98 protein-coding genes, 1 pseudogene and 1 other annotated feature (1 of these 100 running past the window's edge) are annotated in these 102,152 nt (G+C 56.5%); of the genes and pseudogenes, 62 read left to right on the top strand and 37 right to left on the bottom strand.

Features of this window, described 5'->3' with window-relative positions:
- The first annotated feature begins 384 nt into the window (after window positions 1-384).
- Both RTN40_RS09725 and mdtD read left to right on the top strand, forming a co-directional pair.
- Entirely contained in the window at window positions 385-1,089 is a 705-nt protein-coding gene (locus RTN40_RS09725) for a FadR/GntR family transcriptional regulator (RefSeq protein WP_312228262.1), read from the top strand.
- A gap of 11 nt (window positions 1,090-1,100) precedes the next feature.
- Window positions 1,101-2,498, top strand: a complete 1,398-nt coding sequence (gene mdtD / locus RTN40_RS09720) for a multidrug transporter subunit MdtD (protein WP_312228261.1) — start codon at window positions 1,101-1,103, stop codon at window positions 2,496-2,498.
- Here mdtD and rbsR read toward each other — a convergent pair.
- The 7 genes from rbsR to kup form a co-directional block, all read right to left on the bottom strand.
- The gene (gene rbsR, locus RTN40_RS09715; protein ID WP_312228260.1) at window positions 2,495-3,487 is read right to left on the bottom strand and encodes a ribose operon transcriptional repressor RbsR; all 993 of its coding nucleotides are present in this window, start codon (window positions 3,485-3,487) and stop codon (window positions 2,495-2,497) included. The two genes, mdtD and rbsR, sit on opposite strands and share 4 nt — an antisense overlap.
- A 3-nt stretch (window positions 3,488-3,490) precedes the next feature.
- Window positions 3,491-4,420, bottom strand: a complete 930-nt coding sequence (gene rbsK / locus RTN40_RS09710; protein WP_312228259.1) for a ribokinase — start codon at window positions 4,418-4,420, stop codon at window positions 3,491-3,493.
- Window positions 4,421-4,477: 57 nt separating this feature from the next.
- Complete coding sequence (gene rbsB / locus RTN40_RS09705) at window positions 4,478-5,368, bottom strand: ribose ABC transporter substrate-binding protein RbsB (RefSeq protein WP_312211623.1); 891 nt, start codon at window positions 5,366-5,368, stop codon at window positions 4,478-4,480.
- Window positions 5,369-5,394: 26 nt separating this feature from the next.
- Window positions 5,395-6,360: a ribose ABC transporter permease gene (gene rbsC / locus RTN40_RS09700; protein ID WP_103820602.1), complete on the bottom strand. Its 966-nt coding sequence runs from the start codon at window positions 6,358-6,360 to the stop codon at window positions 5,395-5,397.
- Window positions 6,357-7,871, bottom strand: a complete 1,515-nt coding sequence (rbsA, locus tag RTN40_RS09695) for a ribose ABC transporter ATP-binding protein RbsA (protein ID WP_312228258.1) — start codon at window positions 7,869-7,871, stop codon at window positions 6,357-6,359. The genes rbsC and rbsA overlap by 4 nt, the downstream gene beginning before the upstream one ends.
- 7 nt (window positions 7,872-7,878) lie before the next feature.
- On the bottom strand, window positions 7,879-8,298 hold the full coding sequence (gene rbsD / locus RTN40_RS09690) for a D-ribose pyranase (RefSeq protein WP_312228257.1): 420 nt from the start codon (window positions 8,296-8,298) through the stop codon (window positions 7,879-7,881).
- Window positions 8,299-8,473: 175 nt separating this feature from the next.
- Window positions 8,474-10,342 (bottom strand): low affinity potassium transporter Kup, encoded by a 1,869-nt coding sequence (gene kup, locus RTN40_RS09685; protein ID WP_312228256.1) that lies wholly within the window; start codon window positions 10,340-10,342, stop codon window positions 8,474-8,476.
- A 217-nt stretch (window positions 10,343-10,559) separates the two neighbouring features.
- Between kup and ravA the strand changes: the two genes are divergently transcribed.
- The 23 genes from ravA (at window position 10,560) to RTN40_RS09570 (ending at window position 36,821) form a co-directional block, all read left to right on the top strand.
- The gene (gene ravA / locus RTN40_RS09680; protein ID WP_312228255.1) at window positions 10,560-12,053 is read left to right on the top strand and encodes an ATPase RavA; all 1,494 of its coding nucleotides are present in this window, start codon (window positions 10,560-10,562) and stop codon (window positions 12,051-12,053) included.
- Complete coding sequence (gene viaA / locus RTN40_RS09675; RefSeq protein WP_312228254.1) at window positions 12,050-13,501, top strand: ATPase RavA stimulator ViaA; 1,452 nt, start codon at window positions 12,050-12,052, stop codon at window positions 13,499-13,501. The genes ravA and viaA overlap by 4 nt, the downstream gene beginning before the upstream one ends.
- Before the next feature lie 36 nt (window positions 13,502-13,537).
- Window positions 13,538-13,996, top strand: coding sequence for a transcriptional regulator AsnC (gene asnC / locus RTN40_RS09670; RefSeq protein WP_042393528.1), 459 nt, complete (start codon window positions 13,538-13,540; stop codon window positions 13,994-13,996).
- Window positions 13,997-14,086: 90 nt separating this feature from the next.
- Window positions 14,087-14,536: an FMN-binding protein MioC gene (gene mioC, locus RTN40_RS09665; protein WP_144818256.1), complete on the top strand. Its 450-nt coding sequence runs from the start codon at window positions 14,087-14,089 to the stop codon at window positions 14,534-14,536.
- A gap of 373 nt (window positions 14,537-14,909) precedes the next feature.
- Window positions 14,910-16,799 (top strand): tRNA uridine-5-carboxymethylaminomethyl(34) synthesis enzyme MnmG, encoded by a 1,890-nt coding sequence (gene mnmG, locus RTN40_RS09660; protein WP_312228253.1) that lies wholly within the window; start codon window positions 14,910-14,912, stop codon window positions 16,797-16,799.
- Between the two features lie 67 nt (window positions 16,800-16,866).
- Window positions 16,867-17,490, top strand: a complete 624-nt coding sequence (gene rsmG, locus RTN40_RS09655) for a 16S rRNA (guanine(527)-N(7))-methyltransferase RsmG (protein WP_312228252.1) — start codon at window positions 16,867-16,869, stop codon at window positions 17,488-17,490.
- Between the two features lie 614 nt (window positions 17,491-18,104).
- Entirely contained in the window at window positions 18,105-18,485 is a 381-nt protein-coding gene (gene atpI / locus RTN40_RS09650; protein ID WP_042393520.1) for a F0F1 ATP synthase subunit I, read from the top strand.
- A gap of 8 nt (window positions 18,486-18,493) precedes the next feature.
- Window positions 18,494-19,312 carry a F0F1 ATP synthase subunit A gene (gene atpB, locus RTN40_RS09645; protein ID WP_268106301.1) on the top strand — a complete coding sequence of 273 codons (819 nt, stop codon included), beginning with the start codon at window positions 18,494-18,496 and terminating at the stop codon, window positions 19,310-19,312.
- Window positions 19,313-19,362: 50 nt separating this feature from the next.
- A complete protein-coding gene (gene atpE / locus RTN40_RS09640) occupies window positions 19,363-19,602 on the top strand; it encodes a F0F1 ATP synthase subunit C (protein WP_000429386.1) in 240 nt (79 codons plus the stop codon).
- A 62-nt stretch (window positions 19,603-19,664) separates the two neighbouring features.
- Entirely contained in the window at window positions 19,665-20,135 is a 471-nt protein-coding gene (gene atpF / locus RTN40_RS09635) for a F0F1 ATP synthase subunit B (RefSeq protein ID WP_042393514.1), read from the top strand.
- 14 nt (window positions 20,136-20,149) lie between these two features.
- Complete coding sequence (gene atpH, locus RTN40_RS09630) at window positions 20,150-20,683, top strand: F0F1 ATP synthase subunit delta (RefSeq protein ID WP_103820591.1); 534 nt, start codon at window positions 20,150-20,152, stop codon at window positions 20,681-20,683.
- Between the two features lie 12 nt (window positions 20,684-20,695).
- Window positions 20,696-22,237, top strand: a complete 1,542-nt coding sequence (gene atpA, locus RTN40_RS09625; RefSeq protein WP_103820590.1) for a F0F1 ATP synthase subunit alpha — start codon at window positions 20,696-20,698, stop codon at window positions 22,235-22,237.
- Window positions 22,238-22,287: 50 nt separating this feature from the next.
- Entirely contained in the window at window positions 22,288-23,151 is an 864-nt protein-coding gene (gene atpG / locus RTN40_RS09620; RefSeq protein ID WP_042393507.1) for a F0F1 ATP synthase subunit gamma, read from the top strand.
- A gap of 31 nt (window positions 23,152-23,182) precedes the next feature.
- Window positions 23,183-24,565 (top strand): F0F1 ATP synthase subunit beta, encoded by a 1,383-nt coding sequence (atpD, locus tag RTN40_RS09615; RefSeq protein ID WP_042393505.1) that lies wholly within the window; start codon window positions 23,183-23,185, stop codon window positions 24,563-24,565.
- Between the two features lie 20 nt (window positions 24,566-24,585).
- Window positions 24,586-25,005, top strand: coding sequence for a F0F1 ATP synthase subunit epsilon (locus RTN40_RS09610; RefSeq protein ID WP_103820588.1), 420 nt, complete (start codon window positions 24,586-24,588; stop codon window positions 25,003-25,005).
- Window positions 25,006-25,704: 699 nt separating this feature from the next.
- The gene (glmU, locus tag RTN40_RS09605; RefSeq protein WP_312228251.1) at window positions 25,705-27,075 is read left to right on the top strand and encodes a bifunctional UDP-N-acetylglucosamine diphosphorylase/glucosamine-1-phosphate N-acetyltransferase GlmU; all 1,371 of its coding nucleotides are present in this window, start codon (window positions 25,705-25,707) and stop codon (window positions 27,073-27,075) included.
- 191 nt (window positions 27,076-27,266) lie between these two features.
- Window positions 27,267-29,096 (top strand): glutamine--fructose-6-phosphate transaminase (isomerizing), encoded by a 1,830-nt coding sequence (glmS, locus tag RTN40_RS09600; protein ID WP_312228250.1) that lies wholly within the window; start codon window positions 27,267-27,269, stop codon window positions 29,094-29,096.
- A 198-nt stretch (window positions 29,097-29,294) separates the two neighbouring features.
- Window positions 29,295-30,335, top strand: a complete 1,041-nt coding sequence (pstS, locus tag RTN40_RS09595) for a phosphate ABC transporter substrate-binding protein PstS (RefSeq protein WP_312228249.1) — start codon at window positions 29,295-29,297, stop codon at window positions 30,333-30,335.
- 126 nt (window positions 30,336-30,461) lie between these two features.
- Entirely contained in the window at window positions 30,462-31,421 is a 960-nt protein-coding gene (pstC, locus tag RTN40_RS09590) for a phosphate ABC transporter permease PstC (RefSeq protein WP_103820584.1), read from the top strand.
- The gene (gene pstA, locus RTN40_RS09585) at window positions 31,421-32,308 is read left to right on the top strand and encodes a phosphate ABC transporter permease PstA (RefSeq protein WP_312228248.1); all 888 of its coding nucleotides are present in this window, start codon (window positions 31,421-31,423) and stop codon (window positions 32,306-32,308) included. The genes pstC and pstA overlap by 1 nt, the downstream gene beginning before the upstream one ends.
- A 48-nt stretch (window positions 32,309-32,356) precedes the next feature.
- On the top strand, window positions 32,357-33,130 hold the full coding sequence (gene pstB / locus RTN40_RS09580; RefSeq protein WP_312211638.1) for a phosphate ABC transporter ATP-binding protein PstB: 774 nt from the start codon (window positions 32,357-32,359) through the stop codon (window positions 33,128-33,130).
- A 14-nt stretch (window positions 33,131-33,144) separates the two neighbouring features.
- Window positions 33,145-33,870 (top strand): phosphate signaling complex protein PhoU, encoded by a 726-nt coding sequence (gene phoU / locus RTN40_RS09575; RefSeq protein ID WP_042393573.1) that lies wholly within the window; start codon window positions 33,145-33,147, stop codon window positions 33,868-33,870.
- Between the two features lie 227 nt (window positions 33,871-34,097).
- Complete coding sequence (locus RTN40_RS09570) at window positions 34,098-36,821, top strand: sigma 54-interacting transcriptional regulator (protein WP_312228247.1); 2,724 nt, start codon at window positions 34,098-34,100, stop codon at window positions 36,819-36,821.
- A 30-nt stretch (window positions 36,822-36,851) separates the two neighbouring features.
- On the opposite strand, the gene RTN40_RS09565 is transcribed toward RTN40_RS09570, so the two are convergent.
- The 6 genes from RTN40_RS09565 to RTN40_RS09540 all read right to left on the bottom strand — a co-directional run bounded on the left by RTN40_RS09565 (window position 36,852) and on the right by RTN40_RS09540 (window position 41,495).
- Entirely contained in the window at window positions 36,852-37,841 is a 990-nt protein-coding gene (locus RTN40_RS09565) for an SIS domain-containing protein (protein ID WP_312228246.1), read from the bottom strand.
- Between the two features lie 64 nt (window positions 37,842-37,905).
- Window positions 37,906-38,967, bottom strand: a complete 1,062-nt coding sequence (locus tag RTN40_RS09560; protein WP_312228272.1) for an SIS domain-containing protein — start codon at window positions 38,965-38,967, stop codon at window positions 37,906-37,908.
- Window positions 38,968-38,982: 15 nt separating this feature from the next.
- Window positions 38,983-39,843 carry a PTS system mannose/fructose/sorbose family transporter subunit IID gene (locus RTN40_RS09555; protein ID WP_312228245.1) on the bottom strand — a complete coding sequence of 287 codons (861 nt, stop codon included), beginning with the start codon at window positions 39,841-39,843 and terminating at the stop codon, window positions 38,983-38,985.
- A gap of 2 nt (window positions 39,844-39,845) precedes the next feature.
- Complete coding sequence (locus tag RTN40_RS09550) at window positions 39,846-40,589, bottom strand: PTS mannose/fructose/sorbose/N-acetylgalactosamine transporter subunit IIC (protein ID WP_312228244.1); 744 nt, start codon at window positions 40,587-40,589, stop codon at window positions 39,846-39,848.
- Window positions 40,590-40,599: 10 nt separating this feature from the next.
- Window positions 40,600-41,070: a PTS sugar transporter subunit IIB gene (locus RTN40_RS09545; RefSeq protein ID WP_312228243.1), complete on the bottom strand. Its 471-nt coding sequence runs from the start codon at window positions 41,068-41,070 to the stop codon at window positions 40,600-40,602.
- The gene (locus RTN40_RS09540; protein ID WP_312228242.1) at window positions 41,067-41,495 is read right to left on the bottom strand and encodes a PTS mannose transporter subunit IIAB; all 429 of its coding nucleotides are present in this window, start codon (window positions 41,493-41,495) and stop codon (window positions 41,067-41,069) included. The genes RTN40_RS09545 and RTN40_RS09540 overlap by 4 nt, the downstream gene beginning before the upstream one ends.
- 307 nt (window positions 41,496-41,802) lie before the next feature.
- On the opposite strand from RTN40_RS09540, the pseudogene RTN40_RS09535 reads away from it, so the two are divergent.
- Window positions 41,803-42,344, top strand: a pseudogene (locus RTN40_RS09535) (alpha/beta hydrolase); the annotation flags it as partial.
- 33 nt (window positions 42,345-42,377) lie between these two features.
- Here the strand turns inward: RTN40_RS09535 and yieH are convergent.
- On the bottom strand, window positions 42,378-43,043 hold the full coding sequence (yieH, locus tag RTN40_RS09530) for a 6-phosphogluconate phosphatase (protein WP_312228241.1): 666 nt from the start codon (window positions 43,041-43,043) through the stop codon (window positions 42,378-42,380).
- A 168-nt stretch (window positions 43,044-43,211) separates the two neighbouring features.
- Between yieH and adeP the strand changes: the two genes are divergently transcribed.
- On the top strand, window positions 43,212-44,549 hold the full coding sequence (gene adeP, locus RTN40_RS09525) for an adenine permease AdeP (protein ID WP_141092966.1): 1,338 nt from the start codon (window positions 43,212-43,214) through the stop codon (window positions 44,547-44,549).
- A gap of 43 nt (window positions 44,550-44,592) precedes the next feature.
- On the opposite strand, the gene RTN40_RS09520 is transcribed toward adeP, so the two are convergent.
- Both RTN40_RS09520 and RTN40_RS09515 read right to left on the bottom strand, forming a co-directional pair.
- Window positions 44,593-45,159 (bottom strand): NADPH-dependent FMN reductase, encoded by a 567-nt coding sequence (locus tag RTN40_RS09520; RefSeq protein ID WP_312228240.1) that lies wholly within the window; start codon window positions 45,157-45,159, stop codon window positions 44,593-44,595.
- Between the two features lie 34 nt (window positions 45,160-45,193).
- Window positions 45,194-45,919 (bottom strand): hypothetical protein, encoded by a 726-nt coding sequence (locus RTN40_RS09515; RefSeq protein ID WP_312228239.1) that lies wholly within the window; start codon window positions 45,917-45,919, stop codon window positions 45,194-45,196.
- 434 nt (window positions 45,920-46,353) lie between these two features.
- Here RTN40_RS09515 and RTN40_RS09510 point away from each other — a divergent pair, with 434 nt between their 5' ends.
- On the top strand, window positions 46,354-46,764 hold the full coding sequence (locus RTN40_RS09510; RefSeq protein ID WP_312228238.1) for a hypothetical protein: 411 nt from the start codon (window positions 46,354-46,356) through the stop codon (window positions 46,762-46,764).
- Between the two features lie 71 nt (window positions 46,765-46,835).
- Here the strand turns inward: RTN40_RS09510 and mnmE are convergent, their stop codons facing one another.
- The 5 genes from mnmE to rpmH form a co-directional block, all read right to left on the bottom strand.
- Window positions 46,836-48,200: a tRNA uridine-5-carboxymethylaminomethyl(34) synthesis GTPase MnmE gene (gene mnmE / locus RTN40_RS09505; protein WP_312228237.1), complete on the bottom strand. Its 1,365-nt coding sequence runs from the start codon at window positions 48,198-48,200 to the stop codon at window positions 46,836-46,838.
- A gap of 69 nt (window positions 48,201-48,269) precedes the next feature.
- On the bottom strand, window positions 48,270-49,916 hold the full coding sequence (gene yidC, locus RTN40_RS09500) for a membrane protein insertase YidC (protein ID WP_312228236.1): 1,647 nt from the start codon (window positions 49,914-49,916) through the stop codon (window positions 48,270-48,272).
- A 2-nt stretch (window positions 49,917-49,918) separates the two neighbouring features.
- Window positions 49,919-50,176 (bottom strand): membrane protein insertion efficiency factor YidD, encoded by a 258-nt coding sequence (yidD, locus tag RTN40_RS09495; RefSeq protein WP_015966614.1) that lies wholly within the window; start codon window positions 50,174-50,176, stop codon window positions 49,919-49,921.
- On the bottom strand, window positions 50,140-50,499 hold the full coding sequence (gene rnpA / locus RTN40_RS09490; RefSeq protein ID WP_042393473.1) for a ribonuclease P protein component: 360 nt from the start codon (window positions 50,497-50,499) through the stop codon (window positions 50,140-50,142). The genes yidD and rnpA overlap by 37 nt, the downstream gene beginning before the upstream one ends.
- A gap of 15 nt (window positions 50,500-50,514) precedes the next feature.
- Window positions 50,515-50,655, bottom strand: coding sequence for a 50S ribosomal protein L34 (rpmH, locus tag RTN40_RS09485; RefSeq protein WP_000831330.1), 141 nt, complete (start codon window positions 50,653-50,655; stop codon window positions 50,515-50,517).
- Between the two features lie 608 nt (window positions 50,656-51,263).
- On the opposite strand from rpmH, the gene dnaA reads away from it, so the two are divergent.
- From dnaA to RTN40_RS09430, 11 genes are all read left to right on the top strand, one after another.
- Window positions 51,264-52,661 carry a chromosomal replication initiator protein DnaA gene (dnaA, locus tag RTN40_RS09480; protein WP_312228235.1) on the top strand — a complete coding sequence of 466 codons (1,398 nt, stop codon included), beginning with the start codon at window positions 51,264-51,266 and terminating at the stop codon, window positions 52,659-52,661.
- Between the two features lie 4 nt (window positions 52,662-52,665).
- Window positions 52,666-53,766: a DNA polymerase III subunit beta gene (gene dnaN, locus RTN40_RS09475; protein ID WP_312211646.1), complete on the top strand. Its 1,101-nt coding sequence runs from the start codon at window positions 52,666-52,668 to the stop codon at window positions 53,764-53,766.
- Complete coding sequence (gene recF / locus RTN40_RS09470; RefSeq protein ID WP_312228234.1) at window positions 53,766-54,839, top strand: DNA replication/repair protein RecF; 1,074 nt, start codon at window positions 53,766-53,768, stop codon at window positions 54,837-54,839. Before dnaN ends, recF begins: the two co-directional genes overlap by 1 nt.
- A 28-nt stretch (window positions 54,840-54,867) precedes the next feature.
- Complete coding sequence (gene gyrB, locus RTN40_RS09465) at window positions 54,868-57,282, top strand: DNA topoisomerase (ATP-hydrolyzing) subunit B (protein WP_312228233.1); 2,415 nt, start codon at window positions 54,868-54,870, stop codon at window positions 57,280-57,282.
- Window positions 57,283-57,442: 160 nt separating this feature from the next.
- Window positions 57,443-58,255, top strand: a complete 813-nt coding sequence (gene yidA / locus RTN40_RS09460) for a sugar-phosphatase (protein WP_312228232.1) — start codon at window positions 57,443-57,445, stop codon at window positions 58,253-58,255.
- 243 nt (window positions 58,256-58,498) lie between these two features.
- Window positions 58,499-59,188 (top strand): D-galactonate utilization transcriptional regulator DgoR, encoded by a 690-nt coding sequence (gene dgoR / locus RTN40_RS09455; protein ID WP_312211650.1) that lies wholly within the window; start codon window positions 58,499-58,501, stop codon window positions 59,186-59,188.
- Window positions 59,185-60,063, top strand: a complete 879-nt coding sequence (locus RTN40_RS09450) for a 2-dehydro-3-deoxygalactonokinase (RefSeq protein ID WP_312228231.1) — start codon at window positions 59,185-59,187, stop codon at window positions 60,061-60,063. Before dgoR ends, RTN40_RS09450 begins: the two co-directional genes overlap by 4 nt.
- Window positions 60,047-60,664 (top strand): 2-dehydro-3-deoxy-6-phosphogalactonate aldolase, encoded by a 618-nt coding sequence (locus RTN40_RS09445; RefSeq protein WP_312228230.1) that lies wholly within the window; start codon window positions 60,047-60,049, stop codon window positions 60,662-60,664. Before RTN40_RS09450 ends, RTN40_RS09445 begins: the two co-directional genes overlap by 17 nt.
- Window positions 60,661-61,809: a galactonate dehydratase gene (dgoD, locus tag RTN40_RS09440; RefSeq protein ID WP_312228229.1), complete on the top strand. Its 1,149-nt coding sequence runs from the start codon at window positions 60,661-60,663 to the stop codon at window positions 61,807-61,809. Before RTN40_RS09445 ends, dgoD begins: the two co-directional genes overlap by 4 nt.
- Before the next feature lie 179 nt (window positions 61,810-61,988).
- On the top strand, window positions 61,989-63,326 hold the full coding sequence (locus tag RTN40_RS09435) for an MFS transporter (protein WP_312228228.1): 1,338 nt from the start codon (window positions 61,989-61,991) through the stop codon (window positions 63,324-63,326).
- A 51-nt stretch (window positions 63,327-63,377) separates the two neighbouring features.
- The gene (locus RTN40_RS09430; protein ID WP_312228227.1) at window positions 63,378-64,607 is read left to right on the top strand and encodes a DUF3748 domain-containing protein; all 1,230 of its coding nucleotides are present in this window, start codon (window positions 63,378-63,380) and stop codon (window positions 64,605-64,607) included.
- A 15-nt stretch (window positions 64,608-64,622) separates the two neighbouring features.
- Here the strand turns inward: RTN40_RS09430 and RTN40_RS09425 are convergent, their stop codons facing one another.
- Window positions 64,623-64,952, bottom strand: coding sequence for a YceK/YidQ family lipoprotein (locus tag RTN40_RS09425; protein WP_312228226.1), 330 nt, complete (start codon window positions 64,950-64,952; stop codon window positions 64,623-64,625).
- Window positions 64,953-65,183: 231 nt separating this feature from the next.
- Window positions 65,184-65,258: a sequence feature (ROSE (Repression Of Heat Shock gene Expression) occurs in the 5'-region of heat shock genes and acts as an RNA thermometer to modulate expression.), on the top strand.
- Between RTN40_RS09425 and ibpA the strand changes: the two genes are divergently transcribed.
- From ibpA to RTN40_RS09395, 6 genes are all read left to right on the top strand, one after another.
- On the top strand, window positions 65,252-65,665 hold the full coding sequence (gene ibpA / locus RTN40_RS09420; protein WP_042393452.1) for a small heat shock chaperone IbpA: 414 nt from the start codon (window positions 65,252-65,254) through the stop codon (window positions 65,663-65,665). Its footprint overlaps the feature before it by 7 nt.
- A 109-nt stretch (window positions 65,666-65,774) precedes the next feature.
- Window positions 65,775-66,203: a small heat shock chaperone IbpB gene (gene ibpB / locus RTN40_RS09415; protein WP_103820562.1), complete on the top strand. Its 429-nt coding sequence runs from the start codon at window positions 65,775-65,777 to the stop codon at window positions 66,201-66,203.
- A 102-nt stretch (window positions 66,204-66,305) separates the two neighbouring features.
- Window positions 66,306-67,370: an AAA family ATPase gene (locus RTN40_RS09410; RefSeq protein ID WP_312228225.1), complete on the top strand. Its 1,065-nt coding sequence runs from the start codon at window positions 66,306-66,308 to the stop codon at window positions 67,368-67,370.
- Between the two features lie 143 nt (window positions 67,371-67,513).
- Window positions 67,514-67,861 (top strand): DUF202 domain-containing protein, encoded by a 348-nt coding sequence (locus tag RTN40_RS09405; RefSeq protein WP_312228224.1) that lies wholly within the window; start codon window positions 67,514-67,516, stop codon window positions 67,859-67,861.
- Complete coding sequence (locus RTN40_RS09400) at window positions 67,851-68,222, top strand: DUF202 domain-containing protein (protein WP_312228223.1); 372 nt, start codon at window positions 67,851-67,853, stop codon at window positions 68,220-68,222. Before RTN40_RS09405 ends, RTN40_RS09400 begins: the two co-directional genes overlap by 11 nt.
- Window positions 68,223-68,273: 51 nt before the next feature.
- On the top strand, window positions 68,274-69,359 hold the full coding sequence (locus RTN40_RS09395) for a cellulase family glycosylhydrolase (protein WP_312228222.1): 1,086 nt from the start codon (window positions 68,274-68,276) through the stop codon (window positions 69,357-69,359).
- Here the strand turns inward: RTN40_RS09395 and emrD are convergent.
- Complete coding sequence (gene emrD, locus RTN40_RS09390; RefSeq protein ID WP_312228221.1) at window positions 69,262-70,446, bottom strand: multidrug efflux MFS transporter EmrD; 1,185 nt, start codon at window positions 70,444-70,446, stop codon at window positions 69,262-69,264. The two genes, RTN40_RS09395 and emrD, sit on opposite strands and share 98 nt — an antisense overlap.
- A 174-nt stretch (window positions 70,447-70,620) precedes the next feature.
- Entirely contained in the window at window positions 70,621-71,454 is an 834-nt protein-coding gene (locus RTN40_RS09385; protein ID WP_312228220.1) for an EamA family transporter, read from the bottom strand.
- Between the two features lie 186 nt (window positions 71,455-71,640).
- Between RTN40_RS09385 and ivbL the strand changes: the two genes are divergently transcribed.
- The 3 genes from ivbL (at window position 71,641) to ilvN (ending at window position 73,822) form a co-directional block, all read left to right on the top strand.
- The gene (gene ivbL / locus RTN40_RS09380) at window positions 71,641-71,739 is read left to right on the top strand and encodes an ilvB operon leader peptide IvbL (RefSeq protein WP_144818304.1); all 99 of its coding nucleotides are present in this window, start codon (window positions 71,641-71,643) and stop codon (window positions 71,737-71,739) included.
- A gap of 100 nt (window positions 71,740-71,839) precedes the next feature.
- Window positions 71,840-73,528 (top strand): acetolactate synthase large subunit, encoded by a 1,689-nt coding sequence (gene ilvB / locus RTN40_RS09375; RefSeq protein WP_312228219.1) that lies wholly within the window; start codon window positions 71,840-71,842, stop codon window positions 73,526-73,528.
- A gap of 3 nt (window positions 73,529-73,531) precedes the next feature.
- Window positions 73,532-73,822, top strand: coding sequence for an acetolactate synthase small subunit (gene ilvN / locus RTN40_RS09370; protein WP_312211663.1), 291 nt, complete (start codon window positions 73,532-73,534; stop codon window positions 73,820-73,822).
- Window position 73,823: 1 nt separating this feature from the next.
- On the opposite strand, the gene RTN40_RS09365 is transcribed toward ilvN, so the two are convergent.
- Entirely contained in the window at window positions 73,824-74,615 is a 792-nt protein-coding gene (locus RTN40_RS09365) for a DeoR family transcriptional regulator (protein WP_312228218.1), read from the bottom strand.
- A 188-nt stretch (window positions 74,616-74,803) separates the two neighbouring features.
- On the opposite strand from RTN40_RS09365, the gene rbsK (RTN40_RS09360) reads away from it, so the two are divergent.
- From rbsK (RTN40_RS09360) to nepI, 5 genes are all read left to right on the top strand, one after another.
- Window positions 74,804-75,724 carry a ribokinase gene (gene rbsK / locus RTN40_RS09360; protein ID WP_312211665.1) on the top strand — a complete coding sequence of 307 codons (921 nt, stop codon included), beginning with the start codon at window positions 74,804-74,806 and terminating at the stop codon, window positions 75,722-75,724.
- A 33-nt stretch (window positions 75,725-75,757) separates the two neighbouring features.
- Window positions 75,758-77,074 carry an L-fucose:H+ symporter permease gene (fucP, locus tag RTN40_RS09355; RefSeq protein ID WP_312228217.1) on the top strand — a complete coding sequence of 439 codons (1,317 nt, stop codon included), beginning with the start codon at window positions 75,758-75,760 and terminating at the stop codon, window positions 77,072-77,074.
- Window positions 77,075-77,085: 11 nt separating this feature from the next.
- A complete protein-coding gene (locus tag RTN40_RS09350; RefSeq protein ID WP_312228216.1) occupies window positions 77,086-78,102 on the top strand; it encodes an aldose 1-epimerase family protein in 1,017 nt (338 codons plus the stop codon).
- 65 nt (window positions 78,103-78,167) lie between these two features.
- The gene (locus RTN40_RS09345) at window positions 78,168-78,620 is read left to right on the top strand and encodes a DUF1198 domain-containing protein (RefSeq protein ID WP_409418521.1); all 453 of its coding nucleotides are present in this window, start codon (window positions 78,168-78,170) and stop codon (window positions 78,618-78,620) included.
- A gap of 90 nt (window positions 78,621-78,710) precedes the next feature.
- Complete coding sequence (gene nepI, locus RTN40_RS09340; protein WP_312228215.1) at window positions 78,711-79,895, top strand: purine ribonucleoside efflux pump NepI; 1,185 nt, start codon at window positions 78,711-78,713, stop codon at window positions 79,893-79,895.
- 43 nt (window positions 79,896-79,938) lie between these two features.
- Here nepI and RTN40_RS09335 read toward each other — a convergent pair whose 3' ends face one another.
- From RTN40_RS09335 to RTN40_RS09315, 5 genes are all read right to left on the bottom strand, one after another.
- Entirely contained in the window at window positions 79,939-81,318 is a 1,380-nt protein-coding gene (locus RTN40_RS09335; RefSeq protein WP_312228214.1) for a carbohydrate porin, read from the bottom strand.
- 146 nt (window positions 81,319-81,464) lie between these two features.
- Window positions 81,465-81,767, bottom strand: a complete 303-nt coding sequence (locus RTN40_RS09330; protein ID WP_042393431.1) for a PTS lactose/cellobiose transporter subunit IIA — start codon at window positions 81,765-81,767, stop codon at window positions 81,465-81,467.
- 1 nt (window position 81,768) lies between these two features.
- Window positions 81,769-83,160 carry a glycoside hydrolase family 1 protein gene (locus RTN40_RS09325; RefSeq protein ID WP_312228213.1) on the bottom strand — a complete coding sequence of 464 codons (1,392 nt, stop codon included), beginning with the start codon at window positions 83,158-83,160 and terminating at the stop codon, window positions 81,769-81,771.
- A gap of 19 nt (window positions 83,161-83,179) precedes the next feature.
- Entirely contained in the window at window positions 83,180-84,505 is a 1,326-nt protein-coding gene (locus RTN40_RS09320; RefSeq protein WP_312228212.1) for a PTS sugar transporter subunit IIC, read from the bottom strand.
- A 12-nt stretch (window positions 84,506-84,517) separates the two neighbouring features.
- On the bottom strand, window positions 84,518-84,832 hold the full coding sequence (locus tag RTN40_RS09315) for a PTS sugar transporter subunit IIB (RefSeq protein WP_312228271.1): 315 nt from the start codon (window positions 84,830-84,832) through the stop codon (window positions 84,518-84,520).
- Between the two features lie 292 nt (window positions 84,833-85,124).
- Between RTN40_RS09315 and RTN40_RS09310 the strand changes: the two genes are divergently transcribed.
- Complete coding sequence (locus RTN40_RS09310; RefSeq protein WP_312228211.1) at window positions 85,125-86,081, top strand: LacI family DNA-binding transcriptional regulator; 957 nt, start codon at window positions 85,125-85,127, stop codon at window positions 86,079-86,081.
- Window positions 86,082-86,121: 40 nt separating this feature from the next.
- Here RTN40_RS09310 and RTN40_RS09305 read toward each other — a convergent pair whose 3' ends face one another.
- Window positions 86,122-86,655: a carboxymuconolactone decarboxylase family protein gene (locus RTN40_RS09305; RefSeq protein WP_312228210.1), complete on the bottom strand. Its 534-nt coding sequence runs from the start codon at window positions 86,653-86,655 to the stop codon at window positions 86,122-86,124.
- 122 nt (window positions 86,656-86,777) lie between these two features.
- Between RTN40_RS09305 and RTN40_RS09300 the strand changes: the two genes are divergently transcribed.
- The 6 genes from RTN40_RS09300 (at window position 86,778) to RTN40_RS09275 (ending at window position 92,547) form a co-directional block, all read left to right on the top strand.
- Window positions 86,778-87,692, top strand: a complete 915-nt coding sequence (locus RTN40_RS09300; protein WP_312228209.1) for an AraC family transcriptional regulator — start codon at window positions 86,778-86,780, stop codon at window positions 87,690-87,692.
- Entirely contained in the window at window positions 87,689-88,606 is a 918-nt protein-coding gene (locus RTN40_RS09295) for a LysR family transcriptional regulator (RefSeq protein WP_312228208.1), read from the top strand. The genes RTN40_RS09300 and RTN40_RS09295 overlap by 4 nt, the downstream gene beginning before the upstream one ends.
- Before the next feature lie 100 nt (window positions 88,607-88,706).
- On the top strand, window positions 88,707-89,522 hold the full coding sequence (locus tag RTN40_RS09290) for an SDR family oxidoreductase (protein ID WP_312211676.1): 816 nt from the start codon (window positions 88,707-88,709) through the stop codon (window positions 89,520-89,522).
- A 44-nt stretch (window positions 89,523-89,566) separates the two neighbouring features.
- On the top strand, window positions 89,567-90,328 hold the full coding sequence (locus tag RTN40_RS09285) for an SDR family NAD(P)-dependent oxidoreductase (RefSeq protein WP_312228207.1): 762 nt from the start codon (window positions 89,567-89,569) through the stop codon (window positions 90,326-90,328).
- Between the two features lie 48 nt (window positions 90,329-90,376).
- Window positions 90,377-91,567, top strand: coding sequence for an MFS transporter (locus tag RTN40_RS09280; protein ID WP_312228206.1), 1,191 nt, complete (start codon window positions 90,377-90,379; stop codon window positions 91,565-91,567).
- A gap of 26 nt (window positions 91,568-91,593) precedes the next feature.
- On the top strand, window positions 91,594-92,547 hold the full coding sequence (locus tag RTN40_RS09275) for a GlxA family transcriptional regulator (protein WP_312228205.1): 954 nt from the start codon (window positions 91,594-91,596) through the stop codon (window positions 92,545-92,547).
- Here the strand turns inward: RTN40_RS09275 and RTN40_RS09270 are convergent.
- From RTN40_RS09270 to RTN40_RS09245, 6 genes are all read right to left on the bottom strand, one after another.
- Complete coding sequence (locus tag RTN40_RS09270) at window positions 92,517-93,524, bottom strand: cytochrome d ubiquinol oxidase subunit II (protein ID WP_312228204.1); 1,008 nt, start codon at window positions 93,522-93,524, stop codon at window positions 92,517-92,519. The two genes, RTN40_RS09275 and RTN40_RS09270, sit on opposite strands and share 31 nt — an antisense overlap.
- On the bottom strand, window positions 93,517-94,929 hold the full coding sequence (locus RTN40_RS09265; RefSeq protein WP_312228203.1) for a cytochrome ubiquinol oxidase subunit I: 1,413 nt from the start codon (window positions 94,927-94,929) through the stop codon (window positions 93,517-93,519). Before RTN40_RS09265 ends, RTN40_RS09270 begins: the two co-directional genes overlap by 8 nt.
- Window positions 94,930-94,946: 17 nt before the next feature.
- Window positions 94,947-95,435, bottom strand: a complete 489-nt coding sequence (locus RTN40_RS09260; protein ID WP_312228202.1) for a DUF1641 domain-containing protein — start codon at window positions 95,433-95,435, stop codon at window positions 94,947-94,949.
- Window positions 95,435-98,407, bottom strand: coding sequence for a formate dehydrogenase subunit alpha (gene fdhF / locus RTN40_RS09255; protein WP_312228201.1), 2,973 nt, complete (start codon window positions 98,405-98,407; stop codon window positions 95,435-95,437). Before fdhF ends, RTN40_RS09260 begins: the two co-directional genes overlap by 1 nt.
- Before the next feature lie 170 nt (window positions 98,408-98,577).
- The gene (locus RTN40_RS09250; protein ID WP_312228200.1) at window positions 98,578-99,363 is read right to left on the bottom strand and encodes a hypothetical protein; all 786 of its coding nucleotides are present in this window, start codon (window positions 99,361-99,363) and stop codon (window positions 98,578-98,580) included.
- A 122-nt stretch (window positions 99,364-99,485) separates the two neighbouring features.
- Entirely contained in the window at window positions 99,486-100,754 is a 1,269-nt protein-coding gene (locus RTN40_RS09245; RefSeq protein ID WP_312228199.1) for an MFS transporter, read from the bottom strand.
- A gap of 458 nt (window positions 100,755-101,212) precedes the next feature.
- Between RTN40_RS09245 and RTN40_RS09240 the strand changes: the two genes are divergently transcribed.
- Both RTN40_RS09240 and RTN40_RS09235 read left to right on the top strand, forming a co-directional pair.
- Window positions 101,213-101,890: a heavy metal response regulator transcription factor gene (locus tag RTN40_RS09240; protein ID WP_312211686.1), complete on the top strand. Its 678-nt coding sequence runs from the start codon at window positions 101,213-101,215 to the stop codon at window positions 101,888-101,890.
- A 27-nt stretch (window positions 101,891-101,917) separates the two neighbouring features.
- On the top strand, window positions 101,918-102,152 hold the start of the coding sequence (locus RTN40_RS09235; RefSeq protein WP_312228198.1) for a heavy metal sensor histidine kinase. It continues 1,238 nt past the right edge of the window; only the first 235 of its 1,473 coding nucleotides appear in the window; the start codon lies at window positions 101,918-101,920; its stop codon lies off the right edge, out of view.

Raw genomic sequence — 102,152 nt, 5'->3', positions numbered from 1 at the left:
TGTCTTCGAGTGCCCACACAGATTGTCTGATAAATTGTTAAAGAGCAGTGCAACGTGGCTTTCAGCTCACCGTTGCGAGGTGGCGTATATTACGCTTTCCTCATTCAGAGTCAAGCGTTTATTTTCGCTTTTCTCTGCCGAAGTGCCCGGAGGCGCCTCGCTGACCGGCCGGCTTATTCGCCGTTGTTCCGTGTCAGTGGTGGCGCATTATAGGGAGTTATTCGGAGCTGACAAGTCTTAAATTCAAAAAAGTTTTCAAGCGCGCTATTTTTCATCAAGACGTACTAAAAACCATCACTATTGGCTGCATTTGCTGAATTTAGCGCCGATAACCTGTGTCAGGTGGCATACTGAAAGTAATAAATAGAAGAAGGAATACGATATATGCCGTTAAGCGCACAGCATTTAGCCGCTCAGAAAAACCTTTCTTATGTACTGGCAGAGAAGCTGGCCCAGCGGATCTTAACCGGGGAGTATGCTCCAGGCTCAATTTTGCCTCCTGAGATGGAATTGGGCGATGAGTTTGGCGTAAGCCGAACGGCGGTCAGGGAAGCGGTAAAAACGCTCACGGCGAAAGGGATGGTGCTGCCACGTCCGCGTATTGGTACGCGCGTAATGCCTAAGGGGAGCTGGAACTTCCTCGATCAAGAGCTGCTCTCCTGGTGGATGACCGACAATAACTTTCATGAAGTGATAAGCCACTTCCTCGTCTTGCGTAGTACGCTGGAACCTCAGGCTTGCATGCTGGCGGCCCAGCGGGGTAGCGCAGAGCAGAAAGCGCACCTGAATACGCTGATGGAAGAGATGGTACAGTTAAAGAAACATTTTCATCGCGAACGCTGGTTAGATGTGGATACCGCCTGGCATGAACATATCTATGCCATGAGCAGCAATCCCTTCCTGTCGTCGTTTGCCATGCTTTTTCACTCGGTTTATCACACCTACTTCAACTCTATTACCCATAATGAAGTGGTTAAACTTGAAAATCATCAGGCTATTGTGGATGCCATTCAGGATAGCGATGGCGAACGCGCCTTTAACGCATGTCAGGCGTTACTTAATACGCCACATCCGCAGGAAGCTAAATAACAGGACGCAGTATGACAAAGAAGAAAGCGCGCAGCATGGCGGGTTTGCCATGGATTGCGGCGATGGCCTTTTTTATGCAGGCGCTGGACGCCACTATTCTCAATACCGCGTTACCGGCCATAGCGCAAAGCCTTAACCGCTCACCGCTGGCGATGCAGTCAGCGATTATCAGCTACACCCTGACCGTTGCCATGCTGATCCCGGTCAGCGGCTGGCTGGCAGACCGTTTCGGCACGCGGCGCATCTTTATGCTGGCGGTTTCGCTGTTTACTTTAGGTTCGCTGGCCTGCGCGCTATCAAATTCGCTAGGGATGCTGGTTGTCTTTCGCGTCGTGCAGGGGATAGGCGGCGCAATGATGATGCCGGTCGCTCGCCTCGCGCTGCTGCGAGCCTATCCGCGCAGTGAACTGCTTCCGGTACTCAACTTTGTCACTATGCCAGGCCTGGTAGGGCCGATTCTTGGCCCGGTACTCGGCGGCGTATTGGTCACCTGGGCCAGCTGGCACTGGATATTCCTGATCAACATTCCTATCGGCATTGCCGGACTGTTCTACGCGCGTAAATATATGCCTGACTTTACGACGCCACGCCGCCGTTTCGACATGGGCGGTTTTCTCCTGTTCGGCGTAAGCCTTGTGCTCTTCTCCATTGGTATTGAGCTGTTTGGTGAAAAACTGGTGGCCAGCTGGCTGGCACTCACCATTATCTTCAGCAGCGTGGTGCTGTTCTATGCCTACATCCGTCACGCTCGCCGTCATCCCTCGCCGCTGATTGCCCTACCGATCTTCAGGACACGCACCTTTTCGGTTGGCATTGCGGGCAACATCGCCTCGCGCCTCGGTACCGGCTGCGTTCCTTTTCTCATGCCGCTGATGCTTCAGGTCGGCTTCGGCTATACGGCACTTATTGCGGGCTGCATGATTGCACCCACCGCGATAGGGTCGATTCTGGCGAAATCTACCGTTACTCAGGTACTGCGCTGGTTCGGCTACCGTAAAACGCTGTTTGGCATTACGGTGATTATTGGCGTGATGATTGCGCAGTTTGCGCTTCAGTCGCCGTCGATGGAGATATGGCTGCTGATCCTGCCGCTCTTTATATTAGGGATGGCGATGTCCACGCAGTTCACGGCCATGAACACTATTACGCTGGCCGACCTGACCGATGAGAACGCCAGCAGCGGCAACAGCGTCCTGGCCGTCACCCAGCAGCTATCGATCAGCCTTGGGGTAGCCGTCAGTGCGGCGGTGCTGCGGTTTTATGAAGGGTTTGAGAGCGCCAATACCATTGAGCAGTTCCACTACACCTTTGTTACCATGGGCGTTATTACCTTGATCTCAGCCTCCGTCTTCCTGTTGCTCAAACCGAAAGATGGGCGGAATCTGATTAAGGAGCGGCACAAGGCTTAAGCGGAGCCGCGCGTCATCAGCACCGGCGTCAGCTGTAGCCGCTGCTGAGAAAGCGTCGGATCGGCAATGCGGTGGGTCAGGACATCGATCGCCAGCTCACCCAGTTCATCCTTCGGCTGATGGATGGTGGTGAGCGGCGGCGTCATGTAGCGCGCCAGTTCAATATCGTCGTAGCCGATGATGGCCATATCGTCCGGAACCTTAAGCCCCGCCTGATACAACGCCTGATAAGCGCCAACGGCCATCGCATCGTTACCGATAAATACCGCCTGAGGCCGATCCTGCTGCGCCAGCAGGGCCTGCATAGCCGCAACGCCGCTGCCAAATTCAAAGTCACCGATAATCTCGTCGCCTTCGCGCACCGGCAGGCCCGCTCGGGCCATCGCCGCCCGGTAACCCTCCAGACGCAGCCGCGCAGGGGTTTTATCCAGCGGCCCGGTAATGCAGGCGATACGGGTAAAGCCTTTATCGATCAGATACTGGGTCGCCATATCGCCGCCCAGCAGCGAGTTGTCCTGAATGATATCGATATCGCCCTCGAAGGGTGCCCAGTCCATCATGACGGTAGGAATAGAAGGGTAGCGTTGGATAATTTCCCGCGAAAGCTGATGCGTCTCGGTACAGAGCACCAGCAGCCCATCGACGCGCTTCTGCATCAGCGTCTCCAGGTTACGGTTCATTCGCTCTTCATCACCTTCGGTATTGCAGAGCACCAGGCTATAACCACGTTCGAAACAGCTGCGTTCTACGCCGCGTACCAGTTCAGAGAAGAAGGGGTTGGAGCTGGCGGTGATCAGCATCCCGATGGTGCGCGTCTGCTTGAGCTTGAGGCTGCGCGCCAGCGCCGAAGGAGCGTAGTTGAGGCTTTTGATTGCCTCCTCCACCTTTTCCCGAATCGCATCGCTGACAAAGCGATCGTTATTAATGACGTGCGAAACCGTCGAGGTGGAAACGCCCGCCAGGCGGGCAACGTCCTTCATGGTGGCCACGCGTTACCCCTGCTGACTCAGGAAATCGTTAATCTCATTACGCCATGGCACAGAGGGCTGCGCGCCTTTACGCGTGACGGCAATCGCCGCCGCCGCATGGGCAAACACAATCGCCTCATTAAGCGGCTTATCCTCCAGCAGCGCGGTCACCAGTGCGCCGTTAAAGGTATCACCCGCCGCGATAGTATCAATGGCGTTGACCTTAAAGCCCGGTACACGCTGACCTTTACCGTTGACGCTGGCCCATACGCCGCGGCTGCCAAGGGTGATAATCACCGTACCGATGCCTTTATCATGCAGCGCGAGCGCCGCCCGCTCTGCATCGCTGTCGCTCTCGACGCGAATGCCCGTCAGCTTTTCCGCTTCGGTTTCATTCGGGGTGATAATGTCCACCAGCGCCAGCAGCTTGTCAGATAATACACGCGCCGGTGCCGGGTTGAGTACGACAGTGGTATGATTTTCATAGGCAATTTTCGCGGCGGCCAACACGCTCTCGACCGGCGACTCCAGCTGCATCAGCAGCGCGTCCGCGTTGGCAATCAGCTCTCGTTGGGCAGCAACCCGCTCAGGCGAGAGTGCGGCGTTAGCACCCGCATGAATACCGATCACATTCTCCCCTTCTTCGTTGACAAAGATCAGCGCGACGCCAGTCGACTCCCCGTCAACTACGCTCACTGGCGCAACGTCGATGTTATCGCTGACCAGCTGGGCGCGGATCCGCTCCCCGGTATCGTCGCTGCCGGTACAGGCGATAAAGGCAATCTGCGCTCCGCTGCGCCCGGCGGCCACCGCCTGGTTGGCACCTTTACCGCCAAAGGCGACCTGATAATGGGTACCGGTTACGGTTTCACCCGGCGTTGGGAAAGCGTCAAGGTTGAGAATGTGATCGGCATTAATGCTGCCAAGGACAACGAGCTTACCTGCTGTTTTCATGGTGGGTTCATCCTGTAAGGTACGCCACCCTCTGGTGGCGTAAGCCTTAAAACGTGATTACTGTTTAATAACCAGCTTCAGGTCAACCGGGTATTTGGCCTGAACCTTTTCGCCTTTCAGTACTTTATCAGCAGTTTCAACACCTTTCGCGCCGATCTGCTCCGGCAGCTGGGCGATGGTCGCCGCCAGCTTGCCGTCGTTTACCGCTTTCTCACCGTCCGGAGTGCCGTCGAAGCCCACCACCATCACGTCGGATTTACCCGCCGTCTGCAGCGCGCGCAACGCACCCAGCGCCATCTCATCGTTCTGGGCAAAGACTGCCTGCACGTCAGGATGCGCGGTTAGCAGGTTCTGCATCACGTTCAGACCTTTGGTGCGGTCGAAATCCGCCGGCTGGCTGGCCAGTACGTTGAACTTATGTGCTGCCACGGCCTGCTGGAAGCCCTCGCCGCGTTCGCGAGCGGCAGAGGTACCGGCGATGCCCTGCAGTTCAATGACCTTCGCGCTTTCACCGGTTTTCTTCGCGATGTAATCACCGGCAATTTTGCCGCCCAGCACGTTATCAGAGGCGATATGGCTCACGACCTCACCTTTGGCCGCCACGCGGTCCAGGGTGATCACCGGAATTTTTGCCTGGTTCGCCATCTTCACGGCATTACCCACCGCATCGGAGTCGGTCGGGTTGATTAGCAGGATTTTAGTGCCGCGTACGGTCAGGTCCTGCACGTTGGCCAGCTCTTTTGCCGGGTTGTTCTGGGAATCCAGCACCACCAGGTTATAGCCCAGCTTGTCGGCCTCTTTCTGTGCGCCATCCTTCAGCGAAACAAAAAACGGGTTGTTCAGGGTTGAGATCACCAGCGCAATGGTATCTTTCGCCATCGCGTTCGCGCTCACGGTTGCACTCAGTGCGACAGCAGAGACCAGAGTAGCCAGTTTTTTCATGTTCATAATCAGATGTCCTGTAATGTCATTTATTACTGCTTTTTGTTGTCTACCAGCACCGCCAGCAAAATCACCACTGCCTTAACGATCATCTGGTAATAGGAGGAAACACCCAGCAAGTTCAGTCCGTTGTTAAGGAAACCAAGGATCAGCGCACCGATCAGCGTGCCCACAATGCGGCCTTTACCACCCGCGAGGCTGGTCCCGCCTAAGACGACCGCAGCGATGGCATCCAGCTCATAGCCGGTACCGGCCGTGGGTTGTGCAGAGGAGAGGCGCGCCACTTCAATGATGCCCGCCAGCGAAGCCAGCAGACCACTCAGGGAATAGACGATAATTTTGACTTTATTGACGCTGATGCCGGAGAGGCGCGTGGCCGCTTCGTTACCGCCCAGGGCATAGATATAGCGGCCCAGACGGGTGTGGTGCAGCATATACCACGCGGCCAGGAAGACGATGCCCATGATCCACACCGGTGTCGGGATACCCAGCGGGCGGCCAATACCAAACCAGCCAAAGAGATCGGCGTTATCGGTAAAGCCGGTATTTACCGGACTGCCGTTGGTATAGACCATGGTCACACCGCGCAGCAGCAGCATCATCACCAGAGTGGCGATAAACGCCTGCACCCGGCCTTTCGCGACAATCACCCCGGTCATCGCCCCTACCGCAGCCCCCAGCGCCAGCGCGGCCGCAATAGCCACCAGCGCGTTAACTTCCATTCCGACAAGCGAGGCTGCCACCGCGCCGGTGAGCGCCAGCAGCGAGCCAACGGAGAGATCGATCCCCGAGGTCAGGATCACCAGCGTCATCCCCACTGCCATAATGGCATTCACCGAGGTCTGCTGCAGGATGTTGAACAGGTTATTGATGGTAAAAAAGTTAGGGCTCATCGTGGAGACAATCGCAATCAGCACCAGCAGGGCAATCAGCGATTTCTGTTCCATCAGCCACGCCTTATTAAAGTAGCGGCGGGGGATAACGGTCTGGGTACTCATATCGTTGACTCCTGGGTCTCGCGATTTAGCTTGCCGACGGCGGCGGCCATCAGCACTTCCTGGGTTGCCTGTTCACGAGTGAACTCGCCGCCCAACTCTCCTTCATGCATCACCATGATGCGATCGCTCATGCCAAGCACCTCCGGCATCTCTGATGACACCAGAATGATGCTCAGCCCATCCGCTTTAAACTGGTTGATGAGCTGATAGATCTCTTTTTTGGCACCGACGTCCACGCCGCGGGTGGGTTCGTCGAGGATTAATACCTTCGGGCGCGTCATCAGCCCGCGGGCGATAGCGATTTTTTGCTGGTTGCCGCCGGAGAGCAGGCCGATGGGCTGCTCCATAGAGGGCGTTTTGACGTTAAACAGGCGGATAAAATCGCTCACCGCCTGCTGCTCATCGCTATGCTTCAGGCTGCCGCCGCTGCGGCTAAAGTAGCGCAGCGCGGTCAAGGACATGTTCTCTTTTACTGACATGCCCAGCACTAAGCCATCGCGCTTGCGATCCTCTGAGATGTAGACGATGCCGTTGGCCAGGCCATCCTGCGGCGAGCGGGTCACCACTTCATGGCCGTCGAGGGTAACGGTGCCGCTGGTTCGCGACAGCGCGCCGTACAGCACCTTCATCAATTCGGTACGTCCGGCGCCCATCAGCCCGGCAACGCCAAGAATTTCGCCCTGCCGCAGGGAGAAGGAGACATCGTTCACCCCAGGGCCGCACAGGCTGTCGACCTTCAGACGAACCTCGCCCGGTGCTTTATCAAGGTGCGGATACTGATCTTCCAGCTTGCGCCCCACCATCATCTCAATCAGCGTATCTTCAGAGAGCGAGCTGACCTCACGCTCGGCAATAAACTGCCCGTCACGGAAGACAGTCACGTCATCGCAGATCTCAAAGATCTCTTTCATGCGGTGGGAGATGTAGACAATGCCGCGTCCCTGGGATTTCAGCTCGCGGATCACGCGGAACAGGGAGTCGGTTTCGGTATCGGTGAGGGCATCGGTCGGCTCATCCATAACGATGACCTTCGACTCAAAGCTCAGCACCTTGGCGATCTCCACCATCTGCTGATCGCCAATAGAGAGATCGCCCACCAGCCTGTCGCTCTTAAAGCGCAGGTTGAGTTTCGCCAGCAGAATGTCTGCTTCGGCATACATCTTCTTCCAGTCGATTTTGCCAAAGCGGTTAACAAATTCACGGCCTAAAAAGATGTTTTCGGCAATGGTCAACTGCGGGATCAGGTTCAGCTCCTGATGGATAATGCCGATCCCCGCCTCCTGAGAAGACTTAGGTCCGTTAAAGGTCGTCTCCTGACCCAGCCACAGCAGCGAACCGGCATCGCGGGTGTAGATACCGGTTAACACTTTCATCATGGTGGATTTGCCCGCGCCGTTCTCACCCACCAGCGCCATCACGCGGCCTGGATAGACGTTGAGCGCTGCGCCAGAGAGGGCTTTTACGCCGGGGAACGCTTTGTCGATCCCCTTAAGCTGAAGTAATGCGTCCATGATGGCCTCAGAAGGTGACGCCAGCACAGAGAATGATATTCGCATACGGGGAGCACTCCCCGCTGCGAATGACCGCCTGGCTTGTTGCGGTTTGCTGTTTAAACTCTTCGTGCGTGGTGTAGCGCACTTCGATGGTATTTCCCTGGTGTTGTTGCAGCTGCTCAATATGGTTGAGCAACGCTTCGTGGAGCTGCGGATTATGCTGTTTGATTTCCGTTGCGAGAATGGCTGCCTCAACCTGCATCTCAGTGGTGACCACCTCAAGCACCTGCATAAACGAGGGCACGCCCTGGGTTAACGCCATATCGATGCGTTGCGTGCTGTGGGGTACCGGCAGCCCGGCATCACACACCACAAGCGTATCGGTATGCCCAAGACGGGAGATAACCGATGAGATTTCAGAGTTAAGTACAGATCCTTTCTTCATTTTTTCTTGCTCCACTAGCGAAACGTTTCGCTGGTGCCAGTGTATGCCGGATGGCGTTCATTTAACCATCACCACATTAAAGAACTGTGATCGGCATCGAAACGTTTCGCTAACGGAAATTAAGATGAAGAGAGCAAGGCCGGGTAAGCAAAGCGCCACCCGGCATTTGGCAGGTTTAAATCTCGACCTGAGTACCCAGCTCGATTACCCGGTTGGGCGGGATCTCAAACTGATCCGGGGCGCGCAGGGCGTTACGTTGCAGCACCAGGAAAAGCTTGCCGCGCAGGCGCATGTACCACGGGCGCTTGCCAAGGATCAGCGACTCGTGGGACATAAAGAACGAGGTCTCCATCATGCGACAGCTCAGCCCCTCCAGCCCGCAGCGGTGGAACACCTCCTCCACGTTCGGCGTTTCGCGCCAGCCATAGCTGGCCACCACGCGCCAGAAGGTCGGAGAAAGCTGCTCAATCTGTACCCGGCGGACGTTATGCACGTAGGGTGCGTCCTCCGTGCGCAGGGTCAGGAGGATCACCCGCTCGTGCAGCACCTTGTTGTGCTTGAGGTTATGCAGCATCGCGAAGGGGATAACGTTAAGGGCGCGTGACATGTAGACCGCCGTACCCGGCACCCGCACCGGCGGGGATTTCTCCAGCGAAGCGATCATCGCCTCCAGAGAGTTACCGTGCTCATGCATGCGCCGCAGCAGGCGGAAGCGCTCGCTTTTCCACGTTGTCATGATCATGAACATTACAATCCCAAGACTCAGCGGCAGCCAGCCGCCGGAGAGCAGCTTGTCGAGGTTCGCCGAGAAGAGCGGAATATCGATGCAGAGGAACGCCACCAGAATCAGCGCCACGAGGAACTTGTTCCAGTGCCAGTTTTTACGTGCGACGGTGGTGGAGAGGATGGAGGTCAGCACCATTGTGCCGGTAACCGCGATCCCGTACGCCGCCGCCAGGTTGCTTGAACGCTCAAAGCTGACAATCACAATCACCACGGCAAAGTAGAGCAGCCAGTTCACAAAGGGAATGTAGATCTGGCCGGATTCCATCTCCGAGGTGTGGATGATGCGCATCGGTGACAGGTAGCCCAGACGCACCGCCTGCCGGGTAAGCGAAAAGACGCCGGAGATCACCGCCTGGGAGGCGATAACCGTTGCCAGGGTGGCAAGAAGCAGCATTGGGATCAGCGCCCACTCCGGGGCCAGCAGGAAGAACGGGTTCTTGATCGCCTCCGGATTTTTCAGCAGCAGCGCGCCCTGGCCGAAGTAGTTCAGCGCCAGCGACGGCAGCACCAGGCTGAACCACGCCAGGCGGATCGGCAGTTTACCGAAGTGGCCCATGTCGGCATACAGCGCCTCTACGCCGGTGATCGACAGCACCACCGCGCCCAGCGCCACAAACGACACGGTTTTATACTCGAGGAAGAAGTGCACCGCCCACATTGGGTTCAGCGCCTGCAACACTTCAGGGTTAGAGATAATCCCACGCAGGCCCAGCACCGCCAGGATGATAAACCACGCCAGCATAATGGGCGCAAACAGCTTGCCCACCAGCCCGGTACCGTGCTTCTGGATCATAAACAGCAGCGTCAGCACCACGATGGCCAGCGGGACGACCCAGCTATCCAGCGAGGGGGCAATAATCTCCAGCCCTTCAATGGCCGACATCACCGAGATTGCAGGCGTGATCACCACTTCTCCATAGAAGAAGCTGCCGCCAATCAACCCCATGATCACCAGCACCGAGGTCATGCGCGCCGAGGTGTTACGTCCCGCCAGCGACATCAGGGTCAAAATCCCCCCTTCCCCGGCGTTATCGGCGCGCATAACAAAGGTCAGATACTTAATAGAGACAACGAAAATCAGCAGCCAGAAGATGAGTGACAGAAAGCCAAACACCGCGTCACGTTCGACGCCAAAACCAAACTGACCGGACAAACATTCACGAAGAGTATAAAGCGGGCTGGTCCCGATATCACCGTAGACAACCCCAATGGCTGCGAGGGTAACCGCAGACAATGATTGCTTATTATCAGTGCTCATAGACTAATCTTTTGTATGGATGACAAGTGTGCGCTTCGTCCCTTGGCCCACAAAAGCGCACAGTATGCATGATTCTTCAATAAATCGAAGCCCTAAATGCGACCGGGTTATTCTGGCGCAAAGAAACGAAGGCATTATTCCGTCTATTACAAGCCCTTGTTGAAACGTATACTCACTTTTGTCCACCGATACAGCGGCGAAAGGATGCAGAACAATTATGGCTCACTCACATTTATTAGCAGAAAGAATTTCCCGTCTCAGCAGCGCGCTGGAAAAAGGCCTGTATGAGCGTAGCCACGCTATCCGCCTGTGCCTGCTGGCCGCGTTAAGCGGAGAGAGTGTATTTCTTCTTGGCCCGCCCGGGATCGCCAAAAGCCTTATTGCCCGCCGGCTAAAGTTTGCCTTTCAGCACGCTCGCGCCTTTGAATACCTGATGACCCGCTTTTCGACGCCGGAGGAGGTTTTCGGCCCGCTCTCTATCCAGGCGCTGAAAGACGAAGGGCGTTACGAGCGTCTGACCGCAGGCTATCTTCCGGAGGCGGAGATCGTTTTCCTCGACGAAATATGGAAAGCCGGTCCTGCTATCCTCAACACGCTGCTAACCGCCATTAACGAACGTCGGTTCCGCAACGGCGCCAGTGAGGAGAAGATCCCGATGCGCCTGCTGGTGGCAGCCTCCAATGAACTACCGGAAGCTGACAGCAGTCTGGAAGCGCTGTATGACCGTATGCTGATCCGTCTCTGGCTGGATAAGGTTCAGGAGAAGGGAAACTTCCGCGCCATGCTGGTTAGCCAGCAGGATGAGAACGACAACCCGGTTCCGGCCTCGCTACAGGTGACCGACGAGGAGTATCAGCAGTGGCAGCAGGATATAGGCCGCGTTACCCTGCCCGACGCGGTATTCGAGCTGATCTTTATGCTGCGCCAGCAGCTGGATAACCTCCCCAGCGCGCCCTACGTCTCTGATCGCCGCTGGAAAAAGGCCATTCGCCTGCTGCAGGCCAGCGCCTTTTTCTGCGGGCGCGATGCGGTATCACCCATCGATCTGATCCTGCTAAAAGATTGCCTGTGGCATGACGCCCAGAGCCGGGAGCTGCTTGCTCAGCAGGTCGACATATTGATGACCGGACACGCCTGGCAGCAGCAGGCCATGCTGGTCCAGCTGGGCGCTATTGCCCAGCGGCGTCTACAGCTCCAGCAGCAGCAGAGCGATAAGACCGCCCTCAAAGTGCAGCGCCAAAGCGGCATGTTTAGCCGCCGTCCGCACTACGAGCTGCCCCCTGATATCAGCGACGATACGCTGACTCTGCTGCTCCAGCAGCCGCTCAAGCTGCACGATATGCAGGTCATACATATTACCCTTGAGCGCGCCCCGCTTGAACAGTGGCTGATGAAAGGTGGAGAGATCCGCGGCAAGCTCAACGGGATTGGCTTTGCCCAGGTACTCAACCTGGAGGTGGACGCCACCCTGCACCTGATCGTTCGCGACGTCAGCCTGCAGGCCTCCCGGCTGGCGCTGCCCGGCACCTCTCAGGAGAACGTGCCTGAGGAGATCGCCCAGCAGCTCGAGGCGCTGGATAATACATGGCACCAGCAGCACACCCGCTTCAGCGAACAGCAGAAGTGCCTGTTTATTCACAGCGACTGGTTAGGGCGCATTGAAGCCAGCCTGCAGGACGTCGGCGCGCAGATCAAACAGGCCCGGCAATGATCACCCTCGACACGCTGAACGTGATGCTGGCGGTGGGCGAAGAGGGGCTGATTGAGGAGCTGATCGTCGCCCTGCTGGCCTCACCGCAGCTGGCGGTGTTCTTTGAAAAGTTTCCCCGGCTCAGGCGCGCGATTACCGACGACGTACCCCGCTGGCGAGAGGCGCTAAGAAGCCGGCTAAAGGAGACAGCGGTCCCGCCGGAGCTTACGGAAGAGTTTCTCTGCTACCAGCAGACCCAGCTGCTGGCGACGCCGCAGTTTATTGTTCAGCTTCCGCAGATCCTCACCCTACTGGCGAAGGTGCATTCGCCCTATGCCGAACAGGCCAGCCAGCTGATTGCCGATAACCCGACCCTTACCCCCGCGCTGCATACCCTCTTTTTACAGCGCTGGCGACTGAGCCTGGTGGTGCAGGCGACGACGCTTAACCAGCAGCTGCTGGAGGAGGAGCGCGAGCAGCTCTTAAGCGAGGTTCAGGAGCGCATGAAGCTGAGCGGCCAGCTTGAGTCGGTGCTGATCGAAAATGAAAATGCCGCCGGACGGCTGTGGGACATGAGCGCCGGGCAGCTGAAGCGCGGTGACTATCAGCTCATCGTCCGCTACGGCGACTTCCTTGCCGAGCAGCCGGAGCTGCAACAGCTAGCCGAGCAGCTTGGCCGCTCCCGGGAGGCAAAGTCGGTACCGAAAAAAGATTCGCCGATGGAGACCTTCCGCACGCTGGTACGCGAGCCGGCCTCGGTGCCGGAGCAGGTGGATGGCCTGCAGCAGAGCGATGACATTCTGCGCCTGCTGCCGCCCGAGCTGGCGACCCTGGGCATTACCGAGCTGGAGTATGAGTTTTACCGTCGGCTGGTGGAGAAGCAGCTTCTCACCTACCGTCTGCATGGTGAAGCCTGGCGGGAGAAGATCACTCAGCGCCCGGTGGTGCACCAAAGCGTCGATGAGCAGCCGCGCGGGCCATTTATTATCTGTGTCGATACATCAGGCTCAATGGGCGGCTTTAACGAACAGTGTGCGAAGGCGTTCTGCCTGGCGCTAATGCGCGTGGCGCTGGCGGATAACCGCCGCTGCTATATCATGCTCTTTTCCAGCGAGGTGGTACGCTATGAGCTGTCGGGATCGCAGGGGTTAGAGGAGGCGATCCGCTTTTTAAGCCAGCGTTTTCGCGGCGGTACCGATCTCGCCAGCTGCTTTCGCGCCGTGATCGAGCGGATGCAGGGCGGCGAGTGGGCGGATGCCGATGCCGTGGTGATCTCAGACTTTATCGCCCAGCGCCTGCCCGACGAGGTCGTCAATCAGATCAAAACGTTACAGCAGGTACATCAGCACCGTTTTCATGCGGTGGCGATGTCGGCTCACGGCAAGCCGGGGATCATGCGTATTTTCGATCATATCTGGCGCTTTGATACCGGTATGCGTAGCCGCCTGCTGCGCCGCTGGAAGCGTTAATCTCAACTCAATAACTGAAAAGAACGGCTGAAATTTATGGAAAGTTACCAGATCGACAACCTCGACCGGGGCATTCTGGAGGCGCTGATGGCCAATGCCCGCACGGCCTATGCCGAACTGGCGAAGCAGTTTGGCGTTAGCCCTGGGACCATCCACGTCCGGGTAGAGAAGATGAAGCAGGCGGGCATTATCACCGGCGCACGCATTGACGTCAGCCCGAAACAGCTCGGCTACGACGTCTGCTGCTTTATCGGCATTATTCTGAAGAGCGCTAAGGACTACCCCTCGGCGCTGGCGAAGCTTGAGAGTCTGGAAGAGGTCACCGAAGCCTACTACACCACTGGCCACTACAGCATCTTTATTAAGGTGATGTGCCGCTCGATCGACGCCCTGCAACAGGTACTTATCAACAAGATCCAAACAATCGATGAGATCCAGTCCACCGAGACGTTGATCTCCTTGCAGAACCCGATCATGCGCACCATCCGCCCCTAAGCGGGCAAAACAATCACCACATTTTCCACAGGTAGATCCCAGCTCATTCACAGCGTACAATACCGCTCTTATTCATCGGAGCGGATCATCATGGCAGACATTACTCTCATCAGTGGAAGTACGCTGGGCGGCGCAGAATACGTTGCAGAACATCTGGCTGAGAAGCTGGAAGATGCAGGCTTCTCTACCAGCACGCTGCATGGCCCTCTGCTTGAGGATCTCCCCACCGATGGCGTATGGCTGCTGATCTCCTCTACCCATGGCGCAGGGGATCTGCCTGACAACATCCTGCCTTTATATGAAGAGCTACAGGAGCAGCAGCCGGATCTCTCCCAGGTTCGCTTTGGCGCAGTGGGTCTCGGTAGCCGTGAGTACGATACCTTCTGCGGCGCTATCGAGAAGTTGGAAGAGGTATTGAAAGGCTGCCAGGCAAAACAGATCGGTGAAACGCTGAGGATCAATGTTCTCGAACATGAAATTCCGGAGGATCCGGCCGAGATTTGGCTGGGATCGTGGATCAATTTACTGAAAGAAGTGTAAAGATCGTGCGATCGTCTGTGGGTAACTCTGGTTAAAACCGTTGATCAACCGGTAGTTATCCACGGTATAAGGTTTGTTTAAAGTTTCACCTGTGCATAACCCGCCTTTTTGATCCCAGCTTATACGGTGTGGGATCACCGATCTTTCACAGCAAACGATCCTCAATAACACGTTGATCTTAGTAGGAGGATCCAGCTTATCCACAGGCCAGGGCGATCCTAATAAGAGATCATAATAGAACAGATCTTAAATAAAAAAGATCTTCTTTTTAATAGTCAGGATCCCGGCTCTTTCTCGACGGGCTAAAGTTGAGTAGAATCCACCGCCCAGGCACCCATCCACTTTCTAACCGCTCTACGCGAGGCAAATCACCATGTTTTATCAGGATCCTTTTGACGTCATCATCATTGGCGGGGGTCATGCAGGTACCGAGGCTGCAATGGCCGCTGCACGTATGGGTCAGCAGACCCTCCTTCTGACACACAATATCGACACGCTGGGGCAGATGTCCTGCAACCCGGCGATCGGTGGTATTGGGAAAGGACACCTGGTAAAAGAAGTGGACGCGCTGGGCGGGCTGATGGGCACCGCAATCGACCAGGCAGGCATTCAGTTTAGGATACTAAACGCGAGCAAAGGCCCTGCCGTACGGGCGACTCGCGCTCAGGCGGATCGCGTGCTCTATCGCCAGGCGGTACGCACCGCGCTGGAGAACCAGCCGAACCTGATGATCTTCCAGCAGGCGGTCGAAGATCTGATCGTCGAAAACGATCGTGTGGTCGGTGCGGTGACCCAGATGGGTCTCAAATTCCGTGCGAAGTCGGTAGTGCTTACGGTCGGGACCTTCCTCGACGGTAAAATCCATATCGGGCTGGATAACTACAGCGGTGGTCGGGCGGGCGATCCGCCGTCTATTTCGCTCTCGCGCCGCCTGCGTGAGCTGCCGCTGCGCGTAAACCGCCTGAAGACCGGCACGCCGCCGCGTATTGACGCCCGTACTATCGACTTCAGCGTTCTGGCCCAGCAGCATGGTGATAACCCGCTTCCGGTCTTCTCGTTCATGGGTAGCGTTGACCAACATCCGCGCCAGGTGCCGTGCTACATCACCTACACCAATGAGAAAACCCATGACGTGATCCGCAATAACCTCGATCGCAGCCCGATGTACGCCGGGGTGATCGAAGGGATCGGGCCACGCTACTGCCCGTCGATCGAAGACAAGGTGATGCGCTTTGCCGATCGTAACCAGCACCAGATCTTCCTTGAGCCGGAAGGGCTGACCTCAAACGAAATCTATCCGAACGGCATCTCCACCAGCCTGCCGTTCGACGTACAGATGCAGATTGTCCGTTCCATGCAGGGGATGGAGAACGCGAAGATTGTCCGTCCGGGCTATGCCATCGAGTATGACTTCTTCGATCCGCGCGACCTGAAGCCGACGCTCGAGAGCAAGTTTATCGAGGGTCTGTTCTTTGCCGGGCAGATCAACGGCACCACCGGCTACGAAGAGGCCGCTGCGCAGGGGCTGCTGGCTGGCCTCAACGCTGCCCGCTTCTCTGCCGAGAAAGAGGGCTGGGCACCGCGCCGCGATCAGGCCTACCTGGGCGTGCTGGTGGATGACCTCTGCACCCTGGGTACCAAAGAGCCGTACCGGATGTTTACCTCTCGCGCGGAATATCGTCTGATGCTGCGTGAAGATAACGCCGACCTGCGTCTGACTGCCGCAGGCCGCGAGCTGGGTCTTGTCGACGATCTGCGCTGGGTGCGCTTCAACGAGAAGCTGGAGCGTATTGAGCGCGAGCGTCAGCGCCTGAAGGACATCTGGGTGCACCCGCACTCTGAGCAGGTTGACGAAGTGAACGCCATCCTCAGCGCGCCGCTGTCTCGCGAAGCCAACGGTGAAGATCTCCTGCGTCGTCCGGAGATGACCTACAGCGAGATGGTGAACCTTTCACCGTTTGCGCCTGGCCTTGAAGATCCGCAGGCAGCTGAGCAGGTGGAGATCCAGGTTAAATACGAAGGTTACATCGCCCGCCAGCAGGACGAGATCGAAAAGCAGCTGCGTAACGAAAGCGCTATCCTGCCAGCAACCCTCGACTACCGTCAGGTGAGCGGCCTCTCTAACGAGGTGATCGCTAAGCTGAACGATCACAAGCCGTCGTCCATTGGTCAGGCGTCGCGCATCTCTGGCATTACCCCTGCGGCCATCTCCATTCTGCTGGTCTGGCTGAAAAAACAGGGTATGCTGCGCCGCAGCGCCTAATCTATCAGGGCTAACGCCCGGTGGCGCTGCGCTGACCGGGCAATTCAATTTTAGACAGGTAACTACCGTGCTCAACAAACTCTCTCGTCTGCTCAATGACGCAGGCATTTCGCTCACCGATCACCAGAAACAGCAGCTGGTGGCCTATGTCGATATGCTCCACAAATGGAACAAAGCGTACAATCTTACCTCGGTACGCGATCCGAACGAGATGCTGATTCGCCACATTCTGGACAGCGTGGTGGTGGCGCCTCACCTGACGGGAACGCGCTTTATCGACGTAGGAACAGGCCCTGGGCTGCCGGGCGTGCCGCTGGCTATCGTTCTGCCTCAGGCGCACTTTACGCTGCTGGACAGCCTCGGCAAGCGTATTCGCTTCCTGCGCCAGGTGCAGCATGAGCTGAAGATTGACAATATCGCGCCGGTACAGAGCCGCGTAGAGGAGTTCCCGGCCGAGCCGCCGTTTGATGGCGTTATCAGTCGCGCCTTTGCCTCGCTCAATGATATGGTCAGCTGGTGTCATCACCTGCCGGCAGGGGAGGGGCGTTTCTATGCCCTGAAGGGCCAGCTGCCTGACGAAGAGATTGCTCAACTGCCAGACGGGTTTAGCGTGGAGTCGGTCGTAAAACTCCGCGTTCCGCAGCTCGAAGGAGAACGACATTTGGTGATCGTTAAGGCAAACTCACTTTAATTTTTATCAAAAAATGGCAATTTTCCGCTGTAGAGAATCTGTTAAAAAAAGCTAAACAAAGCAGCGGAAGATTTTTCAGCATTTAACCTTAAATTTACTGTGACTTTTCCAGTTGTTAACCTCATATTTTGCTTAACCATGAAAATAGTCAACATGGAAAATATCAGGCTGCTAAAAATCAGCAAAAAGCTTTTTACAGAGATGTTAAATATTTATTAAGAATGTCAATAAAACGTTTTTATTGTATATCGGGCTGTTTTAAAAAGAGTGGATAAGATTCATCAAAAATATCAAAAAGATGAGTCAATAGAATTTCTTATCATGAATAATATGTCCTGACCGTAAATGCGCAAATTGTGATCTAATGCACGCTTTAACGTCAGCATTGGCGCGCAATTAGCAATTTTGCACTAGCGCTCACAGTTTGTCTGAAAGTGGAAAAATAGCGCTCGGGAAATTTATTTAAACATTTATTCACCTTTTTGCTACTTATTGTTTGAAATCACGAGGCCGCACCGTATAATTTGCTCGCTTTTTGCTGCTTGACTCTGAGCCATAAAGAACGTTTTATACGACACGCGACATACCTCGAAGTGAGCAGGAGTAAAAACGTGATGTCTTTGTCGCTCTTGAGTAGAAACGTTGCTCGTAAGCTTCTGTTCATTCAGTTTCTGGCTGTGATAGTAAGTGGATTACTATTTAGCCTCAAAGACCCCTTCTGGGGCGTCTCCGCATTATGCGGTGGACTGGCAGTTGTGCTGCCAAATATGTTGTTTATGATTTTTGCCTGGCGTCATCAGGCGCATACACCTGCTAAAGGCCGCATGGCCTGGTCCTTCGCCTTCGGTGAAGCGTTCAAGGTGTTGGCAACCTTCGTGTTGCTGGTGGTGGCGTTGGCGGTTTTGAAGGCGGTGTTTTTGCCGCTGATCGTGACGTGGGTTTCGGTGCTGGTTGTACAGATACTGGCACCCGCTGTAATTAACAACAAAGGGTAAGAGGCATCATGTCTGCAGGAGAAATCTCAACACCGCAGGAGTACATCGGTCACCATCTGAATAACCTTCAGATTGACCTGCGTACGTTCTCGCTGGTGGATCCGCATAACCCCCCGGCCACATTCTGGACGCTGAACATCGACTCCATGTTCTTCTCGGTGGTTCTGGGCCTGTTGTTCCTGATGATGTTCCGCAGCGTTGCCAAAAAAGCAACCAGCGGCGTCCCAGGAAAATTCCAGACGGCGATTGAGCTGGTCATTGGTTTTGTCCACGGTAGCGTGAAAGACATGTACCACGGCAAGAGCAAGGTAATCGCGCCGTTGGCCCTGACGATTTTCGTCTGGGTATTCCTGATGAACCTGATGGATCTGCTGCCAATCGATCTGCTGCCGTACATCGGCGAGCACATCTTCGGCCTGCCAGCACTGCGCGTGGTACCGTCTGCGGACGTGAACATCACCCTGTCGATGGCGCTGGGCGTATTTATCCTCATTCTGTTCTACAGCATCAAAATGAAAGGCATTGGCGGCTTCGCGAAAGAGCTGACGCTGCAGCCGTTCAACCACTGGGCATTTATTCCTGTCAACTTAATCCTTGAAGGGGTAAGCCTGCTGTCTAAACCGGTTTCGCTCGGTCTGCGACTGTTCGGCAACATGTATGCCGGTGAGTTGATTTTCATTCTGATTGCTGGTCTGTTGCCGTGGTGGTCACAGTGGGTTCTGAATGTGCCGTGGGCCATTTTCCACATCCTGATCATTACGCTGCAAGCCTTCATCTTCATGGTTCTGACGATCGTCTATCTGTCGATGGCGTCTGAAGAGCACTGATTTTTTTACCAACACTACTACGTTTTAACTGAAACAAACTGGAGACTGTCATGGAAAACCTGAATATGGATCTGCTGTACATGGCTGCCGCTGTGATGATGGGTCTGGCGGCAATCGGTGCTGCGATCGGTATCGGCATCCTCGGAGGTAAATTCCTGGAAGGCGCAGCGCGTCAACCGGATCTGATCCCTCTGCTGCGTACTCAGTTCTTTATCGTTATGGGTCTGGTGGATGCTATCCCAATGATCGCTGTAGGTCTGGGTCTGTACGTGATGTTTGCTGTCGCGTAGTAAGCGTTGCTTGATTTTTACGGGCAATATCAGAACGTTAACTAGATAAGAGGCATTGTGCTGTGAATCTTAACGCAACAATCCTCGGCCAGGCCATCGCGTTTGTCCTTTTCGTTCTGTTCTGCATGAAGTATGTATGGCCGCCGTTGATTGCTGCCATCGAAAAACGTCAAAAAGAGATTGCTGACGGTCTTGCTTCTGCTGAACGAGCTAAAAAGGATCTGGACCTTGCACAGGCCAACGCGACCGACCAGCTGAAAAAGGCGAAAGCGGAAGCCCAGGTAATCATTGAGCAGGCGAACAAACGCCGTGCCCAGATCCTGGACGAAGCCAAAACCGAAGCAGAGCAGGAACGTACTAAAATCGTGGCGCAGGCGCAGGCAGAAATTGATGCCGAACGTAAGCGCGCTCGCGAAGAGCTGCGTAAGCAGGTCGCCGTTCTGGCTGTTGCTGGCGCCGAGAAGATCATCGAACGTTCCGTGGATGAAGCTGCTAACAGCGACATCGTGGACAAACTTGTCGCTGAACTGTAAGGAGGGAGGGGCTGATGTCTGAATTTGTTACGGTAGCTCGCCCCTACGCCAAAGCAGCTTTTGACTTTGCCGTCGAACACCAGAGCGTTGAGCGCTGGCAGGATATGCTGGCGTTTGCCGCCGAGGTGACAAAAAACGAACAAATGGCAGAGCTTCTCTCCGGTGCGATGGCACCGGAAACGCTCGCTGAGTCGTTTATCGCAGTATGTGGAGAGCAGCTGGACGCCAACGGCCAGAACCTGATTAGGGTGATGGCAGAGAACGGTCGTCTGAATGCGCTTCCTGATGTTCTTGAGCAGTTTATTCAATTGCGTGCAGCCAGCGAGGCTACCGCTGAGGTTGAAGTCACCTCGGCAACCGCACTGAGTGAAGAACAGCTTTCGAAAATCAGCGTCGCGATGGAAAAACGTCTGTCACGCAAAGTGAAGCTGAATTGCAAAATCGATAAGTCTGTAATGGCAGGCGTTATCATCCGTGCGGGTGATATGGTCATTGATGGCAGCGTACGCGGCCGTCTTGAACGCCTCGCAGACGTCTTGCAGTCTTAAGGGGACTGGAGCATGCAACTGAATTCCACCGAAATCAGCGAACTGATCAAGCAGCGCATTGCTCAGTTCAATGTTGTGAGTGAAGCTCACAACGAAGGTACTATTGTTTCTGTAAGTGACGGTGTTATCCGTATCCACGGCCTGGCCGATTGTATGCAGGGTGAGATGATCTCCCTGCCGGGTAACCGTTACGCTATCGCACTGAACCTGGAGCGCGACTCCGTAGGTGCCGTAGTAATGGGTCCGTACGCTGACCTCGCCGAAGGCATGAAGGTGAAGTGTACTGGCCGTATTCTGGAAGTGCCGGTCGGCCGTGGCCTGCTGGGCCGCGTGGTGAACACCCTGGGTGCGCCAATCGACGGTAAAGGTCCGGTTGATAACGATGGCTTCTCGCCTATCGAAGTTATCGCACCGGGCGTAATCGATCGTCAGTCCGTCGACCAGCCGGTACAGACCGGTTATAAGTCCGTTGATGCCATGATCCCAATCGGCCGTGGCCAGCGTGAGCTGATCATCGGTGACCGTCAGACCGGTAAAACCGCGATGGCAATCGATGCGATCATCAACCAGCGCGACTCCGGCATCAAGTGCGTGTACGTGGCTATCGGCCAGAAAGCGTCCACCATTGCTAACGTAGTGCGTAAGCTGGAAGAGCACGGTGCTCTCTCCAACACTATCGTTGTAGTGGCAACCGCCTCTGAATCCGCTGCGCTGCAGTACCTGGCTCCGTATGCAGGCTGCGCCATGGGCGAATACTTCCGCGACCGCGGTGAAGATGCACTGATCGTGTACGATGACCTGTCCAAACAGGCCGTTGCTTACCGTCAGGTCTCCCTGCTGCTGCGTCGTCCGCCAGGACGTGAAGCATTCCCGGGCGACGTGTTCTACCTCCACTCCCGTCTGCTGGAGCGCGCATCCCGCGTAAACGCTGAGTACGTTGAGAACTTCACCAAAGGTGAAGTGAAAGGTAAAACCGGCTCCCTGACCGCGCTGCCGATCATCGAAACCCAGGCGGGTGACGTTTCTGCGTTCGTTCCGACCAACGTAATCTCGATTACCGATGGTCAGATCTTCCTGGAAACTAACCTGTTTAACTCCGGTATTCGTCCGGCGGTTAACCCGGGTATCTCCGTATCCCGTGTGGGTGGTGCAGCTCAGACCAAGATCATCAAGAAACTGTCCGGTGGTATCCGTACCGCGCTGGCACAGTATCGTGAACTGGCAGCGTTCTCCCAGTTCGCATCCGATCTGGATGAAGCAACCCGTAAACAGCTGAGCCACGGTCAGAAAGTGACCGAGCTGCTGAAGCAGAAACAGTACGCTCCAATGTCTGTTGCGCAGCAGGGCCTGGTGCTGTTCGCGGCTGAACGCGGTTACCTCGAAGATGTGGAACTGGCGAAAATCGGTAGCTTCGAAGCCGCACTGCTGGCTTACGTTGACCGTGACCACGCTCCGCTGATGCAAGAGATCAACCAGTCCGGTGGCTATAACGATGAAATCGAAGGCAAGCTGAAAGGCATCCTCGATTCCTTCAAAGCAACCCAGTCCTGGTAACGTCTGGCGGTCTGTCTTAGGGCAGGCCGCAAGGCATTGAGGAGAAGCTCATGGCCGGCGCAAAAGAGATACGTAGTAAGATCGCAAGCGTCCAGAACACGCAGAAGATCACTAAAGCGATGGAGATGGTCGCCGCTTCCAAAATGCGTAAATCGCAGGACAGAATGGCAGCCAGCCGTCCTTATGCAGACACCATGCGCAAAGTGATTGGTCACCTTGCTCACGGTAATCTGGAATATAAGCACCCTTACCTGGAAGAACGCGACGTTAAGCGCGTGGGCTACCTGGTGGTGTCTACCGACCGTGGCCTGTGCGGTGGCTTGAACATTAACCTGTTCAAAAAACTGCTGGCGGATATGAAAGCGTGGTCCGATAAGGGCGTTCAGAGCGAACTCGCGATGATCGGCTCGAAGGGCGTCTCGTTCTTCAACTCCGTAGGCGGCAACGTTGTTGCTCAGGTAACCGGCATGGGGGATAACCCTTCCCTGTCCGAACTGATCGGCCCGGTAAAAGTGATGTTGCAGGCCTACGACGAAGGTCGTCTGGACAAGCTTTACATCGTCAGTAACAAATTTATCAACACCATGTCCCAGTCTCCGACCATCACCCAGCTGCTGCCGCTGCCGGCATCAGAGGATGACGATCTGAAACATAAGGCCTGGGATTACCTGTACGAGCCCGATCCGAAAGCGCTGCTGGATACCCTGCTGCGTCGTTACGTCGAGTCGCAGGTTTATCAGGGTGTTGTAGAAAACCTGGCCAGCGAGCAGGCCGCGCGTATGGTGGCGATGAAAGCCGCAACCGATAACGGCGGTAGCCTGATTAAAGAGTTGCAGTTGGTTTACAACAAAGCTCGTCAGGCCAGCATAACTCAGGAACTCACCGAAATCGTCGGTGGCGCGTCTGCGGTTTAACCAGGTTTAGGAAATTCGTAGAGGATTCAAGATGGCTACTGGAAAAGTTGTCCAGGTAATCGGCGCCGTGGTGGACGTCGAGTTCCCGCAGGACGCCGTACCGAACGTGTACGACGCCCTCGAAGTGACAAATGGTAATGAGCGTCTGGTGCTGGAAGTTCAGCAGCAGCTCGGCGGCGGTATCGTACGTACCATCGCTATGGGTTCTTCCGACGGTCTGCGTCGTGGTCTGGAAGTTCAGGATCTCGAGCACCCGATCGAAGTACCGGTAGGTAAAGCGACCCTGGGTCGTATCATGAACGTACTGGGTCAGCCGATCGATATGAAAGGCGACATCGGTGAAGAAGAGCGTTGGGCTATCCACCGCGCAGCACCGTCCTACGAAGAGCTTTCAAGCTCTCAGGAACTGCTGGAAACCGGCATCAAGGTTATCGACCTGATGTGTCCGTTCGCCAAAGGCGGTAAAGTTGGCCTGTTCGGCGGCGCGGGCGTAGGTAAAACCGTAAACATGATGGAGCTGATCCGTAACATCGCGATCGAGCACTCCGGTTACTCCGTGTTTGCTGGCGTGGGTGAGCGTACTCGTGAGGGTAACGACTTCTACCACGAGATGACCGACTCCAACGTTCTGGATAAAGTATCCCTGGTGTACGGCCAGATGAACGAGCCGCCGGGAAACCGTCTGCGCGTTGCACTGACCGGTCTGACCATGGCTGAGAAATTCCGTGACGAAGGTCGTGACGTACTGCTGTTCGTTGACAACATCTACCGTTACACCCTGGCCGGTACGGAAGTATCCGCACTGCTGGGCCGTATGCCTTCAGCGGTAGGCTACCAGCCGACCCTGGCGGAAGAGATGGGCGTTCTGCAGGAGCGTATCACCTCCACCAAAACCGGTTCTATCACCTCCGTACAGGCAGTATACGTACCTGCGGATGACTTGACTGACCCGTCTCCAGCCACCACCTTTGCGCACCTTGACGCAACCGTGGTACTGAGCCGTCAGATCGCCTCTCTGGGTATCTACCCGGCCGTTGACCCGCTGGACTCTACCAGTCGTCAGCTGGATCCGCTGGTGGTTGGCCAGGAGCACTACGACACCGCGCGTGGCGTACAGTCTATCCTGCAGCGTTACCAGGAGCTGAAAGACATCATCGCCATCCTCGGTATGGATGAGCTGTCTGAAGAAGACAAACTGGTGGTAGCACGCGCACGTAAGATCCAGCGCTTCCTGTCCCAGCCGTTCTTCGTGGCAGAAGTATTTACCGGTTCTCCGGGCAAATACGTCTCCCTGAAAGACACTATCCGTGGCTTTAAAGGCATTATGGAAGGCGAGTACGATCACCTGCCGGAGCAGGCGTTCTACATGGTGGGTTCCATCGACGAAGCCGTGGAAAAAGCCAAAAAACTTTAACGCCTTAATCGGAGGGTGATATGGCAATGACTTACCACCTGGACGTGGTCAGCGCAGAGCAACAGATGTTCTCTGGGCTGGTCGAGAAAATCCAGGTAACGGGTAGCGAAGGTGAACTGGGGATTTACCCGGGTCACGCCCCGCTGCTCACCGCCATTAAGCCTGGTATGATCCGCATCGTGAAACAGCACGGTCATGAAGAGTTTATCTACCTGTCTGGTGGCGTACTTGAAGTACAGCCGGGCACCGTGACCGTACTGGCTGATACCGCGATTCGTGGCCAGGATCTCGACGAAGCGCGAGCCCTGGAGTCGAAGCGTAAAGCAGAAGAGCACATTAAGAGCTCGCACGGCGACGTGGATTACGCTCAGGCGTCTGCGGAGCTGGCCAAAGCTATTGCGAAACTGCGCGTTATCGAGTTGACCAAAAAAGCGATGTAACACCGGCTTGAACGTACGAAGCCAGTCTGGTCTCCAGGCTGGCTTTTTTTATGCCTGTACGTGGCCGCTTTCCTTTTGAAAAGGTGTTTTAACTTTTTTGTGATTATCATCACAAAAATGTTGATCGATTAATCAACACAGCGTAGACTTATTTTGTGAGGTAAGTCACATTAATTAATCCATCGACCAGGAAAAGATCATGAAACTGATTAACAAAATCATCGCTTTCTTCAATAACATGAACGTTTCTTTTGGTACGTTTAACCTCTAATCCCTGCACATACCGCCAATTAAAACCACAACCGCTGGCGGCATGAACAGAGCATAACAAGGGCTGCCCAAAGGCGGCCTTTGTATTTTATATTTCCCATACAATATCGCCCGATCGGCCTGGATTCTCCCTCCTCGGTTCCCTTTATACTCTCCCTCACTTTGCGCCGAAGCGGCAGCTGATTTACTGTGCTCTCTTTATTCAGAGAGCGAAAGAAATGTAAAAACATCAGCATAGCGGGTAAAGACGCAGCAATATGTACGCGTTATGCGGTAATTCGTTTTATGATGGGTCAAGCCAGGGGAATAAATGCGGATAAAAGCGGCCGATAGCACATTTTATACGCACCCCATTTCACGTTGAAAAAAATGTAGTATTTTCAACGTCAAAAGGTAAAAATTCTTCTTCAAATCAGAGTCAGGACGCGTATGTTGAACAGTAGCATGAGCGTGGTGATCCTTGCCGCTGGCAAGGGAACCCGTATGTATTCGGATCTTCCTAAAGTGCTTCATACTCTCGCCGGGAAAGCGATGGTACAGCATGTCATTGATGCCGCAAATAATCTAGGCGCAAGCCGGGTTCATCTGGTCTACGGTCACGGTGGCGATCTGCTTAAACAGACGCTGCGTGACGACAACCTGAACTGGGTGCTGCAGGCGGAACAGTTGGGCACAGGCCATGCTATGCAGCAGGCGGCCCCAGGTTTCGCCGACGATGAAGATATCCTGATGCTCTACGGCGACGTACCGCTGATCTCCGTTGAGACCCTACAGCGCCTGCGTGATGCAAAACCGCAGGGCGGCATCGGGCTGTTAACCGTGAAACTTGACGACCCCACCGGCTATGGCCGTATCACCCGTGAAGACGGGAAGGTAACCGGCATCGTTGAGCATAAAGATGCGACTCCTGAACAGCATAAGATTCAGGAAATCAATACTGGGATCCTGATTGCCAACGGTGCAGATCTGAAGCGCTGGCTGGGCAAGCTCACCAACGACAATGCACAGGGTGAATACTATATCACCGACATTATCGAGCTGGCTTACCTGGAAGGACGTGAGATCGCGGCGGTGCATCCGCAGCGCCTGAGCGAAGTCGAGGGCGTGAACAACCGCCTGCAGCTTTCTCGTCTGGAGCGTGTTTATCAATCCGAGCAGGCAGAAAAGCTGCTGTTAGCGGGCGTGATGCTGCGCGATCCGGCACGTTTTGACCTGCGCGGTACGCTGAGTCACGGCCGTGATATCGAGATCGACACCAACGTTATTCTGGAAGGTAACGTTACGCTGGGCAGCCGGGTCAAAATCGGCGCGGGCTGCGTGATCAAAAACAGCGTCATCGGCGATGACTGCGAGATCAGCCCCTACAGCGTGGTAGAAGATGCTACCCTGGAAGCTGCCTGCACCATCGGCCCGTTTGCCCGTCTGCGCCCCGGCGCGGAGCTGCTGGCTGGCGCGCACGTAGGCAACTTCGTTGAGATGAAAAAAGCGCGTCTGGGCAAAGGCTCGAAGGCGGGACATCTCACCTATCTTGGCGACGCGGAAATTGGCGACAACGTTAATATCGGCGCGGGTACCATCACTTGCAACTACGACGGTGCCAACAAGCATAAAACCATTATCGGCGACGATGTCTTTGTCGGTTCCGATTCGCAGTTTATCGCTCCGGTGAGCGTGGCCAGCGGCGTTACCATCGCGGCGGGAACCACGGTGACCCGTGACGTCGCCGCAGACGAGCTGGTGATTAGCCGTGTGAAGCAGACCCATATCAAAGGCTGGAAGCGTCCGGTCAAGAAGAAGTAACGTTTTTGTAAGCCGGGCAGGTGGCAACGCCGCCCGGCAAACAGGGATGAGGAGATCAATATAGATCTCCCGCCCACCAGCAGTAGCTATAAATATAACCCCACTCTCTACAAGGCTCGGGGCGCCCGGAAAACGGGTAACGCAGGTTGACCGACAACGCATGGCTTACGCCATAATCAGGAAATCTAACTATGTGTGGAATTGTTGGCGCAGTTGCGCAGCGTGATATTGCTGAAATCCTTCTCGAAGGCTTACGTCGTCTCGAATACCGTGGCTATGACTCTGCCGGCCTGGCAGTGGTCGACAGTGAAGGGCATATGACCCGCCTGCGTCGTCTCGGTAAAGTCCAGATGCTCTCTCAGGCAGCTGAAGAGCATCCGCTGCATGGCGGAACCGGTATTGCTCATACCCGTTGGGCAACGCACGGTGAACCGTCTGAAGGCAATGCTCACCCGCATGTCTCTGAACATATCGTGGTGGTGCATAACGGCATTATTGAGAACCACGAACCGCTGCGCGAAGAGTTAAGATCGCGCGGCTATGAATTTGTTTCCGAAACCGACACCGAAGTGATCGCTCACCTGGTGCACTGGGAGCTGGCAAAAGGCGGCTCGCTGCGCGATGCCGTTCTGCGTGCTATCCCGCAGCTGCGCGGCGCGTACGGTACGGTTATCATGGATACCCGCGATCCTGACACCCTGCTGGCTGCCCGCTCCGGTAGCCCGCTGGTTATCGGCCTTGGCATGGGCGAAAACTTCATCGCCTCCGACCAGCTGGCTCTGCTGCCGGTAACCCGCCGCTTTATCTTCCTTGAAGAGGGCGATATTGCGGAAGTGACCCGTCGTAGCGTCGTGGTATTCGATCGCTCTGGCCATGAAGTAAAACGTCCGGACATCGAATCTAACCTGCAATATGACGCTGGCGATAAGGGTATCTACCGCCACTACATGCAGAAAGAGATTTACGAGCAGCCGAACGCGATTAAAAACACCCTGACCGGGCGTATCAATCACGGCGCAATCGATCTCAGCGAGCTGGGCGAGAAAGCTAACGAGATGCTCTCTCAGGTTGAGCATATTCAGATTATCGCCTGCGGAACTTCCTACAACTCCGGGATGGTGTCACGCTACTGGTTTGAATCACTGGCCGGTGTGCCGTGCGATGTGGAAATCGCCTCTGAGTTCCGCTACCGCAAATCTGCCGTGCGCCGCAACAGCCTGATGATCACCCTCTCCCAGTCCGGGGAGACGGCGGATACTCTGGCCGCGCTGCGCCTCTCTAAAGAGCTGGGCTACCTCGGTTCGCTGGCGATCTGTAACGTGCCTGGCTCTTCGCTGGTGCGTGAGTCCGACCTGGCGCTGATGACCAATGCCGGAACCGAGATCGGCGTGGCCTCCACCAAGGCCTTCACCACCCAGCTCACCGTGCTGCTGATGCTGGTGGCGAAGCTGAGCCGCCTGAAGGGTTTGGATGCCTCTATCGAACAGGATATCGTGCATGGCCTGCAGGCGCTGCCGAACCGTATCGAGCAGATGCTCTCCCAGGACAAACGCATTGAAGCGCTGGCAGAGGACTTCTCTGAGAAGCACCATGCTCTGTTCCTTGGCCGTGGCGATCAGTACCCTATCGCGCTGGAAGGCGCGCTGAAGCTGAAAGAGATCTCCTACATTCACGCGGAAGCCTATGCCGCAGGCGAGCTGAAACACGGCCCGCTGGCGCTGATTGACGCCGATATGCCGGTTATCGTTGTGGCACCTAACAACGAACTGCTGGAAAAACTGAAGTCCAACATCGAAGAAGTTCGCGCCCGTAGCGGTGTGCTCTATGTCTTTGCCGATCAGGATGCCGGTTTCACCAGCAGCGATAACATGCACATTATCGAGCTGCCGCACGTAGAAGAGGTGATTGCGCCGATCTTCTACACCGTGCCGCTGCAGCTGCTGGCTTACCACGTCGCGCTGATCAAAGGCACCGACGTTGACCAGCCGCGTAACCTCGCGAAATCTGTAACCGTAGAGTAATCTTCCTCTTACGTCCCGTCGCTACCGGCGGGACGTCTCTCCTCATTGTGCTATTTTTAAACAATCCATAGACTATTTTCGGTCAAATAAACGCCTGTCATAAAAATGTCATAATACGTACATTTAACTGTCACCTGGTTGTCCTATTTTGCATATCGTAGAAACCAAACAACGATTTACGATCCCTCAGGAGACATTATGAAAGTCATGCGTACCACTGTCGCTACTGTTGTCGCCGCGACCTTATCCCTGAGCGCTTTCGCTGTTAACGCAGCGGCAAGCCTGACCGGCGCGGGTGCAACCTTCCCAGCGCCAGTGTATGCCAAATGGGCGGATACCTATCAGAAAGAGACCGGTAGCAAAGTTAACTACCAGGGTATCGGCTCTTCCGGCGGCGTGAAGCAGATCACTGCTAACACCGTAGACTTTGGTGCATCTGATGCTCCGCTGTCTGACGAGAAACTGAACCAGGAAGGCCTGTTCCAGTTCCCGACCGTTATCGGTGGCGTCGTGTTGGCGGTTAACCTGCCAGGCGTAAAATCCGGTGAGCTGGTGCTGGATGGTAAAACGCTGGGTGACATCTACCTGGGCAAAATCAAAAAATGGGATGACGAAGCGATCGCTAAGCTCAACCCAGGCATGAAGCTGCCTTCACAGAATATCGCTGTGGTTCGTCGTGCTGACGGCTCCGGTACTTCCTTCGTCTTCACCAGCTACCTGGCAAAAGTGAACGAAGAGTGGAAATCGAAAATCGGTTCTGGCTCTACCGTAAACTGGCCGACCGGTCTGGGCGGTAAAGGTAACGACGGTATCGCCGCGTTCGTACAGCGTCTGCCTGGCTCTATCGGCTACGTGGAGTACGCCTACGCTAAGCAGAACAACCTGGCCTACACCAAGCTGATCTCTGCCGATGGCAAACCCGTCTCTCCGACCGAAGAGAGTTTCTCTAACGCCGCGAAAGGCGTGGACTGGAGCAAAAGCTTCGCTCAGGACCTGACCAACCAGAAGGGTGACGACGCGTGGCCAATCACCTCCACCACCTTCATCCTGATCCACAAAGAGCAGAAGAAACCTGAGCAGGGCGCTGAAGTGCTGAAGTTCTTTGACTGGGCATACAAAGACGGTGCGAAGCAGGCTAACGATCTGGATTATGCAACCCTGCCGGACAGTGTGGTTGAGCAGGTGCGTGCCGCGTGGAAAACGAATGTGAAAGACAGCAGCGGTAAAGCGCTGTACTAACAGGATCTTTTTGACGAAGATGGCGGGTGGCGTAGGCTTCCCGCCCTACGGATAAAAACTGTAGGCCCGGTAAGCGTTCGCGCCACCGGGCAAATTCGTAAGACGTACATAACAGAAGAGTAATTTATGGCTGCAACCAAGCCTGCTTTTAACCCACCGGGTAAACAAGGTGACATGATCTTCGGCGCGCTGGTCAAACTGGCTGCGCTGATTGTGCTATTGCTGCTCGGCGGCATCATCATTTCGCTGATTGTCTCCTCCTGGCCAAGCATCCAGAAATTTGGTTTCTCCTTCCTGTGGACCAAAGAGTGGGACGCACCGAACGATATTTACGGCGCGCTGGTGCCGATCTACGGCACGCTGGTGACCTCATTTATCGCGCTGCTAATCGCCGTCCCGGTGAGTTTTGGTATCGCGCTGTTCCTGACGGAGCTGGCTCCCGGCTGGCTGAAGCGTCCGCTGGGTATCGCCATTGAGCTGCTCGCCGCTATCCCCAGTATCGTTTACGGCATGTGGGGGCTGTTTATCTTCGCTCCGCTGTTTGCCACTTATTTCCAGGAGCCGGTGGGCAACGTGCTCTCCGCCATTCCGTTTGTCGGCGCACTTTTCTCTGGCCCGGCGTTTGGTATTGGTATCCTCGCTGCGGGCATTATCCTCGCCATCATGATCATTCCGTACATTGCCTCGGTAATGCGCGACGTGTTTGAACAGACCCCGGTGATGATGAAAGAGTCGGCCTACGGCATCGGCTGCACGACCTGGGAGGTGATCTGGCGCATCGTACTGCCGTTCACCAAAAACGGCGTTATTGGCGGGGTGATGCTTGGCCTGGGCCGTGCGCTGGGTGAAACCATGGCGGTGACCTTTATCATCGGTAACACCTACCAGCTCGACAGCGCCTCACTCTATATGCCGGGCAACAGCATCACCTCTGCGCTGGCCAACGAATTTGCCGAAGCGGAGTCCGGGCTGCACGTCGCCGCGCTGATGGAGCTGGGCCTGATCCTGTTTGTGATCACCTTCATCGTGCTGGCGATTTCGAAAGTGATGATCCTGCGTCTGGCGAAAAACGAGGGGGCACGCTAATGGCTACGCTCGAAATGCAAACCACGACTGAGCTGGCCGAGTCGCGCCGTAAAATGCAGGCTAAGCGCCGGATGAAAAACCGCATCGCGCTAACGCTGTCGCTGGCAACCATGGCGTTTGGTCTCTTCTGGCTGATCTGGATCCTCTTCTCTACCGTGACCCGCGGCATCGACGGTATGTCGCTGGCGCTGTTCACCGAGATGACGCCGCCGCCAAACACCGCAGGCGGTGGGCTGGCGAACGCCCTGGCGGGCAGCGGCCTGCTGATCCTCTGGGCGACCGTGTTTGGTACCCCGCTCGGCATTATGGCGGGCATCTACCTCGCGGAGTATGGACGTAAGTCCTGGCTGGCAGAGGTGATCCGCTTTATTAACGATATTCTGCTCTCCGCGCCCTCTATCGTGGTGGGTCTGTTTGTCTACACCATCGTGGTGGCTCAGATGGAGCACTTCTCCGGCTGGGCGGGCGTGATTGCGCTGGCGCTGCTGCAGGTGCCGATCGTTATCCGTACCACCGAGAACATGCTGAAGCTGGTGCCGGATAGCCTGCGTGAAGCTGCCTATGCGCTGGGCACGCCGAAGTGGAAGATGATCTCCGCGATTACGCTGAAGGCCTCTATCTCCGGCATCCTGACCGGCGTGCTGCTGGCGGTGGCGCGTATCGCCGGCGAAACCGCGCCGCTGCTCTTCACCTCCCTCTCCAACCAGTTCTGGAGCACGGACATGATGCAGCCTATCGCGAACCTGCCGGTCACCATATTTAAGTTTGCCATGAGCCCGTTTGCCGAGTGGCAACAGCTGGCATGGGCTGGCGTACTGCTGATTACCCTGTGCGTGCTGCTGCTGAACATCCTGGCACGCGTTATCTTCGCGAAGAAGAACGGTTAAAATTAGGCGGCGTGGCTCCGGCCGCGCCCGATTGAGGAAAAGAGTAAAATGAGTATGGTTGAAACCACCTCCGGCAAGATCCAGGTTCGTGATTTGAACTTCTACTACGGGAAGTTCCACGCCCTGAAAAACATCAATCTGGATATCGCGAAGAATCAGGTAACGGCATTTATCGGCCCGTCAGGCTGCGGTAAATCCACCCTGCTGCGTACCTTTAACAAAATGTACTCTCTCTATCCGGAACAGCGTGCCGAGGGTGAAATTCTGCTGGATGGCGAGAACATCCTCACCCACAGCCAGGATATTGCCCTGCTGCGTGCCAAAGTCGGGATGGTCTTCCAGAAGCCGACGCCGTTCCCGATGTCTATCTATGACAACATCGCTTTCGGCGTGCGCCTGTTTGAGAAGCTCTCCCGCGCCGACATGGACGAGCGCGTGCAGTGGGCATTGACCAAGGCCGCACTCTGGAACGAAACCAAAGATAAACTGCACCAGAGCGGATACTCTCTCTCCGGTGGTCAGCAGCAACGACTGTGCATTGCGCGGGGTATCGCCATTCGTCCGGAAGTGCTGCTGCTGGATGAGCCGTGTTCAGCCCTCGACCCTATCTCTACCGGGCGTATTGAAGAGCTGATCACCGAGCTGAAGCAGGATTACACCGTGGTGATCGTGACCCACAACATGCAGCAGGCTGCGCGTTGCTCCGACCATACGGCCTTTATGTATCTGGGCGAGTTGATTGAGTTCAGCAACACGGACGATCTGTTCACCAAACCCGCGAAGAAGCAAACAGAAGACTATATCACCGGCCGTTACGGTTGATTCAGGAGTGCGCCATGGACAATCTCAATCTTAATAAACATATCTCCGGCCAGTTTAACGCCGAGCTGGAGAGCATTCGCACCCAGGTGATGACCATGGGTGGAATGGTAGAGCAGCAGCTCTCTGACGCGATCACCGCCATGCACAATCAAGACAGCGAGCTGGCCAAGCGCGTTGTTGCCGGTGACCATCAGGTCAACATGATGGAAGTGGCGATCGACGAGGCCTGCGTGCGCATCATCGCCAAGCGCCAGCCGACGGCGAGCGACCTGCGTCTGGTGATGGCGATCATCAAAACCATCGCTGAGCTGGAGCGTATCGGTGACGTCGCGGATAAAATCTGCCGCACGGCGCTGGAGAAGTTCTCCCAGCAGCACCAGCCCCTGCTGGTGAGCCTGGAGTCGCTGGGCCGCCATACGGTGCAGATGCTGCACGACGTGCTGGACGCCTTTGCACGGATGGATCTTGATGAAGCGGTACGTATCTACCGTGAAGACAAGAAGGTGGATCAGGAGTACGAAGGCATTGTGCGTCAGCTGATGACCTACATGATGGAAGATTCGCGTACCATCCCAAGCGTACTGACCGCGCTGTTCTGCGCCCGCTCTATCGAGCGTATCGGCGACCGCTGCCAGAACATCTGCGAATACATCTTCTACTTCGTGAAGGGCCAGGATTTCCGCCACGTTGGCGGCGACGAGCTGGACAAGCTGCTGGCGGGGAAAGATCCGAAAGAGTAATGACAACGCGCGTGGCTAATAGCGGCCGCGCTTTAAGAATAAGCGTCTCTGGTCTGTCGGGCCAGGGGCGCTTTTTTTATGCGTCTTTTCCCATAAACCAGCGCCGTTGCGGTAACCATTCATTTTTCCTTTGAACTTTCGCCCGTTTTTGCCACGGGAAGGCTATTTTTCATGCAACATTCTGGCTATGTTAGGAAACCCTGTGATTGAACGGAGCTTTCAGATTCATGAATAAGGATGTGATATTTCAATGGCTTGAAAAGGAATGCGGCCTGCGACAATTAACAGCGGCAGAGACCAGCGATTTTAGCGCTATGCAGATCGCCAGCCACTTTCGTCAGAAGCGAAACATTGTCAGCCATCATCTGAATAACCTGCACCGCGAACAGCGAGTAATAAAGATAAACAGCCGCCCCGTTCTTTTTCTGCCGGTGAGGCAGTTGCGGGAGCGGCATGGCCTGGCGGTGCGCCAGATGGAATACGCCTCGCTTGCTGGCCTTCTGGAAGACCGACAGGATAGTCTGGAAACCCTGATTGGCGCACAGGGCAGCCTGCAGGAGGCGATTCGCCAGTGCAAAGCGGCCATCAGCTACCCCGGTAGCGGTTTGCCGGTACTGCTAAAAGGCCCCACGGGCACCGGTAAAAGCTTTCTGGCTGGCCGCCTCTGGCGCTACGCTATTGAGCAGCACATTCTTACGCCCAACGCCCCTTTTCAGGTTTTTAACTGTGCGGAATACGCCAATAACCCTGAGCTGCTCACTTCCAAGCTTTTTGGGCATGTTAAAGGCGCTTTTACCGGAGCGGACAAAAACGTCGAGGGGCTGATTGAAGCAAGCGACGGCGGCGTACTGTTTATTGATGAGGTGCACAGGCTTACGCCGGAAGGCCAGGAAAAACTGTTTCACTTTATGGATAACGGCACATGGCGGCGACTCGGCGAAAGCAGCCAGGAGCGACGGGCCTGCGTGCGCCTTATTTTCGCAACAACCGAAGAGCCGGATAAATATTTTCTGGCCACCTTTATCCGCCGTATCCCCATGATAGTGAAAATCCTGCCCGTGGCGGAGCGCGGCCAGTATGAGCGCATGGCCTTCATCTGGCACTTTTTCCAGGCCCAGGCGCGCCAGCTTCAGCACGATCTTGCCGTAGATGGCGAAATTATGCAGCTGCTGCTGGAGGAGCCGGTAGAGGGCAACGTAGGCGGCCTTGAGAACCTTATTAAAAATGTTTGCGCTAACGCCTGGGCGTTCGGGCTGCGGCGGGAAGGGATACTGGAAGTAAAAGCCGGACATATTCCGGATAAGCTGCTGCCCGGCCGCCCGCTGCTGCCGCTGCTTAATCAGGAGAAAGTGATCATCCTGCGCGACAGCCAGGGAGTACCGGCGCTGCCCGGCAGGCAGCAGGAGTATGAACGTTTAGCGCGCAATGTTTGCGGTCTTTGCCTTGAGCTCACGCGTGAGAACATCAGTTCGCGCGCTTTTGGCAAGCTGGTTTATCAAAACGTCACCCAGTATCTCGATGCGCTAATGAACAAAGAGAGCGAAATGGCGCAGCAGGAGAAGCGCCTGCGTTTCATTGAAGATGCCGGCAAGCTTATCGCCGCCAACTACGACCTGGCGCTGAGCGGCGAGTTCGCTTTTCTCACCGGTCGCTACCTCACCAGCCTGCCGCTGACATTACGCGAGCCGGATGATGCTTCACAGCAGATCATGTCGGCCTGGCTGACGCAAGATGCGGGGCTCGCTCATCGGGTGGCGCAAAAGCTGATTGAGGTGATTGTCGCGAAGTACGATCTGTTAATTACTGTGCTGGATCGGGTAGCGATTACCGCTATCGTCAGTAACGCCATTGATGCCACCATTAACAGCAAAATCAAAGCGGTTATTGTGGCGCACGGCTACTCAACCGCCAGCAGCATCGCCAGCGTGGCGAACCGGCTTATCGGCGAGAAGATTTATCACGCCATGGATATGCCGGTGGACGTAGCCTTTAGCGATGTCAGCCGCGCCATTCTTGACTATTTACAGCATACCGACACTAGCGCTGGCGTAATGATCCTGATTGACATGGGCTATAGCCGCGAAATAGCCGATATGCTGCTTGACGCCATCCACGGGCCGTTGGTAGTCATTGATAACGTCACCACGCGTCTCGCGCTGAATATCGCCAGCGAAATCGCGCTTTCCAGAAGCATTGAGTCGATAGCCGAAGAGATTGTGCCGCTCAACCGTTCAAGCTGGGATATTCACTATCCCAGCCATAAAAAAGAGAAGGCGCTGCTGGTGACCTGTATCACCGGCATCGGCACGGCATTTAAGTTTAAGAGCCTGATGGAAAAAAGCCTGCTGGCCGATTTCAACATCAATATCATCGCCTGCGAATTTACCCGGCTTAGGCATCAACCCGCTGCGCTTTTTACACAGTACGATGTGATAGCGATTATCGGCACGCTCGACCCGCAGGTAGAAGGGGTGCCCTATATGGGAATTGAAGAGCTTCTCGGCGAGCAAGGACATGCCAACCTGACCCAACTGCTGAGCGGCTATTTAACCGAGAAACAGATAAACGCCATTAACCAGAATATGGTGCGTGAATTTTCGCTGCACAATGTCGTCAACTCGCTGACCATTCTGAACGCCAGCAAGACGCTGAGCTATATAGAAGAGATTATCGCCGAATGGCAGCAGGCGCTGGGGTTCACCTTCTCCAACAATTTAATTATCGGCCTTTATGTGCACCTGAGCTGTATGATTGAGCGGCTGGTCATGCGCAACGAGATAACCCACTACCGCAATCTGGACAGGTTTACCGAGCGGCATGGCGATTTTATCGCGATGGTGAACCGCTCTTTTCAGCGCTTTAAGTCGCTTTATAACATCGCCCTGCCAACAGCGGAGATAGGGTATATCCACGATATCTTTGAATTGCGGGTGGCGGAGTTCAGCCAGTGAAAGTGGGGCGGGCAGGCCGCCCCGTTAGCCTTAATACTCCACTTTCCACATATAGCGACGAGTGGTCAGCGGATGTTGACGCGCTTCGGAAAGCGCCAGGTTATAAACATCCAGCAGCGCGGTATGGAACAGGCCGCAGAAATATTCACGCACTGCTTCAGGCAGGGCGTTTATGCCAAGCGCGCCGGCGTCAATCACCTGCAGCTTGCCGCCGTACTGACGAATAAAGCGAATAGCGCGGTCGTCCAGCGCGCGCGTGCGGCCTTCGCTTTGCAGCAGCACAAAAGGCGTGCCCGCTTCAGTGATTTCAAACGGGCCATGGAAATATTCGCCGCTGTGTACGCTGGCGGAGTTGATCCACTGCATTTCCAGCAGAATGCAAATAGACTGCTGGTGCGCGGCACCAAACGATGGGCCGCTACCCATCATATAAATGACGTTGTCGTCTTTATAAGATTGAGCGAAGCGCTGCGCCTCTTCCTGCACCTTGCGTTGCCCTTCGCGTACCACGCTTTCAAACTGCTCAAATGCGCTCACCATCTTTTCATACTGAGCATAGCCTTCGGTTTGTTGCAGCAGTTCAAGCGCCAGCCACAGGCCGTAAGCGGCCTTTTGCTGCGCCGGGTTGACCGTTTCGGGATAGCGCGCCCAGCGATATTCAATAACTTCATCGCTATGTTCGCAAAGCGGCGAGGCCGGGGCGAAAGTCAGCCCAACCGTGGCTGCACCTTTGGCGCGCGCCACCCGCGCCGCCTCCACCGTTTCTGGCGTATTACCCTGCTGGGAAGCCAGGATCACCAGACTATTTTCACCGAGCGCCTGCGGTGTGGCGTGAACAAATTCATTGCTGGTGATATATCCCACCGCCAGCTTTTTCGCCTCGCAATCGAGGAAATACTTCGCCGGGTAAAAACCGGTTAGCGAGCCGCCGCAGCCAACAAAATAGACGCGTTCAATAGCGTGCTTATTTTGCAATATAGCGCTGATAACTTGCCGGGACTGCTGATGAGGATGTGTCATTTTCTTCTCCTTGGGCGTAGAGGAGCCTCCGCGCAACGCGGATAGCGGTAAGTTAATGATTTAATTAAGCAGCTTGTTTGCTTTTCATTTTCTGATGAAACTGCGGATCTTTCGGGATCGCCGGGTTAATGCCTTTTTCCGGTGCCAGTTTCGCGCACAGCATTTGCAGCGGAATAATGTATTCAAAAACGCTAAAGTCTTTGTCGTTAATAAACGGGAAGCGCATATTTTTGCCGTTCTCTTCCACGTCGCTACCAACGCGATAAATATGGCATGTCCACTGCGAAAGAATCGTCACCAAGTTCTCGCTGCGTTCATCAGGTCGATTATCCAACATGATCAACGCCGAGCCGCTGTTAAACGCGTTGTAGATGCCATGGATAAATTCCTCAAATTCGTAGCCGGAAACTGGGCAACGCAGCGTTTCCAGCAGCTTCAGCGCCCCTTCCTGCACCGTGCCGTAAAGCTCAGGCTGCGCCACCAGCCGCAGATCCTGGCTTTCGGCGAGCGGTCGCGCCGGCCCTTGCGCCCAGGCGGCGGAGGCCTCAATCACCGCAGGCAGGTGACGGAACGTCGCTGCCATGCGCGCTTTTACCTCTTTATCCTGTTCCGGCGTAATGGCGTTGCGCTGGTCGGCGATGCTGAGCGCCAGCTGCATCAGGTTCAGCATGGTGCAGAGATAGCCTTTGGTTTTCGCCCCCGCTTTTTCCTCGCCGCAGGGTACCGTCAGCACGTGATCCGCAACGCGGTTAATCGTTGCGTTCTCCACGCCTGCCATCGACGCCGTCAGGTGCCCCGCCTCTCTGGCGCGGGTCATCGCTTCAAGGGTAGAGAGGCTGCCGCCGCCCTGAGAAATGCCAATCAACAACGCCTTACCGCCCTGAGCCAGCGTGGCGCTGTCGAGTAAAAACGGATAGCTGACGTCTACCGGCACGTGACACCACTGCTGCATAAAGCGGCGCGCGGTCAGCGCCCCGTGGTAAGAGGTGCCAGAGCCGGTAAGCACTATCCGCGTTACGCCCTGGTTCACTATGGCGCTTGCGGCGTGTACCAGATCGTCGCGGCGCTGTTCCAGCATCGCCAGCAGGCGCTGCGGCGCTTCGTTCATATAATCTTCCATCTGCATCATCAAAACCCTCATTTAAAGAATGCCCAGGGCGCTTGCCAGCAGGCCAAACGCCACGGTGCCTAACAGAACCCAGTTAATGCTGACGCCCTTGCGAATGAGCTTGTACATGCCAAGCGTAAAGAGCAGCGGCAGCAGCGAAGGCAGAATTTTGTCGAGAAAATCCTGCACCTTGATGGTGGTATTGCCGGTGGTGAAGCTCAGCGGCGTATGAATATCAATCATGCTGGCGGTCATGGCCCCGACCACCATCAGGCCGACGATCGAGGCGATATAGGTCACCCTGTCCATAAGCCCGCTCTGGTAGATGCGCATAAGCCAGGTGGTACCGGCACGGTAGCCAAGCTTCAGCCCGTACCAGCGGCAGAACAGGTGCGGCAGGTTATAGACCAGCAGCGCCACGATGGGGCCGAGCACGCTGCCCTGTTGGGCAAAGTAAATGCCCATTCCAGCGGCGATAACCTTAAGCGAGCCCCAGAAGATGGAGTCGCCGATACCCGCAAGCGGCCCCATCAGGCTGGTTTTAACCGCGTTGATCGACTCTTCGTTAAACTCCGGATTGCGGCGGTTCTCTTCTTCCATCGCAATCGCCAGCCCGAAGATAAACGTGGACAGGTGCGGCGTGGTATTGAACAGTACCAGATGGCGCTGAAGCGCCCGGCTCAGCGCTTCACGCGTGTTATAGATGCGACGCAGCGCCGGACTCATGATAAAAGCACAGCCCATATGCTGCTGGCGCTCGTAATTCCAGGATCCCTGCAAGGTAAATGAACGCCAGAAGACGCTGCGCAGCTCCCGCGCCGTGACTTTCCCTTCGGTATCCGTCAGCGGCTCGGCCGTCGTCTTTTCGTCAAGATGTTCCGTTAACTGGCTCATGGTTATGCCTCCGGCTGTTGGTTGCTGAGAAACTGGCTGATGATGAAGGCCAGCACCACCGAGAACAGTGCAATCGCGATGATATCCAGCCCGGTATAGGCGGCGATAAGAAAGCCGAGACCGAGGTAGGGCATCAGTTTGGTGCTGAGCATCATGTTAATAAGCAAGGCGAAGCCAAGCGCGGGCAAAATCTTGCTGGCGATGACCAGTCCGTTGGTAATGACCGGCGGGATCGCGTCCAGGAACCAGGTTACGGCAGACGAGCCCAGCAGGATGGCGAAGAAAACCGGTAGAAAGCCGCTCAGGAAATAGAGCATCGTCGGCCCCCCAAGATGCATAAACGCCACCATTCGGGTATTGCCTTGCTCTGCGTAACGGTCAGCAAGATGGCCGAAGCGGGCGTTGGCGACGCGCACCAGAATCCCCAATGTCTGCGCCAGCATGGAAACCGGAATGGCGATAGCTAGCGCGGCTTCAGGCCCACGGCCCGACATAATAGAAAAGGCGGTCGCCAGAATCGCTCCAGTAACGATATCAGGCGGGTGGGCCGCGCCGATCGCCACGTTGCCAAGAAAAATCAGCTCAAGTGTGGCACCGATAAGAATGCCTTCCGTCAGGTTGCCGCAGACCAGGCCCGTCAGGGTGCACATCACCAGCGGGCGATCGATCATCGTCACCCCCATCAGACGCCCTTCGAGAATGCCCAGCGCGGCGATAAGCCCCAGCAGGGTTGCGGTCAGCAACATGATTTTCTCCTCACACTTTCTCGTTGAGCAGCTCCGCAGAGTGCGCCGGAACCTGGCGCATCTCCATGCGGATGCCTCTTTCTTTCATTTGCCGGCTGTCGGCTATCTCATCCAACGTCAGGTAAATGGCTTTGCCGAACTGCTGTGCGCCCTCTTTTTGCGCGATCCCGCCGAAATTCACCGCGTCGATACCCGGCACCTTTTCCACCAGTTCCAGCGTTTCACGGGTATTTCCCAGGACGATCATCACTTTTTTGTGGTCCAGCTTGCCGCTGTTGAGCTTCGCCGCCGCCTGGTCGACGGTGGCGATATCCAGCGTCACGCCTGCGGGTTTGGCGAGGTTAAGAGACATGGTAATAAAAGGGTCGCTAGCGGCCTTTTTATCCGCGACGATGATGTAGTCAATATCCAGCGCGCGCGTCCAGGCGAACACAACCTGACCATGCAGCAGGCGATAATCAATACGAACGAGTTTGATCATGGGCGGTCTCCGGCAATTTCAGTGGGGGGTTGCAATACGGCATTGATAAAAACAATGGATTCTCGGGCGGTGGCGGTGGCGTAGTTAATCGCCTCCTTAACGCTCTGTGCTTCGCAGAGCAAAAATTCCAGCAGCAGGGTGAGGTTAACGCCTGCCACGACATAGACGTTGTCGTGGCGAAGCACCGCTCTGGCGGCGCTGTTGTTCACGCTGCCGCCCAACAGATCGGTGAAAATGACAACCTCCTCACCCTCTGCCTGAGCTACCAGCTCTTCGAACACCCGCTCCAGTTGCTCAGTGGTCGTTATCTCACCCTGATAAGCGCAAACAGGCTTTACGCCATGCTCTTCGCCAATCAACAGCGCCAGACTCTCCACAACGCCGATGGCAAAATTACCGTGGCTGGCTACGTAGACATGTTTCACCTGTTAATCCTCTTTTTGAGTTAGCTCGACGGGCTAATCAATAAACAGCAAAAGCTATGCCATAAATGAAAAAGCATTAATATCAATGTCTTGCTTTTGAATATTGTCACTACATAAAGAGAACCTGGCACAGAGAAGCGTGAGGCGGTGGAAAAGCTGACACTACGAAGCGGCAGGGGGACGGTGGCAGGGAATAAAAGCCGGGGGCCGTGGTTTTTAGCTGAACTTTTTTTCGAAGCGGCTGTTTTTACGCAATACTTTTATCGCCACCTCCGCTATGCCGCTGCACGCGGCGGACAGCATGGCCTCGCTTATCCTGGTGCCGGGTAGCATTATTGATGACCGGGCGGTGCCGCACGGCGAGCTGCACGCGTTGAGTTATTACTCCGATACCCTGAAGTCGGAGCGCAAAGTCTATGTCTGGACGCCGCCTGGCTACAGCCACGATAGCGATCCGCTGCGGTGCTCTATTTCTATCACGGCTTCGGTGATACCGGGCTTTCCGCCATTACCCAAGGGCGTATTCCGCAAATCATGGATAACCTGCTGGCCGAGGGGAAAATCAAACCGATGCTGGTAGTCGTCCGCGGCGTTACCACGACCACGGTGCCTGATGAGGGTGTTGCAGCAAGGTTTAGACAGCCGGATGCTATCAACAGGCAGCTGCATAATTTTACGCTTGTTGTCGGCGAGCGTGATTCGGTGACCGGAAAAGATATCGCCGGACTAAAAGCAGAGTTGGAAAAACAGGGCATCCATTTTGACTACAAAATGTATGCCGGACTGGGCCACGAAATGGATGTCTGGCGTCCGGCCTGTGCCGAGTTTGTGCAAAAAGTGTTTAAGTGAGGATTATCCCTCCCCGTTTGGGGAGGGCGTTTGCTAGCGGGTAATTTCCCAGCCGCGGGCTTTCCATAGTTCTGGCAACTGCGATAACTCGGTAAAGGTGGTCACCTTCGGATGGTCGATCGGCTGGTTGTGCGGATCGGCACAGAAGTAGAACACCTCCATTCCTGCATCAATCCCTGACTGCGCGCCTGCCGCAGAGTCATCCACCAGAATGCACTTCGTCGGATCAACGTCCAGCGCGCTGGCGGCATGGAACATCAGGGCTGGGTCCGGCTTCCAGCGCTGAATATCGTAGCCGCTGAAGAGCAGATCCGGGAAATGGTGCAGCATCCCGAGCTTGCCAAGAGAGTGGTGCATTTTGCTGACCGGGCCGTTCGAAACCACGCACATCGGCACGCTGACAGACTCGAGCAGCGCATCCGCGCCGGCGATAATCTCCAGCTCGGCATCGAACAGGCGCGCGACCTCGGCGCGGTAGATCGGCTCCAGCTCCGCTTTGGACAGGTTAACGCCATGCTCGGCGTTAATAATGTCGATAATTTCGTAGAGCTTAACGCCTTTAAAGCGCTTAAAAATTTCCGCCAGATCGAGCGTAATGCCAAACTGCGCGAACATATGCACGTACGCGCGGGAACAGATCACCTCGCTGTCGACCAGCGTGCCATCACAGTCGAAAAAAATCGCTTCTATTTGGGACATGCCGTTTCCTGTTTATTGCAAGTTTAACGTTTACTTAACGCAGATTTCTCCGCGCAATCGATGCCGTATAAGCAAAATCAATGAAAAAAAGTATGTGATAACCGTCAACATTGTCGCATTTTGGTATAGGATAGCGACGAATTTTCCTTCCCTGTTCGGAAATAGATAATGAGCCAACAACACACTACCCAGGCCGCGGGCCAGGGGTTGCTCGACCGCGTGTTTAAACTGCGCGAGCATGGCACCACGGCACGCACCGAGGTGATCGCCGGTTTTACTACCTTCCTGACGATGGTCTATATCGTCTTTGTTAACCCACAGATTCTGGGTGTTGCTGGCATGGATACCAGCGCGGTATTCGTTACCACCTGTCTGATTGCCGCCTTTGGCAGCATCCTGATGGGGCTGTTCGCTAACCTGCCGGTGGCGCTTGCGCCCGCGATGGGGCTGAACGCCTTCTTCGCCTTTGTAGTGGTCGGCGCAATGGGCCTGCCGTGGCAGGTGGGAATGGGAGCCATCTTCTGGGGCGCTATCGGCCTGCTGCTGCTGACTATCTTCCGCGTCCGCTACTGGATGATCGCTAACATTCCGGTGAGCCTGCGCGTCGGTATTACCAGCGGTATCGGTCTGTTCATCGGCATGATGGGTCTGAAAAATGCGGGCGTGATTGTGGCGAACCCGGAGACGCTGGTGACCATCGGCAATCTGACCTCCCACAGCGTGCTGCTGGGTGTGCTGGGCTTCTTTATCATCGCCATTCTGGCCTCGCGTAACGTCCATGCGGCGGTGCTGGTCTCTATCGTGGTAACTACCCTGCTGGGCTGGTGGCTGGGCGATGTGCACTACAGCGGGATTGTCTCTGCGCCGCCAAGCGTCACCAGCGTTGTCGGTCACGTTGACCTGGCTGGCTCGTTTAACCTTGGCCTGGCAGGCGTGATCTTCTCGTTTATGCTGGTCAACCTGTTCGACTCCTCCGGGACGCTGATTGGCGTTACCGATAAAGCCGGTCTGGCAGATGAAAAGGGTAAGTTCCCGCGCATGAAGCAGGCTCTGTTTGTTGACAGCGTCTCCTCCGTAGCCGGCTCCTTTATCGGTACCTCGTCGGTCACCGCCTATATTGAGTCCTCTTCCGGCGTCTCCGTTGGCGGGCGCACTGGCCTCACCGCCGTAGTGGTAGGCGTACTGTTCCTGCTGGTGATTTTCCTGTCGCCGCTGGCCGGTATGGTACCGCCGTATGCTGCTGCGGGTGCGCTGATCTACGTCGGCGTGTTGATGACCTCCAGCCTCTCCCGCGTGAAGTGGGACGACCTGACCGAAGCCGTACCGGCGTTTATCACCGCCGTGATGATGCCGTTCAGCTTCTCAATTACTGAAGGCATTGCGCTGGGCTTTATCTCCTACTGCATCATGAAGATCGGTACCGGACGCTTCCGCGATCTCAGCCCGTGCGTGATTATCGTTGCGCTGCTGTTTGTGCTGAAGATTGTATTTATCGACGCGCATTAACCGCTAAAAACTGGCCCGGCAGGCTTCGCGCTGCCGGGTTTTTTTACGCTCTGACTTTCTTGATGTAATCACCAAACGCCGTCAGCTGGCCGGTCAGATGGTCCAGCGTGCTCTGATCGATAACCTCGCCCGTCTGCGGATCCACCTTGTTCTGGATCACCCCGCCCATAAACTCCGGCTTGTTCATTACCATCGCGTCGAGAAATACCAGAATCTGTCGCAGATGATACTGGCAGCGTGCGCCGCCGATGGCGCCCATAGAGCTAGTCTGGATCAGCACCGGCTTACCTGCCAGCGGCTGCGCAGGCAGACGTGACAGCCAGTCGATAGCGTTTTTCAGGCCGCCCGGTACCGAGTAGTTATATTCTGGCGTCACGATCACCACGCCATCGGCGTTGCGGATCTGCTCGGCAATGGCCTCAACGCTCTGCGGAAAACCCTCCTCCTGCTGGATATCGGCATCATATAGCGGGATGTCGGCAATGGTCGGCAGCGGTGCCACCGTCATGCCTTCCGGCGCAACCTTCGGCAGCGTGCGGGCTACCATCGCATTGAATGAGCCTTTACGCAGGCTGCCAAGTAACGTAACGACGTGCAGTGAATCAGACATCTTTACTCCTTACCGGTAAGTGTAGTGAAGCGCATTACGCAGGCAGGCTGGTAAAACGCATCAGGCGGGTGGCGGGATTGTTCGCTCGGGTTTGGATATCTGTCAGGCAGCGCCATCCCCGCCTGGTATCAAACTCCCAAATCTTCAGGCTTTCAATAGCGGGTGAAACCGCCACCGACCAGATTAGCACGTCCTCTGCATCGCAGAGTGCTTCAATAGGTTCAGACTGCGCCGCTCGCAGCTTGCCGGAGCCTGGCAACAGCTGGAGGAAACCCGAGGTATCCTGGGGCTGGCTGGCCATCTTCAGCACGCTCTGCCGTAGAGTAACTATTTGCGCCTGGGCCTCGTTAGGATCGCTCTGATTGTTGATCCACAGCCTTTCGGTGCTGGTGAAGTCATGGCGCTCCGGGGCATGGGGGGTGTGAAAGCTACGCGTTGCCCGTTGCAGCTCCATATCCAGGCCGCACAGTCCGCTGGTGGCGATTGCGACGCCCACCATGTTCCCGGCGTAGGCCAGTGAAAAGTGGGGCAGGCTGCGATCGGCAAAGACCGGGCGACCATTGGGCTGGATGATGATTTCAGGCAGCTCGCTTATGCCGTAAAGCATAAATACCAGTTCAGCGAGCAGGGCGCGGGAGGCTAGATAGCGGTTGCGGTGGTGCTCTGGCAGCGCCCTGGCGCGATCGTGACAGGACGATGGCAGGCGGGCAGAGACCAGCTGTCCATCGGTAAGGATCCCTCTTGCAAAATGTGTCGCCATTTTTCACTCCATGATAATGGTTGGCCCGCTCGCAACGGTTAAAGTATTACGTATTGTGTGCAGGTTTTAGCACGGAAAAAAGGGGGTAAAAAGCTCTCTGCGAGATTTTTACAATTCATGTAAGGAATGGGAAGAAGCAAGCGACACGCGTCAGCGCCTTTGCTATGGCATAAGCTCCCCCTATCAATGCTCTTTCTATATTGTTTGTCATATATTATAAAGTTAACAGCGGGTAAGGCTTAATTATATAAAATACAAATATGTAAGCGGTTACTTATATTTTTTAGTGCGGTATTTAGGGGGGATACATTTTAAATTTATTGTTGTAGGTAAAACCAAAGTGAATTTTACGGAGAAAAACCACACAAAAATAATTGCCATTAAAAATTGATTGGCCGTACAATGCGATTAAACAAATATCTTAAGAGGTTTTTATGGCTTTCGTGTCTTTATCTACAATGGCGGCGAAAAGCGGCCGTGTGGTACAAAGCAACTATGTTACTGTTACTCAACGCAGACGCACTGCTGGTTCTGTTGAGCTGGGCTTCAGAATTAGTCGAAGTGCAATGGATACAACAGGAATTGAAATCGGCGATCGGGTTGATATCCTTTACGATAGTGAATCATCTGTGTGGATGATAAAAGCTGTTCTGGAAGGGGGCTTTGGCGTCGCAGGCCAGAAGAATAAAGCAGGAGAATATTCATCTTGTGTAATCAGAATCACATTCAGGCCAGGCTTTCCTCGTTTGTCTGACGATGGTGATATATCGGTAAAACAGTTTTCACAGGATTCAGAAACTAAGATGGGGACAGGGAGGATTATTTTCAAACTGGGTGATGACTAGGGCGATATTAAAAAACCCGCATCAACACCAGTCAATGCGGGTTAACAACTCTTCACGTGTCTATATAACGCTTACTTCCCAATACAGAAGCTCGAGAAAATCCGTCCTAACAGATCGTCGGAGGTAAACTCGCCGGTGATCTCGCTCAGGCTTTGCTGGGCCAGACGCAGCTCTTCTGCCAGCAGTTCGCCCGCCCACGCGCCCAGCAGCTGCGCTTTACCCTGCTGTAAATGTTCTGCCGCCAGCTCGAGCGCCTGCAGATGGCGACGGCGGGCCAGGAAGCCACCTTCCATTTGGGTATCAAAGCCCATGCTCTGCTTGAGATGGTTACGCAGCACGTCTATGCCTTCGCCGGTGTAGGCGGAGAGGCGAACAAGTGAGTGACCATTCACCTCGCTGATACCCAGCGTCTCGCCGGTCAAATCGGCTTTATTACGTACCACGGTGATCGGCAGCTTCGCGGGCAGACGGGCAATAAAGTCCGGCCAGATATCCGCCGGATCTACGGCGTCGGTGGTGGTGCCATCGACCATAAACAGCACCCGGTCGGCCTGCTCGATCTCCTGCCAGGCCCGCTCAATCCCAATTCGCTCCACCTCGTCGCTGGCGTCACGCAGCCCGGCGGTATCGATGATATGCAGCGGCATACCGTCGATGTGGATGTGCTCGCGCAGCACGTCGCGGGTTGTGCCGGCGATATCGGTGACGATGGCCGCTTCACGACCCGCCAGAGCGTTCAGCAGGCTCGATTTTCCGGCGTTCGGGCGACCGGCGATGACCACCTTCATCCCTTCACGCAGCAGGCTGCCCTGACGCGCTTCCGCTCTTACGGCATCAAGATCGGTCATTACGCCGTTAAGCTGTGCTTCGATTTTACCGTCGGAGAGGAAATCGATCTCCTCGTCCGGGAAATCAATTGCGGCTTCCACGTAGATGCGCAGGTGAGTGAGTGCTTCCACCAGATGGTTAACGCGGGTGGAGAATGCCCCCTGTAGCGAGTTCAGCGCCGAGCGTGCAGCCTGCTCGGAGCTGGCGTCGATCAGGTCCGCAATCGCTTCAGCCTGGGCCAGATCCAGCTTGTCGTTGAGAAACGCGCGTTCGGAAAACTCGCCGGGGCGAGCGATGCGCAGGCCGGGCAGGGTCAGGATGTGCTTTAGCAGCAGGTCGAGGATCACCGGCCCGCCGTGCCCCTGTAGCTCCAGCACGTCTTCGCCGGTAAAGGAGTTCGGGCCGGGGAACCAGAGGGCGATGCCCTGGTCCAGCGCCGTGCCGTCCGCATCGTTAAACGGCAGGTAGTCGGCGTAGCGCGGTTTAGGCAGCTTGCCCAGCACAGCCTGCGCCACCTCGCGGGCCTTGTGGCCGGAGATACGCAGAATGCCCACACCACCGCGTCCCGGTGGGGTTGCCTGGGCGACGATAGTGTCGTTATGGCTCATGATAGTTTTCCAAAATTCCAAAATAAAAAAGGCGGTCATTTGACCGCCTTGTCTAAAGAATGAAGCGTATTAGGAGCTCTTCTTCTCGCGGCTATGCAGGCCACGTTTCTCCAGACCGCGGTAGATCATCTGCTGCTGCAGAATGGTCACCAGGTTGCTGACGATATAGTACAGCACCAGACCAGACGGGAACCACAGGAAGAAGACCGTAAAGATGACCGGCATAAAGGTCATGATCTTCTGCTGCATCGGGTCGGTCACGGTGGTCGGCGACATCTTCTGGATGAAGAACATCGTCACGCCCATCAGGATCGGCAGGATGTAGTACGGGTCCTGTGCAGACAGGTCATGGATCCACAGGGCGAACGGCGCATGGCGCAGCTCAATGGAGCCCATCAGCATGTAGTACAGCGCAAGGAAGATTGGCATCTGGATAACCAGCGGTAAGCAGCCGCCCAGCGGGTTAACCTTCTCAGCTTTATACAGGGCCATCATCTCCTGGCTCTGACGCTGTTTGTCATCGCCCAGACGCTCACGCATAGCCTGAATCTTTGGCTGCAGCATACGCATCTTCGCCATGGAGGTGTACTGCGCCTTGGTCAGCGGGTACATGATGCCACGAACGATAAAGGTGATGATGATAATGGAGAAGCCCCAGTTGCCCAGGAAGCTGTGGATCCACTTCAGCAGCTTGAACAGCGGCTGAGAGATAAACCACAGCCAGCCGTAATCCACGGTCAGGTCCAGATGCGGCGCAACGGCAGCCATCTTGTCCTGAATTTCCGGGCCGACCCACAGGGTGCTGGTCAGCGCCGCGGTCTGGCCAGGCTGTACCAGTACCGGCGCAGATTTATAGCCGATAGCAGCTACGCCGTTGCCCAGGTTAGCGGTATAGAAGTTGTTCGCGACGTCGCTACGCGGGATCCATGCGGTGGCAAAATACTGCTGCAGCATGGCGACCCAGCCGCCGTTAGAGGACACGTTCAGGTTCTCGTTGTCGGCGATAGTATCGAATTTATATTTTTCGTACTTCTCGTCAGGCGTAGAGTAGGCCGCACCGCGGAAGGTATGCAGGGCAAAGTTGCTGCTGCCGGTATCACGATGGGCGGGCAGATTGATGGACTGCTTCAGCTGGCCAAAGGTGGAGAGCTCCAGCGGCTTCGCGCTGCTGTTCGCCACGTTGTAGCCCACGCTCACCGCATAATCACCGCGTTTCAGGGTGAAGGTTTTGGTGAAGGTGTTGCCTGCGGCGTCGGTGTAGGTCAGCGGGATCGCCAGTTCGTTCTGGCCGTCGGCCATCACAAAGGTATCGCTGTTAACGTTATACAACGGACGCGCGCCGTTTGCCGGGTTATCCGGGCCGTCACGACCGGTCAGGCCGCTCTGTGCCTGGTAGATAAACTCAGGCGTGGTTTCCAGCAGCTGGAACGGCTCGGTAGACTTCAGCTCTTTCGGGTAGCCCAACAGCAGCGCCTGCTCAACATCACCACCACGGGTGTTGATGACCAGCTCCAGCACGTCGGTCTTAACGGTAATGAGTTTCCCCTGGCCACTGGCCGGTACGCCCTGGTCTGCGGCACTACCCGCTGCGGTGGTCGTAGTCTGCGTGGTCTGCTGCGTCTGAGGCTGAGGATTTTTATCCTGCTCCCAGGCTTGCCAGATCATGAAAGACACGAACAACAAAGCGATGACAAAAAGATTGCGTTGCGAATCCATCGTTAGTGTTCTCTGGTATTAAAAGGTCCTGGCGGGACGGGGTCGTCACCACCCGGGTGTAAAGGGTGGCATTTTAATACGCGTTTCACCGTCAACCAACTGCCTTTTATCACCCCGAACCTGCGCAATGCCTCAATTCCATATTGAGAACAGGTCGGTGTGAAACGACAGTGCGGCCCAAGCAGCGGACTGATCAGGCGCTGATAAACCCGAATGAGGGCTATCAGGAGCCGTGAGCCAGGCGACAGTGGCGGCGCCATAGTTTTTCCAACGCTTCCGTGAGAGCACGGTTATCGAGGTCAGCAACCCCCTTCTTCGCCACCACCACGAAATCCATTGCTGGCAGTTCATGCTGGCGTAAGCGGAAGCTTTCACGCGTCAGACGTTTGATCCGGTTGCGTTCATGCGCACGCTTAACGTTTTTCTTGGCGACGGTAAGACCGATACGGGGATGCCCCAGCGAATTTAGGCGGCCGAGGATGGTGATTTGCGGCGTGCCAGCCCGTTGTGGCTGCTGGAAGACGAATGTGAAATGATTGGGAGTTAACAAGCGTAACTCCCTGGGAAATGCGAGCTTAACCACTCAGGGTTAGCTTTATTACTTGGAAACGGTCAGACGAGCGCGGCCTTTAGCACGACGACGTGCCAGAACCTGACGACCATTTTTAGTAGCCATACGAGCACGGAAGCCGTGAGAACGGTTGCGCTTCAGTACAGACGGTTGAAAAGTGCGTTTCATGGCGATTTCTACCTAAACTTGAATGAATTCACTGAATTTCGCGTCGGTCCGCTGGGCAGTGCCAACGTCTTACGCCTCAGTGTTGATGATTAAAGAGGCCGGATTGTAATAATTGTACACTCCGGAGTCAATTCTCTTTCCTTATATACCGCCTAAATTCCACCGTTTTTGCCTGAAAAGTAGACGGCAGTCGACGCAAGAAATCGAGCAGCGCGCGCCGGGTGGAGGATTATACGGGCTGAGGGCCAAAGCGCAAGGATCCTCCAGGATCTTCATTAGATCGTTTAGGTAAATTTTTATCGATCCTCATTAATTTTTCCAATATGCGGCCTAAATCGTGCCGCACCGGCGCCAGGATCGTTTACACTTAGCCGATTCGGATCGTCCTGTGGATAAATCGTGAAGAATCTGTGAGAAACAGAAGATCTCTTCGGCGGTTTACGTTATGATCCGCGGTCCCGATCCTTTGTCCCCGGATCCGGATCGGGGCAAAAACCGCAAATAGCGGTTCGCACGTCACCCTTCAGGGGTCTTTTCGACGTGTGTCTACAATCATTAATTTCAGCTTTCGTCTTTTATTATCGACTTTTGTTCGAGTGGAGTCCGCCGTGTCACTTTCGCTTTGGCAGCAGTGTCTTGCCCGACTGCAGGATGAGTTACCAGCCACAGAATTTAGTATGTGGATCCGCCCGTTGCAGGCGGAACTGAGTGACAACACGCTGGCTTTGTATGCGCCAAACCGTTTTGTACTCGATTGGGTCAGGGACAAGTACCTCAATAATATCAACGGACTGCTGAACGAGTTCTGTGGCTCGGATACGCCACAGCTGCGCTTTGAAGTGGGTACCCGGCCGGTCGCCCATACCCTAAAGGAGCCGGCAAGCGTCGCTGCGCCTGCTCAGGTGGCGGCGGTGCAGATGCCTCGCGTAGCCCCTGCGCCGCGTTCAAGCTGGGACAATGTTCCCGCCCCGGCGGAGCCAACCTATCGCTCTAACGTCAACGTTAAGCATACGTTTGATAACTTCGTTGAAGGTAAATCGAACCAGCTGGCCCGGGCGGCGGCTCGCCAGGTGGCAGATAACCCCGGCGGGGCGTATAACCCGCTGTTTCTCTACGGCGGTACGGGTCTTGGTAAGACCCACCTGCTGCATGCGGTGGGTAACGGCATCGTGGCGCGCAAGCCCAACGCCAAAGTGGTTTATATGCACTCCGAGCGCTTTGTGCAGGACATGGTAAAGGCCTTGCAGAACAACGCCATTGAGGAGTTCAAACGCTACTACCGCTCCGTAGATGCCCTGCTGATCGATGACATCCAGTTCTTCGCCAATAAGGAGCGCTCCCAGGAGGAGTTTTTCCACACCTTTAATGCCCTGCTGGAAGGCAACCAACAGATCATTCTCACCTCGGATCGTTATCCAAAAGAGATCAACGGCGTTGAGGATCGTCTGAAGTCGCGCTTTGGTTGGGGGCTGACCGTGGCAATCGAGCCGCCGGAGCTAGAAACCCGCGTGGCGATCCTGATGAAAAAGGCCGACGAAAACGATATTCGTCTGCCAGGCGAGGTGGCGTTCTTTATTGCCAAGCGACTGCGCTCTAACGTGCGTGAGCTGGAGGGGGCGCTGAACCGCGTGATTGCCAACGCCAACTTCACCGGCCGTGCCATCACCATCGATTTCGTTCGTGAAGCCCTGCGCGATCTGCTGGCGCTTCAGGAAAAGCTGGTCACCATCGATAATATTCAGAAGACGGTGGCGGAGTACTACAAAATTAAAGTGGCGGATCTGCTCTCCAAGCGCCGATCCCGCTCGGTAGCGCGTCCGCGTCAAATGGCGATGGCGCTGGCCAAAGAGCTGACCAACCATAGCCTGCCGGAGATCGGCGATGCGTTTGGCGGCCGCGACCATACGACCGTGCTTCACGCCTGCCGTAAAATTGAGCAGTTGCGTGAAGAGAGCCATGATATCAAAGAAGATTTTTCCAATTTAATCCGAACTCTATCGTCGTGATGCTATGAAATTTACCGTTGAACGTGAACACCTATTAAAACCGCTTCAGCAGGTCAGTGGCCCGCTGGGCGGCCGTCCTACGCTGCCGATCCTGGGCAACCTGCTGCTGCAGGTCGCTGATGGCGCACTGTCTCTCACCGGTACCGATCTGGAGATGGAGATGGTCGCCCGCGTCGTGCTGGCCCAGCCGCATGAACCCGGTGCCACCACCGTCCCGGCGCGCAAATTCTTTGATATTTGCCGTGGCCTGCCGGAAGGGGCTGAGATCGCCGTGCAGCTGGAAGGGGACCGGATGCTGGTGCGCTCCGGGCGCAGCCGCTTCTCGCTGTCTACCTTGCCAGCAGCGGACTTCCCGAACCTCGACGACTGGCAGAGCGAAGTAGAGTTCACCCTGCCGCAGGCGACCATGAAGCGCCTGATTGAGGCGACCCAGTTCTCAATGGCCCATCAGGACGTTCGCTACTACCTGAACGGTATGCTGTTTGAAACCGAAGGCGAAGAGCTACGTACCGTGGCCACCGACGGCCACCGTCTGGCGGTCTGTTCCATGCCGGTAGGGCAGTCGCTGCCGAACCATTCGGTGATCGTGCCGCGTAAAGGCGTAATTGAGCTGATGCGTATGCTCGACGGCGGGGAAACGCCGCTGCAGGTGCAGATCGGCAGCAATAACATCCGCGCCCACGTGGGTGACTTCATCTTCACCTCTAAGCTGGTGGATGGTCGCTTCCCGGACTACCGCCGCGTGCTGCCGAAAAACCCGGATAAGCACCTCGACGCCGGCTGCGATATCCTTAAGCAGGCCTTCGCCCGCGCCGCTATCCTCTCTAACGAGAAGTTCCGCGGCGTGCGCCTCTACGTTAGCGAAAATCAGCTGAAGATCACCGCTAACAACCCGGAGCAGGAAGAGGCGGAAGAAATTCTGGACGTTACCTACGCCGGGACGGAGATGGAGATTGGCTTTAACGTTAGCTACGTGCTGGACGTACTGAACGCGCTGAAGTGCGAAAACGTGCGTATTCTGCTGACGGACTCCGTGTCGAGCGTACAGATTGAAGATGCGGCCAGCCAAAGTGCGGCTTACGTTGTTATGCCAATGAGACTGTAATGTCGCTCACCCGCCTGTTGATCCGCGACTTTCGCAATATCGAAAGCGCGGATCTTGCTCTCTCCCCCGGCTTTAACTTCCTGGTTGGCGCTAACGGCAGCGGCAAGACCAGCGTACTGGAAGCGATCTATACGCTCGGCCACGGCCGGGCGTTTCGCAGCTTGCAGATTGGTCGCGTCATTCGCCACGAGCAGGAGTCATTTATCCTGCATGGCCGCCTACAGGGCGAGGAGCGTGAAACCTCCATCGGCCTCACCAAAGATAAACACGGGGACAGCACCGTCCGCATTGACGGCACCGACGGCCACAAGGTGGCTGAGCTGGCGTTGCTGATGCCGATGCAGCTGATTACCCCCGAGGGGTTTACTTTACTCAACGGCGGCCCCAAATACAGAAGAGCCTTCCTCGACTGGGGATGCTTCCATAACGAAGCCGGGTTCTTCACCGCCTGGAGCAACCTGAAGCGGCTCCTGAAGCAGCGCAACGCCGCGCTGCGCCAGGTAACGCAATACTCACAGCTCCGTCCATGGGATAAGGAGCTGATCCCGCTGGCGGAGCAGATCAGCCGCTGGCGGGCGGACTACAGCACCGCCATCGCCCAGGACATGGCGGACACCTGTAAGCAGTTTCTGCCGGAGTTTTCCCTGAGCTTCTCTTTCCAGCGCGGCTGGGAGAAAGAGGCCGACTACGGCGAGGTGCTGGCGCGCAGCTTTGAGCGCGACAGGATGCTGACCTACACTGCCCACGGCCCGCACAAAGCGGATTTCCGCATTCGTGCCGACGGCGCGCCGGTAGAGGATACCCTCTCTCGTGGGCAGCTTAAGCTACTGATGTGCGCCCTGCGCCTGGCGCAGGGGGAGTTCCTGACCCGCGAGAGCGGGCGGCGCTGTTTATACCTGATAGATGATTTTGCCTCAGAGCTTGATGACAGGCGGCGCGCGCTGCTGGCCAGCCGTTTAAAAGCCACCCAGTCACAGGTCTTTGTCAGCGCGATTAGCGCTGAACACGTAATGGACATGTCGGACAAAAATTCGAAGATGTTCACCGTGGAAAAGGGTAAAATAGCAGACTAATCCAAGACAAATTGAGCGAGAAACGTTGATGTCGAATTCTTATGACTCCTCCAGTATCAAAGTCCTGAAAGGGCTGGATGCGGTGCGTAAGCGCCCGGGTATGTATATCGGCGACACGGATGACGGTACCGGCCTGCACCATATGGTATTTGAGGTGGTAGATAACGCTATCGACGAGGCGCTCGCGGGTCACTGTAAAGATATCGTCGTGACGATCCACGCCGATAACTCCGTGTCGGTCTCGGATGATGGCCGTGGGATCCCCACCGGTATTCACCCGGAAGAGGGCGTCTCAGCCGCCGAAGTTATCATGACCGTGCTGCACGCAGGCGGTAAATTCGATGATAACTCTTATAAAGTGTCCGGCGGCCTGCACGGCGTGGGCGTCTCCGTGGTTAACGCCCTGTCGCAAAAGCTTGAGTTGCTGATCCGCCGCGAAGGCAAAGTGCACCAGCAGACCTACGTGCACGGCGTGCCGCAGGCACCGCTGGCGATCACCGGTGACACTGACGTCACCGGTACCGTGGTGCGTTTCTGGCCTAGCCTGGAGACCTTCACCAACGTCACCGAATTTGAGTATGAGATCCTGGCCAAGCGTCTGCGTGAGCTGTCGTTCCTGAACTCCGGCGTTTCTATTCGCCTGGTGGATAAGCGCGACGGCAAAGAGGATCACTTCCACTATGAGGGCGGCATCAAGGCGTTTGTTGAGTATCTCAACAAGAATAAAACGCCGATCCATCCGAGCATTTTCTACTTCTCTACCGAAAAAGACGGGATTGGCGTGGAAGTGGCCCTGCAGTGGAACGACGGCTTCCAGGAAAACATCTACTGCTTTACCAACAACATTCCGCAGCGCGACGGCGGTACCCACCTTGCGGGCTTCCGTGCAGCGATGACTCGTACCCTGAACGCCTACATGGATAAAGAGGGCTACAGCAAGAAAGCTAAGGTCAGCGCCACCGGTGACGACGCTCGTGAAGGTCTGATTGCCGTGGTCTCGGTGAAAGTACCGGATCCGAAGTTCTCCTCCCAGACCAAAGACAAACTGGTCTCCTCCGAGGTGAAATCGGCGGTTGAACAGCAGATGAACGAGCTGCTGTCCGAGTACCTGCTGGAAAATCCGTCCGACGCTAAAATCGTAGTGGGTAAAATTATCGATGCTGCTCGCGCCCGTGAAGCCGCGCGCCGTGCCCGTGAGATGACCCGCCGCAAAGGCGCGCTGGATCTCGCTGGCCTGCCAGGCAAGCTGGCGGACTGTCAGGAGCGTGACCCGGCCCACTCTGAACTCTACCTGGTGGAAGGGGACTCGGCGGGCGGCTCGGCGAAACAGGGCCGTAACCGTAAGAATCAGGCTATTCTGCCGCTGAAGGGTAAGATCCTTAACGTTGAGAAAGCCCGCTTCGACAAGATGCTGGCCTCTCAGGAAGTGGCGACGCTGATCACTGCTCTGGGCTGCGGCATTGGCCGTGACGAGTACAACCCGGACAAGCTGCGCTACCACAGCATCATCATCATGACCGATGCGGACGTTGATGGCTCGCACATCCGTACCCTGCTGCTGACCTTCTTCTACCGTCAGATGCCGGAGATTATCGAACGTGGTCACGTGTACATTGCCCAGCCGCCGCTCTACAAGGTGAAAAAGGGCAAGCAGGAGCAGTACATCAAAGATGACGACGCGATGGATCAGTACCAGATCTCTATCGCGCTGGATGGCGCTACCCTGCACACCACCGAAGGCGCACCTGCGCTGGCCGGTGAGGCGCTGGAGAAAATGGTCTCCGAGTACAACGCCACGCAGAAAATGATTAACCGCATGGAGCGTCGTTTCCCGCGTGCGCTGCTGAAAGAGCTTGTCTACCAGCCGACGCTGGAAGAGGCCGATCTGGCAGATGAAGCGAAAGTGACCCGCTGGGTCTCTGCGCTGATTACCACGCTGAACGAAAACGACGTGCACGGCAGCACCTGGAAGTACGACATCCGTGAAGACGCTGAACTGAAACAGTTCGAGCCAATTATTCGCGTTCGTACTCACGGTGTGGATACCGACTATCCGCTGGATCATGAGTTCATTATCGGTGGCGAGTACCGTCGTCTGTGCACGCTGGGTGAGAAGCTGCGCGGCCTGATCGAAGAGGATGCCTTTATCGAACGTGGCGAACGCCGTCAGCCGATTGCCAGCTTTGAGCAGGCGCTGGAGTGGCTGGTGAAAGAGTCGCGCCGTGGCCTGGCGATTCAGCGCTATAAAGGGCTGGGCGAGATGAACCCGGAGCAGCTGTGGGAAACCACCATGGATCCGGAGAGCCGCCGCATGCTGCGCGTGACCGTGAAGGATGCGATTGCCGCCGACCAGCTCTTCACTACCCTGATGGGTGATGCCGTTGAGCCGCGTCGTGCGTTTATCGAAGAGAACGCCCTGAAAGCAGCGAATATCGATATCTAATCGGTTTGTTCCCCGGCGGCACGATGCTGCCGGGGCTACCCTTCTTGTAAATGGGGAATATACCGCCCCGCTCCTGTCCCCCTTTTCCCTCTCCGCGCTTACTGTCTTTTGAACAGAATCACGCTAGCATAAGAGTTAACTCTTTTACGCTGGGGAACCCATGGCTATCAAACTCATTGCAATTGACATGGACGGCACCTTGCTGCTGCCGGACCATACCATTTCACCTGCCGTTAAAAATGCGATTGCCGCCGCGCGTGAGCGTGGGGTCAACGTGGTGCTGACGACCGGGCGTCCCTACGCTGGCGTGCACACCTACCTGAAAGAGCTGCATATGGACAGGCCGGGTGACTACTGCATCACCTATAACGGCGCGCTGGTGCAGAAAGCCAGCGACGGCAGCACCGTGGCGCAAACTACGCTCAGCTATGACGACTACCGCTACCTCGAACAGCTCTCCCGCGAGGTTGGCTCGCACTTCCACGCTCTCGATCGCAACACGCTTTATACCGCCAACCGCGACATCAGCTACTACACGGTGCACGAATCCTACGTTGCCACTATTCCGCTGGTGTTCTGCGAGGCCGAGAAGATGGATCCGGCCATCGAGCTGCTGAAGGTGATGATGATTGACGAGCCGGCGATCCTCGACCAGGCGATATCCCGCATTCCGGCAGAGGTAAAAGAGAAGTACACTGTGCTGAAAAGCGCGCCTTACTTCCTTGAGATCCTCAATAAAAGCGTCACCAAAGGCACCGGCGTGAAATCCCTGGCCGATGCGCTGAACATCAAGCCGGAAGAGATCATGGCGATTGGCGATCAGGAGAACGACATCGCCATGCTGGAGTATGCCGGTATGGGCGTTGCCATGGACAATGCCATCCCGTCGGTGAAAGAGGTCGCCAATTTCGTGACTAAAACCAATATTGAAGACGGCGTGGCTTACGCTATCGAGAAGTTTGTCCTGAATTAAATTTAGCTTTTCCCGCCTGTCATAAGCCCGCACCTCGCTGCGGGTTTTTTATTGTCACCCGCTTTTCACATTTTATTTACCAGTTGTCGTTTTTGTGATCTGGATTGTAGTACAACTCAGATCGATTGTACTACTATCTGCTCACGGTATGGCGAACGGCTCGCATATTTGTACTTCAATAGTGCGGATTTTTACGCCAACGGGGATAAAGTAGTGGTAAAGCAACTCCTTAAAGGATCTGAGATGACCATTACCAAAACGGACCGCATCATCGCCACCCTTGGGCGGCAGATTGTCAGCGGCAAATACGTCCCTGGCGCAGGGCTGCCTTCCGAGGCCGACCTGTGTGAAGAGTTTGAAACCTCGCGCAACATCATTCGGGAGGTCTTTCGCTCCCTGATGGCGAAGCGGCTTATTGAGATGAAGCGCTATCGCGGAGCATTTGTCGCGGCACGCAACCAGTGGAACTACCTCGATACCGAGGTGTTGCAGTGGGTACTGGAGAACGACTACGACCCACGGCTTATCAGTGCGATGAGCGAGGTACGTAACCTGGTGGAACCGGCCATTGCCCGCTGGGCAGCCGAGCGGGCCACCTCCAGCGATCTGGCGCAGATTGAGGCGGCGCTCAACGACATGATCGCCAATAACCAGAACCGGGAGGCGTTCAACGAAGCGGATATTCGCTATCACGACGCCGTGCTGCAGTCGGTGCACAACCCGGTCCTCCAGCAGCTGACGGTAGCGATTGGCTCCCTGCAGCGGGCAGTTTTTGAACAGACCTGGCGCGGTGACGAGGCCAACATGCCGAAGACGCTTCAGGAACATAAGGCGCTGTTTGATGCGATCCGGCATCAGGACGGCGATGCAGCAGAGCAGGCGGCGCTAACTATGATCGCCAGCTCAACCCAAAGGCTCAAGGAAATAACATGACATCACGCTATATCGCCATCGACTGGGGTTCTACCAATCTTCGCGCCTGGCTCTATCAGGGCGATGAGTGCCTGGAGAGCAGGCAATCCGAAGCGGGCGTAACCCGCCTGAACGGACGGACCTTCGAGGCGGTATTAGCGCAGATCACCGAGGGTTGGGCGCAGGAAAACACCCCCGTGGTAATGGCGGGCATGGTCGGCAGCAATGCCGGCTGGGTCAACGTCCCCTATCTCCCTTGCCCGGCCCGCTTTGATGATATCGGCCAGCAGCTTACCGCCGTTGCCGACAATATCTGGATTGTTCCCGGATTGTGCGTCAGCCGGGAAGATAACCACAACGTGATGCGTGGCGAAGAGACCCAACTGCTCGGCGCGCGCGATCTGCAGCCTGCCCAGGTGTATGTCATGCCTGGTACCCACTGCAAATGGGTGCTGGCAGATAGCGAGCAGGTGAGTGATTTCCGTACCGTGATGACCGGCGAGCTGCACCACGTGCTGCTCAACCATACGCTGGTAGGCGCGGGCCTGCCCGAGCAGGTGGCCTCCCCGGACGCCTTTACCGCCGGTTTAACCCGCGGCCTTGATGCCCCCGAACTGCTGCCTCGCCTGTTTGAAGTCCGCGCCTCCCACGTGCTCGGCACGCTTGCGCGTGAACAGGTGAGCGAATTTCTTTCCGGCCTGCTGATTGGCAGCGAAGTGGCGAGTATGAAAGCCTGGATCGCGCCGCAGCAGACCATCACTCTCGTCGCCAATCCAGCGCTCACCGCGCGCTATCAACAGGCTTTTGCCCTGCTGGGCCACGGTACGCAGACCCTACGCGGCGACGACGCATTTCAGGCAGGTATAAGGAGCATCGCTCATGCAGTGGCAAAATAAACTCCCGCTGATCGCAATTCTGCGCGGCATCACGCCGGAAGAGGCGCACGCCCACGTGGCGGCGGTGATCGAGGCCGGGTTTGAAGCGGTCGAAATTCCGCTCAACTCCCCCCGCTGGGAAGAGAGCATTCCGGCGATGGTAAAAGCGTTTGGCGACAAAGCGTTAATTGGCGCGGGCACGGTATTAAAGCCCGAGCAGGTCGATACGCTTGCTGAAATGGGCTGCACCCTGCTGGTGACCCCCAACATCAATCCGGAAATTATCCGTCGGGCGGTGGCATACGGCATGGCGGTCAGCCCGGGCTGTGCCACGGCGACCGAAGCCTTTACGGCGATTGAGGCCGGTGCCCAGTCGCTGAAGATATTCCCGTCTTCCGCGTTTGGTCCGGACTACATCAAAGCCCTGAAGGCCGTGCTTCCGCCGGAGATCCCCGTGTTTGCCGTGGGTGGCGTCACGCCGGATAACCTGGCCCAGTGGATCAAGGCAGGCTGTGCCGGTGCCGGACTGGGCAGCGATCTCTATCGTGCCGGGCAATCCGTGGAGCGCACCGCGCAGCAGGCAGCCGCATTTGTAAAAGCGTATCGAGAGGCAGTGCAATGAAAATTACTAAATTAACCACCTACCGTTTACCCCCGCGCTGGATGTTCCTGAAAATCGAAACCGACGAAGGCGTGGTTGGCTGGGGTGAGCCGGTGATCGAAGGCCGGGCGCGTACCGTTGAGGCTGCTGTTCACGAGCTGGGTGAATACCTGATTGGTCAGGATCCGTCCCGCATCAACGACCTGTGGCAGGTAATGTACCGCGCGGGCTTCTACCGTGGCGGCCCGATCCTGATGAGCGCTATCGCCGGTATTGACCAGGCGCTGTGGGACATCAAGGGTAAAGTGCTGAATGCGCCGGTCTGGCAGCTGATGGGTGGCCTGGTGCGCGATAAAATTAAGGCCTACAGCTGGGTGGGCGGCGATCGTCCGGCGGAAGCCATCGCGGGCATCACTAAACTGCGCGAAATTGGCTTCGATACCTTTAAATTAAACGGCTGCGAAGAGTTATCTATTATTGATGATTTCCGCAAAGTCGAAGCCGCGGTAAATACCGCCGCACAGATCCGCGAAGCCTTTGGCAATGAAATTGAATTTGGTCTCGATTTCCATGGCCGCGTCAGCGCGCCGATGGCGAAGATTTTAATTAAAGAGCTGGAGCCGTACCGTCCGCTGTTTATTGAAGAGCCGGTCCTGGCCGAGCAGGCAGAATACTATCCGAAGCTGGCCGCGCAGACCCATATTCCGATTGCCGCCGGGGAGCGTATGTTCTCACGCTTCGAGTTCAAGCGCGTGCTGGAAGCGGGCGGCCTGGCCATTCTCCAGCCCGATCTCTCCCACGCCGGGGGCATCACCGAGTGCTACAAAATTGCTGGCATGGCGGAAGCGTACGACGTGGCGCTGGCCCCGCACTGCCCGCTTGGCCCGATTGCGCTGGCGGCCTGCCTGCACGTGGACTTCGTTTCCCACAACGCGGTGTTCCAGGAGCAGAGTATGGGCATCCACTACAACCAGGGCGCGGAGCTGCTCGACTTTGTGAAAAACAAAGAGGACTTCAACATGGAAGGCGGCTTCTTTAAACCGCTGATGAAGCCAGGCCTGGGCGTAGAGATTGACGAAGAGCAGGTGATTGCCCGCAGTAAAGACGTGACCGACTGGCGCAATCCGTTATGGCGTCATGAAGATGGCAGCGTAGCCGAATGGTAAATGCGCGTCATACTTCGCACTGATGGTGCGTTGGCTGCGTTTCCTTACCCCGGTCACATACTTTTGTATGCTCCCGGGGATAAGAAAACTTGCCGCCTTCCCTCAGTACGAATTATTTAACGCATTCCAATTAAGTTTTTAATTAAAAAATCAAATACACCCTCTGTAATTTACAGGGCATGGTGAGCGGCCTCGCTATGCCCAAAATCTGGAGACAGATTACGATGGATATTTCAGTTACTGCTGCAAAACCCGGACGTCGTCGTTATCTGACGCTGTTCATGATCTTTGTTACCGTAGTGATTTGCTACGTTGACCGCGCCAACCTGGCGGTGGCATCTGCCCATATTCAGGAGGAGTTTGGCATCACCAAAGCGGAGATGGGCTACGTCTTCTCTGCCTTTGCGTGGCTCTATACCCTGTGCCAGATCCCCGGCGGCTGGTTCCTTGACCGTGTTGGCTCACGCCTCACCTACTTTATCGCCATCATGGGCTGGTCGGTGGCGACCCTGTTCCAGGGCTTTGCTACCGGCTTGATGTCGCTGATTGGCCTGCGTGCTATCACCGGCGTGTTTGAGGCCCCGGCATTCCCAACCAATAACCGGATGGTGACCAGCTGGTTCCCGGAGCATGAGCGCGCCTCGGCGGTGGGCTTCTACACTTCCGGGCAGTTTGTGGGCCTGGCGTTTCTGACTCCGATGCTGATCTGGATCCAGGAGATGCTGAGCTGGCACTGGGTGTTTATCATCACCGGCGGGATAGGCATTATCTGGTCGCTGATCTGGATTAAAGTGTATCAGCCGCCGCGCCTGACCAAAGGCATCAGCAAAGCGGAGCTGGACTACATTCGTGATGGTGGTGGACTGGTTGATGGCGATGCCCCGGTTAAAAAAGAGGCGCGTCAGCCTCTAAGCAAAGCGGACTGGAAGCTGGTGTTCAATCGCAAGCTGGTGGGCGTCTACCTTGGTCAGTTCGCCGTGACCTCAACGCTGTGGTTCTTCCTCACCTGGTTCCCGAACTATCTGACCCAGGAGAAGGGCATCACCGCGCTGAAAGCGGGCTTTATGACCACCGTGCCGTTCCTTGCCGCCTTCGTAGGGGTGCTGCTCTCCGGCTGGCTGGCCGATAAGCTGGTGAAAAAAGGCTTCTCCCTTGGCGCGGCACGTAAAACGCCGATCATCTGCGGGCTGCTGATCTCCACCTGCATCATGGGAGCCAACTATACCAACGATCCGGTGTGGATTATGACCCTGATGGCGATTGCGTTCTTCGGCAATGGTTTTGCGTCGATCACCTGGTCGCTGGTCTCCTCTCTTGCGCCGATGCGTCTGATTGGCCTTACCGGCGGCATGTTTAACTTTGTCGGCGGCCTCGGCGGCATCACCGTGCCGCTGGTGGTGGGTTATCTGGCGCAGGATTATGGTTTTGCCCCGGCGCTGGTCTATATCTCTGCCGTGGCGCTGCTTGGCGCACTCTCCTACATCCTGCTGGTGGGTGAGGTGAAACGCGTAGGCTAAACCCCCGCAATGCTATACCCTGATGCGACATCTGCGCATCAGGGTATCCTCATGAAACAAATTACCTTCGCTCTCCGCAATCATCAGCTTACCAATATCAATACCTGGACCCCCGACAGCCAGTGGCTGGTGTTTGATGTGCGTCCCTCAGGCGCCTCCTTTACCGGAGCGACCATCGAGCGCGTCAACGTGGAAACCAGCGAGGTAGAGACGCTCTACACTGCGACCCAGGGTGCGCACGTTGGCGTGGTGACCGTTCATCCGCGCGAAGAGAAATATGTCTTTATTCACGGGCCGCAAAATCCGGACGATAGCTGGCAGTACGACTTTCACCATCGCCAGGGCGTGATTGTGCAAAACGGCAGGGCGAGCAACCTCGATGCGCTGGATATCACCGAACCCTATACGCCTGGCGCGCTACGCGGTGGCAGCCATGTGCATGTCTTCAGTCCGGACGGCGACAAGGTCAGCTTTACCTATAACGATCATGTGCTGCACGAGCGGGACCCTGGGCTGGATCTGCGCAACATTGGCGTTGCCGTGCCCTTTGGCCCGGTCACGCCTGGGGGCAGCCATCCGCGCGAGTATGCTGGCAGCCACTGGTGCGTGCTGGTCAGCCGCACGACGCCAACGCCTGCGCCCGGCAGCGATGAGATCAACCGTGCCTATGAAGAGGGCTGGGTAGGTAATGGCAGGCTGGCTTTTATTGGCGATACGCTGGCGTTAGACGGTGAGAAGGTGCCTGAGCTGTTTATCGTCGACCTGCCCACTGACGAGCAGGGCTGGAAGCAGGCGGGAGAGGCCCCGCTGGCCGGAACGCCAGACACGATGCCGTCACCGCCTGCGGGGGTGCAGCAGCGGCGTCTCACCTTTACCCACTCGCGTCGCTATCCGGGGCTGGTCAACATGCCGCGCCACTGGGTGCGCAGCAACCCGCAGGGCACCAAGATCGCCTTTCTAATGCGTGACGATGCAGGAGTAGTGCAGCTCTGGCTGATTGCCGCAGAGGGCGGCGAGCCGCGTCAGCTAACCCATAATGCTACGGACATCCAGTCAGCGTTTAACTGGCACCCCTCCGGCGCAGCGCTTGGCTTTGTGCTGGAGAATCGGCTGGTGCTTTGCGATAGCGCGACTGGCGCAATCATGTTTTTAACCGATGATAACCCCGCGCATCAGCCCTCGGCCGATGCGGTAGTCTTCTCGCCAAACGGTAAGAAGATCGCGTGGATGGCACCGGTCGCAGGCTTCCGCCAGCTCTGGGTGGCCGATACCGGCCTCTAATCAGTAAGAGCGAGTTTAAGGTGCGGGCATGGCCGCAGGGGGAATCACAGAGTTGGTCGCCAGATTGGCCGCCTCCGCTTTCTCGACGCGAGATTTTACCGAGCTGTCTTTGCGGAACATATCCCAGGGCAGCAGCAGCGTATCGGCTACGGCAGTAAACGGCATATCCAGCACCACGAATGATTTCACCGCCAGGTTCGCGTCATCATCCATCAACATTTTTGAGCTGGCGCGTGTGCCGGGGTAGAGTCCCTCTTTGCCGCCGGTATGTGACATCACGCTGGAGCAGCCGCCCAGCGTCACCATTCCGCTGACAATCGCCACTTTTAACAGAATATTTTTCATGATGGTTTTTTTCTTATCATCGTGCACTCCTTGCTTATAGCGACCCTTAAGGGAAATGAATAGCTTTCGTGTGCCGCTCTGTGGCGGCAATCGCAATTTAACGTTAAGTGTCGTAATCCAGTCTAAGCACTGAGTGAGAAAGTGCAAAAAAAAGTCAGACTTTGGCCCTTGAAAATTTTCCCGCTGCACCCATTTTTACAACGTAGCCGGAAGAACATGCCTGCGGGGTGTTCTGGTTCTAAGAGCCTGTCCATAGTGGAAGGTTCAAAAATTTCTCGCTGATTTCAGGAGCTTATTGTATGCGTAACTTCGATCTCTCTCCGCTTTATCGTTCTGCCATTGGTTTTGACCGCCTGTTTAACCTGTTAGAAAACAATCAGAGCCAGAGTAACGGCGGCTATCCTCCGTACAACGTTGAACTCGTTGACGAAAACCACTATCGCATCGCGATTGCCGTGGCTGGCTTTGCCGAAAGCGAACTGGAGATCACCGCTCAGGACAACCTGCTGGTGGTGAAAGGCGCTCGCGCGACCGAGCAGAAAGAGCGTAGCTATCTCTATCAGGGCATTGCCGAACGTAACTTCGAACGTAAATTCCAGATTGCTGAGAACATTCACGTTCGTGGCGCTAACCTGGTCAACGGCCTGCTGTTTATCGAACTGGAACGTGTCATTCCAGAAGAGAAAAAACCGCGCCGTATCGAAATTAACTAATTCCCCGGGTCGCCACGGCGGCCCAGATTACACCTTGCTCGCCGTCTGGGAGCAGATGCGCGTCACTTGATGCGTAGAACATTTCTTGCTTCAAAGAAGGAGAAACACCATGCGTAACTACGATTTATCCCCGCTGCTGCGTCAATGGATCGGTTTTGACAAACTGGCCAACGCCCTGCAAAACGCCAGCGAAGGCCAGACCTTCCCGCCCTATAACATCGAGAAGAGCGACGACAACCACTACCGCATTACCCTTGCGCTGGCCGGTTTCCGTCAGGACGATCTGGAGATCCAGCTGGAGGGCACGCGCCTCAGCGTCAAAGGCACGCCGGAAAAACCGGCCAACGAGCCGAAGTGGCTGCATCAGGGGCTGGTGATCCAGCCGTTCAGCCTGAGCTTTACCCTGGCCGATCATATGGAGGTCTCCGGTGCCACGTTCAATAACGGGCTGCTGCATATCGATATCAGCCGCAACGTGCCGGAAGCTATCGCTCCCCAGCGCATCGCCATCAGCGAGCGCCCGGCGCTGAATAGCTAAGCTTGACGATGTAAAAAGGCCCCGTTTGGGGCCTTTTTTGTTTTTTGCCAGGCCATGGGGGAAGGGATACACTGACTCCAGACAAGCATTCTGGAGGCTGAAATGTTAGGCGAAAAACTGGAATTTGCAGGGCTTACCGGCGTTGGCCGTGTTCAGCTGGATCTTGAGCCGGACCAGCATATCTATACTTTCATTGGTGAGAACGGCGTGGGTAAGACCAAGACCCTCGAGGCTCTGTTTCAGGTCGCTTTTTTTAGTCATCAAGCAGTGGCGGAAAGCTCGAATGCGTTTAAAGGTAGCGACTTTAGATTTCAATCTTTCCTGAGCCAGTTAGTGCCACATCAGGTTATAAACCTTAAAAAAGATATTACATACGTTATTTCAGATTGGCATGACACTTTCTTTAATCATCTTTCGCATAACGTGCCAGTGGTTTTTTTAGGCGCACAGGCTAGGGGAGTGATAAGAAATAGCGAGTTATCACATAACCAATCTTTGGGAACGTTTAAACAGCGTAGAGAGTATTATATCTCTGACCTTATCCGGAAAATGAAAACCGACTTTAGCTCTCTCAATATGGGCACCAGTATTGAAGAGTGGTTTATCACCTTAGCCCGATCGTCCAATCCCTATCAGAAAAAAGAGGATAACCGGGACGTCGAGATTAAAACGGTCATTCGTCTGCTCTCTGAAATCGATAGCCGTATCGATCCCGAATTTATGGAGATCGGCGGGGACGATCGCGTCAGCCTCAAAATTGAAAACCAGAAGCGAGAACTGAGCCAGCTTAGCTCGGGCTTTGCCTCTATTCTCAAGCTCATTCAGGCCATTGTCTCCGGCTACGGCTATTTTACCAATGAGACTAACCTGCAAAACGTAAAAGGGATCGTGTTCATTGATGAAATTGAGAGCCACCTGCATCTGACGTGGCAGGCAAATATTATCCCGCTCCTGAAGACGCTTTTTCCTAACACCACGTTCTATATCACTACCCACTCGTCTATTGTGCTGTCACAGCTTAAAGAGGGTGAGGCCTACACGCTCTACAGAGACGATTCGGGCATCGTGAAAAGTCGAAAAATTGAAGCACCGAACAAGGCGGCATTAGTAGATATCATGAAAGACGTGTTTAAAGTCGATCTTAACCAGCTGAAGCTTGTACTGTAGTGCCCACTGTAATAGCCTGGAGTTTTGTTCAAATGACACCGATATCGGCAGGATCAGAACATTGCATACCGCTTATGAAGAGGCACTAGCCTCCTGAAACAGTCGTTGCCGAGCTAAAGCCAGGCCAACCACAAGGAAACCGCATGAAAATTTCTCGCCTCGGTGAAGCGCCGGACTACCGCTTCTCTCTGGCAAACGAGCGCACCTTCCTCGCCTGGATCCGCACCGCGCTGGGCTTTCTGGCGGCGGGGGTGGGCCTCGATCAGCTTGCACCGGATTTCGCCACGCCGTTTATTCGCGAGCTGCTGGCGCTGCTGCTCTGCCTCACCTCCGGCGGGCTGGCGATTTTTGGCTACCTGCGCTGGCTGCGCAATGAGAAGGCGATGCGCCTGAAGCAGGATCTCCCCTATACCTACAGCCTGCTGGTTATCAGCATCATGCTGCTCGTCGTGGCAGCGGTAGTGATGGCGCTGGTCTTCTATGCCGGATAGCCGCAAAGCCCGCCGCGTGCAGGACCCCGGCCTGCAGCCCGAGCGCACGTCGCTTGCCTGGCTGCGCACCCTGCTGGGCTACGGCGCGCTGCTGGTGCTGGCGGTAAAGCACAACGGGCAGCAGGCTGGCGCGGCCTTCTGGGTTGCCATTGCCCTGTTGGCGGCGGTGGCGCTGATCCTCTGGCGCTACACCCTGAAGCGCAACCTGATGGACGTGGGCCGCAGCGACTTTTTGCGCACGTCAGCGGTACGGGACAAGCTTCTGGTTGCGTTAGGCGTGCTCTCGCTGGCGCTGCTGTTTGCTGCTACCCATCTCCAGCAGATCGCGCTATTTCTTTTCGCGGCGCTACACGCCGGTTAAAAAAGCGTGCTAAAAAATAGCGGTGCGTTAACTCATCTTCTCAGGCTAACCGTGTATACGTTTTCGATCGCTGCTGCGTTACTGCTTGTTACCTCTGCCGTTTATGCCGAGCCGCCGCTGACGGCCGCACGTTATGCGACGCAGCTTGGCGTGGGTATGGACGTTGACTGGGCGCGCACCGAGCGCGGCATCCGCGAGTTCGATCCGTTAGTAGTGCGGGATTTTGCCGCGCACGGGATCCGCCATGTACGCATCCGTGTAGCCGGGGAGCCGACGGAGGCGCGGCTTATTCACCTGCGTAAGCTGGTGGAGGCCTGCGAGCGGTACGGTGTGATCCCTGTAATCTCTTTTCAGGCCGATGAGTATAAAAACGATCCACAACCCGCCAATGAAAGAGAGGTCATAAACTGGTGGATTGCCGTTGCGCACTATTTTGGCAACAGCTCGCCGCAGTTAGGCTTCGATCTTATTTATGAACCCGCAGACAGGCTGGATCATAATCTCGTCTCGCTCAACCGCGTCTACGAAAAAACAGTTAAGGTCATTCATGATATTAACGCCCAGCGCATGATCTTTATCGCGCCGCGCCTGCGAGCGGCCCCGGAGGATCTCGCTAATCTGAAGCTACCCGCGCACAGCCAAAATTATCTCCTGGCGGAGTGGCATATCTTCCCGTGGGGACCGCTGAAAAACAATGGCAGATACCCGTGGACATCGGGGACGGCGGCGGAGAAAGCGGCTATCCGCAATCGCATTAATATCGCGCTGCGCTGGCAGCAAAAAACCGGACACGTTAGCTGGGTGGGCGGCTGGGGCGTGGGTGGATCGAGCCGCGTAGCCCCCACCGCGTCGCAAGTGGCCTTTGCGACCTTTATGGCCTGTGAGCTACAGCAGGCGAAAATACCTTATGCTATCAATGCCGATACACAGTTTTATGATGGTGAGGAGGGGGCATGGCGTCCCATCGCCGAACCGCTGCTGAAGACAATGATCGCCCCCGGGTGTGAAAAGCCCGGCGAGAAGCCGGGCCATCATAACGTTAAACAGGCTGCTCGTGATGCGGCACGCGCGATGCCAGCGGCAACCAGCACAGTAAAATCAGCAGTCCCATCAGGGTCATCAGTAAACCGAGACTAGCCTGGCCGGTCTGCGGCATCATAGCAGAGAGCCATGCCAGCGCGCCGGAGCCGATATTCTGTAAACCCCCCACCAGCGCGCCCGCCGTACCGGCGAGGTAGGGGAACGGCTCCATCGCCCCGCTGGTGGCGAGCGGGAAGAGCATTCCCGCGCCGAAGAAGAACAAGGCCGCTGGGATCAGCAGAGTCCAGACGTTCATCACGCCAATCAGGCCAGGGATCCACATCATCAGGCCTGCCAACAGACAGCTTATCACCGACTGCCACATCAGCGTGGAGAAGCGCCTGGCCGGGCGTCCAGCAAACCATGCGCCGAAGAAGGCCGCCGGGATCGGCAGAATAAACAGGATGCTTACCGCCATGCTGCTCAGCCCAAGCCCTGCGCCCAGTAGTACGCCGGAGCAGGCTTCAAACACCGCGATTCCGGCCAGTCCGCCGATCAGCATCAGCAGATAGCAGTTGAACGACCCGCTGCCGAAAAGCACTTTGTAACTGGTAAACAGTTTAGTACGCGGTGCGCCCGTGGGTCGGGTCTCTGGCATCCAGCGCCCCATGCTAAAGGCCACTATCACGCACAGCACCAGAAGAAAGGCGTAGCAGGCGCGCCAGGACCACGCTGTATTGAGCAGGCCGCCAATCAGCGGGGCCAGCAGCGGGCTTACCAGGATCCCCATATTCAACAAGCTGTTGGCATGACGAAGCTGGCTTCCTTCATACAGATCGCGCGGTAAGGTACGCGCCATGACGCCGCCGACGCCGGTGCCGACTCCCTGCAGCGCGCTGGCAGCAATTAATACGGTCAGGCTATGGGTCGTTATAGCAACGAATGTCGCCACCATGAAAATGCTCATGCCCACTAAAATAACCGGGCGACGTCCTACGCGATCGGATAAGGGACCATAGACGAGCTGGGAGAGGCCATAGGTTAGCAGATAGGCGGCCATCACGCTCTGCACTGCGCCCTCGCGGACGTGAAGCGCCTTTGCCATGTCGGCAATGGCCGGAATGTAGATGGTTTGCGCCATCTGGCCGACCGCCACTAGTAATACCAGCATCAACAATAAGTTAACGTTCCTTTGTCTTTTCATGTCGCTGAATACTTTTGCCAAATGAGAGAAATAAAGAATAAGTCACTACACATTCCATAAATGCGCGAGAAATCTACCACAGTACGGCGATAAGTTAAGCATCAGAGTGATGAATGAACAAAAGCGAAAAGGCAGGATTTATGAACAATGTTGGCAACAAATATTGCCTGTTCTTTATGCCAGACGCAGCAGAATAGCCCCGCCGGCAATCCCCAGCGCGGCAGCGATGCGCACGCCAGCAACTCGCTCTTTTAACAGTAAAAAAGCGATAAGCGCGCCAAAAAGTATCGAGGTTTCACGCAGGGCCGCAACCACGGCCAGCGGGGCCTGGGTCATTGCCCACAGCGCCAGGCCGTACGATCCCATGGTTCCCACGCCACCAAACAGCCCTTTCTTCCAGTGCAGGCGCAGGTAGCTGGACGCTTCGCGACGGCGCGCCACCATCGCCCAGCAGAGCAAACAAAAACCGTTCATAAAGAAGGTCCACAGCGTATAACCCAGCGCGGTGTCAGACAGACGCACGCCGGTGCCGTCCACCAGCGTATATCCGGCGATAAAGCAGGCGTTCAGCAGCGCCAGCCAGACCCCTTTGCGTGACTGCATCCGGCCATTCAGCGCCATGGCCAGTATCGACAGGCAGATGACGCCGATCCCAGCCCAGGCGAGCCACGAAAGCGTATCCCCTAATGCCAGGACGCTAATCAGCGCCACCAGCAACGGGGCCGTACCGCGCATCAGGGGATAGGTCTGGCTCATATCAGAGACATGGTAAGTTTTTGCCACCAGCACCGTATACACCACCTGTAAAGCACAGGAGATCGCTAAAAAAGGCCAGCTGGCGGCAGAGGGCTGCGGCGAGAAAGGCAGCAGGATCAGGGCGATAAGCGTGGCGGAGCCGCTAACGCTAATGGCGGCGTAGAGTTTATCCGTTCCGGCTTTTACGATGGCGTTCCAGCTGGCATGCAGCAGGGCAGCGAATAATAGAATGCAGAAAACAGAGAGCGTCATAGCGGATCTGGTGGTGAATTGTCATACAACTGTAACACTTAACCGTGATCCGGCAGCGTTTTTGTTTTGCAATGAAACGTGATCGTTCACGCATTTTCATCGCCGCTGCGATAAAACGATTGTCACGCCGCACAAGCTGTGTTTGTATAAATTCAGCTAATAAATACACAACACAACAGGTCCCTAATGAACCCAGCCATGCTGACATCGACTCTACTACGCACCGCGCCATCTGCCGCGGTCGTCGTCGTGCGTGTGGTGGTGGTCGTCGGCATAGCGCCGTAGGGTCCGGAACACACGATTCCAAAACCCCGCCGGCGCAAACCGGGCGGGGTTTTTCGTTTAGACCGCCCGGAAAGTCGGCCCAGAATTAAAGGACTGGAGCATGGCAAGTTTGGGCACAACCTCACAGGCAAGGCGCTTTACTGGCGCACAGTTAATCGTTCATTTACTGGAGCGCCAGGGCATCTCCATCGTCACCGGCATCCCAGGCGGCACGGTGCTGCCGCTGTATGACGCCCTGAGTCAAAGCACGCAGATCCGTCACGTACTGGCCCGCCACGAGCAGGGCGCAGGCTTTATCGCTCAGGGTATGGCGCGCACCCAAGGGAAACCCGCCGTCTGTATGGCCTGTAGCGGGCCGGGGGCCACCAACCTGGTGACCGCCATTGCCGATGCGCGCCTCGACTCCATTCCGCTGGTCTGCATTACGGGTCAGGTTCCCTCGTCAATGATCGGGACCGACGCCTTCCAGGAAGTAGACACCTACGGCATCTCTATCCCCATCACCAAGCACAACTATCTGGTACGCGACATCCGCGAGCTGCCGCAGGTCATTAGCGACGCGTTCCGTATTGCCCAGTCAGGCCGTCCCGGCCCGGTGTGGATAGATATTCCTAAGGATATTCAAACCGCAGAGATCGAATTAGACATTCTACCGGAGCCAGGTGATACCGCCCCCGCCCCGGCGTTCAGCATGGAGAGCGTGCGTGAGGCGGCGGCGATGATTAACCAGGCCCAGCGTCCGGTGCTCTACCTGGGCGGCGGGGTGATTAACGCCCCTGAGCAGGTGCGGACTCTGGCGGAGAAGGCCAGCCTGCCCACGACCATGACGCTGATGGCGCTCGGCATGCTGCCGAAACAGCATCCGCTGTCGCTGGGCATGCTGGGGATGCACGGCGCACGCAGTACCAACTTTATCCTGCATGAGGCCGATCTGCTGGTAGTCATGGGCGCGCGTTTTGATGACCGGGCGATTGGTAAGACCGAAACCTTCTGCCCGAACGCCAAAATTATCCATGTCGATATCGACCGCGCCGAGCTGGGTAAAATCAAGCAACCGCACTGCGCTATTCAGGGTGACGTCGGCGAGGTGCTGAACCAGCTGATTCCACTGATTGCAGAGGATACGCGTGATGCCTGGCGCAATACCGTGGCGCAGCTGCAGCAGGAGTTTCCGGCGAACATGCCGGGCGTGGACGATCCGCTGAGCCACTACGGGTTAATCAACGCCGTCGCGGCCTGCGTTGATGACAGCGCGATTATCACCACTGACGTAGGGCAGCATCAGATGTGGACCGCTCAGGCCTACCCGCTCAACCGCCCGCGCCAGTGGCTCACCTCCGGAGGGTTAGGCACCATGGGCTTCGGCCTGCCAGCGGCTATTGGCGCAGCGCTGGCCAATCCCGATCGCAAAGTGCTCTGCTTCTCCGGCGACGGTAGCCTGATGATGAACATTCAGGAGATGGCCACCGCTGCTGAAAACCAGCTCGATATCAAAATCATCCTGATGAATAACGAGGCGCTGGGGCTGGTGCATCAGCAGCAGAGCCTGTTCTACAAGCAGGGCGTATTTGCCGCCACCTATCCGGGCATGATCAACTTTATGCAGATCGCCGCCGGGTTTGGCCTGCATACCTGTGATTTAAACGCTGCGGCCGATCCGCAGGCGGCCCTGCAGGAGATCATCTCCCGTCCGGGTCCGGCGCTGATCCACGTTCGTACCGATGCCGAGCAAAAAGTCTATCCGATGGTTCCGCCGGGCGCGGCCAATACTGAAATGGTGGGAGAATAAGCCATGCCACAATCAACACATGACAACGTTATTCTGGAACTCACCGTGCGCAACCACCCTGGGGTGATGACCCACGTCTGCGGCCTTTTTGCCCGACGCGCCTTTAACGTAGAGGGCATTCTTTGCCTGCCGCTACCGGGCGGGGAGCAGAGCCGCATCTGGCTGCTGGTAGCGGACGATCAGCGGCTGGAGCAGATGATTAGCCAGATCGACAAACTGGAGGACGTAGTAAAAGTGGTGCGGAACCAGTCCGATCCCACCATGTTTAACAAAATTGCCGTCTTTTTCGAGTAGCTTATTCGCCTTCAGCGTCAGGGGTGATCGCTTTAACCGAGCCGTTCCGGCAGTGCGCTGCATACTCTGCCGGTAGCGGGCGGTCGCTGATCAGCACGTCAAACTGCGCGAGTGGGGCGATGCTGGCGGGGGCCACTTCATCGAAGAGCGCGTAACGCGCCAGCAAAATCTTGCGGATGCCATGTTCCATGGCTTTGCGTTTCACCGGCAGATCGTCGAGGTTGAACCAGGTCACGCCATAGTGTTCGTGTACACCGCTGGCCGAGATAAACACCTTTCGCGGGTTGAGCGAGTCGAGAATTGACGGGTTATTCGGATCGTAAAAAGCGTCGCTTTTGGCGCGATAGGTGCCGCCGCAGAGCATAGCCGTGGCGTTAGGCTTGGCGTTCAGCGCCATAAATACCTGATGCGAATAGCAGATCCCGGTGAAGGTAATGTCGTCGGGGATCATATCGATCACCAGCGGCATCTCCGGGCCGTTGTCGAAAAACACCAGATCGTTCTCACTCACCAGGCCTGCGGCGAGGATCGCAATCGGCATATCGTCCCGGTGATGGCGGCGCGTGGCAGTGGCGGCAGGCTGGCTGGTGGTCGGGACGGCAGGCTTGTTCACCATCACGATGTAGCCCCCGAGCAGCGCCAGCGGCAGCGGCTCCTCCTCCTGGCTAAAATCGCGGCGAATGGTCATAACAGAAACCTCCAGCATCCGCGCTGCATCTTTCAGGTGGATGCGGTCGGTCTTTTTGAGCAACTCCGTCAGGCGACGAATACGCTCTTTCTGCTTGGTTTCCATTCTCTCTCTCCGCTTTACCAGCCTAATCATCATTTTATGTTCCTAAAGTAACATTTTCCGCCCGGAGCGGGAACGCTGCGGCATCAAATGTTGCTGTAATCGCGAGCGGAGTCACAAATGATACTAAAATAACATGATAATGTTACGATAATATCATTGTTAAGCGTTTGTTTCTGAGAGGTAGGAAAATGGATATCGCAGTCATCGGCTCCAACATGGTGGATTTAATCACCTACACCAACCAGATGCCGAAAGAGGGTGAAACCCTTGAAGCTCCGGCGTTCAAGATTGGCTGCGGCGGGAAAGGTGCCAATCAGGCCGTTGCCGCAGCGAAGCTCAACTCTAAAGTATTGATGCTGACCAAAGTGGGCGATGATATCTTTGCTGACAACACTATCCGCAACCTCGAGTCGTGGGGCATCAATACCACCTACGTAGAGAAAGTGCCGTGCACCAGCAGCGGCGTCGCGCCTATTTTCGTTAATCCTAACTCCAGCAACAGTATCTTGATTATTAAAGGGGCGAATAAATTCCTCTCGCCAGAGGATATCGATCGCGCCGCGGAAGATCTGAAGAAATGTAAGCTCATCGTTTTACAGCTTGAAGTGCAGCTGGAGACGGTCTATCACGCCATTGAGTTTGGGAAAAAACACGGCATTGAAGTGCTATTAAATCCGGCCCCGGCGCTGCGCGAGCTGGATATGTCCTACGCCTGCAAATGTGATTTCTTTGTGCCGAATGAAACCGAGCTGGAGATTCTCACCGGCATGCCGGTCGATAGCTACGACAATATTCGTCGCGCTGCCCGCAGCCTGACTGATAAAGGACTGAATAATATTATCGTCACCATGGGCGAGAAGGGTGCACTGTGGATGACCCGTGATACGGAAGTGCATGTTCCGGCGATCAAAGTGAATGCCGTCGATACCAGCGGCGCGGGCGATGCTTTTATCGGCTGCTTTGCCCACTACTACGTCCAGAGCGGTGATGTGGAAACCGCCATGAAAAAAGCCTCGCGTTTCGCGGCCTTCAGCGTAACGGGCAAAGGCACCCAATCGTCCTATCCCAGCATTGAGCAGTTCAATGAGTTTCTGGCGATAAACGAATAATAAAAAAACCCCTACACTGTAAAAGGTAGCACTATGAACGATAAAAACATCGTTCAGATGCCCGATGGGTATCTGAATAAGACCCCTCTGTTCCAGTTTATTTTGTTATCGTGCCTGTTCCCATTATGGGGCTGCGCCGCAGCGTTAAATGATATTTTAATTACGCAGTTTAAAAGCGTATTTTCACTCAGTAACTTCGCCTCTGCCTTAGTGCAGAGTGCGTTTTACGGTGGCTATTTCTTAATTGCTATTCCGGCATCGTTGGTCATTAAAAAGAGCAGCTATAAGATTGCTATTTTAATTGGCCTGACGCTCTATATTGTCGGCTGTACGCTCTTTTTCCCGGCGTCGCACATGGCAACCTACACCATGTTTCTCGCCGCGATTTTTGCCATCGCCATCGGCTTAAGCTTCCTTGAAACCGCCGCCAACACCTACAGTTCAATGCTGGGGCCAAAATCTCACGCCACGCTACGCCTCAACGTGAGCCAGACCTTCTACCCGATCGGGGCAGCGGCGGGCATTCTGCTCGGCAAGTACCTGGTCTTCTCCGAAGGTGACAGCCTGGAGAAGCAGATGGCGGGCATGACGCCAGAGCAGATCCATAACTTTAAAGTGCTGATGCTGGAGAACACGCTCGAGCCGTATAAGTACATGATCATGGTGCTGGTCGTGGTGATGGTGCTGTTTATGTTAACCCGCTTCCCGACCTGCAAGGTCGCGCAGACGGCGAACCGTAAGCGCCCGTCGGCAATGGACACCCTTCGCTACCTGGCGAGCAACGCCCGTTTCCGCCGCGGTATTCTGGCGCAGTTCCTCTATGTCGGTATGCAGGTTGCGGTCTGGTCGTTCACTATCCGTCTGGCGCTGGAGCTGGGAGATATTAACGAGCGTGATGCCTCTAACTTTATGGTTTACAGCTTTGCCTGCTTCTTTATCGGCAAATTCGTCGCTAACATTTTGATGACGCGCTTCAACCCGGAGAAGGTGCTGATCCTCTACTCTGTTATCGGCGCGCTGTTCCTGGCTTACGTTGCTCTGGCCCCGAGCTTTAGCGCAGTATACGTGGCGGTGCTGGTCAGTATCCTGTTTGGGCCATGCTGGGCCACCATCTACGCTGGCACGCTGGATACGGTGGACAACGAGCATACCGAGATGGCGGGGGCAGTGATCGTGATGGCGATCGTTGGCGCGGCGGTAGTTCCGGCGGTGCAGGGCTACGTAGCGGATATGTTCCACTCGTTACAGCTCTCATTCCTCGTCTCTATGCTCTGCTTTGTCTACGTCGGCATCTATTTCTGGCGTGAAAGCAAAGTACGTCGTGAACTGACCGCAGCAACCGCTTCCTGAGGAGAATCGCTATGAAAACCTGTTTGCCACTGTGGCGTGAGCTTTTTACTACGCAACCGCGAACGCTGCTGGAGAACGGCGACTTTACGGTCAGCGCCTTCCGCTACCCGAGCGGCGTTGAAGGCCTGAGGGTGGCAAACGCCCGCGGTCACCTGGTGATCTTACCCTGGCTGGGGCAGATGATCTGGGACGCGGAATTTGACGGCCACGAGCTGACCATGCGCAACATGTTTACCCAGCCGAAGCCGGCCAAAGAGATTGTCGAAACCTATGGCTGTTTTGCCTTTCACTCAGGCCTGTTGGCCAACGGCTGCCCCTCGCCGGAGGACACCCATGCGCTACATGGAGAGATGGCCTGTGCGGCGATGGACGAGGCCTGGCTGGAGATCGACGGCGATACGCTGCGCGTCGGGGGCCGCTACGAGTACGTGATGGGCTTCGGCCATCACTACCTGGCGCAGCCCGCGGTCACGCTGCGTAAAGCCAGCGCGCTGTTCGATATTGATATGACGGTCACTAACCTGGCCTCGGTGGCGATGCCGCTCCAGTATATGTGTCATATGAACTATGCCTATGTTCCTGAGGCGACCTTCAGCCAGAACCTGCCGGACGAGGCGCTGGCGCTGCGGGAGTCTATACCGGCACATGTGAAACCCACCGAGCAGTGGCTGGCGTTCAACCAGCGCATCCAGCAGGGTGAAACCACGCTGAAGACGCTGAGCGAGCCGGCGTATTACGATCCCGAGATCGTCTTCTTTGCCGACAGGCTGGATCGCTACACCGCGACGCCGGAGTTTCAGATGACCGCGCCGGACGGCACGACTTTCGTCACCCGCTTCTCCAGCGCTGAGTTCAAGTATGCGACGCGCTGGATTTTGTATAACGGCGATCAGCAGGTCGCGGCGTTCGCGCTGCCGGCCACCTGCCGTCCGGAAGGGTTTCTGGCGGCACAGGCCAACGGCAGCCTGCTGACGCTGGCCCCGCAGGAGAGTCGCAGCTTTAAAGTGACGACAGGGATAGCGCACTAAAGAGACTGTATGCGTCGCCGCGTTTACCCGTATGATAAGCGTTCTGGCACAGGGCAGGAGCTTTCATGATTTGGTTAACGCTGGCGACGCTGGTTATTGTTTTTGTAGTAGGTTTTCGCGTTTTGACCTCAGACTCGCGGCGGGCGGTGCGTCGTCTGAGCGAGCGGCTGGGTACTACGCCAATGCCGGTTGAATCGATGATCGATCAGCTGGGTAAAGCCGCAGGCGCGGAGTACATTCAGTACCTCTCTCGTCCGGACGAGGCGCATCTCCAGAATGCCGCCCAGACGCTGCTGATCTGGCAGGCGTGCATTGTCGATAGCAGCGAGCAAAACCTCCACTACTGGCACCGCACGCTGCAAAAGGCCCGTCTGGCCGCGCCGCTGACCGATGCCCAGATACGTCTGGCGCTGGGTTTCCTGCGCGAGCTGGAGCCGGATATGGCCGACATCAACAACTTCCAGATGCGCTACAACGCCTTCTTTATGCCTGACGAGGGCGTCCACTGGCTGCATTAAAAGTGGAAAGTTGCTAAAACGTTAAATGCGTCACACTCAGAATGTTACACTGCGCGACTTTACCGCACTGTGACGTTGCCTGGAGGCAAAATGAGTGAGCATTTACAGGGAAAACCCCACCCGGAACTGGCCCGGCCAAACTGGTCAGCCGTCTTCGCCGTCGCCTTTTGCGTGGCCTGCCTCATCACGGTGGAGTTTCTACCGGTCAGCCTGCTGACGCCGATGGCACAGGATTTAGGCATCTCCGAGGGCACTGCCGGACAGTCGGTCACCATGACCGCCTTTGTTGCCATGTTTGCCAGCCTGTTTATCACCCAGACCATTCGCACCACCGATCGCCGCTACGTGGTGCTGATCTTCTCGGTGCTGCTAACTCTCTCCTGCCTGCTGGTGTCGTTTGCCAACAGCTTTACCCTGCTGCTCATCGGGCGCGCCTGCTTAGGCCTCGCTCTCGGCGGTTTTTGGGCGATGTCCGCTTCGCTCACCATGCGCCTGGTCCCGATGCGTGTGGTACCCAAGGCGCTGTCGGTAATTTTTGGTGCGGTGTCGATTGCGCTGGTGATCGCTGCGCCGCTGGGCAGTTTCCTCGGCGGTATTATCGGCTGGCGTAACGTCTTTAACGCGGCGGCGGTGATGGGGATCGTCTGTACGCTGTGGGTCTGGAAAGCGCTGCCGTCCCTGCCAGGCGAGCCGATGCAGCACAAGGAAAATATGTTTGGCATCCTCAAGCGGCCAGGCGTGCTGGCGGGGATGACCGCCATCTTTATGGCCTTTGCCGGTCAGTTCGCCTTCTTTACCTACATCCGCCCGGTCTATATGAGCATGGCAGGCTTTGACGTCGATGGCCTGACGCTGGTGCTACTCAGCTTTGGTATTGCCAGCTTTATCGGCACCTCAATGTCATCCGCGTTCCTGAAAAAATCGCTGAAAACGGCGTTGGCCGTTGCACCGCTGGTGCTGGCCCTTAGCGCCCTGACGCTGATCCTCTGGGGCAGCGATAAAATCGTCGCCTCTGCGGTGGCGGTAGTATGGGGATTAGCCTTTGCGCTGGTGCCGGTGGGCTGGTCGACGTGGATCACCCGCTCGCTGGCGGATCAGGCGGAAAAAGCTGGATCGATCCAGGTTGCGGTGATCCAGCTTGCCAATACCTGCGGTGCGGCAGTCGGCGGCTACGCGCTCGATAACCTCGGCCTGCTCTCGCCGCTGGTGCTCTCCGGCAGCCTGATGCTGCTGACGGCGCTGCTGGTGGCTGCGAAAGTACGCGTAAAAGGGTAATCGCTTTTTGCCCGGCAGGCGCTGCGCCGCCGGGCGTTATCCGTCAGAACCACGCTTCCCACATCGCGCCGACGTTGAACGAGTCGAGATTGCTCTCCTCCGTACCGTTTACCCGTGCGGTGCGGTCGTTATCCACCTGGCCGCCGGTGACGTAGAAGCGCAGCATCGGACGGAACTCCGGTCCCATTGCAATCGAAACGTTCTGCGACAGGGTCAGCTTCCAGCCGTGGTTATCCCCACCCTGGTCAAAATCGACCCGCTGATAGCCCGCTTCCAGCCAGGTAGAGTGCACGTCGTTCCACCAGTACATCGGACGCACGATCGCGCCGTAGTTGCGTCGGTTATCCACGCTATTGGCATCATTATCGTAGTCGTGGAAAGCGAGGAGGTACTCAATCTGCGCCTGCTGGGTAAACTTATAGTTACCCTCGAAGCTGGCGTAGATCGCCGTCAGGTCGTCGGTTTTGTTATAGACGCTGTTGTCTGAGTTGTCCGAGTAGCGGGCAATTACCTTGTTTACCCCTTTCTCACCGGTGTGGCTCAGCACGACGCCGCCCTGCCAGGCATTTTTACGCTCGTCGGTGTCTACCGCCTTCGAGTCAAAGCCGTAGTTGGCGTACAGCTCCAGATCCAGCGGGCCGACCTTCATGCCGTGCACTTTGGAGGTAATAGCGTAGTTGCCTTTATCACCGGTGCCGGAGCCGCCGGTACAGGTGATACGCGACGGGTTGCCTTCATCGTTCATTACTTCCGGGCTACAGGACTCCACCGCAGCTACCGCCGCGACGTCAAACTGTACGCCGCCGATGTCGAAGTTTTTCACCCCTGCGCCCTGACCGTCGTGGTTCATCCAGAAGTAGTCGTTGATGCCCTGCTGCGGACGCTGGTGGAAGTCACGGCCCGCCCACAGGTAGGCGTTGGGGTTGGACTCCAGAATGTTAGTCACCCCGGCGTAGGCTTTTTTCAGGTTCACCTCATCGCCCCAGTGATCAAACATTACGTTGATGTCCCAGATGGCGCCGTTGTTGCCTTTGAACGCTTTCGAGAGCTGGAACTCACCGCCGTTGCCCTCGTTGCCCAGACGACCAATGGCAGAGGAGCCGTTATAGGAGCCGTCAACGCCAACAAATTTCTGATCGCCGCCCTGGAACTGCGCCCCGTAGCGGGCATAGCCGCTAAACTTGACGCCAAAGGGGATCGCCATATCTGGCGACTGGGCCGCTGACTCCGGCTCGTTGATCACGTCGGCTTTTTTATCTACCGCCACATCCATTTTCTTTTGCCGCTCCGCGAGGGCTTTATCTACCGCTTTTGCCACAATCGCGTCGATCTGTTCCTGAGTAAACTCCTGGGCGCTGACTGAACCAGAGCAAAGGGCAGCCATCACCGCCAGCGCGACTGGAAGTTTTTTATCTATTTTCATTTTTTGTCTCAATCTAATATATTATTTTTAGACAATAACTATCCCGCCGCCTGGTGCGGAATAATTGCGCTATCACCATTAATAGTGAGGTACTGACGTAGGTACAGATTACTTAAAATTTGGGCTGGCTATTTCTCCATAGTAAATTAACGTTGATAGAGACGAATAATCTCTTCAGACAATTCACGGGCCAGCAGTGAGGTCATTAAATGATCCTGGGCGTGAACCATAATTAAGGTCATCGGCTGGCGGGCTTCCCCGGCGTCCTGCTCAATAAGTTTGGTCTGCATATGGTGCGCCTGGCGGGCGTAGCCGTCCGCCTCACGCAGCAGGCTGTTCGCCTCGTCAAAGTTGCCTTCGCGCGCGGCGTGCAACGCCTCAAAGCAGAGGCTGCGCGACTGGCCTGCGTTGACGATAATTTCCATGACGGCCTCTTCCAGTTCAATCATCTTATTGCTCCTCATTGAATCCGTTATTGGCGGCGGTGGCAGCAAACCACTCTCCGCTACGTTTAATCGTTCGCGTCTGGCTGGCTAAATCGAGCTGTACAAAGCCGTAGCGGTTTTTATAGCCGTTGCACCATGACCAGTTATCAATAAACGTCCACATATGATAACCGAGACAGTGACAGCCCTCCTGAATACCCTTATGCAGCCACTTCAAATGGCCGGAAACAAACTCAATCCGGTATTGATCGTTAATTTTTCCATTTTCAACAAAACGCTGCTCATTCTCGACGCCCATACCGTTCTCTGAAATAAAGCAGCGTGGGTTGCCGTAATTAACGCGTAAATTAGTGAGAATGTCGTAAATACCCGGCTCGTATATTTCCCATCCGCGATAAGGGTTCATTTTCCGGCCCGGCATTTCGTAATAATCAAACAGCCACTCCGGCATAAACGGCGAGGCTGGATTAACTGCGCTATCACGGCACTTCACGCGTCGCGGCTGGTAGTAGTTGATCCCCAGCAGATCGATTTTGCCATCGGCAATCAGGGCGTTGTCCTCCGGGAGACAGGCCGGCAGCTGGTCATAATCTTTCAGCAGCGCCACCAGGTCCGCCGGATACTCGCCAAGCAGCACCGGGTCGAGGAAGCTGCGGTTAAACAGCAGATCGGCATGGTGCGCGGCGGTCAGATCCGCCGGGTTGTTTGAGCGCGGATAGGACGGCGTCAGATTAAGTACAATACCGATCTCGCCAGGATAATGACCGGCGCGGTAGGTGCGCACTGCCGAGGCGTGTGCCAGCACGGTATGGTAAGCCACCGTCGCCGCCCGCCTGAAATCCACCACGTTGGGGTAGTGGAAGTCATACAGGTAGCCGCCTTCCACCGGCACAATTGGCTCGTTGAAGGTAAACCAGTGCAGCACCCGATCGCCAAACAGCTCGAAACAGATCCGCGCGTAGCGGCTAAACGCCTCCACCACCTCACGGTTTTCCCAGCCGCCTTTCTCCTGCATCGCCATCGGCATATCAAAGTGGAACAGGGTGATAAATGGAGCGATCCCCTGGGCCAACAGCTCATCAATAACGTTGTTATAGAACGCCACCGCCTCAGGATTAACCTCGCCCACGCCGTCCGGGATCAGCCGCGACCAGCTCAGCGAGGTACGGAAGCTGTTGTGGTTGAGCTGCTTGAGCAGGGCGATATCCTGCCGCCAGTTCTGGTAGAACGTCGATGTGTCCTGCGGACCGACCTGCTGGTGAAAGCGCCAGGGCTGGCTGGCATACCAGTGGTCCCACGTGGTCGCGCTTTTGCCGCCCTGCTGGCTCTGGCCTTCGGTTTGCAGCGCGGAACTGGCGCTGCCCCACCAGAAATGCTCTGGGAATACGTATTTCATCTCTCTTCTCTCCCGTTAATTACTGGCGAACGGTTCCGGCCAGCGGAGTGACGTCCTGCGCTTTCTGCTCTTCGGTTTTCATCAGCGAACGCTCGTAGGCCCGCAGGAACGGCAGGTACATCAGGGCGGACAGCACCATGCAGATCCCGCACATGATGACCGGACTCAGCGCCCAGTTAGCGGCCCAGGACGCGCCAATAGGGGCGGGCGTTGTCCACGGCGTCAGGGAAACGACCTGTGCCAACCAGCCCAGTTTCGTTGCGCCATAGGCGAGGCAGGCGTTAATCATTGGCACGAAGACGAAGGGGATAAACAGCATCGGGTTCATGATAATCGGCGCGCCGAACAGAATCGGCTCGTTGATGTTAAAGAAGCTCGGCACGATGCCCATCTTGCCGATGGTGCGCAGATGGGTGGCGCGGCTGCGCAGCAGCAGGAAGGCCAGCGGCAGGGTTGAGCCAACGCCGCCAATCAGCAGGTAGTGATCCCAGAAGCCTTGCAGGTAGACGTGAGGCAGCGCCGCGCCCGCCGCCAGTGCGGCCTGGTTAGCGGAGAGGTTCGCCATCCAGAAGGGGTTCATAATGCCGGTAACGATCAGCGACCCGTGAATGCCAGCAAACCAGAAGATCTGGCACAGCAGGACGGAGAGCAGGATGGCTGGCAGGGAATCCGATGCCGAAACCAGCGGCTCCAGCAGGTGCATAATCGCTTGAGGCAGGATCATGCCGGTTTGCGCCTCGATAAACAGGTTCAGCGGGTGCAGCGTACCGATAATCACCACCACCGGGATCAGGATCTCAAAGGAGCGCGCCACGCCGGTGGGCACCTCTTTCGGCAGGCGGATAGTGATGTTGTTCTGCTTCAGCCACGCATAGACGCGGGTGGAGTAGATGGCGGTGATCAGCGCGGTAAAAATCCCCTGGCCCGACAGGTACTGGGTGGAGATTTTACCGTCGGCATAGGGTGCGGCCACCAGCAGAAAGGCCATAAACGCCAGCAGCCCGGACATCACCGGATCGAGATTAAACTGCCGCCCGAGGCTGGCCCCGATCCCGACCGAGATAAAAAAGGTCATCACGCCCATGCTCAGGTTAAACGGCAGCATCAGCTGCTCGCGGTAGGTCTGGGAGAAATCGAGCCAGCCGCGCGCGAAACCGTTAGTGGTATCGGCAGAGAAGGGCGGGAAGATAAACACCAGCATAAAGGAGCCGATGATCATAAACGGCAGCGCGGCGGTAAAGCCGTCGCGGATGGCGATGACATACTTCTGTTGCCCCAGACGCCCCGCCAGCGGCGTGATGGACTGCTCGATAACGGCAACCATGGATTGATATAATGAACTCATAGGAACACCCTTTTAGTGTGCCGCTTCGATGAGCGACAGAGCAAAGTCCAGCACCTTATCGCCGCGCTGCATACCGTAGTCCATTGGGTTAATGGGCTGAACGGGAATGCCGTGGGCGGCAGCCTTTTCTGACAGCGTGTTAAGCATGTATTTCACCTGCGGTCCCAGCAGCACCACCTGATAACGCGGAAACTGGGTATCAAACTCCGCTACGCCGTAAGCATCGATCTCTACCGGTAAACCTCTTTCATCTGCCGCTTCGACCATTTTCCTGACCAACAGGCTAGTGGACATCCCCGCAGAGCAGCACAGCATGATCCTGATCATCATCCCCATCCTCTAAATGTTAAAAGTTATTACAATGATGATTGGATAACAGATGGAAACCGGTTTCCATCTGTTAGGCTTCGAAGTGTGATACCCATCAAAATCCATAAGCTATATGATAATTTTCCTGGATTTACATCACATGTTTTTATGGCTTACTACCAGCAATAAGAGTTAAACGGAAAATCGGTTTCCATGGGAAATAGAATGCAGCTATACTGCTGCTGGCGATATTATGCACCATGTTTTGGTTGTTTTTTGGGCTGCGCATGCGGCCTGACAGGGGATAAAGATGTCTACAATCAACGATGTATCACGTCTGGCGGGGGTGTCTAAAGCGACCGTCTCACGGGTGTTGAGCGGGTCACGCGGGGTCAAAGAGGCCAGTCGGCTGGCGGTGCTGAAAGCCGTCGAGGAGCTAAACTACCGGCCCAACGTCATCGCCCAGTCTCTGCTTAGCCAAACCACAGGCTGCATTGGCGTCATCTGCGCCCAGGACAATATCAACCAGACCACCGGCTACCTTTACGCGCTGGAGAAGCACCTTAGCCAGCATCAGAAGCACCTGCTTTTGCGCTTTGCCAACAGTCGCTCGGAGGTGATTAGCGCCCTCGATGAGCTGACCTGCGGCCTGTGCGATGACGTCCTGATCATCGGGGCGCGTTTCCCGCTGAGTAACCTTGGCTATGACGATGTGATTCTGGTGGACTGCGCAGAGGCCGACACGCCGAACAGCATCCAGTTCGATCATGCCTTCGCGGCGGAAACGGCCTGTAACTATTTAATTAGTCAGGGGCGACGGCAGATAGCGCTCATCCACCCCGACATCAGCGGCTCTGCCGAGCGGGTTCTGCTGGGCTACAAGCACGCGCTGGAAAACAACTTCCTGCCCTTTAACCGTAACCTGGTGTTTATGGACGCCACCTCGGCGTCGGTTGCGCTCCAGGTGCTGCTCAACAACGCGACTACGCTGAACTTTAATGCCCTGCTGGTGGCCGACGAGCAGGAGGCGCAGCGGGTGATTACCCAGCTGCAGGCGTTTAATAAATCGGTGCCGGGTGACATCATGGTCTTCAGCCTTGCTGGTTCCGTGCACCTGCCGGGGATCCCAACCATCCCGGCTATCGAATACTCGATGGACGCGATGGCAGCCCGCATCGTCAGCTGGCTGAGCGAAAAAACCCAGGACGTGCTGGGTTCATGCGTGCTGCGCGGGGATCTGATTATTCCGGATATGCGCCAACGTTGACAGAGCAGGCCCGGCAGCAACGCACCGCCGGGCCGCTCGTTTAGTTCACCTTCGGGAAATCCACGACGGTGTCGTTGACCCGGTTAATCATATTGGTGAACAGAATGGCGCTGACCGCGCTGATGGTCTCTACCACCTGACGATCGCTAAAGCCCGCGCCACGGAAGCGGCTAACGGTCTCCTCCGGCAGCGTACCGCGCGTCGTCACCAGCGCTTTCACAAATTTCACCAGGCCATCAATGTGCGCATCTTCCGGATAGTCGGCGCGACGCAGCTGCTCGGTCTGCTCAACGCTGTAGCCTGCCATCTTGCCGGTCAGGGTATGAGCAGCCAGGCAGTAATCACAGCCGGAGGCTTCGCTGACGGCGAGGTTAATTGCCTCCAGTTCGCGTTTGCTCAGGCTGCTTTTCGCCAGCGCGGCGTTGTGCTGCAACGCCTGGGCGAGCATATCCGGCGCGTTGCCAATGGTCTGGTAGGCGTTAGGCACTTTACCCATCCCACGTTTAATGGCGCTGAAGAGTTCAGCTGTCTGGCCAGTGGCGTTATCGGGCTGGATAGTAGTTAAACGGCTCATGATCTTCTCCTGTCAGTTTATGGGTTCCGCCGTATTGGCGATGGACTCATAATAGGGGGCCCGCGGCGGGGTCATTGCCGCTCATCGTCTCGATTTTTTGTCCTGTCGTCTCAGGAGAAGTTATGGATAGCCTTAGCCAACTACTTGCTATGCTGGCCCCGGAGTGCGCCGTTAACCTGCACTGCCGCTTTTCCGGACGCTGGGAGGCCGACCATCCCCAGCTTGCCGCTGGCACCGTGCCCTGGCATGTTATTCTGCGCGGTGAAGCCCGGCTGGTGATGGCGGGCAGAACGCTTGACGTGCGCGCTGGGGATATCCTACTGCTGCCCCACGGCTCGCCGCATCTGCTTCAGGGGCTAGTGGAGTGGGGACAGGTCGCGCCCGTAGCGAAACGTCATAACGGGACGCTAACCGAAGTAGAGACCAGCGGGCCGGGTCCTGCGGTAGAGGTGCTGTGCGGCGAGTTTCATTTCGGGCCGGGCTACAGCTGGCTCTTCGCCGACAACGCGGCGCTGATCCATCTGCAAACCCACGACCGGGAAGATTGCCCCGAGCTGGAGCTTCTGCTGACGATGCTGGTGCGGGAGAGCCTGACGCCACAGCCGGGCGGGGCCACAATAGTCAAAAGCCTGGCCGCGACGCTGCTGGCCTTGCTGATGCGGATCCTGCTCTCCCTGCGTGAACCTCCTGCCGGGCTGCTGCGCCTGATGAGCGATAAACGGCTGGTCCCTGCGCTACTGGCGGTACTGGCCGATCCGGCCCATTCGTGGACGATGGAGATCATGGCCGAGCGCTGCTTCTTATCCCGCGCCACTTTTGCCCGCCACTTTGCCCGCAGCTATCACCAGACGCCCCAGGTTTGGCTCTCCCAGCTGCGCCTAACCCTCGCCTCGCGGATGCTAATGGAGGAGACGCAGGCAACCGTGGATGCGGTGGCCGGACGCTGCGGCTTTCTGTCACTGGCCTCGTTTACACAGGCCTTTAAGCGCCTGTATGGTATGACTCCGGGCCAGTATCGAAAGAGACCAAGAGCATGATTCGCCTTGAAGATGTGACGCTGTTTGTGCGCGCCGCGGCGCTGGGAAGCTTCTCTAACGCCGCACGGGAGGCCGATCTGCTGCCGGGCCAGGTAAGCGCTGCCGTTCACCGACTGGAGCGCGATCTCGATAAGCGCCTTTTCGCGCGCTCTACCCGCAGCCTGCGGCTGACGGCAGAGGGGGAGAAGTATCTGCCGTTTGCTCAGGAGCTGCTGGCCGTAGTGCAGGCCGGCGAGGAGAGCCTGCATAGCGATAACGAGTTACAGGGCGAGCTGAAGGTAGCGATGCCGTCAGATATCGGGCGCAACGTCCTGCTGCCGCTGATTACCCGCTTCTGCGAACAGCACCCGAAAATCACGCTGCGGCTCTCGCTCTCCGATCAGGTGAGCGATGTCTTTCGCGATCCGGTGGACGTCGCCATTCGCTACGGTGTGCTGGATAACAGCAGCTACGTGGCGCTGCCGCTGGCAGAGAATAACCGCCGCGTGCTGGCGGCCTCTCCATCCTACCTTGAAAAGCATGGACGGCCTGCCAGCCTTGATGAGGTGACGCAGCACCACTGCCTGCTGTTTACCATGAACAGCCACGTCTATGACAAGTGGAGCTTCCCTGAAAACGGTACCCGCCGACAGCTGACGGTCAAGAGCCGCCTGCTCTGTGACGACGCCGACGTGGCGCGGCGCTGGGCCGTAGAGGGCATGGGTATCGTCTATAAGTCGTGGATCGACATCAGCGCCGATGTGCAGGCCGGACGGCTAGAGATGCTGCTGCCCGCGCATCCAGGGGAAGCCGCACCGCTCAACCTCATCTGTCCACATCGCAAGCAGTTTTCTCCGGCTATTCGCCAGCTGCACAGCGCCCTGCGGGAACACCTAACGGCAATTACCAACCTGCTGCCGGACGTCGCGTATTGATTATGATGTCCTGAATCACTACCCTCTGCGTCATTTAAGACATCACGAAAGCGCATAAGATGAGTTCACCAACCCGATAACACAACACAAGGTGAACATCATGAATACAGCATTTCGTGCGGACAGAGGCACGGCAGTGATTACTGGCGCCTCTACCGGTATCGGCGCTATCTACGCCAGCCGGCTGGCAAGAATGGGTTATGACCTGATAATCGTTGCCCGCAACCATAACCGCCTGAACCAGATGGCGAGCCACATTACCGCCGATACCTCCCGTAACGTAGAAGTGATCTCCGCCGACCTGAATCAGCCTGAATCACTGCGGGCACTGGAAGAGAAGCTTCGCCAGGACGCCAGCATCACGCTGCTGGTCAATAACGCAGGCGTCGGCACCCATACCTCCCTGCTCGACAGCGACATTGACCGCATGGAGTCGATGATCGATCTCAACGTGACCGCGCTGACCCGTCTGACCTACGCCGTTGTGCCGGGCATGGTAGCTCGCGGGCAGGGGGCAATTATCAATATCGCTTCTATTGTCAGCATCGCCCCGGAGTTGCTTAACGGTGTTTACGGCGCGACAAAAGCTTACGTGTTGGCCTTCAGCCAGTCGCTGCATCATGAGCTGGCAGAAAAGGGTATTCAGGTACAGGCCGTCCTGCCAGGCGCAACCGCCACGCCGTTCTGGGACAACGGTGGATTGCCGCTCGACCAGCTTGATAAATCCATTGTGATGAGTCCGCAGGACATGGTGGATGCCGCACTGGTCGGCTTCAGCCAGGGCGAGCTGATTACTATTCCTTCACTGCATGCGCAGGAGGAGTGGCAGACGTGGGAAGCCGCCCGTCAGGCCATGATGAAACACCTTTCGTCCAGCGTACCGGCCGATCGCTACCGCACCAGCACAACCCATTAATCACCTGCATATAACAACGTTAAGAAACTGACTGGAGAGAGATTATGAAACTGACCGACAACACCATTTTCATTACCGGCGGCACCTCTGGCATTGGCCGGGCGATGGCTGAGCAGTTCCACAAGCTGGGCAATAAGGTGATCATTTCCGGCCGCCGCAAAACGCTGCTGGATAGCGTCACTGCCGCTAATCCGGGAATGGACTCGGTAGTGCTTGACGTTACCGATGCGGCAAGCGTCCAGGCGGCGGCCGAGAGCGTGCTGTCACGCTACCCGGCGCTGAACGTGGTCATCAACAACGCTGGCATCATGCCCTTTGATAACGCTGCGGGCGTGCAGGATGACGCGATGGCCGTCTCTCTGCTCAATACCAACCTGCTGGGACCGGTACGCGTCACCTCGGCGTTTATCGAGCATCTGAAAAAACAGCCGGATGCGGTGCTGATCAACAACAGCTCGATCCTGGCCTTTATCCCGCTAGCGAGTAACGCGCTCTACTCCGCCACCAAGGCGGCGATCCACTCTTACACTCTTTCGCAGCGCTTTCTGCTGCGTGACACCAGCGTGAAGGTGATTGAGATCTCCCCTCCATGGGTCGATACCGATCTGGTCTACCGCAGCGGTGACGAGCGAGCCATGCCGCTGGACGCCTTTATCAGCGAGACCTTCGAGAAACTGAGTAGCGATAATATCGAAGCTATCGTTGACCGCGTGCTGCCCGCCCGCGCCAATCCGGGCGCGGATGAGCATGCCGTCGTGAATCAGTTCAACCAGGCAATGGTTGAGAACCCTATTCCCGTAGCGTAACCGCTGGCCGGAGCGGGTAAGCCGCTCCGGCTTTAAGAGATCGTGGCGATGAAAAATGAGATTACCGCTCCCCAGCGCCGGGCGCTGTGGGCCTTAAGCCTGGCCTATTTTGTCCAGGCGACCGGAGCGCTCTCCGTCGCAGGGAGCCTGGAGCCAATTTCCTATGCCTGGGGGCTGACCGATGCTCAGAGCGCTCGGCTGCTGGCCATTTTCGGTCTGACCTTTGCCATAGGCGCTCCGCTGGCGCAGGTCTTTTTTGGCCACGTCAGGCGTCGTCAGCAGGTGGTTGCCGGAATGAGCGTCTTTGGGCTGGGGGCGTTTCTGTTTGCCCTGGCACCAGACTACAGCGTGCTGGTGTTCGCGCGGATCGTAATGGGGCTTGGTGCATCGCTGATCGGGCCGGTACTGGTAGCGCTGGGATCGGAGCTGGTGAAACAAAAGGAGCGCGGCAGCGCCATCGCCATGATCCTGCTGGGCGTGTCGATGGCCAGCATGGTCGGCATTCCGCTGGCGGCCTGGGTCGCAAATCTGGTAGGGGCGCGAATGCTGTTTACCCTCGTTGGGGCGATGAGCGTGCTGTCGGTCATCAATATTATGCTGAGCGTACCAAACAGCGTCGCTGGGGCAGATATCCGCCTGCGTCAGGTGGAGCAGGTGCTGACGGAGCGGACATCGTTGACGGCATTTCTGGTCGTGTTCTTTATCACCTCCGGCGTCTACGACATGTACGCTTTCATCTCACCGATTGTGCGTGATACCTGGCATGGCGACAGCAGCAGCGTGTCGGTTGCGCTGGCGGTAATTGGCGTGGCCGGCATTCTCGGCAACCTGTTTGTCGCGCGGGCCGCCAGGATCTACAGCGCCGAGCGCCTGCTGACCGCTGGGATAGCGCTATTGGTAGCGGATATGGTGGTCATCACCCTGCTGCCGGGCAAGCTTGCGCTGCTCTATATTGCGCTGGTGTTCTGGGCGTTTGCCACCGATCTGCTGTGGCCTTCACAGCAGCGCAGGATCGTGGAAATGGCCGATCCGCAGACGCGGGGCATCGCTCTGGCGCTGACCAGCGCCTTTATGTTCTGCGGGATTGGCTTTGGCTCCGCCGTCGCCTCATGGATCTATCCGCTTTATGGCTTTTATGGCGTAATGGTCAGTGCGATACTCTTTCTGCTGCTGGCGCTAGTAAGCCTCTGGCTCTCGGAGCATTTTCGCATGCAGCCCCGCCAGGCGGTGAACGTCTGACTTCTCATTTTCGGTAAGGTGATCTGATGCACAGGATTGGTTTAATTATTTCCGATAATTTTCAGATGCTAGCCCTCTCAACGCTGACCGTTTTTGAGTTTGCCAATATTGTAGCGGGCGAGAATTTTTACCAGACGGCGGTCTACTCAGAGCACGGCGGAGCGGTGCGCTCATCGTCGGGGATTGGTATCGATAGTGCGCCATTATCTGCCGATCTACAGATGGATACCTGGCTGTTGGCGGGCGTGTTGATGCCCACCGAGCAGCCCGCCACGCCGGGAATTATTACCTTTCTACAAACTTCGGCCCGACAGGCAAGGCGGCTGGCAGGGATCTGTACCGGTGCGTTTGTGCTGGCCCAGGCGGGGCTGCTGGAGAACCGACGCGCCACTACCCATTGGGCGCACGCGCCCAGTATGAAACGCCTGCATCCGGCCATTCAGCTTGAGGATGATCGCATCTTTATTATTGATGAGGCGATCTGGACTTCGGCGGGTCTCACCGCCGGTCTGGATATGGCGCTGGGAATGGTGGAGAAGGATCTGGGGGCAGATGTGGCTCGCAGCGTGGCGCACCGTCTGGTGATGAACCAGCGCCGCTCCGGCGGCCAGACCCAGCATTCGGAGATGCTGGCCCTGGCACCCCGCTCCGACAGGCTGCAAAGCGCGCTGGAGTATGCGCGTAAAAACCTGCGCAAGCCGCTGACGGTAGATGACTTAGCGGATGCCGTGCACATCAGCGCCCGTCAGCTCACACGACTGTTTCGTGCCGAGACCGGCAAATCGCCGGCTAAGGCCATTGAGGGACTGCGCCTTGAGGCGGCCCGGCTGATGATTGAGCAGAGCCGTTTAACTCTCGATGCCATCGCCCGCGAATCCGGCTTTCGCGACCGCCGCCATATGCGCGAAGTTTTCGTCCGTGGCTATGGCGTGCCGCCCCAGGCGCTGCGTCAGGGACGATCCGCATCCCGTGCGGCGTGAATTTTGCCGCGAAAGATCCAGAAGCCCCAGCTGTTGTAGAGAAGCGTAATCGGCACAAATGCGCCGAAAGCAATAAGCATCAGCTTTTGCGTGGCGGGCGGCGCGGCGGCCTGGGTCAGCAACAGGCCGGGCGGCAGAATGAACGGAAATACCGCCAGCAGCATGGCACCAAACGCGGCGCAAAAGAGCACGAGCGCCATGGCCAGCGGCAAAAATTCACCTTTGCGGCGCAGGGTGGCGAGAAGCCCCACCAGCGCCAGCAGCGCGATGAGCGCGAGCGGCCCGCTGTAGTGCCAGGTCAGCAAATGCAGGCGATAACTCTCCTGCAGCTGCATCGTCCAGATAACCAGCCCGGCCAGCAGCGCGGCGGTAAGCAGCGCAAGCCGTATCGCCTGACGCCTGCCCCAGGCGGCCAGCTTCCCTTCACAGCGCCACACCAGCCAGCAGGCACCGAGCAGCGCATACCCCACGGTGAGCGAAACGGCACAATAGAGCGAAAACGGCGAAAGCCATGCCAGCGGGCCACCGGTGAAGTGCCCGCCGTTATGCGCTATTCCCTCAATCCATGCGCCCATCGTTGCGCCCTGGCTTAGCGACGCAACCCATGATCCGCCGATAAACAGCGGGTCGAACAGCGCTGGACGCTGGTGGCGAAACTCTATGGCCATGCCGCGCACGATTAGCGCCAGCAGCATGATATAGACCGGCAGATAGAGCGCGCTGTAAAGGATGCTAAAGGCGAGCGGAAAAAGTGCCAGCATCGCTCCTGCGGTCAGCACCAGCCAGGTTTCGTTCCCATCCCACACCGGCAGAATAGAGATGTTCATCTGCTGGCGCGCCTGTGGCGGCTGAAATGGCGCGAGCAGGCCGACACCGAGATCGGTACCGTCCAGCACCACGTAGATCAGCACGCCGAAGGCCAGGGCGATGGCGCTCAGCAGCGTTAACGATGGCATAGAAAGGATAGCCTCAAGCATCGTAGCGCCCCCGTATGCTCTGCGGCGTTATGCCACGCCCGGTCTGCTCCGCCACTTCCGCATTTGGCTCTCTTTCATCATGGGATGGCGGCCTGCCAAGCAGGCGCAGCAAAAACCACAGCCCGATGGCGAAGATAAGCAGATACACCACCAGGATGGCAAAAAAGGAGGTCAGCACCAGCGAGGGGGCGACGGGCGAGGCGCTGTGTGCGGTGCGCAGCACGCCGTAAACCGTCCAGGGCTGGCGTCCGGTCTCGGTCACAAACCACCCGGCGAGCATGGCGAAAAAGCCCGCGGGTGCCATCCATACCATGCCGCGTTGCAGCCAGCGCGAGGTCCATAGCCTGCCGCGCAGGCGTGTGACCAGCCCGGCTGCGCCGAAAAAGAGCATCAGCAGCCCAAGCCCTACCATTGCCCGAAACGCGAAAAACACCCCAGGCACCCAGGGAAGCTCATCGCGCGGATACTGATTCAGGCTGTGAATGGTGCCGGTAAGGTTATGGCGTAGATAGAGCGAGCCGATATTCGGAATGGCCAGTTCAAAGTGATTACGCTGCGCCTGCATATCCGGAATGGCGAAAAGCCGCAGCGGCTCGCCTTCGCCGGGCGGCGGCGGATCCCAACTGCCTTCCATCGCCGCCAGCTTTACCGGCTGGTGATCGCGTGTGTTTTCACCATGCAGGTCGCCTATCACAACCTGAATCGGGGTGACGAACAGCAGCAGCCACAGGCCCCAGGAGAACATCAGCCGTGCGCCGCGGTTATCGGGGCGTTTTCGCAGGTGCCACGCCCCTGCGGCGGCGATAAGGCAGGCGGTGGCGAGCATCGCCGCCAGCGTCATGTGGACAAAACGCCAGGGGAAAGAGGGGTTAAAGATAACAGCCCACCAATCGACGGGATGAAAACGGCCATCCGCACCGGTGATAAAACCCGCTGGCGTCTGCATCCAGGAGTTAGCGGAGAGGATCCAGAAGGCACTGAAAATTGACCCGGCGGCCACCACGCAGGTAGCGAAAAAGTGCACCCAGGGGCGCACCTTGCCCATGCCGAAAAGCACCACCCCCATAAACCCGGCCTCAAGGAAAAAGGCGACCAGCACCTCCATGTACATCATCGGCCCCATCACTGCACCGGCACGGTTAGCGAGCGTGCCCCAGTTGGTGCCGAACTGAAACTCCATCAGCACGCCGGTCACCACGCCCACCCCAACGTTCAGCGCGAATACCTTGCTCCAGTATTTATAGAGATCGAGATAAACGAGCTGTTTACGCCATAGCCACAGCCCCTCCAGCAGCATCAGCCACTGGGCGAGGCCGATAGTGAAGGCCGCCAGCACAATGTGAAAGCCGATGGTAAAGGCGAACTGGCTGCGCGCCAGCCACAAAGCCGTCTCCTGGCTTATCATGCTTCCTCCGTTGAGCCTCAGGCGTCGCTCGGTTTACCGCTGAACGACGAAATCGGTTTATCCACCTCTTCCTCCATGCGACGGGAGAAAGCCTTTAGGCCGTTTAGCAGCGGCGTGAGAGAGTGCCATAGCTCGTCGTCATGCAGCATTTTCCAGGCTCCGCGTGCCCCCGGCGCGCTGCCGTTCGCGCTTTGCGGCTGCTCTTCCTCGCGGCTCAGTTCGGCCACAAAATCACGCAGGCCGAAGGCGAGCTTGTAGGTCTGCTCCGGCGGGATGGTGGAGAGCGCCATCAGCAGCACGGAGATATTCTGAATGACATTCAGCGATCCTTTGCGGCTCAGGCCATCAACAATCACCTTCAGCCAGTCGTTATTACTGGCCACCAGATCGTTAGCGAGGCGCAGTACGCCATGCTCATGCAGCGTCTGCAACAGACGCTGAAGTTCTTCCTCGGCGGTGGGGCCGATTTTCGGCGGCTCCACCTGATAATCAATCGCTTTAGCCATTAAAATTTCTCCGGATTCGGGGCCTGTTCGGGCGGGAGGCGATAGTCGTCGCGCTGCCATTTCTCCTCAACCTGCACGTGCGGGATCGGCGTGCGGTTGCCGTAGCGGAAGTTATGCCGTGGCAGAGGAGAGGGGTGCGGCTCGCGTGAAAGCTTCTCCAGCCGGATAGCGATCTCTTTGTAGGCCGGTGTGTTGACGTCCGGGTCGCGATGTTCGCCGGTCAGCAGATTAATGCCCGGCTTGCCCTGATGAATAGAGATGAACAGCGTGCCGCCTGCTACGCGGTCGGTGACGACCACGGGCACCTCCAGCGAGCCGCGCCGTGAGGTGAGTTTCACCCAGTCGCCCTCCGCGAGGCCGCGCTCGGCAGCAAGCGCCGGGCTAATTTCCACAAACCAGTCCGGTGACAGCGACATCGTGCGCCCACCGCGTCCGCTCTGGTTGGTCGCCTGGAAATGCTCCAGCATGCGGCCGTTGTTGAGCGTCAGATCGTACTGCTCATCGGGTTCTTCCTGCGGCGGCTGCCACTTAAGCGGGTAGAGAATGGCGCGCCCGTCGGACGTTTTGAACCTGTCGGTGTAGAGCAGCGGCGTGCTTTTGCCCTCCGCCGTGACGGGCCAGACCTGGGAGCTGAAGCCTTCGAGCCGCTCGTAGCTAACGCCCGCGAACAGGGGCGCAATGCGCGCCGCTTCGGCCATAATCTGCGACGGGTGCGTATAGCCCCAGTCATGTCCCATGCGGGCGGCAAGCTCGGTGAGAATGCGCCAGTCCGGTCGGCTGTCGCCAAGGGGATCCAGCGCCTCGTAAAAGCGCTGGATGCGCCGCTCGGTATTGACGTAGGTACCCTCTTTTTCCACGCTTGGGCAGCCCGGCAGCACCACGTCGGCGAACTGCGCCGTGCGGCTAAAGAAGAGATCCTGCACCACCAGAAAATCGAGGTTGGTAAAGCCCTCGTGAACGTTAGTGGTATCGGCGTCGGCAAAAGCGGTCTCTTCACCAATCACATACATGGCGCGAATTTGTTTTGTACGCGCGTGCTCGACCATCTCGAAGTTATCCGAGCCTGCCTCCAGCGACAGCCGCTCCGGCTCAACGCCCCAGGCATGCGCCCACTTTTCGCGCACGCTTTCATCGCTCACCGACTCGTAGCCGGGGTAGTAATCTTTCAGGCAGCCGAAGTCGCTTGCCCCCTGCACGTTGTTGTGGCCGCGCATCGGGTAGCCACCGGTGCCGGGACGGCCATAGTTGCCGGTTACCAGCAGCAGGTTAGAGAGCGCGGTGCTGGCGTCGGCGCCGTGGCTATGCTGGGTGATACCCATCGCCCAGACGATGCAAACCGCGCTTGCCTTGCCGATAAGCTCAGCAGCGGCGGTGAGTTCCTCAACGGAAAGCCCCGTAGTTTCTGCCGCGAACTCCAGCGTGAAGGGTGCCAGCGACTGGCGATACTCCTCCACCTGGTTAACGCGCTCGGCCAGAAACGCCTCGTCGGCATAGCCGTTATCGAACATATAGCGGGCCATCGCCGAGGCCCATACCATGTCAGTGCCGGGGCGCGCGCGCAGGTGGAGATCGGCGCGCTCGGCCATCTCATGACGGCGAGGATCGACGACCAGCAGCTTCTGTCCGTGATGCTTTTTCGCCGCTTTGATCTTTGAGGCGATCACCGGGTGGTTTTCCGCGGTATTGCTGCCAACGATGACAACCAGATCCGCCTTCTGCAGATCTTCTATCGTACCCGCATCGCCGCCGTAGCCAACGGTGCGGAATAGCCCTTGGGTCGCAGGGTTCTGGCAGTAGCGGGAGGAGTTGTCCACGCTGTTGGTGCCGATAATCAGACGGGCGATTTTCTGCGTCAGGTAGGCCTCTTCGTTGCTGCCTTTGCTGGAGCCGATAAAACCGATGCTTTGCGGACCGTGCTGGTTGCGAATTTGCAGCAGGCGGCGCGCCACCAGTTCCAGCGCTTCATCCCAGCTCGCCTTGCGAAAGCGGTCGTTTTCACGAATCAGCGGGGTGGTAAGGCGTTCTTCATCGTTAATAAAATCCCAGGCGAATTTTCCCTTCACGCAGGTAGAGATACCGTTGGCGGGCGCGTCGGCCATCGGCTGCACTTTCAGCACGTGGCGGTCACGCGTCCAGATCTCAAAGCTGCAACCCACGCCGCAATAGGTGCAGACGGTTTTGGTGCGTTTGATCTCCGGCTGACGCCAGTGCATGTCCATCACTGAAATACCGGTAACGATTTCCGCGCCGGTGGTGTTTTCGACCGCCTTCACCAGATCGATCATGGGTCGCTTAAGCGACTGTTTCATGCTGGTAAACGGCCCGGCGTCCGGCTGCATGGTTTTCTCAAGCAGCGCATTGCAGGGGCAGACGGTGACGCAGTGGCCGCAGCTGACGCAGCTGGATCCGGCGATGGTTTCGCCACCGTCCCACAGAACGCGTGGATGCGCCATGGTGTAGTCGATGCTCAGCGTTTCATTCACCTCCACGTTCTGGCACGCCTCCACGCAGCGGCCGCAGAGAATGCATTGATCGGGGTCGTAGGTGTAGAACGGGTTGGAGTGGTCTTTAACGTAGGGCTTGCGCTGATACTCATAGCGCTGAATGGGGATATGCATATCCGCCATGGTGTTGTGCAGCGTGCAGTCGCCGGTGTTGTGCTCGCAGACGGTACAGTAAAGCTCATGCTTCGCCAGCAGGCGGTCCATCCCCTCATGCTGCGCCGCCTCGGCAAGCGGCGTGCGGCTCGCTATCTCCATGCCCTCCGCGCTTTTAAGCGTGCAGCCGCGCACCAGTTCGCCATTGTATTCCACCCAGCAGACGTCGCAGGTTTGCATCGGTTCAAGCGATGGGTGGTAGCAAACATGGGGCAGTTTCAGACCGCCCGTGGTGAGAAAATCGATTAATGGGACGTTCGCCGGGCCAGTAACCGGCCTCCCGTCGTAAAACAGGGTACACAGGGGCTCGCTCATTTTGCTTCCTCAACCTTGCCAGTGGCCGTCGGCAAACCACGCCGCAGCAGAGTGAAGGCATCTTTTCCCGCAGGAATGCGCCTTCGTTATAGTGGTTTAAAGGTAGCCACGGTTGAGGGGGTTCGCCAGGCAGAGATGCTGCCAGGTATGTATGGAAAACATTAGCTGATTTATATCAGCAGGATACCTAGCGAGGCAGCAACGGGGCGCACATCATTGCCGCCGTGCTTCGCCCAGCTGTTAATAAAGCTGACAAAGTTTTTATCAGTAGAGGCATCCCACTCATTAAAATGCAGCACCGATTGCCAGTAGCGGCTATCGATATAGAATAGCTGTTCGCATAAATAGCAGGACACTGCTCGTAGTTTGATATGGCTATCGAGGTCCCAGATTTTGGTGATGCTTTTTATTTCAAATACCGGCAGATTAACGTTAATAAATTCCAGAATATCCCCGGTGGTAATACCCTGCGGCACCCCCTCCAGCAATTTTTCAAGACAGTGACGTATTTCTTGACGAAATGTCTCCAGCGCTGGATGTTTTACAAAGGGTAAACCGCTCCAGTTCTGGTAAATATTATTTAAGTTACTGAACGCGCCAGCCTCACAAATGGCCTCTTCAAACCACTTATGTTTGGTGGCCTTCGCCTTGTAAAAGTTACAATATGCGTGGCAGATCTCATGGGATAGCTGATAAACGATCTCTCCCCAATCGCGAGTGTCCTCGATCTTCAGGGTAATATGGTAACTCTCCCGCTCCTCCCGCGTATTCAGCGGAAAGAAAATCATGGGCGTCTTACTGTCTAAATCGTTCGTAACGATAATATCTTTATCAAGCTCATAACCCATCATGTCTACAAATGAGCGATAGGTCCCTTCCAGTATGATATGCAAAACATCTGAATCGATACCCTGCCACTGTGTCTTATCAGCAATAGCAACGTTCATTCGAGCCATCTTGTCATCCTTTGTCGATGTAGTTAACGAACAAGTGATACTTATAGCAACGAATGAAATTCTATACGAATTAAATGGTTTTTAATGAGCGCCAACAGCGGTTACCGATGGCGCTTTTTTACTCAGTAGGTTTCTTGCGCGATCAGGGTTTGAGCGGGTGTCTTAAGCAACATCCACAGCAGGATGGCACCGACCACGTCGAAGCCAGAGAGCACGGCAAATAGCGGGCTAAAGCCGACGGTATCGGCCAGCGCGCCCACGACCAGTGCAAACAAGGTGCTCGCCGTCCACGCTGCCATGCCGGTAAAGCCGTTGGCGGTTGCCACTTCGCCGGAGTCAAACATATCGGAAGAGAGGGTGATCAGCGCCCCGGAGAGCGACTGGTGGGCAAACCCGCCGACGCACAGCAGGCCAATCGCCACCATTGGGCTGCCGAACAGCCCCACCATGCCGGGCAAGATCATCAGTGCCGCGCCCATAGTGACTACCAGCTTACGGGAAACAATGATGTTAACGCCGAACAGTTTCTGGAACATCCCCGGTAGGTAGCCACCGACAATGCAACCCACGTCGGCAAATAGCATCGGGATCCAGGCAAACATGGCGATATCCTTCAGGCTAAAGCCGTAGGTATGCACCATAAACAGCGGGATCCAGGCGTTGAAAGTACCCCATGCCGGTTCGGCCAGAAAGCGCGGCAGCGCGATGCCCCAGAACTTACGCTGCTTCAGCAGCCGCCCAATGCGCACCTTCTCCACGTGCTCTTTCTCCGGCTGTCCGCCGGTAATGTAGAGATACTCCTCTTTGGAGAGGGATTTCGCCTTTGCCGGACGGTTGTAGGTGAAGAACCAGCCTGCGGCCCATAGTACGCTGGAGACGCCGACAATAATAAAGGCCAGCCGCCAGTCGCGCATAAAGATCGCCCAGGCTACCAGCGGGGGGGCAATCACCGCGCCAATAGAGGAGCCAACGTTAAAGTAGCCCACCGCTACAGAACGCTCCCGGTCCGGGAACCACTCGGTTACCGCTTTCAGCCCGGCGGGGATCATTGCGCTTTCGGCAAAGCCGCCGAGGCCGCGGAAAAACGCCAGGCCTGTCCAGCTGGTAGAGAACGACGCGCCAATACAGAACACGCCCCACAGCAGGCCGAAGATGGTATAGCCCATTTTGGTGCCGAGGGAGTCGAGGATATACCCCGCGATCGGCTGCGCAATGGTGTAGCAGGCCGAAAAGGTAGCAATAATCCAGGAGTACTGCTGCGTGGTGATGTGCAGATCGGTTTGTAGCGTCGGTGCCGCCGCCGAGATGGTGTTTCTGGTTAGATAGCAGAGAACGGTCCCGAGCGTCACCAGCGAAACCATAAACCAGCGCATGTGACCTGTTTTGCGCATACATACCCCTTTTTAAAGCAATAGACTGGCCGACCGCTGCAACGCAGCGGACAAAGAATTGAATAGAGATAGAGAGGAAAAACGGCGCTACGCAGAACGTCGGAAACGGTTATTGCCCAAGTTCGGGCTGGTATGTGTTATCTAGCTCACATTTTTAAGCAATGATGAACCGACGTTTCACTATTTTTAGTGATCTAACTCAATTTAGATGGCAAGTCGTGCTGAAAGAGGTTTAGTGTGTGATCGGCATCACACTTTGTAAGTAGATGGTAAGAACATCCTGAGTAACTCATGAACGCTATTCATAAGGTCATGCTTCTTTGCGCCATTTTCAAACGGGTGGGATCCGCTAACATTTCTGACAGAAATGTCAGGAGGCTGTCAGCCAGCCGTTGGTCGCGCTGACATAAGATGGCTCATCATGCCGCGCAGCGGCATAGCGAAAAAGGGTGCTGCGTATGCGACTGTTGCTGGTTGAAGATGAAGAGAAGACATCGACCTACCTCAGCCGCGCGCTGGGAGAGTCAGGCTTTACCGTCGATGTCTCCGCCAACGGTGCCGAGGGCCTGCACTACGCCCTGGAGTACGACTATGATGCCATCATTCTTGACGTCATGCTGCCGGGAATGGACGGCTACCGGGTGCTGGAGGGGCTGCGGGCCAGTAAGCAGACGCCGGTGCTGATGCTCTCGGCGCGCGGCTCGGTTGATGAACGCGTGAAAGGGCTGCGCCTTGGCGCGGATGACTATCTCCCCAAACCTTTTTCGCTGATTGAGCTGGTGGCCCGCATCCAGGCACTGGTGCGCCGCCGTTCAACGGAGGGCGCAGATATCACCCAGATCCACATTCACGACCTGCACCTCGATCTGCTGGCCCGTCGGGTATTCCGCGCCGGGGTCCGGCTGGAGCTGACCGCAAAAGAGTTCTCCCTGCTCAGCCTGCTGGCCCGTCACCAGGGGGAGATCCTGTCAAAAATGATGATTGCCGAGCAGGTGTGGGATATGAATTTCGACAGCGATGCCAACGTTGTCGAGGTCGCGATTAAGCGCCTGCGCGCCAAGATCGATATGCCATTCGAGGTCAAACTGCTGCATACCGTGCGCGGGATGGGCTATGTCCTTGAAATCCGCTCCTGATTTCCTCCTTAAGCGAGGGCGAAAAGTATGTTTAAACGCGCTATCTCCAGCCATCTGGCGCTAATGTTCGCCATAAGTGCCTTACTCATCGTAGCGGTATTTGGCATTGTGCTGAGAAGCTCTCTGCATGAGTCTCTGCAAAAGCAGATGCACAACGAGCTACTTTTTCGCGAATCCCTGATGCGGCCCTGGATTGCGTCGCGCACGTCAGCGGAGAGCTGGCCGGTACTGGCGAATAAGTTTACCGACTTGGCCAGCTCGG

The sequence above is a fragment of the Pseudescherichia sp. genome, from assembly GCF_031987975.1.
Lineage (GTDB): Bacteria > Pseudomonadota > Gammaproteobacteria > Enterobacterales > Enterobacteriaceae > Pseudescherichia.
The sequence above is the reverse complement of the archived record's forward strand: the minus strand, read 5'-3'. Positions and strand labels throughout refer to the sequence as shown.

Coding starts and splice junctions, on each gene's coding strand:
- RTN40_RS09725 (WP_312228262.1), top strand. CDS start 385: ATGCCGTTAAGCGCACAGCATTTAGCCGCTCAGAAAAACCTTTCTTAT.
- mdtD (WP_312228261.1), top strand. CDS start 1,101: ATGACAAAGAAGAAAGCGCGCAGCATGGCGGGTTTGCCATGGATTGCG.
- rbsK (WP_312228259.1), bottom strand. CDS start 4,420: ATGAAAACAGCAGGTAAGCTCGTTGTCCTTGGCAGCATTAATGCCGAT.
- rbsB (WP_312211623.1), bottom strand. CDS start 5,368: ATGAACATGAAAAAACTGGCTACTCTGGTCTCTGCTGTCGCACTGAGT.
- rbsC (WP_103820602.1), bottom strand. CDS start 6,360: ATGAGTACCCAGACCGTTATCCCCCGCCGCTACTTTAATAAGGCGTGG.
- rbsA (WP_312228258.1), bottom strand. CDS start 7,871: ATGGACGCATTACTTCAGCTTAAGGGGATCGACAAAGCGTTCCCCGGC.
- rbsD (WP_312228257.1), bottom strand. CDS start 8,298: ATGAAGAAAGGATCTGTACTTAACTCTGAAATCTCATCGGTTATCTCC.
- kup (WP_312228256.1), bottom strand. CDS start 10,342: ATGAGCACTGATAATAAGCAATCATTGTCTGCGGTTACCCTCGCAGCC.
- ravA (WP_312228255.1), top strand. CDS start 10,560: ATGGCTCACTCACATTTATTAGCAGAAAGAATTTCCCGTCTCAGCAGC.
- viaA (WP_312228254.1), top strand. CDS start 12,050: ATGATCACCCTCGACACGCTGAACGTGATGCTGGCGGTGGGCGAAGAG.
- asnC (WP_042393528.1), top strand. CDS start 13,538: ATGGAAAGTTACCAGATCGACAACCTCGACCGGGGCATTCTGGAGGCG.
- mioC (WP_144818256.1), top strand. CDS start 14,087: ATGGCAGACATTACTCTCATCAGTGGAAGTACGCTGGGCGGCGCAGAA.
- mnmG (WP_312228253.1), top strand. CDS start 14,910: ATGTTTTATCAGGATCCTTTTGACGTCATCATCATTGGCGGGGGTCAT.
- atpI (WP_042393520.1), top strand. CDS start 18,105: ATGTCTTTGTCGCTCTTGAGTAGAAACGTTGCTCGTAAGCTTCTGTTC.
- atpB (WP_268106301.1), top strand. CDS start 18,494: ATGTCTGCAGGAGAAATCTCAACACCGCAGGAGTACATCGGTCACCAT.
- atpE (WP_000429386.1), top strand. CDS start 19,363: ATGGAAAACCTGAATATGGATCTGCTGTACATGGCTGCCGCTGTGATG.
- atpH (WP_103820591.1), top strand. CDS start 20,150: ATGTCTGAATTTGTTACGGTAGCTCGCCCCTACGCCAAAGCAGCTTTT.
- atpA (WP_103820590.1), top strand. CDS start 20,696: ATGCAACTGAATTCCACCGAAATCAGCGAACTGATCAAGCAGCGCATT.
- atpG (WP_042393507.1), top strand. CDS start 22,288: ATGGCCGGCGCAAAAGAGATACGTAGTAAGATCGCAAGCGTCCAGAAC.
- atpD (WP_042393505.1), top strand. CDS start 23,183: ATGGCTACTGGAAAAGTTGTCCAGGTAATCGGCGCCGTGGTGGACGTC.
- RTN40_RS09610 (WP_103820588.1), top strand. CDS start 24,586: ATGGCAATGACTTACCACCTGGACGTGGTCAGCGCAGAGCAACAGATG.
- glmU (WP_312228251.1), top strand. CDS start 25,705: ATGTTGAACAGTAGCATGAGCGTGGTGATCCTTGCCGCTGGCAAGGGA.
- glmS (WP_312228250.1), top strand. CDS start 27,267: ATGTGTGGAATTGTTGGCGCAGTTGCGCAGCGTGATATTGCTGAAATC.
- pstS (WP_312228249.1), top strand. CDS start 29,295: ATGAAAGTCATGCGTACCACTGTCGCTACTGTTGTCGCCGCGACCTTA.
- pstC (WP_103820584.1), top strand. CDS start 30,462: ATGGCTGCAACCAAGCCTGCTTTTAACCCACCGGGTAAACAAGGTGAC.
- pstA (WP_312228248.1), top strand. CDS start 31,421: ATGGCTACGCTCGAAATGCAAACCACGACTGAGCTGGCCGAGTCGCGC.
- pstB (WP_312211638.1), top strand. CDS start 32,357: ATGAGTATGGTTGAAACCACCTCCGGCAAGATCCAGGTTCGTGATTTG.
- phoU (WP_042393573.1), top strand. CDS start 33,145: ATGGACAATCTCAATCTTAATAAACATATCTCCGGCCAGTTTAACGCC.
- RTN40_RS09570 (WP_312228247.1), top strand. CDS start 34,098: ATGAATAAGGATGTGATATTTCAATGGCTTGAAAAGGAATGCGGCCTG.
- RTN40_RS09565 (WP_312228246.1), bottom strand. CDS start 37,841: ATGACACATCCTCATCAGCAGTCCCGGCAAGTTATCAGCGCTATATTG.
- RTN40_RS09560 (WP_312228272.1), bottom strand. CDS start 38,967: ATGCAGATGGAAGATTATATGAACGAAGCGCCGCAGCGCCTGCTGGCG.
- RTN40_RS09555 (WP_312228245.1), bottom strand. CDS start 39,843: ATGAGCCAGTTAACGGAACATCTTGACGAAAAGACGACGGCCGAGCCG.
- RTN40_RS09550 (WP_312228244.1), bottom strand. CDS start 40,589: ATGTTGCTGACCGCAACCCTGCTGGGGCTTATCGCCGCGCTGGGCATT.
- RTN40_RS09545 (WP_312228243.1), bottom strand. CDS start 41,070: ATGATCAAACTCGTTCGTATTGATTATCGCCTGCTGCATGGTCAGGTT.
- yieH (WP_312228241.1), bottom strand. CDS start 43,043: ATGTCCCAAATAGAAGCGATTTTTTTCGACTGTGATGGCACGCTGGTC.
- adeP (WP_141092966.1), top strand. CDS start 43,212: ATGAGCCAACAACACACTACCCAGGCCGCGGGCCAGGGGTTGCTCGAC.
- RTN40_RS09520 (WP_312228240.1), bottom strand. CDS start 45,159: ATGTCTGATTCACTGCACGTCGTTACGTTACTTGGCAGCCTGCGTAAA.
- RTN40_RS09515 (WP_312228239.1), bottom strand. CDS start 45,919: ATGGCGACACATTTTGCAAGAGGGATCCTTACCGATGGACAGCTGGTC.
- RTN40_RS09510 (WP_312228238.1), top strand. CDS start 46,354: ATGGCTTTCGTGTCTTTATCTACAATGGCGGCGAAAAGCGGCCGTGTG.
- mnmE (WP_312228237.1), bottom strand. CDS start 48,200: ATGAGCCATAACGACACTATCGTCGCCCAGGCAACCCCACCGGGACGC.
- yidC (WP_312228236.1), bottom strand. CDS start 49,916: ATGGATTCGCAACGCAATCTTTTTGTCATCGCTTTGTTGTTCGTGTCT.
- yidD (WP_015966614.1), bottom strand. CDS start 50,176: ATGGCGCCGCCACTGTCGCCTGGCTCACGGCTCCTGATAGCCCTCATT.
- rpmH (WP_000831330.1), bottom strand. CDS start 50,655: ATGAAACGCACTTTTCAACCGTCTGTACTGAAGCGCAACCGTTCTCAC.
- dnaN (WP_312211646.1), top strand. CDS start 52,666: ATGAAATTTACCGTTGAACGTGAACACCTATTAAAACCGCTTCAGCAG.
- recF (WP_312228234.1), top strand. CDS start 53,766: ATGTCGCTCACCCGCCTGTTGATCCGCGACTTTCGCAATATCGAAAGC.
- gyrB (WP_312228233.1), top strand. CDS start 54,868: ATGTCGAATTCTTATGACTCCTCCAGTATCAAAGTCCTGAAAGGGCTG.
- yidA (WP_312228232.1), top strand. CDS start 57,443: ATGGCTATCAAACTCATTGCAATTGACATGGACGGCACCTTGCTGCTG.
- dgoR (WP_312211650.1), top strand. CDS start 58,499: ATGACCATTACCAAAACGGACCGCATCATCGCCACCCTTGGGCGGCAG.
- RTN40_RS09450 (WP_312228231.1), top strand. CDS start 59,185: ATGACATCACGCTATATCGCCATCGACTGGGGTTCTACCAATCTTCGC.
- RTN40_RS09445 (WP_312228230.1), top strand. CDS start 60,047: ATGCAGTGGCAAAATAAACTCCCGCTGATCGCAATTCTGCGCGGCATC.
- dgoD (WP_312228229.1), top strand. CDS start 60,661: ATGAAAATTACTAAATTAACCACCTACCGTTTACCCCCGCGCTGGATG.
- RTN40_RS09435 (WP_312228228.1), top strand. CDS start 61,989: ATGGTGAGCGGCCTCGCTATGCCCAAAATCTGGAGACAGATTACGATG.
- RTN40_RS09430 (WP_312228227.1), top strand. CDS start 63,378: ATGAAACAAATTACCTTCGCTCTCCGCAATCATCAGCTTACCAATATC.
- RTN40_RS09425 (WP_312228226.1), bottom strand. CDS start 64,952: ATGAAAAATATTCTGTTAAAAGTGGCGATTGTCAGCGGAATGGTGACG.
- ibpA (WP_042393452.1), top strand. CDS start 65,252: ATGCGTAACTTCGATCTCTCTCCGCTTTATCGTTCTGCCATTGGTTTT.
- ibpB (WP_103820562.1), top strand. CDS start 65,775: ATGCGTAACTACGATTTATCCCCGCTGCTGCGTCAATGGATCGGTTTT.
- RTN40_RS09410 (WP_312228225.1), top strand. CDS start 66,306: ATGTTAGGCGAAAAACTGGAATTTGCAGGGCTTACCGGCGTTGGCCGT.
- RTN40_RS09405 (WP_312228224.1), top strand. CDS start 67,514: ATGAAAATTTCTCGCCTCGGTGAAGCGCCGGACTACCGCTTCTCTCTG.
- RTN40_RS09400 (WP_312228223.1), top strand. CDS start 67,851: ATGCCGGATAGCCGCAAAGCCCGCCGCGTGCAGGACCCCGGCCTGCAG.
- emrD (WP_312228221.1), bottom strand. CDS start 70,446: ATGAAAAGACAAAGGAACGTTAACTTATTGTTGATGCTGGTATTACTA.
- RTN40_RS09385 (WP_312228220.1), bottom strand. CDS start 71,454: ATGACGCTCTCTGTTTTCTGCATTCTATTATTCGCTGCCCTGCTGCAT.
- ivbL (WP_144818304.1), top strand. CDS start 71,641: ATGAACCCAGCCATGCTGACATCGACTCTACTACGCACCGCGCCATCT.
- ilvB (WP_312228219.1), top strand. CDS start 71,840: ATGGCAAGTTTGGGCACAACCTCACAGGCAAGGCGCTTTACTGGCGCA.
- ilvN (WP_312211663.1), top strand. CDS start 73,532: ATGCCACAATCAACACATGACAACGTTATTCTGGAACTCACCGTGCGC.
- RTN40_RS09365 (WP_312228218.1), bottom strand. CDS start 74,615: ATGGAAACCAAGCAGAAAGAGCGTATTCGTCGCCTGACGGAGTTGCTC.
- rbsK (WP_312211665.1), top strand. CDS start 74,804: ATGGATATCGCAGTCATCGGCTCCAACATGGTGGATTTAATCACCTAC.
- fucP (WP_312228217.1), top strand. CDS start 75,758: ATGAACGATAAAAACATCGTTCAGATGCCCGATGGGTATCTGAATAAG.
- RTN40_RS09350 (WP_312228216.1), top strand. CDS start 77,086: ATGAAAACCTGTTTGCCACTGTGGCGTGAGCTTTTTACTACGCAACCG.
- RTN40_RS09345 (WP_409418521.1), top strand. CDS start 78,168: ATGATTTGGTTAACGCTGGCGACGCTGGTTATTGTTTTTGTAGTAGGT.
- nepI (WP_312228215.1), top strand. CDS start 78,711: ATGAGTGAGCATTTACAGGGAAAACCCCACCCGGAACTGGCCCGGCCA.
- RTN40_RS09335 (WP_312228214.1), bottom strand. CDS start 81,318: ATGAAAATAGATAAAAAACTTCCAGTCGCGCTGGCGGTGATGGCTGCC.
- RTN40_RS09330 (WP_042393431.1), bottom strand. CDS start 81,767: ATGATTGAACTGGAAGAGGCCGTCATGGAAATTATCGTCAACGCAGGC.
- RTN40_RS09325 (WP_312228213.1), bottom strand. CDS start 83,160: ATGAAATACGTATTCCCAGAGCATTTCTGGTGGGGCAGCGCCAGTTCC.
- RTN40_RS09320 (WP_312228212.1), bottom strand. CDS start 84,505: ATGAGTTCATTATATCAATCCATGGTTGCCGTTATCGAGCAGTCCATC.
- RTN40_RS09315 (WP_312228271.1), bottom strand. CDS start 84,832: ATGATCAGGATCATGCTGTGCTGCTCTGCGGGGATGTCCACTAGCCTG.
- RTN40_RS09310 (WP_312228211.1), top strand. CDS start 85,125: ATGTCTACAATCAACGATGTATCACGTCTGGCGGGGGTGTCTAAAGCG.
- RTN40_RS09305 (WP_312228210.1), bottom strand. CDS start 86,655: ATGAGCCGTTTAACTACTATCCAGCCCGATAACGCCACTGGCCAGACA.
- RTN40_RS09300 (WP_312228209.1), top strand. CDS start 86,778: ATGGATAGCCTTAGCCAACTACTTGCTATGCTGGCCCCGGAGTGCGCC.
- RTN40_RS09295 (WP_312228208.1), top strand. CDS start 87,689: ATGATTCGCCTTGAAGATGTGACGCTGTTTGTGCGCGCCGCGGCGCTG.
- RTN40_RS09290 (WP_312211676.1), top strand. CDS start 88,707: ATGAATACAGCATTTCGTGCGGACAGAGGCACGGCAGTGATTACTGGC.
- RTN40_RS09285 (WP_312228207.1), top strand. CDS start 89,567: ATGAAACTGACCGACAACACCATTTTCATTACCGGCGGCACCTCTGGC.
- RTN40_RS09280 (WP_312228206.1), top strand. CDS start 90,377: ATGAAAAATGAGATTACCGCTCCCCAGCGCCGGGCGCTGTGGGCCTTA.
- RTN40_RS09275 (WP_312228205.1), top strand. CDS start 91,594: ATGCACAGGATTGGTTTAATTATTTCCGATAATTTTCAGATGCTAGCC.
- RTN40_RS09270 (WP_312228204.1), bottom strand. CDS start 93,524: ATGCTTGAGGCTATCCTTTCTATGCCATCGTTAACGCTGCTGAGCGCC.
- RTN40_RS09265 (WP_312228203.1), bottom strand. CDS start 94,929: ATGATAAGCCAGGAGACGGCTTTGTGGCTGGCGCGCAGCCAGTTCGCC.
- RTN40_RS09260 (WP_312228202.1), bottom strand. CDS start 95,435: ATGGCTAAAGCGATTGATTATCAGGTGGAGCCGCCGAAAATCGGCCCC.
- fdhF (WP_312228201.1), bottom strand. CDS start 98,407: ATGAGCGAGCCCCTGTGTACCCTGTTTTACGACGGGAGGCCGGTTACT.
- RTN40_RS09250 (WP_312228200.1), bottom strand. CDS start 99,363: ATGGCTCGAATGAACGTTGCTATTGCTGATAAGACACAGTGGCAGGGT.
- RTN40_RS09245 (WP_312228199.1), bottom strand. CDS start 100,754: ATGCGCAAAACAGGTCACATGCGCTGGTTTATGGTTTCGCTGGTGACG.
- RTN40_RS09240 (WP_312211686.1), top strand. CDS start 101,213: ATGCGACTGTTGCTGGTTGAAGATGAAGAGAAGACATCGACCTACCTC.